Raw genomic sequence first — 113077 nt, 5'->3', positions numbered from 1 at the left:
GGTCCGCTGACCGCGATCACCGCGCACGGCAGCAGCCGGGCGATCCCCTCGACGCCGAGGGTGGCCGCGTAGCCGTGGAACCGCTGCCTGCCGCCGAGCAGGCCGCGCACCAGGTAGACCCCGGCGGAGGTGACCACGCTGAGCACCACCGCCGCGAAGAGCCCCCACTGCCCGCCGAGGGCCCGCGCCGTCAGCACCGGGGAGATCGCCCCCAGCAGCGCGAGGACGGCCACGAGCATGATCAGGCCGTGCAGCAGCGCGTGCCGGACCACCGGCCGCAGCTCGCCGCCGACCGCGAGCCGGGCGCTGGTGGCCCGGCTGGTCTCCTGCTCCAGCGCCACGAACAGCCCGGGGCCGATGATGTTGACCAGCAGGTACAGGCTGGCCAGGGCCGCCGCGTCGGCGGCGGGCAGGGTGTGCCCGGTCAGCCCGATGAACCCGTACCCGGCGACGCCGACGACGCCAAGGCCCGCCGCCATCAGCACGGCCGGGCCGAAGAGGTTCTTGAGTCGCGCCACCGGGCAACCGTAGAGAACGCGGGCAGCACCTAAACTGCCCGGGTGCGAGATGTGCTGGTGGTCGGCGGCGGGGTCCTCGGGCTGGCGACGGCCAGGGAGCTGACCGCGCGTGGTCGTTCGGTGACCGTGCTGGAGAAGGAACCGCGCTGGGCCGCCCACCAGACCGGGCACAACTCCAACGTCGTGCACGCCGGGCTGTACTACGCGCCCGGTTCGGTGAAGGCCCGCATGTCGGTGGCGGGCAACAGGTCGATGGCCGAGTACGCCCGCGAGCACGGTGTGCCGTTCCAGCGGTGCGGCAAGCTCGTCGTGGCCACCGAGGAGTCCCAGCTACCCGCGCTGCGGGTGCTGGCGGAGCGGGCCGAGGCCAACGGCGTGCCGGTCCGGGTGATCTCGGCGGCGGAGGCCCGCGAGCACGAACCGGAGGTCGCCTGCGTGGCGGCGCTGCGGGTGGACAGCACGGGCATCATCGACTTCCCGGCCGTCTGCGCCGCCATGGTCGGCGAGCTGGAGCGGGCGGGTGCGGACCTGCGCCTGTCCACCCCGGTACTGGGCATCCGCGCGGGCTCGACGGGCGGGGTCGAGGTGGCCACGGGGGCGGAGGTGCTGCGCGCGTCCGCGCTGGTGAACTGCGCGGGCCTGCACAGCGACCGGATCGCCCGGATGGCGGGGGTGAAGCCGCGGGCGAGGATCGTCCCGTTCCGCGGGGAGTACTACGAGCTGAAGCCGTCCCGCGCGTCGCTGGTGCGGGGGCTCGTCTACCCGGTGCCGGACGCGACGCTGCCGTTCCTGGGCGTGCACCTGACGCGGATGCTCGACGGCAGCGTGCACGCCGGGCCCAACGCGGTGCTGGCGTTGAAGCGCGAGGGCTACCGGTGGCGGGACGTGTCGGCCGCGGACGTCGCGGAGACGGTCCGCTTCCCCGGCACCTGGGCCCTGGCCCGCAGGTACGCGTACCCGACCGGTGTGGACGAGGTGCTGCGCTCGCTGTCGCGCCGCCGCTTCGCCGCTTCCCTGGCGAAGCTGGTGCCCGCGGTCGGGGCGGACGACATCGTGCCGTCGGGGGCGGGGGTGCGGGCGCAGGCGCTGCTGCCGGACGGGACCCTGCTCCAGGACTTCCTCATCGAGAAGGCCCCGAACCAGGTGCACGTCCTCAACGCCCCCTCCCCCGCGGCGACCTGCGCCCTGGAGATCGGCAGGCACATCGCCGACCAGCTCTGACCGTCCCTCCCGGACCGGTGGCCCCGGGGACCACTGTCCGGAAAGGACCGGTGGTCCCCGGTTCGGCTACCTGGGCTGGAGGACGTCCAGGCCGAGGAACGGGCGCAGCGCCGCGGGGACGGTGACCGACCCGTCGGCGTTCTGGTGGTTCTCCAGGATGGCCACGATCCAGCGGGTGGTGGCCAGGGTGCCGTTGAGGGTGGCGGCGGTCTGCGGCTTGCCGTTCTCGTCCCGGTAGCGCACCGACAGGCGCCGGGCCTGGAAGGTGGTGCAGTTGGAGGTCGAGGTCAGCTCGCGGTAGGCCTGCTGCGTCGGCACCCACGCCTCGCAGTCGAACTTGCGGGCGGCGCTGGTGCCCAGGTCGCCGGTGGCGGTGTCGATGACCCGGTAGGGGACCTCGATCTTCGCCAGCATCTCCTTCTCCCAGGCCAGCAGCCGCTGGTGCTCGGCGTCGGCGTCCTCGGGGCGGCAGTAGGAGAACATCTCGATCTTGTCGAACTGGTGCACCCGGATGATGCCGCGGGTGTCCTTGCCGTAGGAGCCCGCCTCGCGGCGGAAGCAGGTCGACCACCCGGCGTACCGCTTGGGGCCGCCCGCCAGGTCGATGATCTCGTCGGCGTGGTAGCCGGCCAGGGCCACCTCGGAGGTGCCGACCAGGAAGAGGTCGTCCTCCTTGAGGCGGTAGATCTCGTCCTCGTGCGCGCCGAGGAAGCCGGTGCCCGCCATGATCTCCGGCCGCACCAGCACCGGCGGCACCATCAGCGTGAACCCGGCCGCGGTGGCCTGCGCGGCGGCCATGTTCAGCAGGGCGAGCTGCAACTGGGCGCCCACCCCGGTGAGGAAGTAGAACCGCGACCCGGACACCTTGGCGCCGCGCTCCATGTCGAGCGCGCCGAGCTTGAGGCCCAGGTCCAGGTGGTCGAGCGGCTCGAAGTCGAACTCGCGCGGGGTGCCGACGTGCTCCAGGACGGCGTAGTCGTCCTCGCCGCCGACGGGTGCGGCCGGGTCCACCAGGTTCGGCAGCGCCCGGTGCGCGGCGTCGAAGGCCCTGGCCGCCTCGCCCTGCTCGGCCTCGGCGGCCTTGACCTCGGCGGACATCTCCTTGCCCTTGGCCAGCAGCGCCTCGCGCTCCTCGCCCCTGGCCTTGCCCACCTGCTTGCCGAAGAGCTTCTGCTCCGCCCGCAGGTTGTCCGCGCGGGAGATCGCGGACCGCCGCCGCTCGTCGACGGCCAGCAGCGCGTCGATCGCCGCCGGGTCCTCCCCGCGCGCCCGCTGCGAGGCGCGCGCGATCTCCGGGTCTTCGCGCAGAACCTTGAGGTCAATCACGCCGACGAGCCTAGCCCGCCGCACCGGTGGACTTCGACCGGATAGCACGGGGGGCCGGGAGCGAGTCGCTCCCGGCCCCCCGACGGCAGCGGATCAGGTGTTGGCGCTGATCAGGGCACCGAAGTCGGAGATGGCCACCGCGACGATCATGCCCAGGGCCAGGTGCACCGCCGCGACGACGACGCTGGCGGGCGCGAACCTGGTCTCCTCGATGGTGGCGCCGACGTCGAGCTTGGTCACCCACTCCAGGGTCCGGACCGCCAGGACCTGGGCGACGATGCCGACCAGGCCGTAGACCACCGAGGTGATCAGTCCCGCGGTCAGGTCGCTGGAGGAGAACAGGATGGCGACCACGATGATGAACGCCATCGACAGCATTCCGGACGCGGTGACGATGACGGCGTTCGGCTTGCCGTCGCGGACCAGGGCGGACAGCTTGCCCGGGGTGGTCCAGTCGATGGCGTAGAACCCGAGCAGCATGAGCACCAGGCCCACGATCGCGTAGAGGACGATCGCGCCGATGCCTCTGCCCAGGCTGGAGCCGAAACCGTCGGGCAGGGCGATGCTGGACACCGCGGCGAGGTGAATGGTCACACGTCCTCCATGAGCTTCCTACTGGTCATGCCGGTCATGCCTGGGGAATCCGGTGCGGGACGAATGCCGCGCCGTCGTCGGTGACCAGGCCCGCGGTCTCCCGGATGCCCAGGCCCGCCGCGTGGTCGCCGACGATCCAGGCACCGAGCGCGGGCCGGTACCCGTCGAAGTCCGGCAGCGGGTCGAAGGCCTGGTAGACGTACCCCTCCTGGCCGTAGACACCGCTGGTCTGGGTCTCGTAGCCGGGGGCCACGATCTGGATGTTGGCGCCCTCGCGGCCCAGCCGGGGCTTGCGCACGTACTCGGTGAGCAGTCCGGGCTGGTCGAGGAACGCCGGGAGCAGGTTCGGGTGCCCGGGGTACATCTCCCACAGCACCGCGAGGATCGCCTTGTTCGACAGCAGCATCTTCCACAGCGGCTCGACCCAGAGCGTCTTCGGCTGCGACTCCACGACCCGCTTGCCGAACTCCTCGTCGACGATCCACTCCCACGGGTACAGCTTCATCACCGTGTTCATCGGCGCCTCGCGCAGGTCGACGAACCGCAGCAGCACCGGGTCCCAGCCGATCTCCTCGATGGCCAGGCCGATGGTGTCCATGCCCGCCTCGGCGGCGGTCTCCTGCAGGTAGGCGGTGGTGATGTGGTCCTCACCGCTGGGGTCCGACTGCGACCAGGTGAAGTGCAGCTCGTTGGACGGCAGCTTGTCGGCCACCTCGGCCCAGCGCTCGACGAGCTTCTCGTGGATGGAGTTCCACTGGTCGTCGTCGGGGTAGACGTCGGTCTTCCAGTACCACTGCACGATCGCCGCCTCCAGCAGGGAGGTGGGGGTGTCGGCGTTGTACTCCAGCAGCCTGGCCGGGCCGGAGCCGTCGTAGCGCAGGTCGAAGCGGCCGTAGATGTGCGGGTCGGCGCGCTTCCAGGACTCGGCGATCTTCGGCCAGGTCCACTCCGGGATGCCGAAGTCGCGGTAGCGCTCGGTCAGCACGATGTTGTCGACGGCCTCCAGGCACATCGAGTGCAGCAGTTCCACGTCGGCCTCGATGGACAGGACCTCGTCCATGTCGAACACGTAGTGGACCGACTCGTCCCAGTACGGGCGCTGGCCGCCGCCGCCGTAGCGGGCGGGGCTGCCGAAGACCAGGCCCTGCGACTCGATCTTCTTGCGCCAGTCCGGGCGGGGGGTGGAGCGTTCTCTGCGCACCTCAGCTACCCGAGCTCTTCCCGCTGCCGCCGACCCCGAGGCCGCCGCGCTGCACCGACTTGCCGGAGGCGGTCTTCACCGACGTGTTGCCCGAGGGCGCGGTGTAGCTGCCGCCGCTGACCGGTTGGCCGACCCTGCCGGTGCCGCCGTAGTTGTACCGGTAGGAGCTGCCGCCGATGTAGATGAAGCCGCCGCTGGAGTACCCGCCGTGGCTGGAGGCGTAGCTGGAGTCGCAGTAGTCGTCGTCGACGACCACACCGTTGGAGTCGGTGCAGGTGGCGGTCACCTCGTCCGGGGTGGCCGCCGCGTAGATGACCGCGACCACGGCCACCACGCCGACGGTGACGCCCGCGCCGATGAGGACGCGCTTGCGCAGCTTGCGCTTGCGCTCGGCCTCCTCGTACTCGGCCAGTTCCGCCTCCCGCTCGCGCCGCTGGGCGTCGCGGCGGGCGCGCTGCTCGGCCAGCGTGGGCTCGCGCGGCGCCGTGGTCGAGGCGTCCTGGAAGTTGACGGAGCCCCGCTTTCGCTCGGGCGGGGGCCCCGCCTGCTGCCCGGGCTGGGCGGAACCGTCGTTGACCTGCGGGTTCGCCCGCTCCGGCGTGGAGCCCTGTGGCGTGCCCGAGTTGTCTGGCTTGTTGTTGTCAGTCATGAACCACTCCCGGCGCGAAGAGTACCGACCCGAGCCCGCTGACGTCGGATGATTGTCCCGATCGCAACCTGATTCGCCTTCTCCCGGGGTCGGTGACCGCGCCCGGGGGCCGGACACGGCATCATGGGTGTGATGCTTGCGAGCGGCGACTGGTTTCGGTCGGACGACAAAACGGCGAGGACTCGGCTGCTGATGGTCGGGGCCCTGGCCGGTTCGCTGCTGCTCCTGGTCCTGAGCATGCTGTTCTCCTGGCCGGTGGCGACCGGCGGCGGGGTGACCACCGCGGAGCGGGAGCGCGAGGCCGCGTTCGAGGCGCCGACCGGTAGCTGCCTGGACTGGACGCCCCCGGACGGGCAGGACATCAAGGTCGTCGACTGCGCCGGGCCGCACCTGTTCGAGGTGACCAGCACGGTCGACATCGCCGCCGACCACCCGGAGAACGCCCCGGTGCCGGACACGGCGACCTGGCAGGAGATCGCCGAGACCAAGTGCACCCCCGGCGCCACCACCTACCTGGGCGGCAAGCTGGACCCGTTCGGGAAGTACACGGTGAACGCGCTCAAGCCCAGTGACACCCAGTGGGCGGACGGTGACCGGAAGTTGCGCTGCGGTGTGCAGACCGTCGCCCCGTCCGGTGCGCTGACCCACAACGAGGGCACCGCCGCCCGCAGCGACCAGTCCGACGTGCACACCCCCGGCACCTGCCTGGCCCTGGTGGAGCAGAAGATCGGCGACCCGATCGACTGCAGCAAGGAGCACGCGTTCGAGATCGTCGGCAACGTCGACCTGACCGAGGCGTTCCCGGCCGACTACCCGACCGAGGACCAGCAGACCGAGAAGGCCGTCGAGCTGTGCAACCAGGTCAGCGCGGCCTACACCGGCGGCGCCGACCTGGCGGCGAAGAAGCTGACCCTCTACTCCGACACCCTCAAGCCCGAGAGCTGGGCGGCGGGCTCCCGCAAGGTCGACTGCAAGGTCGGCGCGAAGCTCCCCGGCGGCGGCGGGCTCGCCCCGATCACCAACAGCGTGCGCGGCGCGAACGTCCCGGCGCCCACCACCACCGCCCCCACCTCGACCACTGCGCCCCCCGCAGGCGGCTGACGTGCCGATCGAGATGACGCGCCAGCGGTTCGAGGAACTGGTGGCCGACGCGCTCGACCTCATCCCACCGGACTTCGCCAAGGCCATGGACAACGTCGTCGTCCTGGTCGAGGACCGCGACCGGGACGACCCCACCCTCCTCGGCCTCTACCACGGCATAGCCCTGACCGAACGCCTCTCCGACTACGGCGGCCACCTCCCCGACCGCATCTTCATCTACCGCGACGCCATCCTCGACATCTGCGAGTCGGAGGACGACGTGGTCGACGAGGTGGCGGTCACCGTGGTGCACGAGATCGCCCACCACTTCGGCGTGGACGAGGAAACCCTGCACGAACTCGGCTGGGGCTGACCCGGGCACCCACCCGACCAGCCCCAGCCACCCGCCAGCCTGTCGGCCAGCCACCCAAAACCCCACCGAGGCGCAGCGAAAACCAGCCACCCCCGCAACCGCAGGCCCGGCTACGAAAATGCCCGGGTGGGTGGATTTGCTTGGGTGGGGGTGGCGATCATGTGCAAGCCTGCCTGGGCTGTGGGGCATCTCTTCAGCCCCACTCGGTCACACTGGGCACATGATCGCTGTAGGGGCCCCGCCCGAGCAGATCCACCCACCCGGGCATCCCCACCAAACGACCGGGCTTCCAAAGCACGGCAAGACACGCAGCAAAATCCCGGCGCTCCGCAAAGCGCCTACCCCTTCACACACACCACCTGCTTGAGCTTCGCGACCACTTCCACCAGGTCGCTCTGCTCGGCGATCACGTCGTCGATGTCCTTGTAGGCGGCCGGGATCTCGTCCACCACCCCGGAGTCCTTCCGGCACTCGACGCCCGCCGTCTGCTCGGCCAGGTCGTCCGGCGTGAACTGCTTGCGCGCCTTGTTGCGCGACATCCGCCGACCCGCGCCGTGCGACGCCGACTCGAACGAGTCCGGGTTCCCCAGCCCGCGGACGATGTAGGACCCGGTGCCCATCGACCCCGGGATGATCCCGAGGTCGCCGCGGCCCGCGCGGATGGCGCCCTTGCGGGTGACCAGGACCTCCTCGCCGAAGTGGGTCTCCTCGGCGACGTAGTTGTGGTGCACCGAGATCGGGTCCTCGAACCGGACCGCCGGGAATTCGCGGCGCACCACGTCGCAGACCAGGCGCATCATCACCGCGCGGTTGCGGCGGGCGTACTCCTGCGCCCAGTACAGGTCGTGCCGGTAGGCGGCCATCTGCGGGGTGTCGGCGATGAACACGGCGAGGTCCGGGTCGGGCAGTGCCGCGTTGTGCGCGAGCCCGCGGGCGACCTCGATGTGGTGCTGCGCCAACAGGTTCCCGATCCCGCGGGACCCGGAGTGCAGCATCAACCAGACCCGGCCGCCCTCGTCGAGGCAGACCTCGATGAAGTGGTTGCCGCCGCCGAGGGTGCCCATCTGCTTGAGCGCGCGCCCGCTTTCCTTGCGCACCACCGGGGTCAGCGCGTCGAAGCGGTGCCAGAAGTCCTTCCAGCCGCTGCCGTCGCGGTCGCCGAAGGCCTCGTCCTTGTGCATCCCGAAGCCCACGGGGACCTTCGCCTCGATGCGCGAGCGCAGCCGGGACAGGTCGGCGGGCAGGTCGGTGGCGGTGAGGGAGGTGCGGACCGCGGACATGCCGCAGCCGATGTCCACACCGACCGCGGCGGGCGAGACGGCACCGCGCATGGCGATGACGGAGCCGACCGTGGCGCCCTTGCCGTAGTGGACGTCGGGCATGACGGCGACGTGCTTGTACGCCCACGGCAGTGCGGCGATGTTCTGCAACTGCCGCATCGCCAGGTCCTCGACCGCCTCCGGTCGGGCCCACAGGCGGATGTCGACGTGCTGCCCGGGAATCGTGGTCGCTGCCATGCGGCGAGGATAGGCAGCGGATCTCCTGGTGGGCGAACGGTTTCTCGACAGGCGCGGTGGCCGGTGGCGCACTAGCGTCAACGCCATGGGCAAGGCGACCGACATCCTGGACACCGTGCTGGACCGGGCCGTCGTGCCCGGGTACACGAGGATCGGCTACCGCGTGCGCAGCCGCTTCTGGCCCGCCGACCCGGAACCGGGCGCCCTGGACGGCTGCTCGGCGCTGGTCACCGGGGCCAACTCCGGCCTTGGCAAGGCGGCGGTCGCCGGTCTGGCCGGGCTGGGTGCCACGGTGCACATGCTGGTCCGGGACGCGGTCAAGGGCGAGCGGGCGCGGCTGGAGGTGGCCGAGCGGGTGCCCGGCGCGCACCTGGAGCTGCACGAGTGCGACGTGTCGGACCTGGGTTCGGTGCGGGCGTTCGCCGAGCGGTTCAGCACCGCGCACGGCAGCCTGGACGTGCTCGTCCACAACGCGGGCACGCTGCCGCCCGAGCGCCGGGAGACCGCGGAGGGCAACGAGGTCGCCCTGGCCACGCACGTGCTCGGCCCGCACCTGCTCACCGGCCTGCTGCGCCCGGCGCTGGCGGCGGCGAAGGGCCGGGTGGTGTTCGTGACCTCCGGCGGGATGTACGCGGCGGCACTGCACCCGGAGGACCCGCAGTACCGGCGGGGCGACTACTCCGGCACCAAGGCCTACGCCAGGACCAAGCGGGCGCAGGTCGTGCTGGCCGAGCTGTGGGCGCAGGAGTTGGCGGCGGACGGCGTGGTCGTGCACAGCACCCACCCCGGCTGGGCCGACACCCCCGGGGTGACCTCGTCGCTGCCCGGGTTCAACCGGGTGATGGGCCCGCTGCTGCGCACCCCCGAGGAGGGCGCCGACACGGTCGTGTGGCTCGCCGCCGCCCCGCAGGCGCACCGGGAGACCGGCGGCTTCTGGCACGACCGCCGGGTCCGGCCCACCCACTTCGCCCCCTGGCAGCACGACGACCCGGCGGCCCGGCGGGCGCTGTGGGAGCTGTGCGAGGCGGAAACCGGCCTTACTGTTTAACCGGTTTTCCCGCATCCAATCAGTTCTCACCGCATCGGGTTACCACCGGTTGCGACCCGCCTGACCTGCACCGACGCTCATAGGACACCGAGCGGAGGGAGCGATCATGCATATCGGAACCCGGGCCCGACGCACGACCGGAGCACTGTTGGGGTTGGTGGCCACGGCCGTGCTCGCGATCCCCGCGGCGGGCGCCGATGCGGACGTGGTGGACCAGAACCAGGTTCGGGCATCGGCGGTCGCCGCCGCACCGGATCCGGGATACCTGAAGGCGGCCGAACCCGCGGCGCGGGCGGTCGCCGCGGAGTTCAAGATCCCGGCGTCGGTGACCGCGGCGCAGTCCATCCTCGAATCGGCCTGGGGCCGGAGCAGACTCGCCGTGCAGGACCGCAACTACTTCGGCTTCAAGTGCACCACCGCGGGCCCCGGCCCGGTGGCCAACGGCTGCCGCGAGTACCCCACCACCGAGTGCACCCCGGAGTGCCACCCGACGACGGCGTCCTTCCGCACGTACGAGTCCATGACCGCCTCGTTCCGCGACTACGGCCGCCTGATCACCACCAGCGACCACTACGCCGCCGCCCTCCCCCTCGCGGGTGACGCGAACGCGTTCGTCACCGAGGTCGCCAAGAAGTACGCCACCGACCCCACCTACGCCGACAAGGTCATCAAGCTGATGCAGGACAACGACCTTTACCGGTTCGACGCCCCGCAGCCGTGAGTGATCGCCCGACCGCAACGCGCACCCACATCGACCAGGATTAGTCCTTTGGCGTGAAAATAGGGCCCAATGTCCTGTATTTCCCGCCACGCCCCGCGCTCTACAACGGGTGAGAGATCACCACGGCGTGGGAGGAACGCGATGTTGGGCACGATTGCGCTGGACGAGGAGCTCGCCGCCCTCGAAGCGTCGCTGACCGGGGTCACGTCGCCGACCGGGGTCGTGACCGGGGTCGTGCTGCCGGTCCGCCGCGCCCCGGCCCCGGTCGAGCGGGACAACCTCGACGAGGTGGTCGCCGCCGCGATCCGGGGCGAGACCACGGCGGTCGACGGCCTGCTGCGCTTCCTCCGGCCGCTCGTCGTGCGCTACTGCCGCGCCAAGCTGGGCAGGCTGCCCCGCTCGGTCAGCAGCGCGGACGACGTGGCGCAAGAGGTGTGCCTGGCGGTCTTCCGCGCCCTGCCCACCTACCAGCAGCTCGGCCGCCCGTTCCTGTCCTTCGTCTACGGCATCGCCGCGCACAAGGTCGCCGACGTCCACCGCGCCAACACCCGCGACAAGTCCGACCCCATCGCCGACGCCCCCGACGTCCCGTCCACCGAGGACGGCCCGGAGCAGCTCACCCTGCGCCACGAACTGGTCGAGCAGACCGGCGTCCTCCTGCGCAGCCTCACCGAGCGCCAGCGCGACATCCTCGTCATGCGCGTGGTCATGGGCATGTCCGCCCAGGAAACCGCCGACGTCATCGGCACCACCGCCGAGGCGATCCGCGTCGCCCAGCACCGCGCCCTCAACCGCCTCCGCAAGACCCTCGCCCGCGCCTGAGCTCATCCTCGGTAATGATTCGACCGCTCTGCGCGATTACCCGAGCCGGTACCGGGTGCGCCCAGAAGCCACGTGTCGTACGCCCAGATGGCGGCATGGACATGCCATCCGACTCTGGTACGTTGTACGGCTCGCCTTCCGCAGGTGGGCGCTGACCTGGTGCTGCCAGGTACAGCCAGCCGACGGAAGGTGCGACCGGCGTGACCTCCACAGTCACCCCCGAACTCGATCGGATCATCGGCGACAAAGCCGACTCCTGGGCTCGCGAGCTGATCCAGCTCGACCAGCGCAACACCCTGCTGTCCTTCGACCCCGCCAAGGCCGCGGGGGCGGTCGACCTCAGCGCCGCACCACCGAGAACGCTCGCCGACCTGCGCGCCGGGGCGAAGGTGCGGCTGAGTGCGCTGATAACCGACCCGGAACCGTTCAAGCGCGCGGTCTCGAGGATGCGCGTCCTCCGGCGCAAGGTGCAGGAACTCGACGAGGAGCAGGGCATCGAGGCGGGCAAGATCGGCTTCGGCCTGTTGCGCACGCCCGCCCCCACGGTGCGCGCGGTGGGCGGTCAACTGGTCCTGCGAGCACCGCTGGTGCTGCGCGGCGTCACCATCACCGGTGGCGGTCCCGGGGAGTCGGACTTCTTCCTCGAGGCGGTCGAGGACCTGGAACCGAACCCCGTGCTGCTGCACGCCTTGGAGCGCGAGTTCCACGCCGACTTCGACGTGGACGAGATGGAGGACATGCTCAGCGCGGTCATCGCCGAGTGCGGTGCGGGCGACGACCCCGCCGAGCGGGTGTTCGCGGCCATCACCACGCGGGTTCCCGACCTGGCTGTGACGTATGAGGCGTGCGCCGCCGTCGGCCTGTTCAGCTACGACAAGCTACCGATGGTCAACGACCTCAAGTCCGCGACCGACCTGCTGGCGAGCAGCACGATCGTCGCCGCGCTGGCAGGCCACCAGCCCGCCATGCAGGACCTGGCGATGGCTGACCTCGGCGGCATCCCGGCGACTGACGACATCCACCCACGTGACGAGTTCCTGGTACAGGATGCGGACTCCTCGCAGCAGCGGGCGGTCAGCGCGGCGCTGGCGGGCCACAACGCGGTGATCGTCGGGCCGCCGGGCACGGGCAAGAGCCAGACGATCGCGAACATCATCGCCGGGGCGGCGGCGCTCGGGAAGCGGGTGCTGTTCGTCGCCGAGAAGCGCGCGGCCATCGAGGCGGTGACCCAGCGGCTCGCCGACGTCGACCTCGGCGGACTGGTCTTCGACCTGCACCAGAAGAAGATCAGCCGCAAGCAGGTGGCCCAGCAGCTCTCGGCGAGCCTGGAGCGTGCGGCGGGCGAGCTGCCACAGCCCGTGGAGAGCCTGCACGAGCGGCTGATCACGCTGCGGAACGAGACCAACGCACATTCCCGGGTACTGCACGAGCCGATCGCGCCGTGGGGTCTGAGCCCGTTCCAGGTCCAGGACCGGCTGGTGTCCATGCCGCCCGCGGCGGCGTCCCGGCTCCGGGTGCGCACACCCGGGCTGAACCAGCTCGACCAGCAGACCGTGGACCGGGTGGAGGACACCCTGCGCGGCTTCGTCAACCGCGGCGGGTTGCGAATCCGCCGCCGCGAGTCGCCCTGGGCGGACGCGGACGTGCACCAAGAGGAAGACGTCCGGCGCGTGCTGTTCCAGCTCGACGAATTGACCGCCGGGACGCTGAGGCAGAGCACCAGTGACATGGACCGGCTGGTCGGTCAGCTCGGCTTCCCCCGGCCCGCGGACCTCAACCAGTGGCAGAGCCTGCTGGACCTGCTCGACGGGGTCAGCCGCTCGGTCGCCGAATTCAACGCCGAGGTCTACGGGGTCGACCTGGACCGGATGCTCGTGGCCACCGGCACCCGCGCGTTCCGCAAGGGCGTCGGACTGCCGGTCGGCTTCTGGGAGCGGCGAAAGCTGCGCAAGCACGGGACCGCGCTCTCCCGGTCCGGGCTCACCGGGCCGGGGCTGCACGCGGCGCTGCTGCGCGTGCACGAGGAGCGCGCGACCTGGCACCACCTGTCCCAGGGCCGCAGCAGGCCGATGCAGGTGATGGACCTGGCCCAGATCATGGGCAGGTTCGGGCAGGTGCGAAACCAGTTGGCCGCCGTGGCGCTGTGCGTTCGGCTCGGCGACATCACCACCCAGCCGACGGCGCAGGTGGAGAGCAAGCTGGCCGAGTTGGACGCGGACCGGGGAACGCTGCACCACATCCTCCGGATCAACCAGGACACGAAGTACCTGGAGGCGCTCGGGCTCGGGCCGCTACTGGACGAGGTCGCGCGCCAGGACCTCGACGCGGACCGGGCCATCGACCTGTTCCGGCACGCCTGGTTGGCGTCGCTGCTCGACGAGTTCACGCTCCAGGTGCCCGCGTTCCGCGAGTTCGTCGGCCGCCAGCACAACGACGTGGTCGGCCAGTACGTCGACCGCGACCTGGAGCACCTGGCGACGAACCGGCGCCGGGTGCGCAGGCTCGTCGCCGAGAAGCTGCACCACGCCAGGGACAACCACCGCGACCAAGGGCAACTCGTACAGCGGGAGGCCAACAAGAAGTCCCGGCACATCCCGCTGCGCAAGTTGGTCGAGCAGGCGCCGGACGTGCTGCTGGCCGTGCACCCCTGCTGGGCGATGTCACCGCTGGTGGTCAGCAGGATGCTGCCCGCTGCCCGCCTGTTCGACCTGGTGATCTTCGACGAGGCCAGCCAGATCGAGCCGCACGACGCGGTCACCTCGATCATGCGCGGCGCGCAGCTGGTGATCGCGGGCGACCCGAAGCAGTTGCCGCCGACCCGGGTCTTCCAACGGATCCTGCACACCGACACCGCGGACGACGAGGACGAGGCCGACGACATCGGCAACTACGAGTCGATCCTGGCCGTGCTCAGCGCCGTGCTCCCCGAACACACCCTGACCTGGCACTACCGCAGCCGCGACGAGCGGCTGATCGCGTTTTCCAACCGCAAGATCTACGACAACAAGCTCGTGACGTTCCCCGGCTGCCACGCGGAGAGCCCGCTCACGTCCGTGGTCGTGGACGGGTACGCGGCACCCGGCCAGAGCGGTATCGCATCGGCTGAGGTGGCGAAGGTCGCCGAGTTGGTGATGGAGCACGCGCGCACCCGCCCCGACGAGACGCTGGGCGTGATCGCCTTCGGCGCCAAGCACTCCGAAGCGATCGAGCGCGCGCTGCGCCAGGCCAGGGCGGAGGAGCCGGAGCTGGAGGCGTTCTTCTCCGACGAGAAGGCGCCGGGCAAGCGCTTCTTCGTGAAGAACCTGGAACGGGTGCAGGGCGACGAGCGGGACGCGATCATCCTGTCCGTCGGCAAGCCCAAGGCCGCGACCGGCCGGGTGAACATGAACTTCGGCAACCTCGGCCACGAGGGCGGGGAACGCAGGCTCAACGTCGCCATCACCCGGGCCAAGGCGCGGATGACCGTGGTCAGCTCGTTCTCCCACTACGAGATGGAACCCAACGCCACCAAGAACATCGGCCCGGAACTCCTCCGCCAGTTCCTCGAGTTCGCCGCCACCGACCAGCGCCTCGATCGGATCGGGCACAGCAGGCCGACCCCGTTGAACGGGTTGGAGACCAGCGTCTTGCACGCCCTGCGCGAGGAGGGCATCGACGTGCACCCGCAGTGGGGGGTGAGCGGGTACTGGATCGACTTCGCGCTCGCCCACCCCGACGAGCCGGGGCGGATGGTGCTGGCGGTCGAGACCGACGGCAAGCGCTACCACGCCGGGCACAGCGCCCGGGACCGCGACCGGTTGCGACAGGGGCACCTGGAGAACCTGGGCTGGCGGTTCCTGCGGGTCTGGTCGACGGACTGGTTCCGCGACCCGGGGGGCGAGACCGCCAGGGTCGTCGCCGCTTGGCGCCGGGCGGTCGACGACGCGAACCGCCCACCCGCCCCCGTCGCCGCACCGGTCGCCCGCCGCGAGGTCACCGAGGTGCAGCGCGGCCCTCGGCCCGCCATCCCCCGCCGGGCGAGCATCGCCGAGTACCTCGACACCGAACTGGTGGCGCTGTTCGACTGGTTGCTGGGCGACCAGCGGTTGATCGACCGCGAAACCCGGCTGACCCAGGCCAAGGACGAACTCGGCTTCACCAGGATGGGACCGCGGATCCGCGAGCGGCTGGAAGCCGCGTACGCCATGACCCAGCACGCCCAGGGAAGGACCGCGCACTGATGTTCCCCCTCGACCCGGTCACCATCGAGCGCCTCGCCGAGGTCATCGTGGATGACGGCGGCGCCTACGAGCGCTCCAGTTGGAAGCTGACCGAGCTGTTCAAGCGCGCGGGCTGGAAGGACGTGCCGGACTTCTACGGCTACCGCGGCAGCTACGTCCGCGAGCTGATCGAGGAGCACGCCGAGGACCGGCACGCCGTGGAGCGGCTGATCCGCCGGATCTGCGACCCGCTGGAGTACGGCGGCGAGGTGGTGATCGCGGAGACCTTCCGGGCGGCGGTCAACGACGTCCTGCGCGCCGAGGGCCTGACCGTCTCCCTGGTGGCCGGTCGGCCGGTGGTCGGCTCGCTGCTGGGCTCCAGCGAGGCCCCGCACTTCGCCGAACCGACCGACCTGCACGCCAGGATCGCCGCGCTGCTCGACGAGCCCGGCGTGGTCGACCTGCTCGCGGGCCGGGCGGGCGAAGCCAGGATCTGCGAGCGCAATGGCGCTTACACGCTGGCGATCATCGGCATCGGCAGCTTCATCGAGGGCCTGTTGCTGGCCGTGCTGACCCGGTGGGACGCCGACTGCCGCGAGAACGGCTTCCGCGGTGGCAAGGGCATGGTGAACGCCCGCGGCGCGACCCTGGAGATCCTCATCAACTGCGCCCACGACAAGGGGTTCATCCAGCTCGACGCCAAGGACTTCTCGCACAAGGTTCGCGAGTACCGCAACTTCATCCACCCCAACGCCCAACTGACCAAGGGCGCGACGTTCGACGAAGACAGCGTGATGCTGTGCTGGGGACCCGTCCAGGCGATCATGAACGACCTCGAGGCCAAGGTGGCGACCCTGGGGTGAGCTACTTCTCCAGGGCGGTGCGCCCGACACCGGGCGGGAACCGGGTCTCGTTGCGCTCGATCTTGGCGTTGGCGGCCTCGATGAGGTCGACGCCGAGCACGTCGGCGAGGCGGACGAGGTAGAGCAGGACGTCGGCCATCTCGTCGTCGATCCTGGGGCGGAGGACGGGGTCGTCGGCGGCGGTGGCGGCCTCCTCGGGGGTGAGCCACTGGAACAGCTCGGTCAGCTCCCCCACCTCGCCGGTGAGGGCCATGACCAGGTTCTTGGGGGTGTGCCAGGGACCCCAGGCCCTGGCTTCGGAGAAGGCGCGCTGACGGGCGGAAAGCTCTTCGAGAGTCACGGCACGAGTATGTCGGTGCCAGGGGCCTCGCCCGAGCAGATCCACCTACCCGAGCACCACCGACAAAGTCCCGGCGCTTGGAAACCCGAGAACCGATGAACAAGTGTGGCCTGATGACCGAGGCGACACCCACCCCGAGGTTCCTACGGTGGAGCGCGTGGACATCGACCGGATCGCCGAAGCACGGCTGCTGGGGTGGGTACTCGGCGCGGGCTACCTCTTCGACGCACTGGGAACAGCGCTCCCACTGCTGGAGTGGTACCCGCTGGTCACACCGCTGCCCCTGATCGCCGCCGCCCTACTGGCCCTGCGGAACCCCGTCGCAGGCGCGGTACTGGCAGCCGTCACTTGGCCGCTGGTCGCCGGCATCGGGCTGCGGATGACCGGGAACGAGGAGTACAACGCGTTCGGAGAGTTGGGCGTCCCGGTCTCCCACGCACTCGCGGCCCTGGCAGTGGTGGTGCTGCTCGCAGCGCGGTGCGGGCGGACAACCGCGACCTGGGGATCCACCGCCGTGGCTGCGGGCGCGGTTGCGGGCGTGTGCCTGCGGGAGCCAGTGGGGTTCCGGGCCGAGGTGGCCGGGAGCGCTGTCGTGCTCGTGGCGTTGGCGACGGCGTTCGCGTTCGCGGCGGGCATTGCGGTGCGGCAGGGGTGGCTGCGCCCCGGCGAGTGGCCGGTACCGCTGGTGCTCGGCGTGTTGGTGCTGTTCGACGTGGGCGCTGTGCTGCGGCTCGACGTGGCCCGAGTGCCCACGGGGGTGGCGGTCGCGCTGGTGGGAGCAGCGGTTGTGGGCACGGCCGCAGCGGCAGTGCTCGCACCGCGGGCTCCGGTGCGGTGGGCTTCGGTGGGGATGGGGATCGCCGCGGTCTGCGGTGTGGTGCTGCGTGAGCTCGCCCACCCCATCCCCGACTTCGACGTCCCGGTCAGCACGGCCGCCGCGCAATCGGTGCTGGTCGTGCACCTCGTGCGGGTGGCGCCGCGGCGGACCGCGGCGCTCGGTGTCACCGGGCTGGCCGGGGCCGACCTGCTGGTGCTGTCCGGGTTGTCGGACCGGGTCGAGGTGGGGCCGGAGTTGCGGGCGTTCCTGGTGGCTTCGGTGTTGCTGCTGCTCGCGGCTGTCGGCACCGGGCTCTACCTGCGGTTCCGCGATGGGGAGCGGGTGCGGGCGGTGCGGGTGGCGGCGGGTGAGGCGCGGGCCGCCGAGCGGTTGGCGCTGGCCCGGGAGTTGCACGACGTGGTCGCCCACCACGTGACCGGGATCGTGGTGGCCGCCCAGGGTGCGAAGGTGAGCCCCGGTGCGGCGGCGGTCGCGCTCGACCGGATCGAGGTGAGCAGGGCGGCGGCGCTGGCGGCGATGCGGCGGCTGGTGCACGGCCTGCGCGACGGTGGCCCGGAGACCTCCACCGGTGACCTGGCGGCGGACCTGCGGGCGCTCGCCGCCGACACCACCGGCCTGACCGTCCGGCTGGAACTGGAGCTGCCGGAGGCCCTGCCCCCGGGTCTGGGCGGCAGCGTGCTGCGGCTGGTGCAGGAGTCGTTGACCAACGCGGCCAAGCACGCCGAGGGCGCGGACCTGGTCACCGTCCACATCGGTGCGGTCGACGGCGACCTGCGGGTCCTGGTGTCCGACAACGGTTCCGCGGGTACCGAGCGGGGTGGGGGCTACGGCCTGGTCGGGATGCGCGAGCGGGTCGACCTGCTCGGTGGCCGGTTCACCGCCGGGCCGACCACGACCGGGTGGACCGTGGACGCGCGGTTGCCGCTGCGGGAGGGGGCGGCGTGATCCGGGTGCTCATCGCCGACGACCAGGAGATGGTGCGGGTCGGGTTCCGGTTGGTCCTGGAGGCGCAGGCGGACATCACCGTCGTGGCGGAGGTGGGGGGTGGGGAGGCAGCGATCGCGCGGGCCCGGGAGTTGCGGCCGGACGTGTGCCTGGTGGACATCCGGATGCCGGGGCCGGACGGGCTGGCGGTGACCAGGGCGCTGGCGGGGCCGGGGGTGGCCGACCCGCTCGCGGTGGTCGTGGTGACCACCTTCGACCTCGACGAGTACGTGCACGCCGCCATCCGGGGCGGGGCCAGCGGGTTCCTGCTCAAGGACGCGGGCCCGGCGCTGCTGGTGGAGGCCGTGCGGGCGGCGGCGCGGGGTGACGCGCTGGTCTCCCCCGGGATCACCGTGCGGCTGCTGCGCCACTTCGCCGCGACTCAGCGACCCGCCGTTCCCCAGGTGGGCCTCACCGGGCGGGAGGCCGATGTGGTGCGGGCCGCCGCGCGCGGGCTGACCAACTCCGAGATCGGCCGTGAGCTGCACCTGTCGCTGTCCACGGTGAAGACGCACCTCGCCGCGGTGCAGGCCAAGGTGGGGGCGCGCAACCGGGTGGAGGTGGCGGCGTGGGCGTGGCGCACCGGTCTGGCCGAACAGGACGGACGCGGGCCGACCGGTCTGCCGGGCTCGGGCTCGGCAGGCCGGTCGGGGTCGTCTAGCTGACGGTCTTGACGGTGAGCTGGTTGCCGGGCGGGGTGGCCGAGCAGCCGGTGCCGGGCAGCGGCAGGAACATCGACGCGGTGTCGTGCGGCGGGTAGACGCGCAGGCCGCGGGTCTCGGTCGGCTGGCAGGCCGCCGGGTCGAAGTTCTGCACGTTCACGAAGCCGATGACCGTCGAGGACGACACACCGGGTGCCATGGTCACCGGGGCGCCCTTGGTGCCGTCCCGGTAGGCGGCCGGGCCGACCTGGTGGCCGTCGTCGCCGGTGACGTAGGAGACGCCGGGGAAGCCCTGCATGGTGCAGGTGCGGCTGCCCGCGTTGGTGAAGACCAGCGTCCGGTAGACCGTGCCCGCGGCGCCCTCACCGTCGCGGATGGACAGCTTCAGGTCCGCGGCCTTGCAGTCGCTCGCCCCGGCCGCGCCGTCGGCGGCCTCGGCTTCGCTGGCCGCCCGGGTGGGTTGGGCCGCGGCGGGCGACGGGGCGGGGGCCGGTGCCGCGGTCGTCGGCGGTGCGCCGAGCGTGGCGGTGCTGGTGACGGGTTGGTCCACGGATGTGATCGACGGCGGCGGTGCGGCAGAACCCGCGTTGTCGGCCGCGGCCCCGCACCCCGCGGTGGCGGCGGCGACCAGGATTCCGGTCGCGATCAGGAACTTTCGCCCGAACGTGTGAGCGTTCACAGCAGATCTCGCCTCCAGACGTACCCCGGACTAGCTGGATGGTCCACTCAGTGGACGCGCACGCCCCCCGAAAGGTTGTCTCTTAACCAGAGATACCCACAACCGGCTAATCAGCAACATGACAAACCGGGCATCTCCGCACCGCCGGTTCGCTGCCCGGCCGGGTGTGTGCCAGCCTCCTCGAACCACACCGCTGCCCGGCACCACGCGTGCCCGGCGGCCGGTCCGGTGCTCGACGAGCTGGACGACGGAGTGCCCACTGTGCAGAAGAAGCTGCCCACCCCCGGGTTGAGCGGGGTCGTCGCAACCCGTGTCGCGCCGGTGATCCGGCCCACCCTCACCGCTGCGGCCCTGCTGCTCGCCGCGAGCTGCTCCGCCGGCGCCACGCCCGCGCTCCCGCCGCCCACCTCCGCCCCACCCGCCCCGGTTCGGACGCCGGTCGCGGGCGCCGTGCTCCCCGGGGCGGTGGCGGGCCTGGGCCTGCTCGACGGGGCGGCGGTGGGGACGTTGGCGGTGCGCGTCCCCGGTGAGGGTGAGCTGACCTCCGACGTGCGCGGGCGCTGCTCGCCGGACGCCACCGGCACCGAGGTCGCGGTGAGCTCCACCGGGGGTGCGGCGGTGCAGGTGCGGCTCGGCGGCCGGTCCTCGCTGGCGGTCAAGGACGGTGAGCTGGACTTCGGCGCCGACCTGCGGCCCGGTGACTACACCGTGGCCGCACCCCGGCTGCGCGTCACCACCGGGTTCGGCGCCGCGGGCAGGCTCGAACTGGACGTCACCTGCGGGTGAGCGGGTTTTTCCCAGTTCCGCGATGGGAACGGAACCGCCCGATCTGGGGCTGGTTCACCGCCGCGGCGGGCCAGTAGCGTCACGGCATGGGGAGTGGGGGTGCGCGCTCACGAGCCGACCACAGGTTGCGCTGGCTGCTGGGCTCCAGCGCGCTGTCGAACCTCGGTGACGGCATCGGCAAGGTCGCCTTCCCGCTGCTGGGCGCCAGCGTCACCCGCGACCCGGTCCTGATCGCGGGCCTGTCCGCCACCTCGTTCCTGCCCTGGCTGCTGTTCGCCCTGGTCAGCGGGGCGCTGATCGACCGGGTCGACCGGCGCCGGGCGGTGCTGCTGGCCAACGCCGCCCGGGCGGTGATCGTCGGCGGCCTGACCGTGCTGGTGCTGCTGGACTCGGCGTCGATCTGGCTGCTCTACGCGGTGGCGCTGGTGCTGGGGTCGGTGGAGACCATCGCCGACAGCGCCGCGCAGGCCCTCGTCCCCGCCGTCGTGGACCGCGACGGGCTGGAGTCGGCCAACGGCAAGCTCCAGTCGGTGGAGATCGTCGGCCAGACGTTCCTCGGCGGGCCGCTGGGCAGCATCACCTTCGCCCTGTTCGCCGCGCTGCCGTTCCTGCTCAACACCGCCGGTTTTGTGGTCGCCGCGATCCTGCTGGTGGCCCTGCGCGGCCACTACCGGCCCACCACCACCGGCCCGGCGCCGCGCCTGCGCGAGCAGTTGGGCGAGGGCCTGCGGTGGGTGCGGACCCGGCCGCTGATGGTGCGGCTGGTGCTGATCGCCCTCGGGCTGGCGCTGACCTCGGAGCTGGCGCAAGCGCTGCTGGTGCTCTACGCCCTGCAGGACCTGGGGCTCGACGAGGCGGCGTTCGGCCTGTTCGCCCTGGTCGGCGGCGTCGGTGGGCTGCTCGGCGCGGCGGCGGCGCCGCGGCTGAGCCGGGTGCTGCCGCGCAGGCTGGTGCTGGTGGCCTCGGTCGCGGCGTGCGGGCTGGGGTTCCTCGGCATGGGGCTGGTCCGCGACCCGATCACCGCCAGCCTGCTGTTCGGGCTGTTCGCCGCGGCGGTGGTCGTGGTCAACGTCATCCTGGGCACCCTGCGGCACGCGCTGGTCCCGGAGCACCTGTTCGGCCGGGTGCTCGGGGTGTGGCGGACGGCGGTGTGGGGCGGCATCCCGATCGGGGCGCTGCTGGGCGGCCTGCTGGCCCGCGGCATCGGGACACCCGGGGTGTTCCTGGTGTCCGGCGCGTTGCAGCTCGCGCTGGCCGCGGTCGTCTGGTGGACGATGTCGCGGCACGGTGCCGAGGTCGACACGCTGGGCGCCGAACCGGCGGCCGTCCCCGCGGAGTCCTCCGAGGTGGAGTCCTAGGCAGTGTCCTCAAAGCCCGGGATTGTGCTGGTGTGCCCGGCTGGGTGAATGTGCTTGGCCGGGGGTGCCTCAGACCTCCACGCCGGTCCACTCCAGGCAGTGCCAGCCCTCGCCGCGGGCTTCCAGGAGGACGTGGCCGGTGTTGGCCAGCAGGTGGGTGCCCGCCAGTTCCGGGGTGACGTTGTCGGCGAGCCACTCGGCGGCCAGCCGGATGACGCCGCCGTGGCTGACGGCGACGACCAGGCCGTCCTCGTGGCGGTGGCGGGCGACGATGTCGTCGACGGCGGCCAGGTAGCGCGTCCGGAGGGAGGCCCCGGTCTCGCCGCCGGGCATCAGGGTGTCCAGGTCACCGGCCACCCAGTTCAGGTACACCTCCCCGAAGGCGAGGATCGCCTCCTGGTCGCCCCGGCCCTCCAGGTCGCCGCACTGGAGTTCGTGCAGGCCCTCGACGACCTGCACGGTGTGGCCGTGCGACTTGGCGACCGGTTCGGCGGTCTCCTGCGCGCGGGTGGCCGTGCTGGCGTAGACGGCCAGCACCGGTTCGTCGGCGAGGCGCTCGGCCAGCGCGGCGGCCTGCTGCCCGCCCAGCTCGGTGAGGCCCGGGCCGGGTGGGCGCGAGTCGAGCAGGTGCAGCACGTTCGACGGCGTCTCGCCGTGCCGGACGAGCATCAGGCGCAGGCTCACGCGTGCTCCCCCTTCCGCAGACCGGCCAGCCAGCCGGTGGATTGCGCGTAGTCGGCGTCGGTGTTGGCGGCGGGGGCCGCCGCGGCGGTGGACCGGTCGGCCTTCGGGTACGAGCCGAGGAACCGCACGAGCTGGCTGCGCCGGTGCAGCGCGGCCAGCGCGTCGCCCACCCGCTGCTCGGCGACGTGCCCGTCGAAGTCCAGGTAGAAGCGGTACTCGCCGAACCGGTTGCGCAGCGGCCGGGACTCGATGCGGGACAGGTTGATCCCGCGCAGCGACAGCTCGGTCAGCATCGCGGCCAGCTCCCCCGGCCGGTGCGAGACCACCGCCAGCACCGACGTGCGGTCGGCGCCGGTCGGCTCGGGCAGCGTCCCGGGGCGGGCCAGCAGCAGGAACCGGGTGACCGCGTCGGGTTCGTCGGCCACGTCCTCGGCCAGCGCGGCCAGCGGGTAGTGCTCGGCGGCCACCGGGGCGGTCACGGCGGCGTCGTAGCGGCCCTCGCCGACCCCGACCGCGGCGGCGGCGGTGGAGGTGGCGGCCACCTGGGTGGCGCCGGGCAGGGTGTTCGCCAACCAGGCGCGCACCTGGGCCAGCGCGTGCGGGTGGCTGGCCACGGTGCGCACGTCGGCGGCGGCGGTGCCGGGGCGGGTGAGCACGGAGAAGCGGATGGGCAGCACGTGCTCGGCGACCGCGACCACCGGTTCGCCGACGGCCAGCGCGTCCATCGTGGCCGACACCGCGCCCTCGACCGAGTTCTCCACCGGCACGCAGGCCAGGTCGGCCCCGCCCGCGCGCAGCGCGTCCACCGCGTCGGGGATCGTGGTGTGGGGGACGAGCTCGGCGCGCGCGTCGAAGGTGCGGGCCGCCTGCTCGGTGAACGTTCCCCGGGGCCCGAAGTAGGCGATGATCGGCACGCGGTTCACCCTACGCAGGGGGCCTCCGACCTCGGTTGGCCACCACCGGTTGTGGTGCTGGTTACCGAACGGCGGTTACGCGGCGGTGCTCGGGAGTGCCATGCTGGGACCCGTGACCGCGGATTCGGAGACCGGGACGGCGTCCCCGCACGGCCACCTCGCTGGCGGACCGCAGCTCGTGCTCTGCGCGGTGCACGCGGACCTCGCCGAGGCGTGGGACTCCGCCGCCGCGGGCAGGCCGGAGATCCGGGTGCACCGCGGTTCCCTGCTGGAGGTCGACGCGGACGCGGTCGTCTCCCCCGCCAACTCCTTCGGGTGGATGCGCGGCGGCATCGACGCGGTCTACACCGCCGCCTTCCCCACGGTCGAGCAGTCGGTGCGCAGCGCGGTGCTGGCCTACCACGGCGGTGAGCTGCCGGTCGGCGAGGCGCTGATCGTGCCCACCGACGCGGTGCGCCCGGCGTGGTTGATCACCGCCCCCACCATGCGCGAACCCGGTGTGCTGCTCCCGCCGGACACCGTGCACCCCTACCTGGCGGCCCGCGCGGTCTTCCGGCTCTGGCGCGACGGCGCGCTCGACGACGGCACCCCGGTCCGCGAGGTCGTCCGCACCATCGCGGTGCCGGGCCTGGGCACCGGGGTCGGCCGGGTGCCGCCCGCCGCGTGCGCCCGCCAGCTCGCCGCGGCGTGGGACGAGGTCTTCGCGGGCGTCTGAGCCGGATCGCTCAGGTGCGGGAGGGTGACGACGCGCGGTCGCGCTCACCGGGGTGAGTGAAATCGCCGCCACGTCATGTGCGCCACACCAAACCGTCGCCCGATCGGTGTAATCGGTCACAGCGCAAACACCCGGTGAACACTTACGTTGGCGGCGTACGCACCACCCAACTCGGCGAGGAGTCGGTCATGACCCGGGTGCGCGAGCTGAGCCCGTACGTGGAGCTCCGCCGGGAGCAGTGGCGGCAACTGCGCCGGTCGACGCCCCTCCCGCTGACCCTCGACGAGCTGGTCGCCCTGCGCGGCCTGCGCGACCCGGTCGACCTGGAGGAGGTCGTCGACGTCTACCTGCCGCTGTCGCGGCTGATCTCGTTGCAGGTGGCGGCTCGGCAGCGGCTGTACCAGTCGACCAGGGAGTTCCTCGGCGAGGACCCCAAGGTCGGCGACAAGGTGCCGTTCGTGATCGGCATCGCGGGCAGCGTGGCGGTCGGCAAGTCGACCACGGCCCGGCTGCTGCGCACCCTGCTGGCCCGCTGGCCCGACCACCCGCACGTCGACCTGATCACCACCGACGGCTTCCTGTTCCCCAAGGCCGAGCTGCTGCGCCGGGACCTGATGAGCCGCAAGGGCTTCCCGGAGAGCTACGACCGCCGCGCCCTGCTGCGGTTCGTCTCCGAGGTGAAGTCGGGGGCCGCGGAGGTGCGCGCCCCGGTCTACTCGCACCTGGCCTACGACATCGTCCCCGGCGAGGAGCAGGTGGTCCGCCGCCCGGACATCCTCATCGTCGAGGGCCTCAACGTCCTGCAACCGGGCGCCCGACTCGCCGTGTCCGACCTGTTCGACTTCTCCGTCTACGTCGACGCCCACACCGACGACATCGCGCGCTGGTACGTCGACCGGTTCCTGGCCCTGCGCAGCACCGCGTTCGCCGACCCCGCCTCCCACTTCCACCACTACGCCTCCCTGACCGACGAGCAGGCGTCGGCGGAGGCGGCGAAGCTGTGGAAGCAGACCAACGAACCGAACCTGGTCAACAACATCCTCCCCACCCGCCCCCGCGCCACCCTGGTCCTGCGCAAGGGGTCGGACCACCGCATCAGCAGGGTCCGACTCCGTAAGCTCTGAGTCGTGATCCGGGTGCTGCTGGTGGACGACCACGAGGTGGTCCGCCGCGGCCTGCGCGACCTGCTCGACGGCGAACCCGACATCGAGGTCGTCGCCCAGGCGGGCGGGGTGGCCGAGGCCCTGGTGCGCGCCCGGGCGTCGACCCCGGACGTGGCGGTGGTGGACGTGCGCCTGCCGGACGGGGACGGGGTGGGGCTGTGCAGGCAGCTCGGCGGGCTCGACCCGGCACCGCACTGCCTGGTGCTCACCGCGTTCGACGACGAGCAGGCGCTGGTCGAGGCGATCATGGCGGGGGCCGCGGGGTACCTGCTCAAGCAGGTGCGCGGGCAGGACCTGGTGACGGCGGTGCGCGAGGTGGCCGCCGGGCGGTCGCTGCTGGACCCGGTGACGACGGCCCGGGTGCTGGAGCGGATGCGGCGCAGCGCCGAGGCCGACGAGCTGGCGGGGCTGACCGAGCGGGAGCGGGCGGTGCTGGAGCTGATCGGCGAGGGGATGTCGAACCGGGAGATCGCCGAGCGGCTGTTCCTGGCGGAGAAGACGGTGAAGAACTACGTGACGTCGGTGCTGGCGAAGCTGGGGATGCAGCGGCGGACGCAGGCGGTGGCGTGGATCGCCCGCCGGGAGAAGCGCTGAGGTCCGGTGTCGCCCGCGAACCGGGGCACCGGTGGGTCGTCGAGTCCCCCGGCCGACCGATCCCGGCTGGGTTGACCCTGACCCTGCGTCAGGGTTGGAGCCTTGCCGGGTGATGAACAGCAGCACTCCCCCGGCTCGGCTCGCCCCGCCGGTCGGCGGGTTCCAGGAGGTCGGGGGTCGCCGGGTCTTCGCGCACCGCGCGGGCAGTGGTGGACCGGCCGTGGTGTTCCTGCCGGGCGCGGGCGCGGTCGGCCTGGACTACTTCGGGGTCCAGCAGCAGATTTCGCGATTCACCACCGCGGTGGTGTACGACCGTGGCGGTACCGGCTACAGCGATCCCCTCGCACTGCCGCGGACCGCCGCCGCGGTCGCGGCGGAACTGCGCGAGCTGTTGCGCGCGCTGGAGATCCCTGCCCCGTGCGTCCTCGTGCCGCACTCCCTCGGCGCCCTCTACGCGCACCGGTTCGCGCAGTTGTACGCCGAGGACGTGGCGGGACTGGTCTGGCTGGACGGCCTGCACCGCGACTGGGACGAGTTCATGCCGCCCGCGGCGCACCTCGCCGCGACCGAACGGGCGGCGCCCGGTCCGGAGCAGCTCGAACGGATGCGCCCGGCCCTGCGCGAGATGCGCGCCGAGCTGCTGGCGGACTACCCGGACCACGTGCGGCAACCGCTGATCGACGCCCACGACAGCGACCAGTGGATCCGGGCAGGCGTCGCCGAGCGCGGCGCGCTGGTCGAACTCGCCGCCGAACTGCGGGCCGGTCCGGACCTCCCCGACGTCCCGGTGGTCGCGCTCAGCGTCCTGGCCCAGGAGGAGACGCGGGACGGCCGCGGGAGGATGGACGCGGCCCTGGTGGGAGCGGTCTCGCACGGGGAGCAACGCACCCTCACCGACACCCTCCACCACCGGCTCTGCTTCGACCGCCCCGACGCCGTGGTCCAGGCGATCCGCGACGTCGTCGACCGGGTGGCCCGTCCCTAGACTCGACGGCGTTCCCCGAGACCGGAGGCGGACGGTGCTCACGATCGGCCAGCTCGCGGCGACCGCGGGCGTGACCGTGCGCACCGTCCGCCACTACCACCACGTCGGCCTGCTGCCCGAACCCGAGCGCGACGCCTCCGGCTACCGCCGCTACAGCGCGCAGGCGGCGGTGGACCTCATCCGGATCAGAACCCTCGCCGACGCCGGTGTTCCCCTGGCCCGCATCGACGCGCTGCTGCACGCCCAGCCGACCGAGTTCGCCGCGGCCATCGCCGACATCGACGCCGAGTTGCGGCGCAGGGCCGACCGGATCACCGAGTCCCGCCGCCGGATCGCCGAACTGACCAGCGGCGAACGGCTCGTCCTGCCGCCCGAGGTGGTCGCCACCCTGGACCGGATGCGCGACCTCGGGATCAGCGAACAGCGGGTGCTGCTCGAACGCGACTCGTGGATCCTGGTGCAGGCCCTGGACCCGGGCACCCTGCCGCAGCGGGTGCTGGACAAGAACGCGGGCTTCGACGACCCCGAGACGATGCGCCTGTACCGCGCCTGCGACGAATCGGCCGACTGGGACCCGCACGACCCGCGCCTGGACCGGCTCATCAACGACCTGGACGCGTGGGAGGTCGCCCACGAACGGGACAGCGGCGAACCGAGCAGCCTGCGGCTGATCTCCTCCCGGATCGCCGAGGCGTCACCGGCCTGGCAACGCGTCCTCGACGCACTCGCCCACCGCGCCCAGCGGCGCCGAACCGCCGGTCACGGCATCAACGCGGGTCCTCCCGCTGGCACCGGCGACCCGACCGGGAACCGAACGGCCTGCTGAGACCGGCTCAGGTCCGGGTGAGCCGGGGGACGAAGAGGAGCATGGTCCACGCCGTGCGGCGCAAGGGCTTGCGGCCCGTGGCTGTCACCTCGGGTCAGGCGAGGGGGACTTCCCAGGTGACGGTGGTGCCGCTGCGGGGGCTGGAGCGGACTTCGCAGTGCCCGCCCGCGCTCTCGGCGCGTTCGCGGATGTTCTGCAACCCGCGCTTGGTGATGCCCCGGGGGATGCCGCAGCCGTCGTCGGCGACGGTGAGGCGGAGGGTGGTGGGGGTGCGGCGGAGGTGGACCGCGACGCGCATGGCGCCTGCGTGGCGGACGACGTTGGAGAGGGCTTCGCGGAGGGCGGCCCTGGCGTTGTCGGCGACTGGCACCGGGACGCCGCGGATGTCGCCCGTGAGGTCGAAGGACGGGGTGAAGCCGAGGAGTTCGCGGGCGGTGTCGACCTCGGCCTGGGCTGATTCGGCCAGGTCGGTGGCGGGTTCGTCGGGTTCGGGGTTGCGCAGGGTGCGGACGACCGCGCGGACGTCGGCGATGGCGGTGTCGAGCTGGTCGACGGCTTCGGCGAGGCGGGTGGCGTCGGCCCGGGGGAGTTTGCGGGTGGGGCGGCGGGCGAGGAGGTCCAGTTGCATACCGGCGGCGTAGAGGCGCTGGATGATCACGTCGTGCAGGTCGCGGGCGATGCGTTCGCGTTCCTCGTAGAGGTCGACCCGGTTGCGGGCGGTGGCGCCCTCGGCGAGGACGAGGACGAGGCCCGCTTGGGCGGCGAACGCTGTCAACATGTCGACCGTGTCGCGTTGGAACGGTTCGGCGCGGCGCTTGCGGTAGACGGTGAGCGCGCCCAGCCTGCTCTCCCTGGTGCCGAAGGGGGCGGCGGCGAAGGGGCCGTAGACGCTCAGCTCCCTGGGCACGTACGGGGCGGTGCGCGGGTCGGTCGTCACGTCGTCGGCCACGATCGGGACGCCGCCGCGGGCGACGCGGGCCGCGGAGGAGCGGGGGGACAGGACCACGCCGACCGGGTCGGGGTCGCGGGCGCCCGCCGCCGCCTCCACGGTCAGCGAGCCGTCCGGGTTGCCCGCCATGACCAGGCCGAGGTCGGCCTCGGCCAGTTCCGCCGCCGCCCGGACGACGCGGTCCAGCACCGCGGCGGGGTCATCGCCCGCGAGCGCCGCGGTGGCGATCTCGGTTGACGCGGTCAGGGTCCGCGCGGCCAGGGTCGGGTCCATGAGCTTCATCAGGTTAGGCGCTCACCGGGTCCACGACGCGTACCCGACCGTGTGAGACAGCCAGCACCACGTCGGCCGCGGCGGCCTCTTCGGGGTGGTGGGTGACGTGGACGACGGTGCCGGGGTGGGCGGCGACGGCGGCGCGGACGTGCTCGGCGTTCTCCCGGTCCAGGTGGGCGGTGGGCTCGTCGAGCAGCAGCAGGTCCGCCCCGGTGAGCAGGGCGCGGGCGAGGGCGACGCGCTGCGCCTCGCCGCCGGAGAGGGTGGTGGCGGTGGTGTCGAGCGGCAGGTGCAGGCGGACCTGCGCCAGTGCGGCCCGCAGTTGCGCGTCGGTGGCCCCCGGGTCGGCGAGGCGGAGGTTCTCGCGCAGGGTGGTCGAGACCAGCATGGGTTCCTGCGGGCACCACGCCACCGCGTCCGGCCTGCTCACCGTCCCCCTCTCCGCGTCGAGGAACCCGAGCAGCAGCGCCACCAGCGTCGACTTGCCCGACCCCGACGGTCCGACGACCGCCACCCGCTGCCCCGCGCGTATCGCCAAGTCGACATTTTCCAGCGCGGGTTCGGCGGCCCCCGGCCACCGGGCGGTCACGCCGTCGAGGCGGATGCCGGGGGCGGGGGTCACCGACCGCTCGACGGGTTCGGGGGCGGGCAGCGCGGTCCGGGCGTGCGCCGCGCGGAGCGGGGCGAGGTTCACCGCCGCCGTGGTCAGCGGCACCAGGGCTTCGGCGAGCGCCAGCGGGATGAGCCCCACGATCGGCACCAGCACCGGGTCCAGCCCGGACACGGCCGCCAGCGCGACCCCGACCGCGGTCGCCGCCCCCAGGGCGAGCGTGATCACCGCCTGCCCGGCGCCCGCCCCGAACGCCTGGCGGCGGGCCGCGACCACCAGCGCCCTGTCCGCCACCGCGATCGCGGCCCGCCGCCGGTCCGCCTCGCCGAACGCGAGCAGTTCGGCCGCGGCGGTGAACAGCGTCTGCGTCCCCGCCGCGATCCGCCGCTTCCCCGCCGCGAGCGCCCGGCCTGCCCGCCGTTCGGCGACCACGGCCACCGCGGGTCCGACGAGCGCGGCCACCGCGACGGCCAGCGCCAGGGCCAGCCCGGCGCCGGGCAGCACCGCCGTCTGCACCGCGACCGCCACCACCGCCACGCAGCCCGCCACGATCGGCGGCACGAGCACCCGCAGGCCCAGGTCGCGCACGGCGTCGACGTCGTCCACCAGCCGCCGCACCCCCTCGCCGCGGCGCAGGCCGAGCGTGTGGGCGGGGCCGAGGCGCACCAGGTCGGTCCACAGCCGCACCCGCAGGCCGGTGGCGATCCGGAACGCCGCGTCGTGGCTGACCAGGCGTTCCAGGTAGCGCAGCCCGGCCCTGGCGAGCCCGAAGAAGCGCACGCCGACGACCGCGACCGACAGCACCAGGATCGGCGGTTGCTGCGACGCCCGCGCGATCAGCCACCCCGACAGCGCCGTCAGCGCCACCCCGCACACCAGCGCCGCCGCCCCCAGCAGCGCCCCGCCGACGAGCCTGCGCGTCACCAGCGACCGCAGCGGCGGCCGGTCCGCCACCGCCTCGACCGCGGGTGCGACCGCCGCCCCCGGCTCCGCGACGGCTTCCCCGTCCGCCACCCGGTGCGTCGCCAGCAGCACCGCCACCCCCCGGTCGGCGGCCCGCCGCACCGCGCCCATCACGTACGCCGCCGCGGCTGCGTCCAGGTGCGCCGTGGGTTCGTCCAGCACCAGCAGCCGCAGCCCCGGCCGGGCCAGCGCCCGCGCCACCGCCACCCGCTGTCGCTCCCCTGTGGACAGTTCGGCGACCGGCCTGCCCACGGCGTGTTCGATCCCCACCTCGCGCGCCCACTGCACCGGCACGTCCACCACGTCCGAGGCGAACACCGGCCGCTGCGGTACCCACCCGACCAGCCGCCGCCACGCCTCGACGTCCAGTTCCCCCAGCGGAACCCCGTCCACCTCGACGGAACCGCCCGTGGGCGCGACGAACCCCAGCAGCACCCCGAACAGCGTCGACTTCCCGCTGCCGCTCGGCGAGTCCAGCCGCACGACCTCCCCCGGCCGCACGGTCAACGACACCCCGTCCGGCGCGAAGCCCTCCCGCCGCCGCACCCGCAGCCCGGAGACCCGCAGTTCGGCGAAGTCCGCCACGGCGACCCCGCCCGCGCGCGGCACCTCGGGCACGGCCGCGACCCGGCGGACCGCCTCCAGCCCGTCCTCGCTGGCGTGGTGCGCCGCGCCCGCCGCCCGCAGCGGCAGGTAGCACTCCGGCACCACGACCAGCACGAACAGCCCCACGGCCAGCGACAGGTCCCCCGCGACCAGCCGCAGGCCGATCACCACGGCGACCAGCGCGACCGACAGCGTGGCCACCAGTTCCAGGGCGAACGCCGAGGTGAACGCCACCCGCAGCACGCCCAGGCTGCGCTTCCGGTGCGCCTCGGACACCTCGCGCACGGTCCGCGCTTGGGCTTCCGCGCGCCGGAACGCGGCGAGCACCGGCAGCGCCCCGACCAGCTCCACCAGGTACCCCGACAGCCGCTCCAGCGCCGCCGCGGCCGGTCCGACGCGGTCTTCGGTGTAGCGGCCGATGACGATGGCGAACAACGGGATCAGCGGCACGGTCAGCGCGACCACCACCGCCGAGGGCCAGTCCACGAACAGGATCACCGCGCCAACGCCCAGCGGTGCCGCGACGGCGGTGACCAGGGCGGGCAGGTACACCGCGAAGTAGTCGTCGAGCGCGTCCAGCCCGCGCGTGGCGAGCGCGGTCAGCTCACCCGCGCCCCGCTCGGCGATCCACTCCGGACCCGCGGCCAGCGCCCGGTCGAGCACCAGGGCGCGCAGTTCGGCCTTGGCCCCGGCCGCCGCGCGCACGGCCACGACCTGCGTCGCCCACGACAGCAGCGCCCGCGCGACCACCGCGCCCGCCAGCACCGGCAGCGCCCACGGCGGGGGCCCGGGACCGGTGACGACCCCGGCCACCGCCGCCGCGAGCGCCCACGCCTGCACGACCACGGCCACCGCCGCCAGCACGGACAGGGCGCCGCACCCCTGAAGCGCCCGCCGTGCCGACGGCGACAGCCCTGGCAGGGCCCCGAGGGGCCCGCGGCGGGCGGCCGGGGGTGGTCCCGACCGCCCACCTCCCCCGGTGTGCCGACTGGCGGGAAGGCCGTCACCGGGGGTGCTCATGGCACGTGCACGGGCGGGATGTGCGCCGTGCTCACGCGCTTGCGGAAGACCCAGTAGGTCCAGGCCTGGTAGACCAGCACGGCGGGCGTGCCGAACAGGGCGACCCAACTGATGACCTGGAGGGTGTACGGGCTCGACGCGGTGTCGGCGACGGTCAGCGACCACGCCGGGTCCAGGGTGGAGGGCAGGACGTTCGGGTAGAGCGCGCCGAACAGCGCCACCACCGCGGCGGCGATGACGACCCCCAGCGCGGCGAACGCCTGCCCCTCCCGTCCCCGGCCCAGTCGGTCGAACGCGACCGCACCGGCCGCCGCGGCCACCCCGACCGCGAGCCAGCTCCACCCCGCCCCCGCCTCCAGTTGCGCCAGCACGAGCAGCGCACCCAGCGGCGCCAGCGCCAGCGGTCCGAACCGCAGCGCCAGGTCCCGCGCCCGGTGCCGGATGTCCCCGTCGGTCTTGAGCGACAGGAACACCGCCCCGTGCACCAGGGCGAAGCCGACCAGTGCGACCGCGCCGAGCACGGTCTCCAGCCGCACCGAGGCGAACACCGAGCCCACCCGGTTCCCGTCGGCGTCGAGCGGGAGGCCGAACACGGTCGTCGAGATCAGCAGGCCGACCCCCAGTGCCGGGACCAGCGACCCGGTGAAGATCACCCGGTCCCAGGTGCGCCGCCAGCGGACCGAGTCGACCTTGCCGCGGTACTCGAAGGCCACCCCGCGCCCGATCAGGCCGAGCAGGATCAGCAGCACCGGCAGGTAGGTGGCGCTGAGCAGCGAGGCGTACCAGCCGGGGAAGGCGGCGAAGGTGGCGCCGATGGCCACGATCAGCCACACCTCGTTGCCGTCCCACACCGGCCCGATGGTGTTGACCATGACCCGGCGCTCGGTGTTGTCCTCGGCCAGCACCGGCAGCAGCATCCCGACGCCGAAGTCGAAGCCCTCCAGGAACAGGTAGCCCAGCCAGAGCAGGGCGATGACGCAGAACCAGACGACCGCGAGTTCCATGTCCCCTCCTCAGTAGGCGAACGCGAGCTTGTCGCCCGGCTCGGTGTCGTCGGTGTCCTTCGGCGGCATCACGCCTGCCACGCCTGCCCGCGCGTACCGCCTGATCAGGTAGAACTCCACCCCGGCGAGGACCGCGTAGACGGTGGTCAGCGCGATGAGCGAGGTCAGCACCTCGCCCGCGGTCACCCCGGAGACGCCGCGCGCGGTGAACAGCCACACACCGTCCACACCGGACGGGTTGGGTGCCACCACGAACGGCTGCCTGCCCATCTCGGTGAAGATCCAGCCGAAGCTGTTGCCCACGAACGGGGTGGCGATGCCCGCCAGGGCCAGCCGGGGCAGCCACTTCGAGCGCGGGGTCCGGCCCTTGCGGGTGAACCACAGCACGGCCGCCCCGGTCAGCGCCGACAGCGCACCGAAGCCGATCATGAACCGGAAGGCCCAGTAGGTGACCGGCAGGTTCGGCACGTAGTCGACCGGCTTGCCCGACAGCTCACCGAGCCGCTCGTCGACCGGGTAGTTGGTGCCGTAAGCCCGCTGGTACTCGGCCACGAGCTGGTCGATGCCGCGCACCTCGGTGGTGAAGTCGTTGTGCGCCAGGAAGGACAGCAGCGCGGGCACGGTGATGGACTTGACGCTCTCGCAGTCCGGCCGCGACACGTCACCGACGGCGAAGACCGAGAAGCTGGCGGGCTGCTCGGTGTGGCACAGCGCCTCGGCGGCGGCCATCTTCATCGGCTGCTGCTCGAACATCAGCTTGCCCTGCGCGTCCCCGCTGAGCGCCAGCGCCGCGAACGCGACCAGCCCCACCACCCCGCCGAGCTTCACCGACGCCCGCCACACCGGCTGGTCCTCGGGCTCGCGGCGGCACAGGTGCCAGGTGCCGATGCCGACCAGGAACGCCCCGGCCACCGCGAAGCAGCCCGCGATCGCGTGCGGCACGGCGGTCAGCGCGGTGTTGTTGCCCAGCACCGCCCAGATCGAGGTCAGCCGGGGCCGCCCGTCGACCAGCTCCACCCCCACCGGGTGCTGCATCCACGAGTTCGCCGCCAGGATGAAGTACGCCGAGGCGATCGTGGCCAGCGAGAACGCCCACGCGCAGGCCAGGTGCACCCGCTTGGACAACCGGTCCCAGCCGAAGATCCACAGCCCCAGGAACGTGGACTCGACGAAGAACGCGACCAGTCCCTCCATCGCCAGCGGCGCCCCGAACACGTCGCCGACGAACCGGGAGTACTCGCTCCAGGACATGCCGAACTGGAACTCCTGCACGATGCCGGTGACCACGCCCATGGCGAAGTTGACCAGCATCAACTTGCCCCAGAACTTGGTCATCCGCAGGTACTTCACGTCGCCGGTGCGCACCCACGCCGTCTGCATGCCCGCGACCAGCACCGCCAGACCGATGGTCAGCGGCACCATCAGGAAGTGGTAGACGGTGGTGATGCCGAACTGCCACCGCGCCAGGTCGAGTACGTCCACACCACACAGGGTCCGCCGGTCCGGGTCCCGTTCCCAGGTCTGCGGGTCCCCCTCGACCGGGACGTAGGTCCCGTGAGCGGGACCACCTGGTGCGGGCGCCCCGATCGGCTATGCTGACCCGCGGTAGAAGGGGAGTAGCCCCCAACGCCCCGATCGACATACTGACCCGGCTCGCCGGGTCCGGTCGGGCGGCCCCGGGAGATCCGAGGCGGGCGAGACCTTCGATCCAGGCACAGCCATGTGCCGGATCGAGGTCGCGCGCGTCCGAGGTCCGGCCTGAAATCAGGTCAGGGGTAAGCGCACCGATGGACGCGGTCGTCGTCAGCACTCTCGTGTCGTTCTGGGTCATCTTCGTCGCCGAACTGGGCGACAAGTCCCAGCTCATGGCACTGACCTTCGCCACAAGGTACAAGGTCTGGCCGGTCCTGGTCGGCATCACCGCCGCCACCGCCGTCGTGCACCTGGCCTCGGTGGCCATCGGCCACGGCTTGGGCTCGGCGCTGCCCACCGGGTGGATCAACCTGGCCGCCGCCCTGGCCTTCCTCGCCTTCGGCCTGTGGACCCTGCGCGGCGACGAGCTGACCGAGGACGAGAAGGCCAAGGCGAGCCGGGTCACCAAGTCGGTGGTGATCGCCGTGGGCACCGCGTTCTTCCTGTCCGAACTCGGCGACAAGACCATGCTCGCCACCATCACCCTGGCCACCGACTACGGCTGGTTCGGCGTGTGGCTGGGCTCCACGGTCGGCATGGTCGCCGCCGACGCGCTGGCGATCGTGATCGGCCGCGCCCTGGGCCGCAACCTCCCGGAGAAGGCCATCCGCTACGGCGCGGCGGTCCTGTTCTTCGTCTTCGGCGCCTGGCTGCTGGTGGAGGCGATCACCGAACTCACGTGAGCCCCAGGACGCGGCGGGTGGTCTCGTCGGTCTCGGCCACCCCGCGCCGGACGCCCTCCAACCGCTCGGCCAGGTCGGTGACCGGGTCGGCCTCGGGGAACGCGGGCGGCGAGGTCGCCAGCTCCACCGCGCGGGCCACCAGACCCGCCAGCCCGATCGCCCCGGACTCCAACTGGGCCAGCAGCCGGTCGCGGGCGGCGGTGAGCCTGCCGTGCACCTCCCGCTGGTCGCGCACCGAGGCCAGGGCCTTGTCCAGCTCGGCGCGCACGTCGTCGGCGCGGGCGTTGGTCCTGGCCGCCCGCAACCTGCGGTCGTCGGCGGCCAGGGTGCCCAGGTCGACGCGGGCCAGCGCCCGGTGCGTGGCGGTCACCCGGCCCGCGAGGCGGTGCAGGGTGTCGACCGTGCCGTTGACGGTCGCGGTCATGCCCACGACCTGCTCGGCCAACGGCCCCGGCGGCAACGCCCCGGCAACCTCGGCGAACTCCCGCTCGGCGTCGACGGCGCGGCGCAACCAGCCCGCCTCGTCGCTGAACCGGTCCACCTCCACGATCGGCCGCTGCCGCTCTGCCGGTTCCCGCTCGCGCTTGGAGCGCCCGAACAGGGCCACCTTGAGCAGCAGCACCCCCGCGCCGATCCCGGCGGCTGTGAGCGCAGGCAGGTGGGCGGCCCAGGCGGCGCCGCCCGCGACGGTGGCCACGAGCAGGCCCCAGGGTTCGACCAGGTGCTTCGCGTACCCCATTCAGGCCCCCTGGGAAGTCGCGGGGTCCGGGACCCGCGGGCGGAACCCGACCGATGGTGCCGGCTCGGAGCACTCGTGGACGGCAAACCGGCCTTGCACCTGAGCTCAAAGCCCGAGATTTTGGTGGTGGTGCCCGGGTGGGTCGATCTGCTCGGCCGTGTCCGTGTTGAAGAGCCCGGGATTTTTCTGGTGGTGCCCGGGTGGGTGGATCCGCTTGGGCGGGGCCCCTACGGCGATCATGTGCCCAGTGAGACCGAGTGAGGCGAAAAGAGTGCCTCACAGCCAGGGCAGGCTAGCAACATGATCGCCTTCCCCACCCAAGCAAATCCACCCACCCGGGCATACCCGTAGCCGGGCCGGCGGTTCGTTGGGTGGCTGGGTATCGCTGCGCCCGGTGGGGCTGCTGGTGGCTGGCCGCCGGGCCGCCGGGCTGGCGGGCTGGCGGGCTGGCGGGGTGGCGGGGTGGCGGGGTGGCGGGGTGGTTGGTGGGGTGGTTGGCGGCTGCGCTGGTGGGAGTTCGGCGTGGCCGGTCCCGGGGCCGCCGGTTTAGATGTGGTCGGCGGCGGCAGGCGGGGTTCGGCGTGGGCAGCCGCCGGGCAGGCGGGCGGCTTTGATGGGGTTCTAATCCCAGTCAGGCCCCCGGCGGGCCCAAGACCAGGCGTAGCGGGGGTCCTCGCGGGTGATCTCCGGGTCTGCCAGGTCGAGGGGGCGGAAGGTGTCGACCATGACCGCGGTCTCGTCGAAGCGCTCGGCGCCCAGGGACGCCTCGGCGGCGCCGGGCTGCGGGCCGTGGGTGAAGCCCGCCGGGTGCAGTGACAGGGAGCCGATGCCGATGCCGGAGCCCTTGCGCGCCTCGTAGTCGCCGCCGACGTAGAACATCAGCTCGTCGGAGTCGACGTTGGCGTGGTTGTAGGGGACCGGGACCGCGTCGGGGTGGTAGTCGACCTTGCGCGGGACGAACGAGCAGACCACGAAGTTCGGGCCCTCGAAGGTCTGGTGCACCGGTGGCGGCTGGTGGATGCGGCCGGTGATCGGCTCGAAGTCGCTGATGTGGAACGCCCACGGGTACAGGCAGCCGTCCCAGCCGACCACGTCGAACGGGTGCTGGGCGTAGGTGTAGCGGGTCAGGCCGGAGCGGTGGCGCACGAGCACGTCGACGTCGGTGCCCTCGACCAGCAGGGGCTCGGTGGGGCCGCGCTGGTCGCGCTCGCAGTACGGGGAGTGCTCCAGGAACTGGCCGCGGGTGGACAGGTAGCGCTTGGGCGGGCCGATGTGCCCGGTCGCCTCCACGGTGTAGAGCCGCAGGTCGCCCTCGGGCAGCACCCGGTAGGTGGTGGAGGTGGGGATCACCACGTAGTCGCCGTCGGTGACCGCCAGTGCGCCGTGGGTGGTCTCGACGGTGGCGGCGCCGCCCTGGACGTAGAGCAGTTCGTCGCCGACCGCGTTGCGGTAGAGCGGGCTCGGGGCGGAGGCCACGACGAAGGAGATCGTCACGTCCGCGTTGCCCAGCAGGGTGCGCCGACCGGTGACCGCGTCGGTGCCCGGGGCCCACTGCATCTCCTGGGTGCGCAGGTGCCTCGGCTTGAGGGGGCGGTTGGGCGCCAGCGGGGTCCGGAAGTCGTCGACGGCGACCGCGTCGACGATCGCGGTGGGCGGGTACCGGTGGTACAGCAGCGCCGAATCCGCCGAGAAGCCCTCGACGCCCATCAGCTCTTCTGCGTAGAGGGAACCGTCCGGTGAACGGAAGGTTGTGTGCCTCTTGCTGGGGATCTGCCCGACTTGGCGGTAGTAAGGCATAACTCCTCCGGTGTCCGTTAGTCGGACATCTTTGTTCAGTTGCCGGTACGCTACTAGCGTGTCAGCCGTGTCAAGCGCCGTTCCCCTGCCTCCGCCCGGCCCTCGCGGCATTCCGCCCCTGTTCGCGCGGCTTGTCGACGACGCCGCCCTGTTCCCCCCGGGGAACGCCGCCATGCCCGACGCGGTGCGCCTGCACCTCGACGGGCGGGCGGGCGAGCGCGCGGGCCTGATGGGCCTGTTCCTGTGCCAGGCGTCCCGCCTGCCCGAGCTGATCACCGAGTTGGTGAAGGCGAAACCGGCGAAACCGGTCGCGCTCTCGCTGGTGATCGACACCGGGCTGGGCGGGGTGCCGAAGGCGCTGTCGATCGTCGAGTCGCGGGCCGAGCTGCTCGCGCTGCGGATGGTCGAGATGCCCGCCCCAGCCGACATCGACGACGTCTGGCTGGAGCGGGTCAACGAGTTCGTCCCCGAGGACGTCATCCGGGTCGTGGAGCCCCGCCGCGGCGGGGCCGAGTGGCTGGAGGGCATCCGCCGGGTCGTCGAGCACGGCAGCTGGCCCAAGATCCGCACCGGCGGGCTGAGCCACGAGGCCTTCCCCAGCGTCGACGAGGTCGCCGACTTCCTGTCGGTGATCAGCGCGGGCGAGGCGTCGTTCAAGGCCACCGCGGGCCTGCACAACGCCGTCCGGCACACCGACGAGGCCACCGGCTTCACCCACCACGGGTTCCTCAACCTGCTGGTCGCCACGGCCCGGCTGCTCTCCGGCGGCGACGTCCGCGCGGCGCTGTCGGAGACCGACGGCAAGCTGCTGGCCGAGGAGGCGGGCGGGCTCAGCGACCAGGCCGCGCACGCGGTCCGCGCGGTTTTCGGCTCCTACGGCTCCTGCTCGCTGACCGACCCGGCGACCGACCTGGAAGGGTTGGGCCTGCTGTGACGGCCTCCTGGATCGACGACCCGGCGTTCACCGCCGCGGCCCCGTTCGGGCCGCAGACGCTGCCCTACGGGGTCGTGGAGACCCCGGACGGGCCCTCGGTGGCGGTGCGGGTCGGCGACCACGCGCTGCCGCTGCGCCCGATCGCGGCCGAGTTCGCCCCGGACCTGCGCGGGCTGGTCGCCGCGGCGTCGCTCGACCCGCTGCTGGCGGCGGGCAGGCCCGCGTGGTCGGTGCTGCGCGCCCGGCTGCGCGAGCTGGTGACGGCCACCGCCGCCCCGGCGGGCGCGGTCCTGCTGCCGCTCGCCGGGACGACCACGCGGCTGCCGTTCACCGTGGGCGACTACGTGGACTTCTACTCGTCGCGGGACCACGCGGAGAACGTCGGCCGCATCTTCCGCCCGGACGCCGAGCCGCTGCTGCCGAACTGGACGCACCTGCCGGTCGGCTACCACGGCCGGGCGGGCACGGTCGTGGTGTCCGGCACCGACGTGGTCCGCCCGCACGGGCAGCGCCGGGGGGCGAAGGGGCCGGAGTTCGGCCCGAGCACCCGGCTCGACATCGAGGCCGAGATCGGCTTCGTCTGCGGCGGCCCGGTGGCGGGCCGGGTGTCGACCTCGTCGGCCCCGGACCACATCTTCGGCGTGGCGGTGGTCAACGACTGGTCCGCCCGCGACATCCAGGCGTGGGAGTACGTGCCGCTGGGCCCGTTCCTCGGCAAGTCCTTCGCCACCTCCATCAGCGCCTGGATCACCCCGCTGGACGCCTTCGCCGCGGCTCGGGTGAAGGTGCCCGACCCCGGTCACCCCCGGCTGGACTACCTGGTGGAGGACCAGAACTGGGGCCTGGACCTGCGCCTGGAGGTGGTCTGGAACGGCACTGTCGTCTCCCGCCCCGACTTCGCGGGCATGGCCTACTCGTGCGCCCAGCAGCTCGCGCACATGACGGTCAACGGCGCCACCGTCCGCCCCGGTGACCTGTTCGCCTCCGGCACCGTCTCCGGCCCGGAGAAGCGCCAGCGCGGTTCGTTCCTGGAGCTGAGCTGGAGCGGCGAGGAGCCGATCACCCTCGACGACGGCAGCACCCGCACCTTCCTGGAGGACGGCGACACGGTGGCGATCACCGCCACCGCCCCCGGCCCGGACGGTTCGGTCATCGGCCTGGCCGAGGTCACCGGCACCGTGGTGGCAGCGCCCTGATGCCCGGCATCCGGTCCACCGGTCCCGCGCCGCGCCCGGCCCCGGCGGCGGGGAAGGAGAGCTCGCTGACCCTGGACCGGGGCCTGGCCCTGTTGCAGGCGGTGGCCGACGCGGACACCGAGGCGCCCACCATCAGCGACCTCGCCGTGGCCATCGGCGCCAGCCGGGCCGCGGTCTACCGGCTCCTGGTGCCGTTGCAGGCCCGCGGCCTGGTCCGGCGCGAGGGCTCGAAGGTGCGCCTGGGCCTGGGCCTGCTGCAACTGGCGGCGAAGGTCGCGCCGCAGCTTCGGGTGGCCGCCCTGCCCGTCCTGCGGGAGCTGGCCGAGGCCGTGGGCGCCACCGCGCACCTGACCGTCGCCGACGGGGACGAGGCGCAGGCCGTGGCGGTGGTCGAACCGTCGTGGACGACCTACCACGTGGCCTACCGGGTGGGCACCCGCCACGCGCTGCACCGGGGCGCGGCCGGGCGGGCCATCGGCCTGCGCGCCGAGGAGGCGCCGTGGACGAAGAGCACCGGCGAGCTGCAACCGGGCGCGCACGGCGTCGCGGCCCCGGTGCGCGGCGTCCTGGGCCTGCGGGCGAGCGTGGGCGTGGTCAGCTTCGAGCCGATGGCCGCCGAGGCGGTCGGCCCCGCCGTGGTGGAGGCGGCCCGGCTGATCGCCGAGGCGCTGCGCTGAGGAAATCTGCGCCGAGGAAACCCCTCCCCGGCAACGGGTCCGGTCACGGCCCGAACCGGGCGAGGTTCAGGTACGGGTACCCGGGCAGCCCGGCGACGGCCTCCGCACCGGGCGCGGGCACCCCCGCCACCCACAGCTTGCCGGTCCCGGCCACGTTCGCCCGCAGCGCCTGACTGGCCCGCGGCAGCGTCACCGGCACGGTCCGCCCGGCCACGACGGCCTGCGCGGTCACCGTCCGCGGCCCACCGTCGACAGCGGACTCCGCCAGCGTCGCGGGGACCGGGGTCCAGCCGCCGACGCCGAGCATCCGGTCCACCTTCGCCCAGTAGCGGACCTTCCGGACCCGCCAGGCCAGCAGCCCGGCGAGCAGCAGCGTCGCCAGCAGCACGAACAGCGTCAGCTCCAGCAGCTCCCCGGCGAAGTCCCGCCCGAGCAGGTCGGCGATGACCACCCCGGCGAACACCAGCAGGACGGTCGGGGCGATCAGCTCGGTGCGCGACCGCCGCCGCGGTCCGGCGATCAGCCGCGACACCACCGCGTCCGCCGCGGCGACCGGCGCCCGCACCGGGGCGGGCTGCGCCACCTCGACCTCGTACCCCGCGGCGACGTCCGCGGTCGTCACCCTGGCCGCGCCCAGCGGCAGCGCCAGCCCCGAGGAGCGCAGCGCGACCCAGCCGCCCGCGTCCGGTCCCACCAGCCACACCCGACCGGTGCGGGCGAAGACCTGCTGCACCGCCCACGGCAGCGCGGCGGCCACCAGCGCGTGCCGCGTGCCGTCCGGTTCGGTCACCAGCAGCGGCGTCCTCCCCCGGGCGGGTCGGAACACGGTGACCGCCGCCCGCCGCCACGGCTGCGTCGCGAGGAGCCGGGCCGCGGGCCGCAACCACATCCCGTACAGGTGGGCGGTGAGCAGGGAGGCGATCACGAACGCCAGGGCCGCGATGGTCAGCACGGCCACGACCAGCCAGGACACCCCCGCCGCGGCCAGCCAGGCGGCGGGGGCGCCGAAGGCCAGGGCGGTGGCGGGCAGGGCGAACAGCGGCAGCCGCAGCGCCCGCAGCGCCCGCCCGGTGACCCCATCGGACAGTGCCGGGACGTCCGTGGGCGGTTCGACCGCGGGCGCCTCCCGTTGCGTCGCGCTCATCAACCCTCCACCCTGGTGCGATGTCTCGGCAGCGTAACCAGTTGGTGGGATGTGCGGACACCGCCTTTCGCGGAGGCGCCCCGGCAAGTTAGGGTTACCTAACCCAGGAGGTGTGCCAGTGAGCAGAGCAGACGCCCCGCGGCCCCCGGCACCACAACCCCCCGAGCGCGCCAGGACCATGGCCGCCCTCGGTGGTCGGGCCACCCTCGTCCCCGCGGGGGACCCCACCCGCACCGACCGCTTCACCCCGCTGGTCCACCACGTGCACGCCGACGCCTCGGTGAGCGTCCTGCTGCCCGACGACCACGAGCTGGTCGCCACCGCCTGGCAGGCGCCGCGCGGCGAACTGGCCACCATGGTGGAACTGGCCGACCCGGCGCCGGTCCCGCTGCGCGAGTCCATCCGCGGTCTGCTGTGGATCACCGGCTGGCTCCGCGCCCTGTCCGACGACGAGGCCCGCGCCCTGGCCGTGGTGGTCGCCGCCGACCGGCCGGACCCGCGGCTGCTGGACCTCGGCCACGGCGCCGCCCTGCTCAAGCTCGTCCCGGCCTCGCTGGTCCTGGCCGACGGGGAGGGCACCCACCCGGTGCCGCTCGACGCCTTCGCCGCCGCCGAGCCCGACCCGTTCGCCGCCCAGGAGGCGGGCTGGCTGCGGCACCTGGAGGTCTCCCACACCGACGTGGTGGGCGCCCTGGTGCGGCACCTGCCGGAGGAGTTGCGCGGCGGCCACGTCCGCCCGCTGGGCCTGGACCGCTTCGGCCTGCGGCTGCGGGTGGAGGCGACGGACGCCGACCACGACGTGCGGCTCGCGTTCTCCCGCCCGGTGGGCACCCCCGCCGAGCTGAGCACCGAGCTGCGCAGGCTGGTCGGCTGCCCCTTCCTGGCCGCGCAGCGCACCTGACCGCGGCCCCGGGTAGCTTCGCCGGGTGCGAGCCTGGTTCTTCCCCCCGCGCCCGGACCGGTGGCTGGTCGACGACCCGCGAGAACGGCGCCTCATCCGCGTCGAGCTGCTCATCGTCTTCGCCATCACCCTCGGTCTCACGGGCCTGAGCAGCCTGCTGTCCCTGGTCGACTCGCTCTTGCAGCCGGTGGCGCTGAGCCAGCAGACGGTGGCGATCAACGTCCCGCAGGCCGACCTGGGTGTGCTGGACCTGCTCAAGCAACTGGTCGGCGTCATCCGGTTGACGGCGTGGGGCGCGCTGGGCGTGTACCTGCTGTACCGGGCGGGCTTCACGCTTGCGGCAATCGGGTTGGACGCGTCCCGAAAGATGTGGGACGCCCTCGGCGGGCTGGGTCTGGCCGCCCTCATCGGCATCCCCGGCCTGGGGTTCTACCTGCTCGCCTACGGCCTGGGCATCAACCTCGCCGTGGCACCGACGACCCTGAACGACGCCTGGTGGCGCCCGGTCGTGCTGGTCCTGCTCGCCATCGGCAACGCGTGGGCGGAGGAGGCGCTGGTCGTCGGCTACCTCATCACCCGGCTGCGGCAACTCGGCCAGAGCGAGAACCGCTCGCTGGTCGTGGCGGCGGTCCTGCGCGGCTCCTACCACCTCTACCAGGGCTTCGGCGGGTTCCTCGGCAACGTGCTGATGGGCCTGGTCTTCGGCCGCGTCTGGCAGCGGACGAACCGCCTCTGGCCCCTCGTGATCGCGCACGCCCTGATCGACGTGGTGGCCTTCGTCGGCTACGCCGCGCTGCGCGACGAGGTCTCCTGGCTCCCCTGATCCAGCGGAGCCGCCCCGGTCGAGGTAGTAAGAGCACATGGCAGGCCTCGGCGAGTACCGCAGGAAGCGGAATCCCGGCCGCACCCCGGAGCCCGTCCCCGCCGACGGCCCGCTGCCCCAGGGCAACGACGACACCTTCGTCATCCAGGAGCACCACGCCACCCGCCTGCACTGGGACGTGCGCCTGGAGCGCGGCGGCGTGCTGGTGAGCTGGGCCGTGCCCAAGGGCCTGCCGGAGGACAAGGGTGACATCCGCCTGGCCGTGCACACCGAGGACCACCCGGTGGAGTACGCCGCCTTCGAGGGCAGCATCCCCAAGGGCGAGTACGGCGGCGGCAGGATGTTCATCTGGGACCGGGGCACCTACGAAACCGTCAAGTGGGACGACCGCGAGGTGGCGGTCGTGTTCCACGGCAGCCGGGTGCGGGGCAAGTACACCTTCTTCAAGGGCCGCTCGGGGAAAGACTGGATGGTCCGCCGCTCCGACCCGCCGCAGCACCCGGACCGAACCCCGCTGCCCGACCTCCTGGCGCCGATGCTGGCCACCCTCGGCGCCCTCCCACCCGCCGACGAGGACGACCTGTGGGCGTACGAGTTCAAGTGGGACGGCGTCCGCGCCCTGGCCAGGGTCGAGGGCGGGCGGCTGCGGCTGTTCTCCCGCAAGGGCGCCGACATCACCGCCACCTACCCGGAACTGCGCGCGCTCGGCGAAGACCTGGGCAGCACCCGGGTCTGGCTGGACGGCGAGGTGATCGCGTTCACCGGCGGTGCGCCGTCGTTCGCCGCGCTGCAACAGCGGATGCACGTCGACGACGAACGGCTGGCCCGCAGGCTCGCGGCCGACTTCCCGGTGACCTACGTGGTGTTCGACCTGCTGCACCTCGACGGCAGCCCCTGCCTGGACCTGCCCTACGAGCGCCGCCGCGCGCTGCTGGAGGACCTGGACCTGCGCGGCCCCCACTGGAACCTCTCCCCCAGCTTCCCCGGCGAGGGCCCGGCGGTCCTCGACACCGCCCGCGAGCAGCGGTTGGAGGGGGTGATCGCCAAGCGGCTGGAGTCGCGCTACCTGCCGGGGCGGCGCTCGGCGGACTGGGTGAAGATCACCGACCTGCGCACGGCGGAGGTGGTCATCGGCGGGTGGCGGCCGGGTGAGGGCAGGCGCCGGGGTGTGTTCGGCTCGCTCATGCTGGGCGTGCCGACGGACGCGGGACTGCACTACGTCGGCCAGGTCGGCACCGGGTTCACCGACGAGGTGCTGCACGACCTGATGGGCCGGTTGCGCCCACTGGAGCGCAAGACCTCGCCGTTCCACAACGAGGTGCCGCGCCCACGGGCGCGGGGCGGGCACTGGGTGCGGCCGACCCTGGTCGGGGAGGTCGTGTTCCGGAACTGGACGACCGACGGGCGGCTGCGCGCGCCGTCCTGGCGGGGGTTGCGGCCGGACAAGGGGCCGGAGGACGTCAACAACGCGGAGGGGTGGCCCGGTGACCGGTGAGGTGCTCGTCGACGTGGCGGGGCGGCGGCTCCGACTGTCCAACTTGGACAAGGTGCTCTACCCGGGGCACGGGTTCACCAAGGGCGACGTGATCGACTACTACAGCCGGGTCGCGCCGGTGCTGACCCCGCACCTGGTCGACCGCCCGGTCACCTTCCGCCGCTTCCCGGACGGCGTGGCGAAACCGGGGTTCTTCGAGAAGAACGCCGCCGGGCGCGCGCCGGACTGGCTGCGCACGGTCACCATCGAGACCCCGGGGTCCACCACCGGCGCGGAGAGCCTGGACTTCGCGCTGCTGTGCGACCTCCCGGCGCTGGTGTGGGCGGCGAACCGGGCCGGGATCGAACTCCACGTTCCACAGTGGACCGTCGGCCCGCGCGGCGGTCGGCAGGCGCCGGACCGGCTGGTGTTCGACCTCGACCCGGGGGAACCCGCGACGGTCGTGGAGTGCTGCGAGGTCGCGCTGGCGCTGCGCTCGGCGCTGGAGGCGGACGGGCTGACCGTGGTGGCGAAGACCAGCGGCTCCAAGGGGGTGCAGCTCTACGCGCCGGTCACGACCACCTCCCCGGACCGCACCTCGAACTACGCCAGGGCACTGGCCGAGCGGCTGGAGGCGGAACTGCCGGGGCTCGTGGTCTCCCGGATGGCGAAGAAGCTGCGCCAGGGCAAGGTGCTCATCGACTGGAGTCAGAACAACCCGCACAAGACGACGGTCGCCCCGTACTCGCTGCGCGCCCGCCCGCTGCCCACCGCCTCCACCCCGCTGACCTGGGACGAGGTGACCGCCTGCCGCACCCCCGACGACCTGGTGTTCACCGCCGACGACGTCCTGGACCGGGTCGCCGACCACGGCGACCTGTTCGCGCCGCTGTTGGAGAAGGGGCCGCGCCTGCCGCGCTAGAGCGCCAGCGGGGCGGAGCCGAAGGCGACGTTGAACCGGTCGCACCAGATGACGACGCTGCGCAGGCCCCCGAGGTCGGCGTCGGCGGGGACGGCGTAGTTGTGGTTGCCGTCGGTGGCCTTGATCTTCCCCAGCTTGACCACGCGGCCGTCGTCGTACTTGTGCCAGTCGCCGCCCGCGGTGGCCGTGCTCAGCCAGACGTGCACGTCCGGGCCGTCGGAGGTGGAGAAGCCCTCCAGGCGCAGCACCCGGGCGCCGCCCTGTTCGAGGAGGCGGGCGGCACCGGAGGTGGGGTGCTCCTGGCTGACGAACTCACCCGCGGCCAGGACCACGGGCCCGGTCGGCGCGGGCGCGGTCGTGGTGGTGGTCGCCTCGGGGGTCGGTGTGGGTGCCGTCGTCGGCGTGGCGGCGGTCGTCCCAAGGGTCGCCGAGGTGGTGCTGACCACGGGGACCTCGAAGGCCAGCGGCTCGTCCACGCGGCTGTGCGTGAAGAGTTTCCACGGCTGGAACGCCCAGAGTGCGATGATCACAACGGCGAGCACCGCGGCACCCGCACCCCACCACACCTTGCGGCGCAACGATCCGCGCATCGACCTCGCCCTTCACTTAACGACTGATGCGCCACAGGCTTGATCTGTGGCGTTCTCCACCATTCTGCCCGCTCTGGAGCGGCGTTTTCCTTACCGAGTGGTTACGCTCGAATCCGTGACCGCTCCCCACCCGGACATCCCCGAAGTCGAGCAGCCGTCGCCCGCACCCCGGGTGGACAGCGAGGTCGGTCCCCTGCGCACGGTCCTGCTGCACCGGCCGGGCACCGAACTGAAGCGCCTCACCCCGCGCAACAACGACCAACTGCTGTTCGACAGCATCCCCTGGGTCGACCGGGCCCAGGACGAGCACGACCGCTTCGCCGAGGTCCTCACCGGCCGCGGTGTGGAGGTGGTGCTTCTGGCCGACGCCTTGGTCGCCGCCCTGGCCGACGAGCGGGCGCACGCCGCGGCCGCCACCACCGCCGTGGACCGCCGCAGGCTTGGCAACGAACTGGGCGACGCCCTGGCCAGTCACCTGTCCACAGTGGACGCCAAGGGCCTGGCGGACGTGCTGATGGGCGGCATGACCTTCGAGGAGCTGCCGCACGCCGAGGGCGCCTCCCTGGTCCGCCGGATGCACCACCCGCACGACTTCGTCGTCGACCCGCTGCCGAACCTGCTGTTCACCCGCGACTCCTCGGTCTGGATCGGCGACCGGGTGGCCATCGCGTCCCTGGCCATGCCCGCCCGCGCCCGAGAGACGGCGCTGCTGGACCTCGTCTACGCCTACCACCCCCGCTTCCGCGCCGCGGGCCGCGCCTACGGCGCCCACTACGCCCCCGTCGAGGGCGGCGACGTCCTGCTGCTGGCCCCCGGCGTCCTGGCCATCGGCGTCGGCGAGCGCACCACCCCCGCGGGCGCGGAATCCCTGGCCCGCTCCGCCTTCCGCGACGGCCTGGCGCACACGGTCCTCGCCGTCCCCATCGCCCAGGACCGCGCCACCATGCACCTCGACACGGTCTGCACCATGGTCGACCGGGACGCCGTGGTCATGTACCCGGCCATCCGCGACACCCTCCGGGCCTACACCCTGCGCCCCGAGTCGGACGGCGTGGTCGTCGACGGCCCCGCCCCCTTCCTGGAGGCAGCGGCAGCGGCCATGTCCATCGACCGCCTCCGCGTCATCCACACCGGCCTCGACCCGGTCACCGCCGAACGCGAGCAGTGGGACGACGGCAACAACACCCTCGCCGTGGCCCCCGGCGTGGTCGTCGCCTACGAGCGCAACGTGGAGACGAACGCCAGGCTGGAGGACGCGGGCATCGAGGTCCTGCGCATCAGCGGCTCCGAACTCGGCACCGGCCGGGGCGGCCCCCGCTGCATGTCCTGCCCCATCACCCGCGACCCCCTGTAACCCCTTCGGGCGAACACCTGTGCGAACCGCACGGTTCATCTCCGGAGACAACCGATGCCCGCGAGGTGAATCCGAGCAACACCGCCCAGGCGCCCGGCGCACCCACTTCAAGCACGAGCGCGACGCGGTCCGGAAGGACATCGCCGCCGCCGTGGTGGAAGCCCCACTGCGCGCCCGAATCTACTTCGGACGGGGCAAGGCCGAGGAGGTCCGCCGGGCACTGCTGACGGCACTGGTGCTCGACCTCGCACCGGACGGCCTGGCCCGACTGGTGCTCGACTCTCGGGACCGGGTCGGCGATCACGCTGAGCGCGCCTCGGGCGGCGACACCTTCGGCTTCGCCCACCTCCGGTCGCACGAAGAACCCGCGCTCTGGGTTCCCGACGTGGTCGCGTGGTGCTGGGGCGCAGGCGGGGAGTGGCGCAGACGGATCGACTCGATCATCGACCACGCGCGAGAGGTGGGGTGAATCTGCCTCGAACAGCGCGAAACCCGGGCTCTCGCCGTCCGACGAGTCCTGCCCGGGCCCACTTCCAAGACCGAGTGTTCTTGGCAAGGACAATTCTGCTCCATTCGACATTCGCTGGGCAGTCGCCCGATCGGGGCTGTTCGTTCGGGTGAACACCCGTGGAAGCCCAGTGGTTCAGCCCCCGAGACAGCCGATGCCCAGCGGGTGAAGTCGCCCCACCTGTTCATCGACGAGTCAATCCGGGGACGCACCTACCTGTTGGGCGTCGCTGTCATCCCGGTCAACCGACTGGCCGCCGCTCGCACACTGCTGCGCGCGCTCTGCCTCCCCGGCGAGCGACGAGTGCACTTCCAAGCGGAGAGCAACACCAGACGGCGCGCGGTGATCTCCCACCTGGTCGCCGCGGGGATCACGGCGGACCTCTACCTGGCCCACGGTCCGGCAGGACAGGCGCGGGCCTCGTGCGTGCGCGCCTTGACCATCGACGCCTGCAAGCGGGGCGCGCATCGCATCGCGATCGAGTCGCGCGGGAGGCGGGTGACCGCGCCGATCGGTTGACCATCTCCTCGACGCTGCGCGCGATCGGCGTGGGGGCGTTCGAGGGCCGTTCTACGAACACGTCCAATCCCACGAGGACCCGCTGCTCGGCATCGCCGATGCCACGGCGTGGGCCTACGGCGCGGGCGGCGACTGGCGGCGACGGATCTAGGGGGTCATCGGTCAAGTGATCCAGATCGAGAACTGACCCCGGACAGCGCGAAACCCGGGCTCCCGTCGTCCGGCGGGTCCTGCCCGGGTCCACTTCCAAGACCTAGTGTTCTTGGCGAGAACAACTCTACCCCATTCGATGCCCACCGCGAAGACGCTCGATCGGGGCTTACCTGGGTAGGCGTACCTCGTCACGGGTGGTGACAGCAGAGGTCAAAAAGGTAGGAATGCCTAACCTGAATTGCCACTCGATAGGCTTGCCTAACGGTTCAATAGCCTTGCCTAACGTGACGAGAATAGCGCACTGAAAACCTGCATAATCGCTATTCGGGACGTATCGTCGATGCCATGACCACGAAGTTCCACCAGTTGCTCCAGTCCCAGATCCGCAACGAGTTCAGCGCTTCCCAGCAGTACGTCGCGCTCGCCGTCTGGTTCGACGGGCAGGACCTCCCCCAGTTGGCGAAGCACTTCTACCGCCAGTCGCTGGAGGAGCGCAACCACGGGATGATGATCGTCCAGTACCTGCTGGACAACGACGTCACGCCCGCGGTGACCGGCGTGGACGAGCCGCGCAACGACTTCGCGGACCCGGTCGAGTTGATCGCCCTGGCGTTGCAGCAGGAGCGGACGGTCACCGACGAGGTGGTCGCGCTGGCGAAGACCGCCCGGGACGAGGACGACTACACCGGCGAGCAGTTCATGCAGTGGTTCCTCAAGGAGCAGGTCGAGGAGGTCGCCTCGATGACGACGCTGCTCAACGTCGTCAAGCGGGCGGGCGGGAACCTGTTCGACGTGGAGACCTACCTGGCCCGCGAGACCGTGGGCGACACCGGTTCCGACCCGACGGCGCCGCGCGTCGCGGGTGGCGCCATCTGATCCGACGCACGAGTGGGGTGGTTCCGGGCGACCGGGACCACCCCACCGCGCTGTCAGCGGTGGGCCAGCGACGCGGGCAGCTCGAACTCCCCGTCCGGGCCGGGCGGGAACTCGTGCACGCCCACCACGGCCGAGGCCGGGATGGGGCCGTACACGTGCGGGAACCACGGGCCGCCCGGCTCCGGGGGCGACCCGACCTCCCAGCGGACCGGGGCGCCGACCAGCGCCGGGTCGATCTCCAGCAGCAGCAGGTCGTCCCGGCCCGCGAACAGCCTGCGGGCCGGGACCAGCACCGACCCGGGGTCCGAGCAGTGCACGAACCCCACGGCCGGGTCGGGCCGGATCTCCGCCGCGGGCCAGTCCGCGCGGGCGGTGATGTAGACGATCACCGGATGGTGATCTGGCGGCCCAGCAGGCCGTCGCGGGCGCGGCGCTCGGCCGGGGTGAGCGGGGTGGACTCCACCGTCGCCAGCGCGGCGTCGAGGCGCTCGCCGAGGGCGGTGGCACCGTCGGTCCACTCGCGGGCGTGGAGTTCGCGGTCGAGGTCCCACACCGGCACCAGCAGGCCGTGCGCGCGGAACGAACCGGCGTAGCGGGAGCCCTCGCCCAGCGCCAGCTCACCGGCGGCGTGCAGCCGGGACAGGGCGGCGAGGAGCTGCTCCTCCGGCTCCGGGCGGACCCAGCGCAGGTGCGCCTTCTCCCCCGCGTCGACCCAGTACGCGGCCGGGCCGATGCGCTCGGTGGGCAGGATGGCGCCGTTGGCCCGCTCCAGCGACAGGGCGACCTCGCCGGTGGGCTCGCTGCCCTCGGGCATCCACCAGGTGAAGTCGGCGTGCACGACCGGCTCCAGCGGCGCGGTGACGTCGATGAGGTCCTGCAACCGCTCCGGGTTCTCCCCCGCGTCGGTCTCCGGGCCGACGACGGCGAGCACGTCGCCCGGCTCGGCGTCGCGCGCCCACAGCACGGCGCGGGCCAGGTCGCGGCTGATGTCGTTGGACCTGGTCTGCACCTGGAGGCCGACGAACTTGACCCCGTCGGCGCGGACGAGGCCCGCGGCGGCCATCGGCAGCACGGTGGCGAGGGTGATCTCGTCCTCGCCCGCCCCGGGCAGCACGGCGGTGCCGGAGGGGACGAACTCGCGCAGCGCGATCAGCTCGCACTCACCGGCCAGCCCCTCGAACGGCCTGGCCACGGGGACGTCGACGACACCACCGGCCGAGCCGTGGCAGGCCTTGTAGCGCTTGCCGGAGCCGCAGGGGCACGGCTGGCGCGGGTTCACTCCCGAGGAGTCCTGGGGGGTCGCCTTGCGCGCGTTCTTCACGGCGGATCGCCTGGACATCTACGACTCCTCGTCGAGACCGAGACCGGGATTGATGCGTGGGACGCTACCCAATCCGGCCGCGTCGGCGTCGGTGCGGGTGGTCGGCGGCGCGCGGGGAACGGGTGCGCCACCGGCGGGGTTACCGTGGCCGGGTGAGCTTCGACCCCGCTGACCCGGCCTTCCTCGCCGACCCGTACCCGGTCTTCGCCGCGCTGCGCGCCGAGGCCGAGGTGCACGACCACCCGGGTCTCGGGCTGGCCGTGGCCGTCTCGCACGCCGCCTCCAGCGCGGTGCTGCGGGATCGCTCGCTCGGTCGGGTGTGGACGGACGCGGCGCCGGTGGCCGCCTTCGCCGAGTTCAACCTGCTGCACCGCAACTCACTGCTGGAGAGCGAACCGCCGACGCACACCCGGCTGCGGCGGCTGATCGCGGCGGCGTTCGGCCGCGGCCACACCGAGCGGCTGCGGCCCAGGGTGGACGCGCTGGCGGCGGGCCTGGTCGAGGAGCTGGCCGAGCGGGTCGACGCCGACGGGTCGGCCGACTTGCTGGCGGTGCTGGCCGCGCCGCTGCCGATCCAGGTGATCGGTGAGCTGCTGGGCGTGCCGGAGTCCGAGCGCGGGCTGCTGCAACCGTGGTCGAACGCGATCGTGAAGATGTACGAGTACGACCTCGCCCCCGACCTGGCCGCGGCGGCGGAGCGGGCGGCGGGCGAGTTCGTGGCCTACCTGCGCACCCTGGTCGCGCACCGCCGCGAGCACCCGGGCGACGACCTGGTCTCCGACCTGGTCGCGGTCCGCGACGGCACCGACCGGCTGTCGGAGGACGAGTTGGTCGCCACCGCCGTGCTGCTGCTGATGGCGGGCCACGAGGCCACGGTCAACGTCGTCGGCAACGGCGTGCACGCCCTGCTGACCGCCCGCGACCAGTGGGAGCTACTGCTCACCGACCCGGCGCTGCTGCCGTCGGCGGTCGAGGAGCTGATCCGCTTCGACGCCCCGCTCCAGCTCTTCGAGCGCACCGCCACGGCCCCGCTGACCATCGCGGGCCACCGGGTCGAGCCCGGTGCCAAGATCGCCGCCCTGCTCGGCGCCGCCGCCCGCGACCCGGCGGTGTTCGCCGACCCGGACCGCCTCGACATCACCCGCGACCCCAACCCGCACTTGGGCTTCGGCGCGGGCATCCACTACTGCGTCGGCGCCCCGCTGGCCAGGGTGGAGGTCTCGGCCGCGCTCAAGGCCCTCACCGCGCGCCTGCCCGGCCTGGTCGGCGCGGGCGTGCCGGAGCGCAGGCCGGAGTTCGTGATCCGGGGCTTGAAGGAACTGCCGGTCAGCGCCTAGCGCCTGTCCTCAAAGCCGACCACCCGAAAACCGCTGGCCCGACTACGGACATGCCCGGGTGGGTGGATGTGCTTGGCCGGGGGTGGCGATCATGTGCGAGCCTCTCTGGGCTGTGGGGCATCTCTTCAGCCCCACTCGGTCACACTGGGCCCATGATCGCCGTAGGGGCCCCGGCCAAGCACATCCACCCAGCCGGGCACACCCACACAAAGACCGGGCTTTGAGGACGCGGCTCAGCGCCGAGCGGTGGCCGGGCGGGGGCGCAGGCCGAGTTCCGGGGCGCCGTTGACCCTGACCACCCGGACCCGGCGCACCTCGTTCGCGTCGACCGGGGCGAGCAGGGCGGAGAAGCGGGCGACCACCACCTCGGTGGCGATCGCGAGCGCGGCGGCGGCCAGGTCGGTCAGCGCGTTCAGCAGCACCCCGTCGGCTTCGGCCTGCACGCCGGAGCGGAAGCGCCAGACGACCGTGGCGGTGAACAGGACCACGCTCACCGCCCACGCCGCCCACCACCAGCGCACCAGCGGCGACGGCCGGGGCCGTTCGGCCTCCGGGCGGCGCAGCACCGCGTGCTCCAGCTCGGCCAGCAGCGCACCCGGCACGACCAGGTTGACCAGGGGGACGACCAGCGCGGGCAGCACCTGCCAGTCCGGCCGCGGCGGGTCGTAGCCCGCGGCGTCGGCGGCGACCCGGCGGGCGGTGAGCAGCCACCAGACCGCGCCCAGCAGCGCAGGCAGCCCGGCCACCAGCGCCAGCACGGCACCGGTCACGACCAGGCTGTCCGAGACCTCGACCACCCCGCGCGACAGCGCGCCGTCGCGGCTGAGCAGCAGGAGCACGTAGCGCCAGACCTCGGCACCGGCGGCCAGCAGCGCCACCGCGGCGAGCATCCACAGCGCCGAGGACGCCAGCCTGCCCCGGCGGCGCAGCCGGTCGATCGGGGCGGGCTCGTCGGCGTCGAGGCCGGGGAGCGCGGTGGGCCAGCGCCAGGCCAGCGCGGGGAAGCCCCAGCGCGGCGGGGTCCGGTAGGCCGGTGGGCCGGTGTACGGGCCGCGGCGCGGGCGGGCCGGGGGCACGCCCGCCCCGGGTGGCGGGGTCGCCACCCAGTCGAACCGGGGCCGGTGCGGCTGCACGGTCAGATGACCCTCGGGGTCGGGTCGGTGTCGCTGACGACCGGCCTGCCCTGGGCCTCCCAGACCTGCATGCCGCCGTCGACGTTGGCGGCCTCCCAGCCGTTGGCGTTGAGGTAGGCGGTGACCCGGGCGGAGCGGCCACCGGAGCGGCAGATCACCAGGTAGGAGGTGTCGGTGAGGTCACCGAGGCGCCCGGCCAGTTCGCTCATCGGGATGTGCGTCGCGCCCGGGGCGTGCCCGGCGTCCCACTCGTCCCGCTCGCGCACGTCGAGCAGGGTGGTGCCCTCGGGCAGCTCGGCCGGGATGTCGGCCACGGTGGTGGTGGGCAGGTCGGGGGTCGTCACGGGTCAATGCTGCCACGCGCGGCCGTTGCCTGCGGGTGAACTCAGCGGCGGTGGCGGCCGTTGGCCAAGCGGCTGCGTTCCTCGGCGGTGCCCCAGCGGGCGGTGTCGCGGTCGCGGATGAAGCCGAGCCGGTCGGGGGCGTGCATGCGCATCCGGATGCGGTTGGTCTCCGGTGGGACCTTGCCCGCGGTGGCCTTGCTCAGCAGGAACACGCAGAGGAACGCCACCGGCACGGTGACCAGCGCCGGTTGCTGGAAGAACGCGGGCGCCCAGCCGCCGGTGAACCCGCTGACGGTGGTGATGGCCAGCGACAGCAGCACCAGCCCGCCGCCGACGCACATGCCCGCCGCGGCGCCGACCCAGGTGATCCGGGGCCACCAGATGCCCAGCAGCAGGACCGGGCAGAAGGTGGAGGCGGCCAGCGCGAACGACAGGCCCACGCTGATCGAGACGTCCCCGTGGGGCAGCACCAGCGCGATCCCCAGCGGCACCGACCCGGCGATCACCGACGCCCAGCGGAAGTCGCGCACCCGGCCGCGCCCGCCGTTGGACGTCGACAGCACCCCGGCGACGCTGACCACCAGCCCGGACGACGTCGACAGGAACGCCGCGAACGCGCCCGCCGCCGTCACCGCGCCCAGGACCTGCCCGAACGTGCCCGGCACGACCTTCAGCGGCAGTGTCAGCACCGCCGCGTCCGTGCCGCCGGTGACCAGCAGCTCCGGTGTGTAGATCCGCGCCAGCGCGCCCAGCACGATCGGGAACAGGTAGAACAGGCTCAGCAGCATCATCACGTGCAGCGTCGTGCGGCGCGCGGCCCGCCCGTCGGGGTTGGTGTAGAACCGGGTGAGCACGTGCGGCAGGCCCATGGTGCCCAGGAACGTGGCGAAGACCAGCGAGTACGTGGTGAACAGGTCGCCGACGCCCGACCCCGGCCGCAACCAGGTGGCGTTGTCCACGGGTGCGCCCTCGACCACCGGCACCGCGGTGTCCGCGGCGAAGCGCAGCCGGGTGCCCGCGAGCACGGTGTGCTCGCCGGGGCCCCAGTAGACCACCCCGGTGGTGCGCCCGCCGTCGACCGTGCCGTCGGCCCACAGCGGCACCGCCTCGCGGACCTGGAGCACCACGTCGGTGCTGACGTCGATCTCGGCGGCGCTGGTGAACCGGGGCGGCAGCGGCGCGGCGAGCCCGGTGCCGCCCACCCCGTCGGCCCCGCCGTCGCGCAGGAACAGCACGCACAGCACGAACGTCGGCGCGGCGAGGGCGAACAGCTTGAGCCAGTACTGGAACGCCTGCACGACGGTGATGGCGCGCATCCCGCCGCCCAGCACGTTGATCATCACCAGCACGGCCACCACCACCGCGCCCGCCCACAGCGGCACCCCGGGCACGATCTGGCTCAGCGTCAGCCCGGCCCCCTGCAACTGCGGGACCAGGTAGAGCATGCCGATGAAGACCACGAACACGGTGGAGAGCCCACGTAGCTGCCGCGACCCCAGCCGCGCCTCGGCGAAGTCGGGCAGCGAGTAGGCCCCGGACCGGCGCAGCGGCGCGGCGACGAACAGCATCAGCGCCAGGTAGCCCGCGGTGAAGCCGATCGGGTACCACAGGGCGTCGGCGCCGTCCTTGAGCACGAGCCCGGCGACGCCGAGGAACGACGCGGCCGACAGGTACTCCCCGGACACCGCCGCCGCGTTGCGCCGCGACCGCACGGTGCGCCGGGCGACCAGGAAGTCCTGGGTGGTGCTCGCCTGGCGCGCGCTGCGGAAGCCGATGGTGAAGGTGGCGAGCCCGACTGCGACGATGCCCGCCACCGCCCACAGGTTCAGTTCCAAGGCTCCCGGATCCCCGTGTCCCTCATCTGGGCACTACTTCTCGACCATGTCCACGAAGTCGCGCTCGTGTCGTTCGGCCAGCACGTTGTACCAATAGGCCAGGCCGAACAACAGGGGGAAGGGCACGATCCCGAGCAGGATCCACGGCAGTGGGACGCCCACCACGGTCACCCCGGACAAACCGGGCGCCAGGAAGAACACCAGCGGCAGCGCCCCGAGCGTGCCGATGACAAGCAGGGCGAGCTTCACCGCCGTCCAGAACTGGGTGCGGATGAAGCCGCGCACGACCTCCTCGGCCCAGCTCGTCTGCTCCTCCAGCTCCAGCACGGTCCGCAGCACGGTGACCGGGGCGCGGGAGTCGGCGAGCACGACCCGCTTGCGCCGCGGCGGGCGCGGCGGCTTGGGCTGGGGGGTCCCGTCGGTCACGGGCCCGCGCCGCGGACCAGGCGGTCCTTGAGTTCGCGGGTGTGCCTGCGGCTGACCGGCAGGACCTTCTCCTCGTGGCCGATGACCACCGAGTAGCCGGAGCCGCCCATCCGCAGTTCGGTGATCAGCGACAGCGGCACCAGGTAGGAGCGGTGGATGCGCACGAACCCGGCCTTCTCCCAGCGCTCTTCGAGCTGGGCGAGCGGGATGCGCACCAGGTGCGAGCCGTCGGAGGTGTAGAGGCGGGCGTAGTCGCCCTGGGCCTCGACCCAGCGCACGGCCGCCCGGGAGACCAGCTTGGTGGTGCCCGCCAGCTCGACCGGGATGACCTCGTCGTCGCGCTGCTCGGGGACCGCGGCCGATCCGCCGCCGCCATCGGAGTTGATCTTGGTCAGCACCCGCTCCATGGCCTTGTCCATCCGCGGCTGCTTGGCGGGCTTGAGGATGTAGTCGACCGCGCCCAGCTCAAAGGCGGCGACGGCCTCGTGGCTGTGCGCGGTGACGAAGACCAGCACGGGGGCGGGCTTGAACCCGGCCACCACCTTGGCCAGCTCCATCCCGGTCAGCCCGGGCATGTCGAGGTCGGCGAAGACGACGTCGACGACCGGCATCCCGGCCGCCTTGCGGGCGGCCAGCTCCTCGTCGTCGCCGGAGAGCAGCCGCAGCGCCTCGGTGGCGTCGAATGCCTTCAGGACGCGCCGAACCTGTCGGTTCCCGTTCAGGAGGATGACGAGCTCGTCCATGCCTGCTTGCTCGTCGTCGACGGCGAGAACGACGAGACCCGGGGTTTTGGTGGCGGTACTCACGGTGAGCGCAATCTTGCCCAGTACCCCCATGGCCTGTCCATGACCAATCCCAGTGTCACCCGTCCGAAGTAGTGAACCGAGCCGATTGTGACCCGATGTCGAGATTGGACTGCCTTCACAGGCCGAAGCGCGACCACGTCACCCGGTTCTCGACCGCGTCGAGCGCGGCCAGTACACGGTCGGCGGCGGAGGCCCCCGGCACGCCGAGCCGGGCCAGCAGCGCCCGGCGCGGTTCGGCCACCACCAGCTCCGCGTCCGGGAACCGCTCGGCGATGACCGAGCGCACGCTGCCCAGCCCGTCGACCAGCCCCAGCTCGGCCGCCTTCACCCCGGTCCACACCTCACCGGAGAAGAGCTGCTCGGGGGTGCCGGTGAGCTTGTCGCCGCGCCGCTGCAACACCCACTCGACGAACTGGTCGTGCAGTTCGCGTTGCAGGCCCTTGAGCCACTCGACGTCCTCCTGGTCCTCCGGGAGGAACGGGTCGAGCCGCACCTTGCGCGCGCCCGCCGTGTGCACCCGCCGCTCCACGCCGAACCGCTCCAGCAGCCCGTTGAGCCCGAAGCTCGCCGAGACCACGCCGATCGACCCGACCTGCGACGTCGGGTGCGCGTAGATCTCGTCGCCTGCGCAGGCCAGCCAGTAGCCCCCGGACGCGGCGACGTCCTCGCAGAACGCCAGCACCGGGACGCCCTTCTCCGCGGCCAGCTCCCGCACCCGCTCGGCGACGAGGGCGGACTGCGTCGGGGTGCCCCCGGGGGAGTTGACGACCAGGGCCACCGCCACCAGGCGCTCCCGGTCGAACGCCCGGCTCAGCGCCGACTCCACCGACGACACGTTGATCGCCCCGCGGGCCAGCGGCGTCGCCGACGGGCTGATCACCCCGTGCAGGCGCACCACGGCCACCACGGACGACTTCTCCCCGCGGTCCCCGACACCGGGCAACCGCGCCACGAGCTTCTCGGCCACACTCATGCCCCGACCCTACGGCGCGCGACCCGGGGGCACCGGGTGCCCGCGGCCGGGTCAGCCCACCGGGCGGGCGGGGGCGACGGCGGCGTCGGGGTCCTGGTCCTCGGAGAAGTCCGGCAGGTCGGGGCGCACGCCGGGGAAGAACTTGGGCACCCGCAGCGTGATCTTCATCCCGGCGCCGGGGGCGGTCTCGACCATCAGCGCGTACTCGTCGCCGAAGACCTGGCGCATCCGCTGGTTGATGTTGCCGACGCCGACGTGCGAGCCGGTCTTGTGCGCGTCGCGCAGGTCCTCGAAGAGGCGGTCGGCGTCCATGCCGACGCCGTCGTCCTCGATCACGATCAGCGCCTCGGAGCCGTTGTCGTGGGCGAAGACGCTGACCGTGCCGCCGCCCGGCTTCTTGGCGATGCCGTGCCGGACGGCGTTCTCGACCAGCGGTTGCAGCACCAGGAACGGCACCACGACCGACTGGACCTCCGGGGCGATGCGCAGCCGCACGTTGAGCCGCTCGCGGTACCGGGCGCACTCGATGGTCAGGTAGCGGTCGATGTTGCTCAGCTCGTCGGCGAGGGTGGCGAACAGGCCGGAGGAGCGGAACGAGTAGCGGGTGAAGTCGGCGAAGTCCTGCAGCAGCTCGCGCGACTGCTCCGGGTCGGTGCGGATCAGCGAGGAGATGGTGTTGAGCGTGTTGTAGATGAAGTGCGGGGAGATCTGCGCCCGCAACGCCCGGATCTCCGCCCTGGCCAGGGCCTGCTTGGACTCGTCGAGCTTGGCCAGCTCAAGCTGGATCACCAGGAAGCCCGCCAGCTCGTCGGCCGCGCGGATCAGCCGCTTGCTGTCCACCCCGCCGACCAGGACCAGGGTGCCCTCGATCTGCCCGTCGATGATCAGCGGGACGATCACCGCCGTGCGCATCGGGCAGCTCCCGCGCCTGCCGCACTGGAGGTTCTCGTGCTGGATGTGCTCGCGGTGGCCCCGGCGCACGACCTCCACGATGGGCCCCTCCAGGTCCACGTAGTGCTCGTTGGCGTCACCGGCCCAGGACAGCAGCCTGCCCTCGCCGTCGGAGATGCCCACCGCGACGCACTTGAGCAGCTCGACCAGTTCCTTGGTGGCCTGGTCGGCCGCCTTCTCGGTCAGCCCGCCGCGCAGCTCCGGCGCGGCCCGCGACAGCCGCTGGACCGCGTCGAGCACGGCGTCGTCGACCGACCCGGCCTTGCGCGGGCGGCACAGCGCCACGAACAGACCCAGCACCAGCAGCGTGGCGATGACACCCACCACCGCGCGCTCGGTCAGCAGTTGGCCCACCAGGGAAGCTCCCGCCTGTCACAGGGTCGGCTGACAACGGTAGTACCTACTTGAGCAGCCTGGACAGCCGCCGGTCGGCGAGCGGCTTCCCGCCGGTCTGGCAGGTCGGGCAGTACTGGAAGGCCTTGTCGGCGAAAGACACCTCCCGGACGGCGTCCCCGCAGACCGGGCAGGGCAGCCCGGTGCGCGCGTGCACCCGCAGCCCGGAGCGCTTCTCGCCCTTGAGCCGGGCCGCGGACTGCCCGACCGAGCGGTCGACCGCGCCGAGCAGCACCTCCCGCACCGCCGCGTACAGCCGGTCCAGCGCGTCGTCGTCCAAGCGGCCCGCGGTGGCGTACGGGGAGAGCTTCGCCACGTGCATGATCTCGTCGGAGTAGGCGTTGCCGATGCCCGCGATGATCCGCTGCCCGGTCAGGGCGGTCTTGAGCCGCTCACCGCGCCCGGCGAGCAGCTCGCCGAACTCGTCGCGGGTCAGCGCCAGCGCGTCCGGCCCCAGGGTGGCCACCTGCTCGATCGACATCGGGTCCTCCACGACCCACACCGCGAGGCCCTTCTTCGTGCCCGCCTCGGTGAGGTCGAACCCGGGCCCCTCCCCCGGCGGGCCCAGGTGCACCCGCAGCGCCAGCGGCCCCTTGCCCGGCTTGGGCGGCACGGCCGACATGGTGTCCGCCCAGCGCAGCCACCCGGCCCTGGCCAGGTGCGTGACCAGGTGCAGGCCGTCGCAGTCCAGGTCGAGGTACTTGCCGAACCGGCCCGCGCCGGTCACCTCCCGGCCGTGCAGCGCCGTCCACGGCGGGCTGGCCGTCTTCAACGCGCTCATCGAGGCCACGTCGACGCGCGCGACGGTGCGGCCGACGGCGTGCTCGCGCAGGTGGTGGGCCAGGGCTTCGACCTCGGGCAGTTCCGGCACCGGACCAGTCTCACCCGGAACCGCCCGCCTGTCATGCCCTAGTTGATCGGCTTGAGGATGCCCTCGTAGCTGGGCTGGGCGTCCATGCTGAGGCTCTTGGCGATCCGGGCGATCTCCCCGCGCGCGGCGAAGTAGCCGCGGACCTTGCCGACCCAGCGCTCGGTGGGCTCGCCGTCGCCGTCGTCGCCGGTCTCGGCGATCAGCGTCCACGGCCTGCGCATCGCCCAGCGGACCGGGAAGAACAGGGCCAGCAGGACCAGCAGCACGACCAGCCAGCTCGGCACGTACACGTCGGCGGGGGTCCACGAGACCAGCACCACGGCCAGCAGCACGACCACCGACAGCATCACCACGCCGGGCACGTACCCGGCGGCGACGTCGTGCTCGAAGTCGTCCTCGGTGGCCGGGGTGCGCCACTCGAGCGTGCCGTGCACGGTCCACAGGCGGCCGTTCACGTCGCGTACCTGGCGCGTCATCTCTCAGCCCTCTCGGTGTGGCGCTGCTGATCGGGAGTCACGCTGATCAGAGTCAGGCAGTGCGTGGGACACCGAGGGACAACGGTACCGCCTCGGCTCTGCGCCCAATGGGTGAAATGCGCTCATCGTGGCCGATTGTCGCACCGGCCGGGAACTTGATCAACCGGATGGCGTGCGCGTCACCGTGGGCGCCTCGGGGGCGTCGCGGCTCGACACCGGGGTGGGCGCGGCGGTGCCACCAGGGGCGCGGTAGCGGGTGTACTCGCTGGTGCTGGTCGACACCGTGGTCTGGTCGGCGGCGTTGACCAGCGTCGTGGTGCTGACCTCGGAGATGACGTCGTACTGGTCGTAGACCCACCACTTGCGCTGGTGCGACACCTGCCGCGACACCACCGGCAGCGTGTCGTCGAAGTCGTCGACCGGGGCGTCGAGCACCGTGGGCTCCTCGTCGCGGCCCTCGGGGGTGCGCGTCGTCGCCGTGGTGGTCGGCGCCGGGGCGGTCACGGGCGGCACCGGCTGCGCGGCGGTCCGCTCGCGCTCGGGCTCCCGCCCGGCCGCGGGGGGCGGCTGCTCGGCGGACGGGTGGTGCCCGGCGTCGATCCTGATGGCGCTGGAGGCGGCCGTCGGCGGGGTCGTGGCGCGGGTGGTGCCCGCCGGGGCTGGGCTGCCGGAGGTGACCACCAGCGTCGGCGCGGTGCCGTCGAGGTCGGCGAAGGCGTCCGGCTGCCCGTCGACGTGCCCCAGCGGCAGCAGCGTGAACGCCCCGACCGCCGCGGCCGACGCGGCGGCGGCGGTCACCTGGAACTTGACGCCGGTCAGCACCGCCTTGACCCCGGCCAGCAACCCGGCCCCGGTGGGCGCGGCGGCCTGCTGCGCCAGCGCGAGCCCGGCGACCGGGACGGCGAGGAACGCGGCGTGCGCGCGCAGCCCGGCGCAGACGTCCTGCAACTCGGCCTGCATGTCGGTGCACGACGGGCAGACCTGCAGGTGCGCCCGCACCTTGCGCCGCTCGGTGCCCTTGATGCTGCCCGCGGTGTACGCGCCGAGCTTCTCCAGCGCGGCCCGGCACCCCACGGAACCGCGCTCGGTGGTCAGGTGCGCCTGCAGGTACGCCGCCCGCAGCCCCTGCCTGGCGCGGCGGGCCAGCGCGGCGGTGGCGTTGGGGCTCAACCCGAACTTGCCCGCGACCACGGCGGGCCGCTCCCCCTCGACCTCGACCTTCCACAGCACGCTGCGCCAGCGCTCGGGCAGGCTGGTGAACGCCCTGGTGATCAGGGACCGCTCGGTGGACCGCCCCGGGTCGTCGAGCTCGGGACCGGCCCGGTAGTCCAGCTCCTCGTCGGTCACCGGCACGTCGCGCCTGCGCCCGGCCCACTCCCAGGCCACCCGGCGGACGACGATCAGCAGGTACCCGCGCACGTTGTCGACGGGCCCGGAACCGCGGCGGATGGCCTGCAGCACGCGGAAGAAGGCTTCGGCGGTCAGGTCCTCGGCTTCGGCACGGTCGGTGACCATGCCGCGCGCCAACCTGCGCACGGCGTCGCAGTGGCGGGAGAACAGCTCACCGAAGGCGGCGTCCTCACCGGCCCGCAGGCGGCGGAGCAGAGCACGGTCTTCGCAGGTGGCGGCGGACAGCTCGGCCTCGTCGTGCGCGCCGTCGCGGTACCCGCCAGCGGCAGGCCGGTCGTCCCCGGTCATCCGGCCCGGTACCTCCTCCTGGCCGTCGTGACAATGGTGAACAGATTGCCACATGCACTGGTCTTCCGGTTGATATCCGTGAATAACGTTAAGCGGAGACCTACGGATGTCCTAGTCCGTTCGAGGCCCACGTCACGCGCAGTCACGACCATCCCCCGAGGGGGAAGGCACCCCCCGGGTTGCGCCCCGGTGAACGGCATCGGGTACAGTTCACGCCGCACCGGGAAACCGGGGCACGCGGATGTAGCGCAGCTGGTAGCGCATCACCTTGCCAAGGTGAGGGTCGCGAGTTCGAGTCTCGTCATCCGCTCGGTCGATTGGGTCGATCTTGTTCGCAGGAAGCGCGAACGGGATCGACCCTTCGTCGTACCTGGGGGTCGAACCCCCAGACCCCCACGGTGCGTTCGGTTCCTGAACCAGCGTGGTCGAGGTGCTGACGCCTGGCGTTCTGGCTGGCCTGCGGGGCTCGGCCTGGTTCGGGTCAGGTGCCGGGGGTGCGGAAGGGGTCGTGTTCGGCCATCAGCTTCTCCATGCGGGCGCGGTCGATCCGGACGGCGACGGCGGTGTCCTCCTGGCGGTCCCGGATGACCTTGGCCAGGGTGAACGCCGAGGTCACGGTGTAGAGGGCGCCGATGGCCAGGAAGGCGCGCACCCAGGGGTCGACGGGTAAGACGGCGATGCCGACGGTGATGGCGACCAGCGCGATCCCGAAGGACAGGGCGGCCTGGGCGAAGAACGCGCCGGTGGTGGGCGAGGACGGGGCCTTGGTGTCGCTGCTCATGCCTGAATGCTGCGCGGCCCGCGCGGCCCTGTCATGAGTAGCTCTACTCGAATGCCCGCTCCACCGCCCGCTCCAACCGGGGCAGCAGCGACGGGTCGCCCCCGGCCAACCCCCTGGCCGCGGCCACGATCTCCCGCGCGGCCGCCGAGTCGGGGTGCGGCACGGGCAGCCGCGCCACGTACTGGGTGATCCACCGCCGCCGCCCCGCGTAGAGGCGGTTGCCGCACACCTCGTCGTAGAACCGGGTCCCGAACGCGGAGTTGGCCACCCCGAGCACGAGGTGCGCCAGGTCGTCGCCACCCAGCTCGGGCACGCTGATCCAGTAGCAGTCCCCGTTGACCACCGCCCCGCTCCGGTCCACGGCGAACCGCGGCTCCGGGCTGATGTCCGGGAACACGATCTTCGGCACCCGCCACAGCGACGGCCGGTGCGGGACCCAGATCTCGAACCACTCCCGCCCCGCCGCCGCGACGTACCGCCTGCCCTCCAACCGCTCCCGGTGCGAGGCCAGGTACGCGGCAGCGCGCGGGTGCAGGTCCAGGTCCACCGGCTTGCGGGTCGGGAGGTCGAGGTACGGGTAGAGCACCCGGACGCGGGGCGGCCCCGGCGCCGTCCACGGGCGCACGTCCGCGTGCGTGAGCAACGGCCGCAGGAGAGCGGCCTCCGGCACCCGGTCGGCGGGCAGCGCGTCCCAGTGGTCGCCGATGAACACCCGGTCGGCGGTGGTCTTGATGCCCACCCGGATCTTCGCCAACTCCCCCAGCGTCTTCCACGTCCGAGCCCGCACGGAGGCGCTCCGCCGCTCCCGATCCGGGGTGCTCAACCGCCACGGGTCCTCCGGCCCCGACCGCCCGAGCGTGCCCACCTCCACGGCGAAGGACCGCCCCCGCACGGAGACGGTGGAGGAGGAGTCGGAGGTGACAGCGGCGAAGAGGTCACCGGCGGGCGCCCCGCGCTCCACCTGGTAGGCGCTGGCGTAGCGGGCCGTCGGGTGCTCCTGGTCGTTGGTCGCCACCACGACCGCGGGCAGCACCGCCGCCTCGAAGAGCTTGGTGTCACCGAGGTCGTACACCTCCCGCACGGAGAGCCGTTCGCTGAGCAGCTCCCGCACGTTGGCACCCGCCTTGGTGGTCAGGAAGCGGTTGCTGCACAGCAACCCGAACACCCCACCGGGCTTGAGCAACCGCGGCACCATCGCGACGAAGGGGTGGGTGAGGTCGATCCGCCCCCGCAACCCGAACCGCGCCGCCAACCGCCGGGTGTCCTCCCCGCCGAGCACCTGGGTCCGCACGTAGGGCGGGTTGGTGATCACGACGTCGAACGAACCCGCGGGCAGCGCCTCCCCCACCTCGGTGAAGTCCCCCACCGCGATCTCGGCCCCCGGCAACCGCCCCCGCGCCACCGCAACCGCCACCGGGTCCAGGTCGAACCCCACCAACTCCGCCTCGACCAACTCCCCCACCGCGGCGAGCAACTCCCCGTCCCCGCAGGCCGGATCGAGCACCCGAACCCGCCCACCACCCCACGCCACCACCCGCCCGGCAACAAACCGAGCCAACGCGGCGGGGGTGTAGTGCACCCCGAACCGCTTGCGCCGATCCACCGCCGAGATCTTACGGCGACCCCCACCGGCAGAGCCGCGTCCGAGCCAGTCGCCGCGCCACCTCCCGGCTCAGCGCCCCTCGGCGAGGGCGCCACCCCGGCGGGCTGACAACGCCTTCCTGTCAGGCGGTTGTCCCCAGTCCACGGACACGCTTGCGAAGACTTCTGAAAAAGTTCAGAATTGACGCATGGCCACCGAAGTGCAGTGGAGCGAGCTGCAACGCGACCCCAAGAGCGTTGCCGCACTCGCCGATCAAGGCGAGGTGCTTGTCCGGCGTCGGGATGGGGCAGCCCTGCTGCTCACCCGCGAAGACAGCTCACGTTCCGCATCCGCGGGTTCGGTGACCGCGGCGCGGGCTCTGCGAGCTGTCCTACCGCACCTGCCGCAGGACATCGTGACCATGGCGTTGCTCGACGAGTTCCCCTGGGCCGACGTGCTCCCGCAGGAGGACCAACTCCAGTTCGCACATGATTTCGTCCGCGCCTTCCAAGCCTCCGCCGAACTGGGGCACTGGTCTGTCCTCGAACAGGCAGTCACCGAGTGGCGCAGCACAGCGGCCATCCACGCCGACCCCGAACTGCGCGTCAAGCTCACCGGCCCCCTCGGCGACGACTTCGGCGAGGTCCCCGCACCGGTGGAGCACTGAGCCATGCCTGCCAAACGCGGCGACCGCGTCGCCCCGCCCCAACGCCCGGGCGGCTGGGAAACCAGGTTCGCCACCACCGAAGCAGCGAAGGGTTGGGAACAGCTCTGCCAGACCGCCCGGGCGAACACGTGGGAGGCGTGGATCGTCCTCACCGAGCGCCCGACCACCCCGGAGAACCCGACTCGCCAACACCGCCTACGAGGCAGGCTGGGCACTCGTGACCTTGCTGGCACCGCACTGGACCAGTGGCAGTACGAAGTCACAGCGGGCGGCCGGATCTGGTACTGCCCGGAACCCGACCGCCACATCGTGTGGGTGACCCATGCGGGCACGGGCCACCCCAAACAAACCGACTAGCCCTCGCGCACTCCGAGGCCGACCGGGCACGCCACGCCGGTGCCGCCCATGCCGCAGTAGCCGTGGGGGTTCTTCTGCGGTGAGAGGTACTGCTGGTGGTAGTGGTGTCGTTCGACTGGTAAAGCCAGGAATCCGACCGGCGTCCTCACGCCTTCGACGGCGACAGCCCACGGGAGCGGCCGACGCAGGATGATCGATGGCCACAGCGACGCTGTCAGACAGAACCCCGCGCCCCACCGAAGTCGTTCTGGTCGGATTCCACAGCCTCCACCTTCGCACGCTCGATCCAGCGAGCTAGCAGACTGAAGCCAGCAAGCCATTCCAGGGCTTCGTTCTCGCTCAAGGGATTTTCGGCAGGACTCACGTGGTTGAGCGGATTGCGAACCGCTGCATAAAGCCCTCCACCTACGTTCATTGCGCCAACGTGTCGATCCTTGAAAAGATCCGGATTCTCCGGACCGCACAGGCGAAGGCGATTCTTTCCCGGCTTTGGATCCTCCAGCGAAAATGACTCCTGCAGCAGCTTCGTCTCCCCGAGATCCTTACGACCAACTTTCGCTTGAAGGCGAGAATTGACATTGATGCCAGCAGCCCACAACGCCGCGCCATGATTTCCACTGAGCCAGTGGGGCCGAGCAGCTTCCCACACCCACGGGTGCAACTCAGAGGCATCGATGACTGGCGCATCGTCGGGCTGCAAATTCTCCCGCATCTCGGCTCCACGCTCGATTTCAAAGATACATCTTCGAGCCACCGCCTCGTCTACATGTCGAGGATATTCGCCGAATAGCGCTTCATATATGTGTTTGACGGCATACGCCTGCGTGTCACGCTCATGTTTCTTCCCGCGCGCACGCGTCTTCGCACTCGAAGTGATCTCTTCCGGCGGAAGTGGGACGCGTTCATGCAATCGCAGGTACTTCTTCAATTCACTAAGCGCCCACTTCGGATCTTTGACAACCATGGAGACACCTTCGGGCCGGAGTCCGCTACAAGCATAATTTGAGAGCAATCTGGATCAGAAGCTCGCCGGCGCGCAACAGCTTTGCCGCCGCGTCGGACAGGAAAGATGAGCCGAATTTGAGACCGGGGCTTCCACTCCCTCGCTCATTGTCGCGGCGAGGTCATGAACTCCTCCCACAGCGACACAGCTTGTTCGAGTCCGAGCGCTGCCACTCGTTCTGCCGGGATCCCGACCGAGTTGACGAGCCGTTGAGCGAGCCAGTCCGGAACCGGCTCGGGCCGGGATGGGACCTCGACCGCGACATCTCCGGCCAACCGGCCCAGCTTGGTGATGACATCCGCCAATCGGAGCATCGCGGGGCTTTGATCGGGGATGGCGGCGACCCTGGCGGCGGCTTCGGCGTACACCTCGGCGTCGGACCTGACGCCGACGCACCAGATCTCGCAGATCTCGACGGCGCCGGAGTCATCGATGCGGTAGACGACACGCCAGTGCTTCCGACCGACCACGAGCTTGCGGAAGCCGGTCAACTGGCCGCCGAGAGGAGGCCCCGCTTCGGGGTTGTCGAAGAGGATCTTGATTTTCTTCAGAACCTTGGGTGCGACATCAGGGCCGAGTCGACGCAGGTCGTCGATGGCCGCGTCGGTGAAGAGGACGTCCCGCATCTGTTGTCAGTCGTCGTCCTCGATCGCGGCGAGCGACTCGTGCGTGTGGCCGAACGCGGCCAGCACGTCGTCGAAGGAGGTCCGTCGTCCGTTGTCCGAAGCCGAGCGCGCGAGGACCAAGGCCAAGTCGCGAAGATCCTCGGCTGCCGCTTCCATCTCACCGAGGCGACTCGCGCTCACCACGGCCGCGACCGGGCGGTGGTGGCGGGTAACGAGCAGGTCTTCACCCTGTTCGGCGTCCGCGACGAGACCGGCGACACCGCGCCTGCTGGCCTCGGTGACGCTGATCTCGCGCGGTTGCCTCATGGTGGTCATGCCTAAAATATACAGAAAACTACACAGATTCTCCAGTGGGTGGCTCTAGCCCTCGCGCACTCCGAGGCCGACCGGGCACGCCACGCCGGTGCCGCCCATGCCGCAGTAGCCGTGGGGGTTCTTCTGCGGTGAGAGGTACTGCTGGTGGTAGTCCTCGGCGTAGTAGAACGGGCCCGCGGCGGCGACCTCCGTGGTGATCTGGCCGTAGCCCGCCTTCGACAGGGACTGCTGGTACGCGGTCAGGCTCTCCTCAGCCGCGGTCTTCTGCTCCGCGTTGAGGTAGTACAGGCCCGAGCGGTACTGGGTGCCCATGTCGTTGCCTTGGCGCATGCCCTGGGTGGGGTCGTGGCCTTCCCAGAAGACCTTGAGCAGGTCGGCGTAGGTGATGACCTTGGGGTCGTACACGACCTGGACGGCCTCGGTGTGGCCGGTGAGGCCGCTGCACACCTCTTCGTACGTCGGGTTCGGCGTGGTGCCGCCGGTGTAGCCGACGGCGGTGGAGTAGACGCCGGGGAGCTGCCAGAAGACCCGTTCCGGGCCCCAGAAGCAGCCCATGGCGACGATGGCCGTCTCCAGGCCCTCGGGGAACGGGGGGACCTGGCGGTGGTCGGGGTGGACCGTGTGGTTGGTCGACACCACCAGGGGGGTGGCGCGGCCGGGGAGGGCCTGCTCGGCGGTCACCAGTCGGCTCTTGTCGCGTCCGAAGAACACCATGCCTCCAAAAGTACCTGTTCAGCGGCGGATGGGGCGTTTGGCCAGCTCGGTCCGCACGCGGTTGACGAAGTCCGCTGTGAGCCAGGTGCCGCCGCCCACCGCGAGGGCTCGTTCCACGATCTCGAAGACGACCACCTCGTGGTCGGCGATCTCGTTGATGGTGGCGGTGGGGCGTTCGACGCTGCTCAGATAGCTCAACACCGTGGCGTCGGTGAATATTGCCGAGAGGTAGGGCACGGAGACGCCGGTGAACGAATCGCCCAGGAAGAGGGTGGGGTCGTCGATGGTGCCCTCGATGGGGTCCGACTCGCGGTGGAAGGGGGTGGACAGGTCGGTGCGGGGGCCCTGGGTGCGGTCGGTGGTGCCGTCGGGGCGCAGGGAGTAGAGGGTGCCCTCGCGGTTGCCGCGCTTGCCCTGGATGCCGGGGAGGTCGGCGGGGATGGAGAACTTCGCCCCGGGCCGGGTGGTCCAGGTGGCGGTGACGCCGGGTCGGACGGCCTCGGCGGTGCGGCGGACCATGGCCATGGCGCCCTCGTCGGTCCAGTGGGTGTCGAGCTTGAAGTAGGCGGGGCGGCCCAGGCCCTTGGCGACGGACTGCAACTCCCCGCGCAGGTCGACGGCGCCCGCCTCGCCGACCTGCTTCCACAGTTCGGTGCGGGCCGCGTCGGAGCACTCCTTGTTCGGGTAGTTCGGCGGCAGGTGTTCGGGGACCATCGTCGACTTGTCCGGGGCGACGAGCAGGACGAACTCGCGGCCGGAGTCCTCCACCGCCTTCTCCAGCTCCTTGAGCAGGCCGAGCGTCTCGGCGAAGGGCCTGCTCGGTTCGCACTTGGCCTTCATGTCGGCGTCGAGGTACAGCCAGCCGTCGGTGCCCTCGACGACCGACACGTCCGCCGCCTGCGCCGGGCCCTGGCCGGGCTGCTCCGGCCGGTGGTCGGGCAGCGGGGCCGGGGTGGGGCCGGTGCCGAGCGGGCCGGTGTCGGGCTGGCCGCCGAAGGTGGGCGGTTCGCCGAACACGCCGCGGCTGACCCCGTCGGCGGCGGTGATGGCGGCCGGGCGGAAGGACAGGTTGTCGGTGGCCCAGGCGTCGAAGCCGCGGAAGAAGCCCCAGCCGTCGCCGAGGCTGGGGAAGGAGGCGAGCGGGTGGTTCTCGATCTCCGCGGGCCGCACCCCGATCGCGTACAGCAGGGTGGGGGCGGCGAAGAAGACCAGGGCGCTGATGACGGCGAGCTTCTGCCGGGCGCCGTGCCGGGGGCGGTGCAGCGGGTGCTCCCTGGGCAGCCACGCCTCGTGCACGGGGGGCAGTTTCGGGGCGGGTGCCTGATCCGTCACCCGAGCACAGTAACCCCGTGCCCGTGACCGGCGCAGACCGTTCCGCCCACCCACCGCCGGTGTCCTCCCTAGACTGCGGTTCGCGCCCGAAGGTGTCATCCGAATCCGAAAGTGACCCACCGCCCGTGACCGAAACCGCAGAAGCCCCTCCGACGACGGGTGCCGCCCGGTCCGCGCGGTGGGTGTGGGGCCTCGAACTGCTCGCGCTGCTGCCGATCGCCGCGACCCTGGTGGACGTGCTCAGCGGGCCGCACCTGCAGTACCTGGACTACTGGCAGGTCCTGCTCAAGATCTACAACCCGGACGCGTCCCTGGACGTGGGTGGGTTCTTCGCCCTGCGCAACGAGCACCCGCTGGCCCTGCCCGCGCTGGCGTACTGGCTGAACGTGCTGGCCGCGCACGGCGACAACCGGACCCTGGGCTGCGTGGTCGTCGCCGTGGGCGCGATCACGGTGCTGGTGCTGCGGGCGGCGCTGCCGAGGTCGCTGCCGCCGGTGGTGCGGGCCGGGTTGGTGGTGGCCGCGTCGGCGCTGCTGTTCAGCCCGCACGGGCTGCACAACTTCGTCCGGTCGATGAGCGGCATGGCCTGGCTCACGGCGAACCTGCTGGTCGTGGGAACCCTGCTGCTGGCCAGGCGCGGCTGGTGGGTGGGCGCGTGGGCGGTCGGGCTGGTGGCCTGCCTGACCTACGGCACCGGGTTCCCGGTGTGGGTGGCGCTGGCCTGGTTCGCCTGGGTGCGCCGGGAGGCCATGTGGAAGCGGGTGGTGCCGCTGGTCATCCTGGCCGGGGTCTTCGCCGCGTGGTCGAACCTGGACCCCGGGGTGGAGCCGGGGCAGGCGCCGAGCAGCGACCCGAGCCGGGCGCTGTACACCTTCCTGGCCGCCGTCGGTCACCTGTGGACGGCCAACAACGCGGGGATGGCCGTCGTCGCCGGGGTGGCCGTCCTGGTCGCGTACGGACTGCTGCTGACCACCCGCGGCGCGCGGGACCCGGAGCTGCGGCTGTGGTGGGCGCTGGCCCTGCACGCGCTGCTGGCCTGCGGGATGATCGGCGTCTCGCGGATCGACTTCGGCCCCGACTACGGGATCATCAGCCGCTACGCCTCGCAGTCCGCGCTCGTGGCGCTGCCGCTGCTGGTGATCGCGGGGTGGCTGCTGGTGCACCGGTCGCGGGCGAACACCCCGCGGGTGGCAGTGGTCGCGGTGGCGGCCGGGGTCCTCGGGTTCGCGCTGGGCGTGCCGACGGCGATCGGCCTGCGCGACGAGATGCGCGAGGTGCCGTTGCAGGCGATCGCCCTGCGGGCGGGCCTGACCGACGCGTACCCGATCACCGTGCCGAGGGGGGCGCAGGTGCGGCGGCTGCTCCCGCAGATCGACCACTACCCGTTCACCCCCGACTTCACCCTCGGCTGCGGCGGGCCCGAGCTGGGTGACCGGATCGACGTGGACGACGCCGAGCGGCTGTCGCAGGCGGACAAGAGCCGCAGGCGCGACCCGTCCGGCTTCGTCGAGGGGAACGAGCAGCTCGACGGCGCCACGGTGGTGCGCGGCTGGGCCACCGGCCTCGACGACCCGATCCACTGCGCGGTCGTGGTGGACGGCGACGGCGAGGTGGTCGGCGGCGGGATCGTCAACCAGGTCCGGGTCGACGTGAGCACGAAGCTGAACTGGCTGCCCGGCCGCACCGGGTTCGCGGTGGTGGGGCCGACGGTGACGGACGAGACCAGGGTGGTGTTCGTCCGCGAGAGCGGGCGGATGCTGTGGCTGCCCGCCGAGGCGGAGAGCGGGGGTGACCGGTGACCGAGGTGAGCGTGCTCGTCCCGGCCAAGGACGAGGAGGCCACGCTGTCGCTGCTGGCCGACGAGGTCGCGGCGGCGCTGCACGGCGTCGACTACGAGCTGATCTTCGTCGACGACGGCAGCACCGACGGCTCGTGGAAGGTCATGTGCGAGCTGGCCGCGACCAGACCGGCGGTGCGCGCGGTGCGGATGCGGCGCAACTTCGGCAAGGCGGCGGCGCTGGCCGCGGCGGTGTCCGAGGCGCGCGGCGACCGGGTGGTCACCATGGACGCCGACCTGCAGGACGACCCGGCCGAGGTGCCGCGGCTGCTGGCCGAGCTGGACACCGGGGTCGACCTGGTCAGCGGGCACAAGGTGGACCGCAAGGACCCGCTGTCGAAGCGGCTGCCGTCGAAGGTGTTCAACAGGGTGGCCGGGGTGATCACCGGGCTGCCGCTCAAGGACCACAACTGCGGGCTCAAGGCCGCCGACGCCGAGGTCTACCGCAGGGTGCCGCTCTACGGGGAGCTGCACCGCTACATCCCGGCGCTGGCGCACCAGCAGGGCTACAAGGTCAGCGAGCTGGCGGTGAACCACCGGGCGCGGGCGCACGGGGTGTCGAAGTACGGGCTGGAGCGGTACGTGCGCGGCGCGCTCGACCTGCTGACGGTCGTGACGATCACCAGGTACGGCCGCAGGCCCGCGCACCTGTTCGGCGGGATCGGGTTCCTGTTCGGCGCGGTCGGGTTCCTGGTGCTGCTCTACCTGACCGGCGTGTGGCTGTTCACCGCCGACCCGATCGGCACCCGGCCGCTGCTCAACCTGGGCGTCCTGCTGGTGATCCTGGGCGTGCAGATGGTGTCGTTCGGGTTGATCGCGGAGATCCTGCTGCACCGCACCGCCCGGCGCGACGAGGTGCGCGAGCTGGTGTCCGAGCGGACGGACGACGCGTGAGCGGACTGCGCGGTGCCTACGTCGGCGGGGTCCGGGCCGCGCGCGGGCTGGCCGACCGGGTCGGGTTGCTCGACCGGCTCGGCGGCAGCGGCGCGCACACCGCCCGCCACCTGCGCACCCTGTTCGCCATCCACGACGTCGCTGACCTCGCCGGGCTGGACCTGGCCTGGTGGAGCTACCCGGCGATGGCGCGGGTCGAGCGGTTCCTGGCGGCCCGGGACGCGCCGCGGGTGTTCGAGTTCGGCGCGGGGGCGAGCACGGCGTGGCTGGCCCGCCGCGCCGCCGAGGTGCACAGCGTGGAGCACGACGCCGGGTTCGCCGGGCACGTGCGGGCGCTGCTGGCCGACGCGCCGCACGTGACCCTGCACGCGGTGCCCGCCACCCCGGCGGGCGCCTCGACGGTGGTCCGGTCCGGGCGGGCCGGGCACGAGCACCTGGACTTCGGCGCGTACGCGTCCACCATCGACGCGGTCGGCGGCGAGTTCGACCTGGTCGTGGTGGACGGGCGGGCCAGGGTGGCGTGCTTCCGCCGCGCCCTGGACCACCTCGCGCCGGACGGGCTGGTCGTCTTCGACAACATCCGCCGCAAGCGCTACGCCGAGGCCACGACCACCCCGGGCACCCGCGTGGAGTACCTGCGCGGCGGCACCCCGGCGCTGCCCTACCCGACGACGACCGGGCTGATCAACCGTGGCTGAGGGGGCGGGCAGACGGAGCCGTGCGGCCGACGTGCTGACCGTGGGGTTCGTGCTGCTGGCCGTGGGCGTCGCGGGCTGGGCGCTGCGCGACGACCTGCCCGCCCTGGGCGCGGCCATCGGCACCATCGGCTGGTGGCGGGCGGCGGGCGCGTTCGCGCTGGTGGTGCTCGGGCTGCTGGCGACGGCGCAGGTGTGGCGGCGGTGCCTGGACGCGCTGGGCCACCCGGTGGGCTGGGCCGCCGCCCGCGCGATCTTTTTCCCGGCGCAGGTGGGCAAGTACCTGCCGGGCGCGGTGTGGCCACTCCTGGCGCAGGCCCGGTTCGCCCGCCGGTACGGTGTGCCCGCCCACTCGGCGCTGTTGGCGGGTGCGGTGTTCCTGGCCGTGCACGTGGTGACCTCGGTGGTGGTGTCCGCCGGGTTGCTGTTCGCCGACCGGGGGCTGCTCTCCGGGTACGGCTGGGCGGGGCTGGCCGCGGTGCTGGTCCTGCCGCTGCTGCACCCCCGGGTGGTCACCGCCGTCGTGCGCAGGCTCGGCGGGGACGCCGGGCTGCCCGCGCTGACCTGGTCGGCGCTGCTGCGGCCGATGGGGTGGATGGTCCCGGCCTGGCTGGCCTACGGTGCGGCCGGGCTGGTTGCGGCGGCGCCGTTCACCGGCGCGACCGCCCGGCTCGGCGGGCTGGCGACCAGCGGGTTCGCCCTGAGCTGGTTGGTCGGGCTGGTCGTGGTCTTCGCCCCGGCCGGGCTGGGCGCGCGGGAGGCGGTGCTGGTGCTGGTGCTGGGACCGGTGTTGGGGGTGGTGGCCGCGACCGCGGTGGGGTTGCTGCTGCGGGCATGCCATACCGTCGCCGACATGGGCCTGGCCCTGGTGCACGGGGTGTCCGGCGGATCACGGTCCGCAGGCGATCGCGGGGAAGGGGCACCGGGATGACGGTGCGGGTGGGACGATTGAACAGAGCTCCGGGCGGAACGGGGAACCGATGACCTGGCAAGACGATCTGCGCAAGCTGGACGAGGCGCTGACCAAGGACGCGGTCACCCTCGCCGAGTACCGCAAGCGGCGCGACGAGATCCTGATCGCGGCGTCGACCTCGCCCGCGCCCGCGCCGTCCAAGCGCCCGACCGCGGTCGGCTCGACGAGGATGGTCGAGGAGCGCGCGATCCCGGCGGACCGCCGCGGCCCGCAGCCGCCCCCGCCGCACGCGGGACCGGTGCGCCCGCCCGGCCCCCTCGCGGGTCCGCCGCAGTTCCCGGCGCCCCCGGCCCGACCGGTGGACGGCCCGACCCAGCCGGTGGTGGAGCAGGCCCAAGCCCAGACGAGCCCGATCCAGCCGGTGGCGGGACCGGGGCAGCCGACGCCGAGGCAGGCCCAGCCGGTGGCGGGACCGCACCGGTCTCCGGCTCAGCCCGGGGCAGGGCAGGCCCCGGCGAACCCGGTCCGCCCGGTGGACGGCCCGACCCGGCCGGTGGCGGGGCCGCCCCAGCCACCGACGAACTCCCCTCAGCCCCCGGCAAACCTGGCCCAGCCCCCGGCGAACCCGGCGCAGCCCACGGCGGGACCGGCCCAGCCCCCGGCAAACCCGGCGCAGCCCCCCGCGAACCCGGCGCAGCTCCCGGCCAACTCGGCGCAGCCCGCGGCCGGACCGGCACAGGTTCCAGCGAACCCGGCTCAGCCCCCCGCGAACCCGGCTCAGCTCCCGGCCGGATCGGCGCAGCCCGCGGCCGGATCGGCGCAGGTTCCAGCGAATCCGGCTCAGCCCCCCGCGAACCCGGCTCAGCCCGCGGCCGGATCGGCGCAGGCTTCAGTGAACTCGGCGCAGCCCGCGGCGGGACCGGAGCAGGCTTCGGTGGATCGGGCCCAGCCGGTGGCGGGGCCCGCTCAGTCGCAGGCGGAGTCCGCTCAGCCGGTGGCAGACCCGGCCCGGTCGTCGGCGAGCCCGGATTCGCGTCCGGCGCAGTCGTCGGCCGTTGTCCCGACCGAGACGCTGACCGAGGGCAAGACCCCGGCAGACTCACCGAAGTCCCCGGCGGACCCGGCGCAGCCGCCCACCGAGGCCGCGGGCAAGACCGCCGCGGGTCCGGCGCAGAACCCGAGCGCGGCCGAAACCCCGGCTGAGCCGAAGCAGCCGCCCGCGGCGGGCCCCGACAAGCCGACCGCGGAGCAGGACAAGCAGCCGGTGGCCCCCACCGAGAAGCCGGACCCGGCCGGGAAACCCGCCGCCGAGTCCCCGGCCCCGGAGAAGGGTTCCGCGGCGGAACCGGCGCGGACGGGCACCGAGCCCGCGGGCGAGCCGCCCACCGAGCCCGCCCTGGCGAAGCCGCAACCCCAGGCTGGGCAACCGAAGCAGCCCGCCGAACGGCCGAAGCCCGACGCCGACACCACCCAGGTGATCGGCGACCTGGGCAGCACGCAGGTGATCGACCGGACCGTCGTGACCGCCGCCGACCAACCGTCCGGTCCGCCGGGGGCGGCGGGACCGGGTGGGCCGCCCGGGTCGCTGACGCCGATGGTCACGCTGCCCCGCGACACCCCGATGCAGGGCCACGAGGTCTTCGCGGTCGCGGCGGACGGGTCCGGTGGCAACCGCAACCGGGTGCTGGTCGCGCTCGGCGCGCTGGTCGTGGTCGCGGGGCTGGTGTGGTGGCTGGCCTTCTCCGGCGACACGTCCGGCGACTCCGGCGACCGGCAGCAGGCCGCCCCGCCCGCGGTCCAGGTCGGTGACCCGGCGACGATCACGCTGCCCGGCACGCCCGACCCGCGCAGCGGCGCCATGAGCCTGTCGCAGGCGCAGTCGGCGAACGTGTTCAGCGCCCGCGAGGTCGGCCTGCTGTCCGCGGTGGGCGTGGACGCGGTCACCTACACCGGTTCGTACGAGGGGACGACGGCCTACCTGGTGCAGGCGTTCCCCAACCCGGACGCCGCCGCCGCGGCGAAGACGACCGCGGGGGTGCTCGACGCCAACCGCAAGCTCAACTTCGCCGACCGGGCGGTCGAGGGGCTGCCCGCCGCAGCGCGCGGCATCGGTACCCAGGGACCGGAGTCGTCGCTGGCCAGGGTGGTCTACACCGCCGGTACCTGGACGGTGCAGGTGAGCGTCCTCCAGTCGCCGTCCGGTGATCCGGCGGTGCTGGACGAGCGGCTGCGGACCCTCGTGGAGACCGTCGGCAAGACCCTGCCGGTGACCTGATCCGTTCCCGCACGTATCTATTTGGCGACCGCACCACAGGACGTCATGCGACTTAGGCACAATGAGCGCGTCCTGACGCGGTTGGAGGCATTTGCATGTCCTGGCAAGACGAGCTGCGGAAGCTCGACAGCGCGCTGGTGGCGGGTGAGTTGACCGCCGACGAGTACCGCCAGCGCCGCGACCGCGTGATGGTCGAGGCTGCGGGCCAGAACCAGGGCGGACAACCGGCGACCCCGGCCCAAGCCGCCCCGGCCCAGCCCACCCCGGCCCAACCCATCCCACCCCAACCGACCCCCCCGACCCCGCCCCCGCCGAACGCGATGGAGTCGACGCAGATCGTCGCCCCGGTCTCCGGCGGCTTCCCGGTCCCGCCGCAGCAGCCGAACACCACCGAGCGCACCCAGGTGGTGCCCGGTCAGCAGCCGCCGCAGCAGGCGGGCGGCAACGAGTCCGCCGAGCGCACCCAGGTGGTGTCCGGCAGCGCCATGGGCGGCAACCCCGGCGGCAACGGCGGGGACGCGGGCGAGCGGACCCAGATCGTGCCCGGCCGCGCCATGAACACCGGCCCGAACACCGGTCCCCAGGGCGTTCCGCAGGGCATGGGCGGGCAGCCGCACTTCCCGCCGCCGCAGCCGCGCCCCGCGTGGGAAACCGCGCGACCGCAGCAGAACCCGGGCCAGAGCCCGCCGCCGTGGATGAACGACGACGGCCTGCCGCCGGACTTCGGCTCGGCGCAGAGCTGGCCCCGGCAGGGCCCGGAGATCTTCACCGAGTCCGGGGGCGGCGGCAAAGGCAAGAAGTTCGCCATCATCGCCGCCGTGGTGGTCCTGGTGGCCGCGGGCATCACGGCGTTCTTCGTGTTCAAGCCCAACGGTTCGGACACCACGGGCACCGGGGGCCAGAACCCGCCCGCGTCGTCGAGCACCGCCCCGCCCACCTCGACCGGTCCGAAGCTGCCCAAGGGCCCGTTCGTCGCGCTGGACGGCACGGAGCTGGACAACCAGAACATCACCATCGACACCGCGGTCGCGGGCAAGGTCCCGACCGAGTCCGAGGGCGCGTTCCTCAAGTCCCAGGGCGTGACGAACGTCGGCATGTACGTCACCAAGGAGGGCGAGCTGGTCCGGGCGGTCTGGGCGTTCACGCCCGCCGCGGGCGCGGACCCCAAGGTGCTGCTGACCGCCATCGACGGCTACTTCGCCAACAACGGCCACACCGAGGTGACCGGGCTGCCCGACGGCGTCCTCGGCCGCACGCTGCCCGCCCCGGCCCCCAGCCAGGGCGCCAGCTTCCGCGCCTTCTACGTCGCCGACGGCGTGGTCCTGCAGATCGAGTCCTACGGCCCCGACCAGGCCGCGGCCAAGGAGGCGTTCGACAAGATCGTCTCCGACCAGGTCGAGAAGTTCCCGCCCGCGGCCTAGGCGACTCGGGGATGACTGAGCAGAGCGGCGCGCTGCTGGCGGTGCTGCGCGCCACCGGTGACGTGTCGGCGGGGTCGCCGGAGCTGGCGGCCGGGGTGCGGTCGCTGGAGGCGGCGGCGCACTTCTCCCCGGCCCGGCTGGGGGTGCTGGACCCGCTGCGGCTGCGCGCCGGGGCGCGGGCCCTGCACCTGGGCTGCGGGTCCGGGGCGTTCCTGCGGGCGCTGGCCGAGGCGGGGCTGGTGGTCACCGGGTACGAACCGGACGCCGGGATGGCCGCGGTGGCGCGGGAGCGCTGCCGGGACCTGACCGGCGTTGTGGTCGGTGGCGCCGAGGTCCTCGACGGCACCTGGGACCTGGTGCTGGCCGACGGCCCGGACGAGCGGGTCGTCGACCTGCTGGCCCCCGGCGGGCTGGCCGTGCTGGTGTTCGGCAACGAACTGGGGCTGGCGCACGTGCTGGGTGCGCCTGCCCGGCCGGGTGCGTGGTCGCGGTCGGCGGTGGTCGAGTCGCTGGCCGCCGCCGGGCTGACCGCGCGGCGCACGCTGATGGCCTACCCGGACGAAACCCTGCCGAGGGTGCTGCTCGACGAGTCCGCGTTCGACCGCCCGGACGCCGCCGAGCTGGTCGACAAGCTGGTGCGCGACCCGGTGCGGGGCAGCGCGGCGGCGGTCGACCCGCTGGTGCCCGCCCGGTACCCGCACCGGCTGGCGGTGGCGAACGGTTCCGGCGCGGCGGTCGCGCCGGGGTACGTGGTCTTCGCCGCCCGCGACGCGAAAGCGCTTGCCCGGGGTGTCGAGGAGGGTCTGGCGTGGCTGCCCGCGAACCCCCGGCTGCCGCTGTGGCGGCGGACCCGGCGGCTCGACGGTGACCTGACCCTGCGCACCCTCCGCGGCGAGGGCGGGGTGGCGGGGTGGCTGCGGCAGCACGTGGTGGCCGCCGAACCGCTGGTCCCCGGGCGGGGCATGGACGCGCTGGTGCTCGACGCGCTGCGCGCCGGTGACCTCGACCAGGCCCGCACGCTGCTGGTGGCTTGGCGCGAGCACTGCGCCGGGGGCGCGGAGGACCTGACCGACGCGCACCCGAGGCACCCGTTCCTGCCCGGCCGCGCCGGGGTCCCGGTGCTGCCCGCGGACCGGCTCGACGTGCACCCCGGCAACCTGATCGTCGGCGCGGACGGTGTGCTGACCCTCGTCGACGACGAGTGGCGGGCGGGTGCGGGCGTCGACGCGGAGCTGGTGCTGCTGCGCGCGCTGGTGGAGTTCGCCAGGGAGATCGTCGGCACCGCCGCGGAGCACCCGTGGCGGTCGGCGCGGACCGTGCACGAGGTGCTGACCGGCCTGTGCGACCTGGTCGGGTTGACCGGGGCGCGGGACCGGCGGTGGGACGAACTCCTCGCGGCCGAAGCGAGCTTGCAGGAGGCCGTCTACGGCCGGGACGCGTCGGGCATCGCCGAGGAACTGGCCGCGAGCGCGCACGCGGTGCCACCGGAACCGCTGTGGCGCATCCCCGGCGGCCTGGCCGAGCTGCGCGCCGACCGCGAGCGCCGGTACCGGGCGGATCTGGCCGTCGCCGCCGCCCAGGGCGTGATCGAGGACCGCGAGCGGGACCTGGCGCGGGTGCGGGCGGAGCAGGCCGAGCTGGCCGACCGGCTCGCGCTGACCGAGCACGCGCTGGCGTCGGCGAACGCGGCGCTGGACACCATGGACGACCGCCTGGCGCTGGCCTTCGAGGAGGTCGCCGGTGCGGTGGCCGAGGCCGGGACCGCCTGGGAGTCCGCCGCCGAGGCCGCCCGCGCGGCGGAGCGGGCCGAGCACACCGCGGCGTCGCTGTCGGACCGGCTGACCCGGACCGCGCTGCGGTTGGCGGCGCTGGAGAACTCGAAGCTGGTGCGCCGCGCGCACCGCACGCTGTGGCCCGCCGCGCGCGTGGCCCGCGGGGTGCGCGACCTGGCGCTGGGCCGCCCCGGGGAGGAGTCGGACGGTGTGCTGCGCCGGATCGGCGCCAAGTCGCCCGCGGTGAGCGCGGGCCTGGCCACCCGCTACCGGCGGGCCGCGGCGGGGGTCCGGGAGTCCGGCCTGCACTTCGACGTGCCGGTCCCGGCGGAGCCGGTGCCGGTGGGGCGCGGTCAGGTCGTCGAGCTGACCGGGTGGGTGGTGCACGCCGCGGTCGGCGTGCGCGCGGTGCGGTTCACCGCCGACGGCGCGGAGGTCACCGCGGAGTACGGGCTGAGCAGGCCGGACGTGTCGGCGGCACTGCACGCGGCGGGGGTCCGCGCCCCCGAGGGCAGCGGTGTGCACGCGCGGCTGGCCGTCCGGACCGCGGTGGAGCGCGAGGTGCCGCTGTCGATGGCGGTGGAGCTGACCGACGGCACGGTCCTGCACCGCGACCTGCCGCCGCTGCCGGTGCGCCCGGGCAGCAGCCGGGAACGGCTGGTCGGCCACTGGGCGGGCACCGGCCCGAAGGTGGCCGTGTGCCTGGCGCTGTACGAACCGGACATCAAGTTCCTGGCCGCCCAACTGGATTCGATCCGGGCCCAGCAGCACACCAACTGGTTCTGCGTCCTCTGCGACGACGGGTCCACAGAGGACACCCTGGCGGAGGTCCGCGCCCTCGTCGCGGACGACCCGAGGTTCGCCCTGGTGGTCAACGAGGACAACGTCGGCTTCTACGCCAACTTCGGCCGGGCCGCCGAACTCGCCCCCGCCGACGCCGACGCCATCGCCCCCTGCGACCAGGACGACGTCTGGCACGAGGACAAGCTCAGCTCGCTGCTCGCCCCGATGGCCGACCCCGAGGTGCAACTCGTCTACGCCGACATGCGCCTGATCGACGAGCACGACAACCACCTCGCCGACTCGTTCTGGCTCAACCGCGTCAACCACCAGGACGACCTGGAGTCGTTGCTGCTGCTCAACACCGTCACCGGCGCCTCCGCCCTGATCCGCGCCGACCTGGTGTTCGACCGCGCCCTGCCCATGCCCCCCGGCACCCCCTCGGCCTTCCACGACCACTGGTTCGCCGCGACCGCCCTGGTCAACGGCCGCATCGAGTTCATCGACCGCCCCCTGCACTCCTACCGCCAGCACTCCACCAACGTCACCGGCAGGCAGGACGAACGGCTCGACAAGGACCTGCCGTCCGGCCTGGCCCTGGTGAAACTGGCCAACGGCGCCGACATCGACCCGGCACTGGCTGCTGAGCTGGAGGCGGTGGCCGAGTTCGAGCTGCGCCGGGTCGCGCAGTACGCGCGGGTCCTGTTGCTGCGCAACGAGGACACGGCGGATGAAGCGACCAAGGCGGTGCTGCGGCGGTTGAGCGCGGCGGACCAGTCGGTGCGCGCTTTGCTGCCGACGGTGGCCAAGGCGAGTCGGGACGGTGGGCGGGTGACCGCTGGGGCGGAGCGGCGGATGCTGGCTGCGGCGCTGCGGCGGCGGGCGCTGCGGGCGGCTCGGCTGCGGATTCCGCCGTTGACACCGCCGAGCTAGGCCGGGGGTCATGAGAGCCTCACACCTGTGGCTACTGAAACCGAGGTGGGAGAGCTGCTGCACCAGCGCGGCTGGCGGACGGCATTCACGGTCGCCGAAAGGGTGAACGCGTGGGCTGCCCTGGTGAGCACCATCGAGCGCGGCTACGGCGAAGACGTCCACAAGTACACCAACGACCTCTACTGCCGGAACTGGCTGCACGAGGCGTGGCTCCTGCTGGACGAACACGTCGTCCAGCTCTGGACCCCGCAGATCAAAGCCCTGGACGACCGGTACCGGGACACGACCATCGACGACGACGGCCACGTGCTCGGCCAGTTCCACAGGCTGCCCGGCCCCGACCTGTGGTGGTGGCGGCGACGCCCCCGCACCCTCACCGGAGACCTCGGGCGTTCGCTTCGCTCGGCCGGTGCCACGGGCACTGACCCGGCGTGACCACCAGCCCCACGAATTGTGCGACGACCCTCAGGCGACGGGGGCGATGGCGCAGTCGACGAGGACTCCGCGGGGGACGGAGCGCCGGGTCTTGGAGGGGTGGACGCGTCGCCGGACAACCGTGCAGGCGCTGGCGCTCGCGCGCATCGTGTTGGCGTGTGCCTCGGGTTGACCGCACAGGCCGCCGCGTGACATCAGTTTCCGCGCCCGCATCCAGTCGAGCGGGACGCTGATCGCACCGAGGAAGCGGGCCCCCGCCGCATGCCCGACGTGGAGGTCCGATGGCGTGCACACCACTGTCCGCATCAGGCGAATCGGGACAGCGCCGATGCGGCTTCCTGCCACTGCACGCACGTCGGGGGTTGCCAGGTGGTCAGGAACTCCGTCACGGCGGCGTAAACCGTCTCCACGGGGACTTCGGCGTGCGGTGGTATCGCGAAGTCGTGGAATCCGGCCAGGTAGTAGGTCAGCCACTCGGTGTTCGTCCCGGTCGTGGGGACGTGGCTGGTTGCGCCCCGGGTCCACTTCACCACGCCGACGTCGTTGTTGACACCGAAGGTGAGCGTCACGCGGTCCTGGTTGTCCGCCTCCACCGGTTCTCGTGACAGCTTCCAGCACCACGGGATCTCCACCCCGGCGTCGTTGAGCGCGCGCACCTCCGCGACCAGGTCGACCCCGGGCGGCATCGTCTCGCGGTCGAGGTACTCGGTGTGGAGCACGGGTTCGGTCACAGCGGCGCCTTTCCTTCGTACTCCCGCTCCATGACCACGACCACCTTCATCTCGACGTGGTGTGCCACGTCCACGGCTTCGAACTGGGACAGCACCACGGCTCGCTGCGCCGCGTCCTGCGCCCACCCGTCCGACCGGTGGGCGCTGAGCGTGCCGAAGTCGCGGCCGTCGATTTCCACGTGCCCCACGATGGCGACGTTGCCGGTGCCCCGGCGCACCCGTGGCGGGAGGTCGTCGCAGTAGGGCAACGCCGCCACCGGGTATCGGTCGCCGTGCTTGTTCTCCACCCCCGGTGGAGGTGACGCGGAAGACGAGGCCGGAGGCGGTTGCGCCGGGGTTGGACGCGGCCCCTTTGGCGCCGGGGTCTGTGGCGCACCCGATGACGGCGCACCGCGCCCTGGGCCTTCCGCCGAGGCGAGGTAGGTGCTGATGAGCTGTTCGGTCTCGGCGACGCTCCGCCATACCGCGCGCAGCTCCTCCAGCACAGCCGCGTAGGAGGTCGGCATGGGGCCGATGATGCTCGCGGCCTTCTCGATCAGGGCCGCCGCGACCTCGATGACCTGGCGCGCGTCCGCCAGCACCGCGCGCAGCGCTGCGGCCAACTCCCCCACCGACATCAGACCACCCTGGAATCCCGGGCCGACAACCTCGGCGGTCGCAACAACAGGTTCCCGTGCGGCGCGGGGCCGCTTTCGCGCCGGTCGGTCCTTGGCGCACCTGCCCAAGCGTGGTCGCGGGGTGAACCGGTCACGGGGTGGGTGTCAGCCGGTGGGGGCGATGGCGCAGTCGACGAGGACTCCGCGCATCTGGTTGGCGAAGTGGGTGGTGGAGAAGTGTTCTCGGCAGGTGTCGAGGAGGGACTGCTGCACTTCTGTCCACAGTGGTTTGTCGGTGAGCAGGCGGTCGCAGAGGTCGACCAGTTCGGCTGGGGAGCTGCCGATCAGGTGGCGGGCCGTCCAGCCGAGGTGCAGGCCCTCGCCGCCGACCGGGGTGGTGACGAAGGGGAGGCCTGCGGCCATGGAGTCGACGAACTTGATTTTGACGCCCGCGCCGTAGCGCATGGGGACCACGTGCAGCAGGGCCGTGCCGAGGACGGGGGCCGGGTCGGGGACCTTGCCTACGACGGTGATCGCCGGGCCTTCCAGGGCCAGGACCGCGGGGGACGGGTCGGCGCCGACGACTCTCAGGCGCAGGTCCGGGTGGCGTTCGCGCAGTGGGGGCAGGACCTCGTCGGCGAGTTCGAGGACGGCGAATTCGTTGGGGGTGCGGGGTTGGCCGTCGAAGCCGCCGAAGAACACGATGCCGTGGCGGCCCTCCAGGCCGGGGACGGTTTCGGGGACCTTCGCCGGGTAGCAGGCGACGTGGACCAGCGTGTCCGGGGCGATCCGGCGGGCCCACTGGGCCTCTTCCTCGCTGACGCAGACGGCGACGTCGGCCCAGGTGAACGCCTCGACCTCTTCCTTGCGCAACCGCACGCCCTCGATGGCGAACCGGCGGCGTTCCGCCGCGTCGAGGGCGGTCTCGAAGTGTTGGGCGGGGCGGCGGTGGAACAGGGCCTCCGAGTCGTAGACCAGCACCGCCTGCGGTTGGTACTCGGCGATCGGTTTGCCCAGGGCGGTGAAGTTGTGCGGGCGGAACGCGCACACCACGTCGAACAGGCCCGCGTGTTCCCGAGACCAGGTGGCGGCGTCGGTCACTCCCCAGACGACCTCGATGCCCCTGGCTTGCAGGGCGGGTGCGTACTCCTCTGCCCGTTCCGGGGAGGCGGCGAAGAAGGTGACCCTGGCCCTCGGGTCGCCCGCGCGCCAGGCGTCGACGACCGCCATGGTGCGGGGGTCTCCCCGGCCCCGGTCGGCCTGCGGTACCCGGTCGTCGATCAGCAGGACCCGGTAGGGCGCGCTGGTGTCGCGCAGGGACCAGCGGCGGTGCGGGTGGTCGTCCAGGCCGACGACCGGTGGTCGGTCGGCCAGTTCGGTGCCCCAGCGGTCCAGGAAGTGCTTGTGGTTGAGGCGCATCAGTTCTTCGGCGCGGGCTGACGACGAGCTGCCGTGTCGGGCGTGGCGGACCGCGACCGAGGGCAGCACCCACGTCTGGTGACCCGCTTGGCGCAGCAGCAGCGCCAGGTCCACGTCTTCGAAGTAGGCGATCTCGTACTCGCTGCTGAAGCCCGCAACCTGGTGGAACGCGCTGCGCCGCACCACCAGGCACGCCGCGGAGGCGTAGTCGACCTCGCGGGCGAACAGCGTTTCGCGTGGTTCGTCGTAGGCGCGGCACCAGCCGTCGCCGCCGATGAGGCTGCCCGCCTCCTGCACGGTGCCGTCGGCGTTGAGCAGCAGTGGGGACACCGCTGCCGCTTCGGGGGTGCGGTCGAGGAAGTCCAGCAGTGGGTCCAGCCAGCCCTCGGTGACCTCGATGTCGGCGTTGAGGAAGCAGACGAACTCGGTGTCGGCGTGGCGGACGCCGAGGTTGCCGCCGACGCCGAAGCCGAGGTTCTCCGGCAGGCGCAGGACCGTTTCCTCGGTCAGGTTCTCCGTCAGCCAGTCGCCGGTGCCGTCCGGGGAGGCGCTGTCGGTGATGACCACCCGGTAGGGCTGCGGGGTGTGGTCCGCCAGGGCGCGCAGGCAGGTTTGCACCAGGTCACGGCCGCCGTAGGTGACCAGGACGAAGGTGATCCGGGGGGTGTTCACCCGCGTGCCTTCCCGTAGGCGCGGCGCAGCGGTTCGCTCCAGCGGACCAGCTTGGTGTCGCGCCAGGCGGTCAGTTCGCGTTCGGCGGCGGCGAGCCGGGCGACCAGGTCGGCGTTGGCGCGTTCCAGTTCGGCGATGTGCGCCTGCTGGGCGGCGATCGTCGCGTCCCGCTCGGCGGTGGTGGCGCGGCTGTCGGCGAGGTCTTGGAGGGCGGTGGCGTAGGGCTCGGTGACGCGGCGGCGCTCGACGAGCATCCGCTGCCGCAGCCGCCAGTGCGCGGTCCGCACGGCGGCGTTCTCCCCGGCCAGCGCGGACAGCCTGCGGTGCAGTTCGCCGTCGCGGTCCGCGCGGGCGGCCTCGACGGCGGCGGCGAGGCGGTCGAAGTGGGCGGCGAGGCGGTCGTGGGCGGCCGGGTCGCAGGTGGGGGTGCCCGCGGGGACGGTGCGCTGCCCGCCGGTGGCGATGCGGGCGGGTGGGGCGAACTCGGCGACCACGGCGGCGTCCGGGCTGCCGGGTTCGGTGACCAGCAGCCAGTTGGCGCCGATGCCCGCCGCGACGGCCGCCGCGTGCTCGTCGGCGGTCAGCACCAGGCGGGCGCCGACCAGGGCGGCCAGCCGGTCCTCCAGCACCCAGTCCCCTGGCACCTCGACCGCGTCGGCGGCCAGGCCGGGGCTGGTGGCGAGGGTGTAGTCGCCCTCGGGGAGCAGGCCGAGGGTGCGGAGCTGGACCAGCCGCTCGGCGAAGGTGCCGGGGTCGACCAGTGCGGCGACGGCGATGGCCGGGTGCGGCACGACCTCGGCTTCGGCACCTGCGGCGCGCAGCAGCTCGTGGGACGCCTGGTCGCGCACGGCGACGACCTCGGCGGTGACGGGACCGTCGCAGCGGGTGAACCGGACACCGCTGTAGGCGATGGGGTGGCCGACGCCGGGGGTGTCGAAGAACCGCACGCCCGGTGCCGCGCCGTCGTACGGGTCGGTGCCCAGCGGGGTGGCCGGGGCCAGGACGGAGGCGTCGGCGGAGGCGGTGATGTCGGCGATCCGGGTGGGGGTCGGCGTGCCCAGCGGTTCGGCGGCGATCCCGCCGTCGGCGCGGGTGGGGCGCGACCAGCCGAGCGGGGCGAACTGGGTGGCCCGCCACCCGGGCAGCCTGCTGGTGAGCGCCTGCTCGACGACCCGGCCGAGCACCTGGTCACCCCAGCCGGGCAGGTCGGTGGTGCTCCAGATGGCGACCGCGCCGATTCCCGGCGTCGAAGGTGCTGGCACGGCCGCGACTGTATCGAACGACCTGCGGCGACCTGCCGGGGATCGAGTTGTCCACAGGAGTTGCCCACATTGTGCACAAGTGTTCGAATGACGCTCGGTAGCCGGTCCCGGTTGGGGGTAATTTGGCCGGGTGTTCACCACGCGACCCGAACTGACGGGCACCCACGGCATGGTCGCCTCCACGCACTGGCTCGCCTCCTCGGCGGGCATGGCGGTCTTGGAGGACGACGGCAACGCCTTCGACGCCGCCGTGGCCGCCGGTTTTGTGCTCCAAGTGGTCGAACCGCACCTCAACGGCCCCGGCGGGGAGGTCCCGGCGGTGTTCGTCACCGCCGCCGACCGCACCCCTCGTGTCCTCTGCGGGCAGGGCGTGGCGCCAGCGGGTGCCACCGTCGAGCACTACACCGGTCTCGGCTTGGACCTGGTCCCCGGCAGCGGCCTGCTCGCCGCCACCATCCCCGGTGCCTGGGACGGGTGGTTGCTGCTGCTCCGCGACCACGGCACCAAGCGCCTGGCGGACGTGCTCAAGTACGCCATCGGCTACGCCCGCTCCGGCTTCCCGCTGCCCACCCGGGTCCCCGCCGTTCTCGACGCCGTCCGCGACCTGTTCACCACCCACTGGCCCACCTCGGGCGAGCAGTGGTTGGGCGCCACCGGCGACTGGTTCACCAACCCGGCCCTGGCCGACACCTGGGAGCGCCTGCTCGCCGAGGCCACCGGCCCCACCCGGGAGGCGGAGATCGACGCCGCCCGCCGCGCCTGGTCGCAGGGTTTTGTCGCCGAGGCGGTCGACGAGTTCGCCCGCAGGCCGCACCTGGACGACTCCGGCGAGGCGCACGCGGGTGTCCTGACCGGCGCGGACATGGCGGGCTGGTCGGCGTCGTTCGAGGACGCCGTCACCGCCGAGGTCGGCGGCTGGACCATCGCCAAGTGCGGCCCCTGGTCCCAGGGCCCCGCCCTGCTTCAGCAGTTGCGGCTCCTGGACGGCGCGGACCTCTCCTACGCCGACGGCGTCCCCACCGCCGACACCGTCCACCTCGCCCTGGAAGCGTCGAAGCTCGCCTTCGCCGACCGGGAAGCCTGGTACGGCGACTCCGCCGAGGTGCCCACCGCGACGCTGCTCTCCCCCGCCTACGCCGCCGAGCGCCGCACCCTCATCACCGACACCGCCTCCCCCGACCTGCGCCCCGGTTCCCCCGACGGCCGCACCCCCGCCCTCCCCCGCTACCTCAGCACCCCGCAGGCCAGCACCACCGGTGACGCCACCGAACCGCGCCTGCCCGGCACCACGGGTGAACCCACCGTCGCCACCGGCAGGCCCACCGACCCCGCAGTGAGCAGCACCGGCACCACCCGGGGCGACACCGTGCACATCGATGTCACCGACCGCTGGGGCAACACCATCTCCGCCACCCCTTCCGGCGGTTGGCTCCAGTCGTCCCCCACCATCCCCGGCCTGGGGTTCTGCCTGGGCAGCCGGGCTCAGATGTTCTGGCTCGAACCGGGTCTGCCCGCGTCGCTGGTCCCGGGCAGGCGCCCGCGCACCACGCTTTCACCGTCGCTGGCCACGAACGGCGCGGAGACGATCGCCTTCGGCACCCCCGGCGGCGACAGCCAGGACCAGTGGCAGCTCTGCTTCTGGCTCGCGCACACCGCAGGCGGCCTCGACCTCCAAGCCTCGATCGACGCGCCCGCCTGGCACTCCACCGCGTTCCCGAGTTCCTTCTACCCCAGGACGTTCACGCCGAACGAGGCCCAGGTGGAATCCCGCCTTGGACAGTCCACACTGGACCAATTGTCCCGGCGCGGGCACAAGCTGGTCGACATGGGACCGTGGGCGCTGGGCCGGTTGTCCGCAGTGGCCAACCGCGAGGGTCGCCTGCGCGCGGCGGCCAACCCGCGCGGGATGCAGGGCTACGCGGTCGGCCGCTGAGGTTCAGAGGAGGGCGGCCAGTTTGCCCACGGTGTTCCAGTTGCGGCCGGTGGCGGCGACCTTCCACCGCCGTTCCAGCCAGGGGCCGAGGACCGGGGCGTTGGCGATGCCGTCCGGGCACCACTGGTAGACCACGCGGTCGCCGACGACGATGTTCTCCGGGTCCAGCACCCGGGGGTCGTGCTCGGCGGCGACCTCGGGTGCCGGGTCCTCGGACAGGAACAGGGCGACCATCTTCGACCCGTTGTCGGCCTTGGCCGCGAACGGGTGCGCGGCCATGACCGACCGCAGGTCGTCCCCGGTGCGCACCAGGACCCGGGTGGTCAGGTCCAGCCGCTCCACGAGCGTGGCCTCCAGCAGTCCTTCCAACGCGGCGGCGTTCGTGCCGTCGACGGTGAAGGTGGCGTTGCCGCTCTGCAGGAGCGTGCGGACATCGGCAAACCCGAGGCCGGTCAGCAGCTCGCGCAGGTCGGCCATGGCGATCTTGCGGTGCCCACTCACGTTGACCCCGCGCAGCAGGGCCGCGTATCCGCTCACGGGGTCAGCGCTCGAACCGGCCCGATCGCACGCTCCACACCAGCGACCGCACATCAACGCGCAGACTCGGCCCATCGCTGTTCTTCGAGTCACGCACACCATCCAACGCGTATCGAACTTCGACACAGTTGGCATTGTTTTCGCTGCGGCTGGACTTACGCCACACCTGGTTATCAGACACCTTGCTTCTCCAATCGGTTGCGCACTTCGGCAATAATATTGGTGGAGGCATCCGGCGATTGGGACACCCGGTGGATGCTGTCAACGGCGCGCTTGTAGGCGTTTACGTCGTCCTCTTCGTGCAGGATGAGCACCGATCGACGTGCGCCAACGAAGACGATGGAGTCCAGTTCGACCGCACCATGCCTGCCACCCTTGTTCCGCATCGGCATCGCCGCGCTCGACTCAATGAGTTCGAAGGCGCCATCGAGCCCGGGGTGCCACCCGCTGCGGTCGAGGACGATGCGCAGTTCAACATTGGGTCGGGTCGCCATGTCGAGCAGGTGATCGAGTTGGCCGATCGTCGTCCGCACACCGCCGATGTCTTGATTCAGTGCGCCTTGGCCGAGCAGCACCACGAGTTCCGCTGGGCTGGCGCTCCTGGTGATCGCCTCTCGTCGGCCGATGCGCGACGTGACGCGGGACGCGATCTCCCCTGTCGGCACACCGGCCGCTGTCATGATTGCCCGGGTGTACTCGCTGGTCTGGAGCAGGCCGGGCACCAGCAGGGGCGCCACCGCGACGATCCGGCTGGCGTTCTGCTCCCAGTGCACGTAGGCGGCCATTTGCTGCCGCCGCTCGGGCAACGTCATCGCCACCCACTGCGACTCGTCCGTGCCGTAGACCAGGGTCATGATTTCGTCGTAGCGGTCGCCGCCCACGTCGAGCCTGGTCAGGATCTGGGCCACCTGCTCCGGCTTCGGGATGCGCTCACCCGTCTCCCACCGCGACAGCACACCGATGTCGCGCTTGATCGCCGAGGCCAACTCGCGCAGCAGCAGGCCCTTGTCCTGGCGGGCCTGTCGGAGAGCCGCACCCAAGGCACGGGCCTTCGGGGTTCGCGCCACTGTCAATCTCCGTAGTTGTCGGCCGGTAACAGCATAGCGCTACCGGTTTGCGGACAGATTCACCCTTTGCGCTGACGCAAGTCAGTTGCAGAAATTTCCTGCCAAACACAAGCTTGGCAAACCAAACGCCGACAAGTTACGCAGTCATACCACCGGCGGCAACTCCACGGCGTTCCGGGCGAAAACCCGCCCAGGCGAACAGATCGGAACTGTGCCATGGCCGCAGCCCTCGAACACCCACCACCGACAGGACCGGGCACGCGCCCACCCGCGCGGATGAAGCTGACCCAGCCCAAGCACGTGGGCGCCACGGCACACGCGCGGGTCTTCGAGGGCGGGTTCACGTTCCGGCTGGCCAAGGGCGACACGCACGTGGCCGTGTTCGTGGGCGTGTGCGTCGAGCAACGGCGCTACCTGGTCCTGCGCGAGCGCGCCTGGCCCGGCCCCGTACTCGACCAGTCGCAGCCGATCGCGGTCGCGCTGCCCAAGCCGAAGTGGCTCGACTGGGCCGACACCGACGGCCTGGCGGGGTTCGCCCGCTCGGCGGTCCCGGCCGTCCGCGCCCGAATGGCAGGCAGACGGGCCCCGTGACCCCGCCCCACCGCCCGAACTCCCAGAAGGAACCCGTGCCCGCAACGATCACCCCACTCCACCGCCCAGGCCGCGACGAGGGGGTCCGCGCCGCCACCCTGCGCGGCCTGCTGCTCGCCCGCGCGCTCGACGACGCCCGCCGGGCCCACGGGTTCACCACCCGGGAGCTGGCCTCGGCCATGTCGATGTCCCCCGCGATGCTCAACCGGGTCATGACCGGCCGCCGCACCCCCACCCCGCTGGAGATCGGCGGGTTGTGCGCGGTGCTCGACATCCCCGCGCCCCGCCGCCCCGTCCTCTACCGGCTCGTCCGCGAGAGCGCCCGCACCGACTGGATCACCACCGCCGCCGACGGGGAGCAGCCCCTCGCCCAGATCGAGGCCGCCGCCCACAGCACCACCTGGTTCGCCCCCGACCTCATCCCCCGGCCCCTGCGCACCACCGCCTACTCCCGCGCCGTCCTCGCGGCGACCGGCGCGCACCCCGACACCCCCGAACCGACCACTCAGGACACCGCGTCAACCGAGGTGATCCACCGGTTCCTCATCCACCCCCGGGCGCTCAGCCACCCCACGGTGCCCGAGGCGGTGATGCGCGAGCAGGTCCACCACCTGCGCGAGGCGCACCTGTCCACAACCCGGCTGCTGCCGCACGCGGTCGCCCCGCACCCCGGGTTCCGGGTGCTGCGGATCGCCCACTTCCCACCCGTGGTCCACATCGAGCACCACACCACGGCCGTCGTCCTCGAACGGCCCGACGCCACCGCCCCGCACACCGCGTTCCTCCGCGACATCGAGGCGGTGTCCCTCGGCCGCGAGGACACCCGCCGGGCGCTCGGCGGCAGCGGATGACGGGCGGAGCCGACCTCAGCGCGAAACCCCCGCTCACACCTTGATCTTGCCCGCCGCGACGTCGTCGGCGTAGCCGGAGTAGGCGTAGACGTACTTGCCCTCCTGGAGGACGTACATCGGGTCGCTGACCTTGTCCGAGTAGCCCTCGTCGCGCAGGTCGACCTTGCGGGACTTGAACGTGGAGGTCTGCTCCACCTCGTTGATCACCCGGATGAACAGCGGGACCGCGTAGCTCGGCAGCCGCTCGATGAGGTGCGCGGCCATGGCGACGCCGTCGAACTTGGCGCCGTCGCGCAGCTTGACCGCCGCCATCCCCGCCTTGCCGTCGGTGCCGGGCACCGCGACCCCGTAGACGACGGCCTGCTCGACGTCGGGGTGCTCGCCCACGGCGCCCTCGACCTCGGTGGTGGCGACGTTCTCGCCCTTCCAGCGGAAGGTGTCACCGAGCCGGTCGACGAACGCCACGTGCTTGAACCCCTGGTTGCGCACCAGGTCACCGGTGTCGAACCAGCAGTCGCCGTCCTTGAACCCGTCGCGGACCAGCTTCTTCTCGGTGGCCTCCGGGTCGGTGTAGCCGTCGAACGGGGCGCGGCTGGTGACCTTGGTCAGCAGCAGCCCGACGTCACCGGACTTGACCTTGGTCAGCCTGCCGGAGGCGTCGCGGGCGGCCCGGCCGGTGTCCGCGTCGTAGGCGACGATGGCGAACGGCAGCGGGCACATGCCCGCCGTGCGGTCGATGTTCAGCGCGTTGATGAAGGCCAGGTTGCACTCGGAGGCGCCGTAGAACTCGGCGATGCGCCGGATGCGGAACCGCTCGGCGAACTCGTCCCAGATCTCCGGCCGCAGCCCGTTGCCCACCACGACCCGCACCTTGTGCTGCTTCTCCGCGTCGCGCACGGGCTGGTTGAGCAGGTAGCGGCACAGCTCACCGATGTAGCAGAACGCGGTCGACTTCGTCCGCACCACGTCGTCCCAGAAGCGCGAGGCGGAGAACGACTTGCCCAGCGCGAGCGTGGCCCCGGCGGCGAGCACCGACGACAGCGACACCGTCAGCGCGTTGTTGTGGTAGAGCGGCAGGCAGCAGTACAGCGTGTCCTTCGGGGTCAGGCGCACGCCCATCGACCCGAGGCCGGTCATCGACTTGAGCCAGCGGAAGTGCGACATCGCGCTGGCCTTCGGCAGGCCGGTGGTGCCGGAGGTGAAGATGTAGAACGCGGTGCTCCCGGCCATGATCCGCTCGGTGGCGGACGGGTTGCGGTCGGTGGTGGCCCCGTCGGCCAGCGAGTCCAGGTCGATCACGTTGCGCGCCTCGATGCCGTCGAGGGCGTGCCGGTACTCCTCGCCGACCACCAGCACGGCGCTGTCGAGCAGCCGCACGCTGTGGTCGAGCACGTCGCCGCGCTGGTTGGTGTTGATCATCCCGGCGGCGGCGCCGAGCTTGACCGCGGCCAGCGCCGCCAGCAGCGTCTCCGGCCGGTTGCCCGCCAGGATGCCCACCGTGCGGCCCGGGTGCACGCCGTTGGCCTCCAGCACCGAGGCGTACCGGTTGACGATCTTGTTGGCCTCGCCGTAGCTGAGCTCGGTGTCCTCGAACCGGAGGAACGGCCGGTTCGGGTGCTTGCCCGCGATGCGCTGGAAGATGTGGCCAATCGACTCCCGGGTGGCCGGGCGCATGGTCAGCAGGCCCACCGCGCCCATGGCCATCTTGGGCGCGTCGAAGGCCATCGGCGGCAGAGCGCGCAGGAAGTCGGTGATGGTGACCCGCCGCGCCGCCTGCTGCTCCGTTGCTTCCATGTGACCGATGCTACTCAGAGGTAGGTTCGCAGGGCCAGACCCGGGGTCGCTGAGCTGGGATTTCATCCACCTTCGCAGATCGGCGAACCACGTTCTGCGCGCCGGGTTCAGCGCGCGGCGAGCCCGAAGTCCATCCCGGTCAGCTCCTCGCTCACGTCCCAGAGCCGCTTGGCCAGCTCCCGGTCGCGGGCGGCCTCCAGCGGGAAGACCACCTTGGGGTAGCCCTTCTGCTCCTTGCGCCCGTCCGGCCCGATCATCTGCCCGCTCTCCACCCCCGGGTGCGCGGCGGCGTAGAGCTGCGGCAGCGCGCCCATGGCGGCGTCCTGGGCCAGGAACCGGTTGGACACCCGCAGCGCCAGCTTGGCGATCCCGGTCGGCCCGTTGGTCTGGAGGTTCGTGGCCGCGTAGCCGGGGTGGGCCAGGACGCTGTCGACCTGGAACCCGTTCATCCGCAGCCGCCGGTGCAGCTCCAGGCCGAACACGACGTTCGCCAGCTTCGACTGGGCGTAGAACTTGGTCCGGTCGTAGTTCTGGGCGCCGTCGAGGTCGTGGAAGTAGATGCGCCCGCGCTTGTGCAGGAAAGAGCTGACGGTGACGATCCGCGGGTCGACCCCCACCTTGAGCGTGTCCAGCAGCATCGCGGTCAGCACGAACGGGCCCAGGTGGTTCACCCCGAATTGCAGCTCGAAGCCCTGCTTGGTCAGCTCGTGCGGCGGCATCATCACCCCGGCGTTGTTGACCAGGACGTCGACCCGCTCCACCGACTCGGCGAAGTCGGCCACGGTCTCCAGGTCGGCCAGGTCCATGTACCGGGCCTCGACGCTGGCCCCGGGCTGCTCGGCCTTGATCGCCTCGACCGCCGCGTCACCCTTGGCGGTGTCGCGTGCGGTGAGGATCACGTGCGCCCCGTGCCTGGCCAGCTCCCGGCTGGTCTCGAAGCCCAAGCCGCTGTTCGCGCCGGTCACGATGAACGTGCGCCCGCCCAGGTCGGGCAGGTCGGCGGCGGTCCAGCCAGGGGCCGCGGGCGCGGGATCGCCCTCGGGTTCGGTGCTCATGGGCACAGCATGGCGCACGGCCGTCGCACCCACAGGTCCTGGACCGGGATCCGCCGGAACGTCTGGATCACAGGTTGACCGCCGCTTACTGTCTGTTCTGTGGAGTTGCGTCACCTGGGCGATTCGGGACTCGTGGTGAGTGCCGTCGGCCTGGGTTGCAACAACCTGGGCAGGCCCGGCACCGCCGCCGAGTCCCTGGGCGGTTCCCGCGAGCTGGTCACCGCCGCCCTGGGGGCCGGGATCACCCTGTTCGACGTGGCCGACGTCTACGGCGCACCGCGCGGGCGCAGCGAGGAACTGCTGGGCCACGCCCTCGCAGGCCGCCGCGACCAGGCGGTCATCGCCACCAAGTTCGGCGTCGACATGCACGGCGCCAACGGCCCCGACTTCGGCGCCAGGGGGTCGCGGCGCTACGTCCGCAAGGCCGCCGAGCAGTCCCTGCGCCGCCTGGGCACCGACTGGATCGACCTCTACCAACTGCACCGCCCGGACCCCGGCACCCCGCTGGCGGAAACCCTCGCCGCCCTCGACGAGCTGGTCCGCGCGGGCATGGTCCGCTACACCGGCGTCTGCAACCTCCCCGGCTGGCAACTGGCCGACGCGGTGTGGACCGCCCGCACCGAGCGGATCGGCCAACCGGTGGCCGCCCAGTACCACTACTCGCTGCTGGAACGCGACGTCGAGCGGGAGGTCCTGCCCGCGGGCAGCCGCTTCGACGTCAGCGTCCTGCCGTACTTCCCGCTGGCCAACGGCCTGCTGACCGGCAAGTACTCCCAGGGCGGGGCACCCCCCGAGGGCAGCCGCCTGGCCGGTCGCCCCCGCCTGCTCGCCGACGCCCCGTGGGCCAGGATCGAGAAGCTGCGCGCGTTCGCCGAGGAGCGGGGCATCTCCATGGCCACGCTGTCCATCGGCTGGCTGACCGCGCGACCGGTGGTCGGCTCGGTGATCGCCGGTGCCACCACCGCCGAGCAGGTCGAGGAGAACGCGGCAGCGGCCTCGTGGCACCCCACCGCGGAGGACCTGGCCGCGATCGACGAGATCTGCCCACCGGGACGGCGGTAGGGCTCCCCCGACCGAGCGGTGTCCACCACATCACCGGCAACCCGGAGATGAACGACCGTTAACCTCTCCCCGCACACACCCCGTGAGAGAGGATCCCTCCATGCAGGTCAACGGTGTAGCCGCCATCGTCACCGGTGGCGCTTCCGGCCTCGGTGGCGCCACCACGGCCGCCCTGGCGGACAAGGGCGCGTCCGTCTTCGCCCTCGACCTGCCCAGCGCCATCGAGACGGCCCCCAAGCTGGAGGGCGTCACCTACCTGCCCGCCGACGTCACCGAGCCGGAGCAGATCCAGGCCGCGGTCGACGAGGCTTCCTCCGGCTCGGCCCCGCTGCGCGTGGTGGTCAACTGCGCGGGCATCGGACCGTCGGCGCGCATCCTCTCCCGCAAGGGGCCGCACGACCTCGGCCTGTTCCGCAAGGTCGTCGAGATCAACCTGATCGGGTCGTTCAACGTCCTGACCATCGCTGCCGAGGCGATTGCCAAGACGGAGGCGCTGGAGGACGGGGCTCGGGGCGTGGTGATCAACACCGCCAGCGTCGCGGCGTACGACGGGCAGATCGGGCAGGCGGCCTACTCGTCTTCCAAGGGCGGGATCGTGGGGCTGACGCTGCCTGCGGCTCGGGACCTGGCCAGCCACGGCATCCGGGTGCTGACCATTGCCCCGGGGATCATCGACACGCCGATGTTGGCGACGGTGAGCGAGGAGTTCCGGGCGGCACTGGCGGAGGGCATCCCGTTCCCGAAGCGGCTGGGGCGGCCGGAGGAGTACGCGGCGCTGGCGCTGTCGCTGATCGACCAGGATTACCTGAACGGCGAGGTCATCCGGTTCGACGGGTCGCTGCGGATGGCGCCTCGGTAGGCGTTGTCAAGAGCGCCGGTCGTTTGGTGGTGGTGCCCGGGTGGGTGGATCTGCTCGGGCGGGGCCCCTACAGCGATCATGCGCCCAGTGTGACCGAGTGGGGCTGAAGAGATGCCCCACTGCCCAAGCAGGCTTGCACATGATCGCTTCCCCCACCCAAGCAGATCCACCCACCCGGGCATGGGCGTAGCCGGGCCTGCGGTTTTCGGGGTGGTCGCCGGCTGCGCTCGGTGGGATTCGGCGTGGCTAGCCGCTTGACCGGCGGTTGGTGGGGTGGCCTGGTTCCGGCTCCGGTCGGGTGCCCATGTGGGCACCCGACCGGGAGGCCGGGCGGTGGTCAGTGGCCCCGATCGATCCACTCCTGGCGGTGCGGGGCTTCCGCGCCGATGGTGGTGGTGTCGCCGTGGCCGGGGTGGACGACCGTGTCCGGGGGCAGGGTCAGCAGGCGGTCGGTGATCGAGTCGATGATCGTCGGGAAGCTGCTGAACGAGCGGCCGGTGGCGCCGGGGCCGCCCTGGAACAGGGTGTCGCCGCTGAACAGCGCGGACAGTTCCGGGGCGTGCAGGCAGACCGCGCCGGGGGCGTGGCCGGGGGTGTGCAGGACCTTCAAGGTGATGCCCGCGACGTCGATCTCGTCGCCGTCGGCGAGGGGTTGGTAGGTGGTGCCGGGGTAGACGCGCTGCCACAGCTCGTCGTCGGCGGGGTGGAGCTTGACCGGGGCCTTGGTGGCCGAGGCGAGGGCCGCGGCGGCGTTGATGTGGTCGTCGTGGGCGTGGGTGCAGACGATGGCGGTGACCCGCCTGCCCGCGACCGCCTCCTGGATCGCCTCGGCGTCGTGGGCGGCGTCGACCACCACCACGTCGTCGTCGTCGCCGATGATCCAGACGTTGTTGTCGACTTCCCAGGTGGCGCCGTCGAGGCTGAAGGTGCCGGAGGTGACGACGCGGTCGATGCGCGTGGTGCCGGTCATCAGAGGATCACCACCGAGCGCAGCACGTCGCCGTGGTGCATCTTGTCGAAAGCCTGCTCGACCTGGTCCAGGGTGATCGTCTCGGACACGAACGCGTCGAGGTCGAGGCGGCCCTGGCGGTAGAGGTCGACCAGGTACGGGAAGTCGCGGGAGGGCAGGCAGTCGCCGTACCAGCTCGACTTGAGGGCGCCGCCCCGGGAGAAGAAGTCGATCAGCGGCATCTCGATCGTCATGTCCGGGGTGGGAACGCCGACCAGGACCACGGTGCCCGCGAGGTCGCGGGCGTAGAACGCCTGCTTCCAGGTCTCCGGGCGACCCACCGCGTCGATGACCACGTCGGTGCCGAAGCCCTCGGTGAGGCCCTGGATGGCCTCCACCGGGTCGCCGGACTTGGCGTTGACGGTGTGGGTGGCGCCGATCCCCTTGGCCCACTCCAGCTTCCGGTCGTCCACGTCCACGGCGATGATCTTCGTGGCGCCCGCGAGCTTGGCGCCCGCGATCGCCGCGTCGCCGACGCCGCCGCAGCCGATGACCGCGACCGTGTCACCCCGGCTGACGCCGCCGGTGTTGATCGCGGCGCCGATGCCCGCCATGACACCGCAACCGAGCAGGCCGACGGCGGCGGGCGAGGCCGCCGGGTCGACCTTCGTGCACTGTCCACTGTGGACGAGTGTTTTCTCGATGAACGCGCCGATGCCGAGCGCGGGCGTGAGCGGGGTGCCGTCCGCCAGGGTCATCGGCTGCTTGGCGTTGTGCGTGTCGAAGCAGTACCAGGGCTTGCCCTTGAGGCAGGCGCGGCACTTCCCGCAGACCGCCCGCCAGTTCAGGATGACGAAGTCGCCAGGGGCCAGGTCGGTCACGCCCTCGCCGACCGACTCCACGACCCCGGCGGCCTCGTGGCCGAGCAGGAACGGGAACTCGTCGTTGATGCCGCCCTCGCGGTAGTGCAGGTCCGTGTGGCAGACCCCGCAGGACTGCACCGCGACCACCGCCTCACCCGGACCCGGGTCCGGCACGGTGATCGTCTCGACCGTGACCGGCGCGCCCTGTGCCCGCGCCACCACGCCCCTGACCTGCTGTGCCATGCGCACACTCCTCGCTGAGCCGGTTGCTGCCCCAACCGTATTCGAGGTCATATGCGCATGCGAGCGCAGGACGGCCCCAATCGCCTAGATGTCCCCCACGTACGGGATCTCGGCGACCGCCGGGGAGGACATCCAGGAACGCAGCACCGCCGTCGCCCGCACGTCGTCCTCGTTGTACTCCAGCAGCCGGGTGCGCTGCGGCAGGTCGGGTTCGGTGCCGCCCAGGCCGACCGCATCGCGGTACCAGCGCATGGAGTTCTCCCCGCCCGCCTCCGGGTCGCGCCAGGAGAAGCCCGCCACCGGGGCGATCGTCTTGAGGCCCTTGCCGTGCGAGCACAGGAAGCTGTCGCGGACGCTGCCGAACAGGTCGAACCACTGGTCGGACTCGATGAAGTCGAGCACCCGGCGCCGGGTGGGGATGCCCGGCCTGCCCGCGAACCGCTTCGCCGAGGCCAGCAGCCAGCGGTTCTCGGCCAACTCGTTGTAGCAGTAGGCGCGGAAGGTGAGGCCGCGCTCGGCGGCGGCGGCGCGCACGCCCTCCAGCCACTGCCAGAACTCGGCGAACGAGCGGGCCTCGTCGTCGGTGGGCAGCGGGTCCCAGCTCACGAAGGCGCGGTAGCCCGGCGCTTGGCCGACGTCGGCGCCGCTGAGCAGGGTGCCCCACATGTAGGCGCCCGCGTCGCCGAAGCTCTCCATGTCCACGTCGACCTCGACGTCGGCGCGCGGCACGGCCACCTCCCGGTGCCGCCGCACCAGGGTCAGGTCGGCCAGCCACGCCTTCGCCAGCCCGACCGCATCGGCCATCGGCATCCCCACCAGCGGCGGGGCCTCCCGGTCGTCCGGGTCGAGCACGGCCAGCTCGTCCACGGTCCGCACCCCGGCCGTGCGCAGCAGCCCGGCGTCCTCGCCGCGCACCACCAGGCTCACGTCCCTGGTCTCGACGAGCTGCCGGTCGCACACCGCCCACCACGGGCAGCTACGGCACTCGACGATCCGCGACGGCTGGGCCAGCGGCTCGGCGCCGGTGGCCGCGGCGGTCGCCACCGCCAGCCGGTCGGCGAAGCGGGACTCGTACTCGGCCAGCGCGGTCCGACCGCCCGGCCAGGTCGGGGCGTGCAGGTCGTGCCAGAGCACGGTGTCGCCGTCCATGCCGACGACCCCGGCGTACCCGGTGCGCTCGTCGGCGTACCCGGCGGCGGCGAGCAGCAGCCGGGCGTGCGCGAGCCGGAGCTGGTCGCGCGGCTGCGGGCGGACCTTGCGCTTGGCGTCGGTGCCGCCGCCGATGTCGGTGACCCCGAACAGCGGGGAGGTGCGCGCGCCGACCCCCGGGTCGTGCACCTTGTGCCGGACGACGAGCACGGGGACGTACCCGCCCGCGGTCCGCACCAGCAGGTCGATCGAGCCGCGGCGACCGCCGTCGGGGTCGCGCGGGAGCTGCGCGCCCCAGATCAGCCGCCTGCCCTCGGTGAGCGCGGCGGCGGTGGCCGCCTCCCGCTCGGCGCCGCGGCCCGGCGGTACCTCGAACCAGTCGGCGCCGAAGTGCGCGGCCAGCCGGTCGGCGATGGCCCGCCGGTGCGCGGCCGCGTCGGCCTTGCGCAGCTCGGCGGTGGGGTCGGGGGCGCCGCGTCGGGCCTCGCGCAAGTCCGGGTCGTGCTCGAGGTGCACTCGGCGCCTGCACCGGCTCAACACGCCGGCTTCCAGGAGCACCGTTGTCGTCACGCGGTGCAGCTTAGTTGCACCGCGCCACGGACTCCGGCAGGTCCGGCGTGCCCTGGTCGGGCGGCGCCGCTAGGTTCTTGACCAACAGATCTCCTGGGAGGCGCAGGTGGCTCGGAAGAAGGCGGTCGAGGCGGGCGGGTTCACCCCGGCCAGGGCCAAGAACGCGCTCGCGCTCGCCAAGGTCCTCGGACCCGCGGTGCTCCCGGTGGTGACCCCGTACGTCATGCAGGGCGCGGCGGTGGTGCGCGAGCGGCTGGAGCGGCGCAAGGCGCGCAGGCTCGGGGTGGAGGTCGACGACCTCGGGCACTACACCGGCCGGGGCGGAGCGCTGCACGCCAGGATCGCCGGTGCGGCGAACGGCCTCGCCGAGGTGCGCGCCAAGCAGGGCGACGCGACCCCGGCGGACCTCGCCTTCGCCGACGAGGCCGAGGGCAACCTGCGCAAGCTGGCCGCGGCCGTGCGCGCCGCCGAGCGGATGCCGCAGGCCCGCCGCCGGGCCGCGCACCGGGCCGTTTCGGGTGAGCTGGACCGCATCGAGGAGCAATTGTTGGCCGCCCTCGGGGTCTGAGGGGTGCTCGGGGTTACAAATTCCCGAAGTATGGACAGGGGGTCTAGACAGCGCCGCATACCCTTTGTCCCGTGACCATCGCAGCAGGTAGGAACGCCCGCGCCTTCCGCGCGCCGCGTGCCGTCCTGCTCGGGTTCTCCTCGACCGCGCTCGCCGTCGCCGCGCACGGCATGGCGGGCGGGCGGGTCCCGGACACCGCGGTCACCGTCGCGCTCACCGCGCTGGTGGGGTGGGCGGGTTCCGCGGTCGCCGAGCGCCACCACGGGCTGGTCCCGATGCTGGCCCTGCTCGGGACCAGCCAGCTCAGCCTGCACGTGCTGCTGACCCACATCGCCGACACGCACCCCGGCGAGCCGGGCGGGCCCGCGTTCTCGACGCCGCTCATGCTCGCCACGCACGCCGCTGCCACGCTGCTCACCGCCGTCCTGCTCACCAGGGCGTCCACGGCCTTCGCCGCCGTCGCGGCGGCGCTGCGCGGGCTCGTCCGCGCGATCGCCGTGGTGCTCTCCACGTGGTCGCCCGCGCCGTCCCCGGCGCCGGTGGAACCCGACCCGGACCACCTGATCAGCGCGGTCCTGCGCCGGTCCCTGGGGCGCCGCGGGCCACCCGTCCTCTCCTGAGGAACCCGAACACCCCCGACGCCCGGTCGCCCCGCGACCAGGGCTTCCCCGAATTCGCCATCCAGGAGAACCCGACCATGTCTTCCCGCACCGCAGCGCGCGCGGGCGTGCTGCTCGCCACCGTGGGCGCAGCCGCCCTGCTCACCTCCGGCGTCGCCTCCGCGCACGTCACCGCCCGCGTCCTCGGCGAGGCCGCCGCCAAGGGCGGCTACACCAAGATCACCTACCGGGTGCCGAACGAGGACGCCGCCGCCAGCACCATCAAGGTGGAGGTGAAGCTGCCCGCCGAGTACCCGCTGACCTCGGTGCGCACCAAGCCGATGGCCGGGTGGACCTCCGAGCTGACCAAGATCAAGCTGCCGCAGCCGGTGAAGTCCGGCAACACCGAGATCACCGAGGCGTTCAGCACCGTCACCTGGACCGCGGTGTCCCCGGCGAAGATCGCCCCCGGCCAGTTCGAGGAGTTCGAGCTGTCGGTCGGCAAGCTGCCCGACAACACCGACACCCTGGTCACCCCGGCCATCCAGACCTACGACAGCGGCAAGGTCGTGGCCTGGGACGCCCCGCCGCCCGCCGAGGGCGCCGAGGAGCCCGAGCACCCGGCCCCGGCGCTGGCGCTCTCGGCCGCCCAGGCGGGTGCGGGCGGCGCCGCGGACGAGCACGCCGCGCACAACGGCACCACCACCGAGGCCGCCTCGGCGAGCGGCGAGGACAACACCGCCCGCTGGCTGGGCGGCGCCGGGCTCGTCGTCGGCGCGCTGGGCCTGGGCCTGGCGGCGGGCGCCACGCTGCGCGCGCGCAAGGCGATCGCGGCCGCGAAGGCGGGCGTGTAGCCGATGCGCGCTCTCGGTCGGGTCATCGCCACCGCCGTGGTGGCACTGTTCGCCCTCGTCGGTCTGGCGGGGACGGCGTTCGCGCACAACCAGCTCGTGGGCAGCAACCCCGCTGACGGTTCCTCGATCGCGGTCGGGCCGAAGCAGGTCGAGCTGACGTTCGACCAGCCGGTGCAGGCGGGCGAGAACCTGAACACGATCGTGGTCGTCGGCCCCGACGGCAAGGGCAGGTGGCAGGACGGCGCGGCGGTGGTGAAGAGCAACGTCGTCACCGTGGGCCTGCGCGAACTGGGCCCGGCCGGGACCTACACGATCGGCTACCGCATCCTCTCCGCCGACGGGCACTCGGTCACCGGTGAGCTGAAGTTCGACCTCACCACCGCGGGCACCGGCACCCCGGGCGAGGCCACCGCCGACGCCGCGGCCCCGGCCGCGGGTGGCGGCGCCGAGGCGGGCACCGACACCGAGGACAGCGGCGGCGTGCCGATCTGGGTGTGGATCGCGGGCGCTGTGGTCCTGCTCGGCGGCGGCATCGTGCTGGCCGCGCGGGTCGGGGGCACGGAGAAGTGAGCACCACCCGGACCACCGCGGTCGGGAACCGGTACCACCTGGTGGCGGTCCTGGTCGCGGGTGCGGTCGTCGGCGTCCTCGTCGGCCTCGCGCTCACCGCGACCAGCCCGATCCCCGGGTTGCCGGAACCCGCCGCGGTGGTCCGGGTCGGGCTGCCGGTGGTGCGGGTGCTGCTCGACGTGGCCGCCGTGGTCACCGTCGGGCTGTGCCTGCTGCCGCTGCTGGTCGGCTTCGACCGGCCCCGGCTCACCGAGCCGCTGATGCTCGGCGCCCGCCGGGCCGCGATGTACTCCTCGCTGGTCTGGCTGGTCACCGCCCTGGTCACCCTGGTCATGCAGACCGCGGAGCTGCGGCCGGGCACGGACGTGTCGGCCGCGGCGGTGGCGAACTACGTGGCGACGATCGGCGCGGGCAAGGCGCTGGTGTTCGTCGCGGTGTTCGCGCTGCTGTGCTTCGGCCTGGCGCTGTGGTCGGTGGTCGTGGGCGAGTCGGTGCCCGCCGAGCTGCGCGCCGCGGTGGCGCTGTTCGCGCTGCTGCCGCTGCCGGTCACCGGGCACGCCACCAACTGGCGGATGCACGACTTCACGATGATCTCGATGGAGCTGCACGTGCTGAGCGCCGCCGCCTGGACGGGTGGGCTGGGCGCGGTCGTGGTCGTGCTGGGCGCCAACCGCGCGCTGCTGGCGCACGCCCTGCCCCGGTTCTCGAAGCTGGCCACGGTCTGCCTGGTGCTGGTGACGGTGACCGGCGCCTTCAACGGGTTCGTCGAGCTGGCCGTGAGCCCGACCCTCAGCGTGCTCGAAGGGCTCTTCACCACCGGCTACGGCATCCTGCTGCTGCTCAAGACGCTGTGCCTGCTGACCCTGGCGGTGCTCGGCGCCCGGATCCGCTGGGGGCTGCTGCCCGCGGTCGCCGCGCACAAGCCGACCGCGCTGGTGACCTGGGCGGCGGTGGAGCTGGGTGTGATGGGCTTGGCCTTCGGCCTCGCCACCGTGCTGACCAGGGCGCCGATCAACTGAGGTGTCCCCAGTAGTCCACAGAAGTTGTCCACAGGCCCTGGATCGGGTGTTCACCCAGCTCCGCGCAGTTATCCCCACCCGTGTTGTCCACACCTGTGGATAGATCGCGGTAGTTGTCCACAGCCAACCGGGGACAACTCGCGCTCACCGCGGCAAAGGGCCCGTTCACCGCGCTGAACGGTGGCTTGGGCAACCGGAACCGCCACCACGTAACCCGAATGGGGCAACGACGAGTGGTCAGTCCCGGTCGGTGAGGTGCGCCGCCGGGGTGGCCGCGCGGCGCAACCGGGCCAGTTCGCGGGTCGCCGCGGCGGCCCGGCGGTCGAGTTCGCGCTTGCTGATCCAACCCCGGCCGAAGTGCCGGTAGGCCTGCGCCAGCAGGACCAGCTCGGCCATGTGGTCGACGTGCCTGCCGCGGGCGTCCTCCGGCAGGTCGCGGACCTGGCCGACCCGGTCGCCGACCAGGCGCTCGATGGACGAGGCGGTCGCCAGGGCCCGGCGCTGTCGCACGGCCTTGCGGGTGAAAACCTTCATGAGCCACCTCGGACGACGCGCGGGGTCACCGTCGGCCCCGATGTCCCTGTCTTCGTCCCCGATGAACTCTGCGTTACCAATTCCACTGAACAACCACCCGACTCAGGTGTAGCGCGCCCACTGGGCCGCCGAGTTGCCCGCTCGGAAGTCACGGAAACGTCTGAGCAGTTCAGGCCGTACTTCGGGGCTGCTCTCCATGATGGGGAGCACGCTGGTGATGAGCTTCAGCTCGCGCACCTCGCGCAGCACGGCGAAACCATCCCACCGGGTGACGTCAAAACCGTAGCTGTCGCATAACTCACGGTAGTCGGCCGCGGACTCGCCGAACCGGAGCACACCCACGGCGAACGGCGTCAGGTCCCACTCCGGTGGGCCGACGCAACTGGAGTCGAAGTCGCACAGCACCGGCCCGGCGGGCGACGGGATGAGGTTGCCCAGGTGCGCGTCGCCGTGCACCGACCCCGTGTCCAGCGGGAAGTCCAGCGCGGCGACCCGCTGCGCGGCCTCGGCCAGCCGCCGCCGCAGGAAGTCCAGGGACTCCCCGTCCAACCCCTCGGCCTCGCTGACCCGCCGCCGCACGTCGTCGAGCGGGTCCCACGCGGGCAGGCCGTCCGGCGCGGGCAGCGCGTGCACCCGCCGCAGCAGCCGGGCCAGGTCGCGCGGCCGGGGCGGCGCACCGCCCTCGGGCACCGCGTCCCACACCGTCGCCGCGTACGGGCCCACCCGCACCGGCTGCTCGACGCCGCCGTGCAGCCGGACGGCGGGCACGTCGTGCTCGGCGAGCCACCGCGCCACCCGCACCACCTTGTCCACCCGGTGCCGCAGCGACACCGACCCGACGATGCGCACCACGACCGGCCGCGACCGCAGCAGGAACACCGCGTTGTTGGTGAACCGCAGCAGCCGCGCGCCCGCGGGGTCCAGGCCCGTCGCCGCGCACACCTCGGCCAGGGTCGAATCCAGGTTCTCCCTGGTGAACAGCCCGTCGCTGGCCACGGTGGCGGGCGCGGTCGTCACGCCACGTTGAGGTTGGTGATCTGCTCGGCGAGGTCGCGGGCGTCGGCGTTGTTGCGCCGCTTGTTCGCCTCTTCGAGCAGTGGCTGGAGGCGGTCCTTGACCCGGCTCGACTTGAGCGTCTCGGCCAGGTCGACGGCCTGGCGGCCCACCCGGGCGCCGTGGTCGATGTCGCCCTCAAGCAGGTGGTTGGTGGCCAGTGCGCCGAGGTTGAACGCCTTGCTGCGGTTCATCTCGTCGCCGTAGGTGTCGATCGCCTTGGACAGCGCCGGGATGGCGAACTTGGTGTGGTTCGGGTCGACCGTCTGCGCCAGCACCGTGTGGACGGTGCCGATCATGGCGTAGACGTCGGTCTCGTTGAAGAACTTGACCCAGTCCTCGGCGTCGGCGTGGTTGGCGCGGGCGAACTCGTCGCGGGTGCGGCCGATGAGCTTCATCGTCTGCTCCCGGTGCCCCATCAGCGCGTACGCCCACGCCTGGTTCGCGCAGATCACCGCCACCGCCAGCTCGGAGCCGGACTCCTGGGCGGCGATCTGGCCGAGCTGGAACATCTTCAGCGCGTCGTCCGGGGAGTCCTTGTGCAGGTAGACCCGGCCCATCCGGTACAGGATGTTGGCCACCAGCGGCTCGCTCTTGCCCGCCTTCGCCAGCTCCAGCGCCTTGCCGAAGTGGTTGCGGGCGGAGTCGGTGAGTCCGATGTCGAACGACGTCCACCCGGCCAGGTTGTGCAGGTCGGCCAGGGCCACGTGCAGCCGCTGCTTGACGTGCTCGGGGCCCGACGCGCCGAGCATCTGCTGCCCCCAGGACAACTGCGCCACCACCGCGTCCCGGCAGAAGCCGCCGCCGTACTGGTAGTCCAGCGAGCGCAACGCCCGCGTGGCGGCCTCCACCTGTCGCACATCGGTCATGCCGATGCGCCCGGGCGCGGGGGTCTGCACCGGATTGGCGACCCACGACCCGGAGTTCGTGCCCAGCACGTTGGCCCCGACCGTGACGGCCGCGGCGTGCGCCAGGAACTCCCTACGCTTCACCTCTTCGCTCTCCTCAGGCTGTGAGGCCTCGCGCGAAACCGCGACTCGCACCGCGGTCACCTCGTCGTAGGCGAGACCCATGTATCCCCTCGGGACGCCCAGCCCGTCGGCGATCCTCGCCAGCACGTCGTAGGCCATCACCTGGCGGCCCTTGAGGATCTCCGACACCTCGGACTGCGATTGGCCGGTCATCGCGGCGATCTGGCGCTGCGACACACCGGTCCGGCGCAGGAGCCGGTAGACGGAGCTGACCTCCCGCGCGGCGAGCGCGGCTCGCATCTCGGGTTCTTCCCACGTGTCCGGGGGGATGGGAGAACCTGGAGATCCGATCGAGTTCATTCCGGCCCCTCACAGTCCCGCTGGGCGTCGAACGCAGCGTAAGCGCAGTTCACGAGCCACGAGAAGTGCCGATCGGCGAACCTGATCGGCCCGACCGAACTCCCGCGACCGCTTAACGGCGATCGGGCGCCGATCGGCGCTGTGCCGACCCGCTCCCGTTCCTCAAGCCCCAATGTAGTTCCTTGTAAGCGTACGAGCACAGAGAGGGACAGCGGAGGTGGAATTCCTCAGGAGGGTGCACAACCCGGTCGCCACGGCGCCGGGTCGCCCGCCCGAGGACGCGCGCCCGCTCGCCGGATCTGTGGGCGGGCGCCGGGTGTGGCGGATCGGCTGCGGCGACGTGGTCAACCGCGACCGGTGCCTGACGGTGCTCGTGGAGAGGAACAAGGTGGTCCTCGTCGGACCACCGGGGGAGACGGCGGTACTGACGACTGGTCAGCTCGGCCAGTTGCGCGCCGCCCTCCGCGAAGCCGCCGAGCAGGCGGAAAGGTGACGGTGTAGAGGTGGACGAGATACTCGGCCAGGTCCTGCGCAGCGCCGTGTGGGAGCGCCTGGACATGCTCACCGAACTGGCGGACCGCGCGGACGCACCGTCCCTGCTGTCGGTCGCCCGGTCCGAACTGCCCCGGCTGACGGAGGGCTGGCGGTCGATGCTCGCCGCGCACGAGCCCGACGACCGGGGCAACTGCCCGACCTGCTCCGGCCGCTGGCGCCAGCAGAAGGCGCCGTGCTCGGTGTGGCGGGCCGCCTACGAGCACCTCGTCGCAGGTGGACTGGCCCCGGAGAAGCCCGCGCGGCACGCGCTCGACGCGTTCCCGCGCCGGATGCCCGCGGCGGCCAGGTAAGAGCTGGCACCCGGTTTCCGCCGTTCCCCCGGACGTCGGAGACCCGGTCGCCGGATGGCTGGTCACCCGGTCCGCGCATTCCCCCGAACTGGGCGGACCGGGTGATCCGCCGCCCGCGAGTTTCTCCTGGCGAGGCAAGCACTCGACCTCGCCAGGGGGTTCGGCACCGCGGGCGGGCGTCAGAGCGGGTGTGGGTGCCACCCGCGATCGGCGCCCGCCCGCGGGTACCACTCGGATAACCTGGTTACCGCCGGGTAATATGTGAAATCAGTTCCGAAAATCTTGGGCGCAACCCGCTTCCCCCGCGCCACTCGGTCGTTGAACACGGTGAGCAGTCAGTCAACCCACCTCAGCGACCTGGAGGAGACACGGTGGCCACCCTTACCCCCCTTCGCCGTCAACCCGTGCAGCAGCGCAGCGCGAAGCGGGTGGAGAAGATGCTGGAGGCGTGCGCCGAGCTGGTCGGTGAACTCGGCTACGACGGGGTCACCACCACGCTGATCGCCGAGCGCGCCGGAGTGGCGGTGGGCTCGCTCTACCAGTTCTTCCCCGACAAGCGGGCGGTCGTGCAGGCGCTGACGCAGCGGAACCTGGACTACTTCATGACCGAGATCGGCCGCAGGCTCGACGAGGCCGACCTGGCGCACTGGTACGACGGCGCCGACCTCATCTTCGACATCTACGTGCAGATGTACCGCGAGGTCCCCGGCTTCCGCAGGCTCCGCTTCGGCGACGTGGTGGACCTGCGGCTGATCGACGGCGAGCGGGACAACAACACCGTGATCGCCGACGGCATGGCCGGTTTCCTCTCCGACCGGTTCGACGTCGCGTTCGAGGAGATCCGCCTGCCGGTCGCGGTCGCCAACGAGATCGCCGACGGGATACTGAACCTGGCGTTCCGCCGCGGCCTGTTCCCGGAGGACACCGTCATCGCCGAGGCGAAGGCGGTCGTCCGCAGCTACCTGTCCGGCAAGACGACGTCGGCCGCCGCCTAGCCGAAGTTCTGCCCCTCACCGCGGTAAGTCGGGGTGGTGCCGGTGATCCGGTCGCCCTCGAGCACGTGGTAGCCGGTGAACCGCTCGGCGAGTTCACCGGCTTTCGCGTGGCGGAACCAGACCCGGTCACCGACCGCGAGCGCGTCGGCGGCCGGGCCGGTCACCGGCGTCTGCACCTCGCCCGCGCCCTCCATCGGCAGCAGCTTCAACCCCGGCGGCAGGTGGGGTTTGGGCAACCGCAGCGAGTTCGCCGGACCGGACGCGGTGAACCCGCCGCCGAGCAGCGTGGCGACGCCCGGCGCGGGCCTGCGCACGACCGGGGTGGCGAACAGCACGGCCGGGTCCGGGGTGAACGAGCGGTAGTTGTCGAACAGCGTGGGGCCGATCAACCCGGAACCGGCGGCGAATTCGGTGACGGCCGGGTCCGTCCCCGTTTCTTCGATGCTGCCGGTGCCGCCGCCGTTGACGAACTCCAGCGCACCGCCCGCCGCCACCGCGCGCACCGCTTCCCCGCGCCTGCGCACCAGTTCCGGCACCGAACCGCGGCGCAGCACCCGGCGCAGTCCGCCGAGCACCGGGTTACCCACCGGCGCGTCGCCGAGACCGGCGATCTGCCCCTCGTAACCCATGATCCCGACGAGCCGGAAGCCCGCCCTGGCGCGGATTTCGGCCGCGAGCCCGGCGGCCTGCGCGGCGGTGAAGACCGGCGAGCGCAGCGTGCCGATGTGCACCCGGCGGTCGCCGAACACCGGGCGCCAGGACACGTCCAGTTCGACGCAGACGCGGATCGGCGGGTGGTCGGCGCCCAGCGCGGCGTCGATCAGGTCGAGGTGCGCGGTCGAGTCGACCACGACGGCGACGGTTTCCCTGGCGCCATCGTCGGCGGCCAAGGCGCGCAGGGCGGCGCGGTCGGCGGTCGGGTAGGCGACCAGGATGTCGGTGCCCGCGAGGTCGGTGCCCGCCCAGTTCCCGTGCAGCCACAGGGCTTCCGGCAGCGCGTAGGCCAGCACACCGGCGAAGCCGGGTTTGCGCAGCACCCGTTCCAGCAGCGACCGGCAGCGGATCGACTTGCTGGCGACCCGGATGGGGCGCCCGGCCGCGCGGCGCACCAGGTCGTCGGCGTTGCGGTCGAAGGCGTCGAGGTCGACCACCGCCACCGGGGGGTCGAGGTCCGCCGTGGCGGTGTCGAGCCGGGCGCGCTGGGCTTCGGGGTCCACCCGATCACCGTACGACATGGGTCAGACTGTGAAGCGAACCGCATTCACGTCGAACCGGGAGGTTCCGGATGGGCCGCAGCACGGCACTCGCCTGGCGCAACTGGGCGGGCACCGAGACCGCCACGGCGACCGCGGTGCGCAGCCCGCGCGACCCCGGGGAGATCGCCGAGGCGGTGCGGTGGGCCGCCGAGCACGGGACGGCGGTGACCACGCGCGGCAGCGGGCACTCGTTCACCGCCGTCGGCGCCGCGCACGGCTTGGCGCTCGACCTGTCGCGGTGGACCGGGGTGTCCGCGGCCGACCTGGACACCGGTGAGGTGACCGTCCGCTCGGGCACGACGATCGCCGCCCTCAACGCCGAACTGGACGGCCTCGGCCGGGCGCTGGCCAACCTCGGCGACATCGACGCGCAGACCATCGCGGGCGCCATCTCCACCGGCACGCACGGCACCGGCGCCGCGCTCGGCGGTCTCGCCACCCAGGTGTCGGCGCTGGAACTGGTGCTGGCGGACGGTTCCACGGTGTCCTGTTCGGACTCCGAGCGCCCGGACCTGTTCGCCGCGGCCCGCGTCGGACTCGGCGCGCTCGGGGTCATCAGCACGGTGACGCTGCGGACCGAACCCGCGTTCGTGCTCTCCGCGCAGGAGCGGCCCGAGCCGCTGCCGGAGGTGCTCGACCGGCTCGACGAGCACTGCGCGGAGAACGACCACTTCGAGTTCTACTGGTTCCCGTACGGCCACAAGGCCCTGACCAAGCGCAACAACCGGCTGCCCGCGGGTGCGCGGCCCCAGCCGCTGGGACCGGTGCGCAGGTTCGTCGAGTACGAGGTGATGGAGAACGTGGCGTTCGGCGCGCTGTGCCGCGTCGGGCGGGCGGCGCCGCGGCTGGTGCGCCCGCTGAACCGGCTCTCGGCCTCGGCGCTGTCCCCGCGCGCCTACAGCGACGTCTCGCACCGGGTGTTCGTGACCAGCAGGCGGGTGCGGTTCGTGGAGTCGGAGTACGCGATCCCGCGCGCGGCGCTGGCCGACGTGCTCGGCGAGCTGCGCGCCCGGGTTCCCCGGCTGGCCGACCCGGTGATGTTCCCGGTGGAGGTGCGCGTCGCCGCGGCCGACGACATCTGGCTGTCCACCGCGTACGGTCGCGATTCGGCGTACCTGGCCATCCACCAGTACGTGGGGATGCCGTACCGGGCGTACTTCGACCTGTTCGAGGCGGTCGTCGCCCAGGTCGGCGGTCGGCCGCACTGGGGGAAGATGCACACCCTCGACGCGGGCGCGCTGCGCGAGCGCTACCCGCGGTTCGACGACTTCCGCCGGGTGAGGTCCGAAGTGGACCCGGAGGGCCGCTTCCGCAACCCCTACTCGGCGCGGGTCCTGGGCAGCGACTGAACCGCCTCGGCCACCGGGGTGTCGCCGCCGACGAGTTCCAGGGTGAGCCCGGCGGTGCCCGGGTCGTCGAGCAGCGCCAGCACGACCGCGGCCACGTCGGCCCGGCTGACCGCGCCGGGTTCGACGGACTCGGCGAGGGCCACCGCGCCCGCGGCCGGGTCGTCGGTGAGCCTGCCGGGGCGCAGGATCGTCCAGTCGAGGTCGCGGCCACGCAGGTCGCGCTCGGCGGCGTCCTTGGCGCGCAGGTAGACGGCGAAGACCGCGTCCATCCCCGGGTCGTCGGCGCGGTCGAGACCCATGGCGCTGATCTGCACGTGGCGCCGCACGCCCGCGACCAGGGCGGCGTCGGCGAGCAGCGCGGCGGCGTCGCGGTCGACGGTCTCCTTGCGGGCGGTCCCGCTGCCCGGCCCGGCGCCCGCGGCGAACACGACGGCGTCGGCACCGGCGAGGGCGGCGGCGACCTGCTCGGCGGGAGCCGACTCCAGGTCGAGCACGACGGCGTCCCCGCCGTGGTCGCGGACGTCCTGGACGTGGTCCGGGTTGCGGACCAGCCCGACCACGGTGTCGCCGCGCCCGGCGGCGAGCCGGGTGAGCAACAGGGCGATCTTGCCGTGGCCACCCGCGATGACGATGCGCATGGGGCCGAGGCTACGACCGGGGCGCCGGTCCCGCAGAGTCGAGGATCCGGTCGTAGGCCAGTTCGCTGACCCAGCGGTAGAGGCTGTCGGCCTCCGGGACCGCCCGCTCGGTGCGGGCGGGCAGGTCGACCTGCACCTGGCCGTCCGGTTCGGCGCTGGCCACGGCGACGCCGTAGGCGCGGGTCCGGGGCAGGCAGTTGGCCAGGTAGTCGTGGGTGAGCACGGCGGAGGTGGGCAGCACCATCGCCGCCTCGCCGTAGCGCAGGAAGGGCACCGCGTTGGCCAGGCCGGTGCGCCAGTGCCTGGCCACCGCGACGGCGCCGACGATGCGCACCGCGGGCTCGGGCACCCGCCCGGCCAGTTCCGGCCAGGCCCAGGTGGAGACGCTGGCCTTGTCGGTCACCGGCTCCTGCCCGAGGCAGATCCGCTCGGCGTGCACGTCGGCCAGCAGGTCGGCCACCAGGCAGACGCGGCGGCCGAAGAGCGTCATCTCCGGCAGCACCGTCCCCACCCAGCCGAGCGCGGCCACCGCGCCCACGGCCAACTCGTCCACACTGGCGGGGAGTTCCACCGGCGGGGTGAGCTGGGCGGGCAGCGCCTTGAGAGTCTCGGTTACCGCCGTGCGCCCTGGAATGCCGCTCACAAACTTCCGCCCTTCTCTCCCCCCGCTCCGGTGAACTCGCGTTCCCCGCTCGGGCGGTGTCGATTGGTACTTCAATTGAGTACCAGTCCGACCCCCACCGATAAGACCCTCGACACCCACCCCTGCGACCGGCGGCCATCCATCGTCGGCGACCGGTCGACGACCGGTAATCCGACTTCACCCCCACTGTCCCGCCATCCGGGTGAGCACCGGGGTGAGCGACAACAACAAAAACTACCCACAGTGCAGTGACCTAGATCATCGGTCACCACACCCCAGGAAAACCCCCATAAACGCAGTCCCCCAATCGGGCTACAGCGCACCGCTCCCCCACCCACATTCCCACTCCCACCGACCACTCATCCCCCGTTTTCCACCCCCGCAGCCAATCCACCCCCCAAATTTCCACCCCCGACAACAACACTCCATTAAGCACCCGACCAACCACTCACAGCAACAAATTCCACCACCCCCTCCTCCCGCCAACCCACAGCCACAACCCCCAACCACTCACCGCAAACCCCCACCCACCCCCCTACCCACCCCTCCCCCAGACCGAGCCCACCACCACACCGCCCACCGCCACCCCCCACTACGCCATCCGCCGCATCCTCCCCAGTGATCTTGACTGCGCCCCACCACCAAGGCCCAGACCCA

Annotated in this window: 109 protein-coding genes, 1 tRNA gene and 1 pseudogene (1 of these 111 cut by a window edge); 55 read left to right on the top strand and 56 right to left on the bottom strand. The window is 72.5% G+C overall.

The window, feature by feature from the left end; all coding sequences use genetic code 11:
* Positions 1–518, bottom strand: the beginning of a protein-coding gene (locus L6E12_RS17910; protein WP_236229064.1) for a lipopolysaccharide biosynthesis protein. Its footprint begins 799 nt before the window's first position; the window shows 518 of its 1317 coding nt (coding positions 1–518); its start codon is at positions 516–518; its stop codon lies beyond the left edge, outside the window.
* A 42-nt stretch (positions 519–560) separates the two neighbouring features.
* On the opposite strand from L6E12_RS17910, the gene lhgO reads away from it, so the two are divergent.
* Complete coding sequence (gene lhgO / locus L6E12_RS17905; protein ID WP_236229063.1) at positions 561–1739, top strand: L-2-hydroxyglutarate oxidase; 1179 nt, start codon at positions 561–563, stop codon at positions 1737–1739.
* Positions 1740–1805: 66 nt separating this feature from the next.
* Here the strand turns inward: lhgO and serS are convergent, their stop codons facing one another.
* From serS to L6E12_RS17885, 4 genes are all read right to left on the bottom strand, one after another.
* Positions 1806–3065, bottom strand: a complete 1260-nt coding sequence (serS, locus tag L6E12_RS17900; protein ID WP_236229062.1) for a serine--tRNA ligase — start codon at positions 3063–3065, stop codon at positions 1806–1808.
* A gap of 93 nt (positions 3066–3158) precedes the next feature.
* The gene (locus L6E12_RS17895) at positions 3159–3659 is read right to left on the bottom strand and encodes a DUF350 domain-containing protein (protein WP_236229061.1); all 501 of its coding nucleotides are present in this window, start codon (positions 3657–3659) and stop codon (positions 3159–3161) included.
* A gap of 34 nt (positions 3660–3693) precedes the next feature.
* Positions 3694–4860, bottom strand: a complete 1167-nt coding sequence (locus L6E12_RS17890; protein ID WP_236229060.1) for a glutathionylspermidine synthase family protein — start codon at positions 4858–4860, stop codon at positions 3694–3696.
* Between the two features lies 1 nt (position 4861).
* Positions 4862–5509: a hypothetical protein gene (locus L6E12_RS17885; RefSeq protein WP_308074938.1), complete on the bottom strand. Its 648-nt coding sequence runs from the start codon at positions 5507–5509 to the stop codon at positions 4862–4864.
* A gap of 192 nt (positions 5510–5701) precedes the next feature.
* Between L6E12_RS17885 and L6E12_RS17880 the strand changes: the two genes are divergently transcribed.
* Both L6E12_RS17880 and L6E12_RS17875 read left to right on the top strand, forming a co-directional pair.
* Positions 5702–6610: a septum formation family protein gene (locus L6E12_RS17880; RefSeq protein ID WP_236229059.1), complete on the top strand. Its 909-nt coding sequence runs from the start codon at positions 5702–5704 to the stop codon at positions 6608–6610.
* A gap of 1 nt (position 6611) precedes the next feature.
* On the top strand, positions 6612–6962 hold the full coding sequence (locus L6E12_RS17875) for a metallopeptidase family protein (protein ID WP_236229058.1): 351 nt from the start codon (positions 6612–6614) through the stop codon (positions 6960–6962).
* 338 nt (positions 6963–7300) lie between these two features.
* Here L6E12_RS17875 and L6E12_RS17870 read toward each other — a convergent pair whose 3' ends face one another.
* Positions 7301–8479 (bottom strand): RtcB family protein, encoded by a 1179-nt coding sequence (locus L6E12_RS17870; RefSeq protein WP_236229057.1) that lies wholly within the window; start codon positions 8477–8479, stop codon positions 7301–7303.
* Positions 8480–8564: 85 nt separating this feature from the next.
* On the opposite strand from L6E12_RS17870, the gene L6E12_RS17865 reads away from it, so the two are divergent.
* The 5 genes from L6E12_RS17865 (at position 8565) to L6E12_RS17845 (ending at position 16132) form a co-directional block, all read left to right on the top strand.
* Complete coding sequence (locus L6E12_RS17865; protein WP_236229056.1) at positions 8565–9527, top strand: SDR family NAD(P)-dependent oxidoreductase; 963 nt, start codon at positions 8565–8567, stop codon at positions 9525–9527.
* Positions 9528–9684: 157 nt separating this feature from the next.
* Positions 9685–10248: a glucosaminidase domain-containing protein gene (locus L6E12_RS17860; protein ID WP_236229055.1), complete on the top strand. Its 564-nt coding sequence runs from the start codon at positions 9685–9687 to the stop codon at positions 10246–10248.
* Between the two features lie 141 nt (positions 10249–10389).
* On the top strand, positions 10390–11070 hold the full coding sequence (gene shbA, locus L6E12_RS17855; protein WP_236229054.1) for an RNA polymerase sigma factor ShbA: 681 nt from the start codon (positions 10390–10392) through the stop codon (positions 11068–11070).
* Between the two features lie 200 nt (positions 11071–11270).
* The gene (locus tag L6E12_RS17850) at positions 11271–15290 is read left to right on the top strand and encodes an AAA domain-containing protein (protein ID WP_236229053.1); all 4020 of its coding nucleotides are present in this window, start codon (positions 11271–11273) and stop codon (positions 15288–15290) included.
* Positions 15290–16132 carry a hypothetical protein gene (locus L6E12_RS17845; RefSeq protein ID WP_236229052.1) on the top strand — a complete coding sequence of 281 codons (843 nt, stop codon included), beginning with the start codon at positions 15290–15292 and terminating at the stop codon, positions 16130–16132. The genes L6E12_RS17850 and L6E12_RS17845 overlap by 1 nt, the downstream gene beginning before the upstream one ends.
* A gap of 1 nt (position 16133) precedes the next feature.
* Here L6E12_RS17845 and L6E12_RS17840 read toward each other — a convergent pair whose 3' ends face one another.
* A complete protein-coding gene (locus L6E12_RS17840; RefSeq protein ID WP_236229051.1) occupies positions 16134–16472 on the bottom strand; it encodes a nucleotide pyrophosphohydrolase in 339 nt (112 codons plus the stop codon).
* Between the two features lie 157 nt (positions 16473–16629).
* Here L6E12_RS17840 and L6E12_RS35450 point away from each other — a divergent pair, with 157 nt between their 5' ends.
* Together L6E12_RS35450 and L6E12_RS17830 are read left to right on the top strand one after the other, a co-directional pair.
* Positions 16630–18255, top strand: coding sequence for a sensor histidine kinase (locus L6E12_RS35450; RefSeq protein WP_236229050.1), 1626 nt, complete (start codon positions 16630–16632; stop codon positions 18253–18255).
* Positions 18252–18959: a response regulator transcription factor gene (locus L6E12_RS17830; protein ID WP_236229049.1), complete on the top strand. Its 708-nt coding sequence runs from the start codon at positions 18252–18254 to the stop codon at positions 18957–18959. Before L6E12_RS35450 ends, L6E12_RS17830 begins: the two co-directional genes overlap by 4 nt.
* On the opposite strand, the gene L6E12_RS17825 is transcribed toward L6E12_RS17830, so the two are convergent.
* Positions 18952–19506 carry a DUF4232 domain-containing protein gene (locus L6E12_RS17825; RefSeq protein ID WP_236229048.1) on the bottom strand — a complete coding sequence of 185 codons (555 nt, stop codon included), beginning with the start codon at positions 19504–19506 and terminating at the stop codon, positions 18952–18954. The two genes, L6E12_RS17830 and L6E12_RS17825, sit on opposite strands and share 8 nt — an antisense overlap.
* Before the next feature lie 381 nt (positions 19507–19887).
* Here L6E12_RS17825 and L6E12_RS17820 point away from each other — a divergent pair, with 381 nt between their 5' ends.
* A complete protein-coding gene (locus L6E12_RS17820) occupies positions 19888–20421 on the top strand; it encodes a hypothetical protein (protein WP_236229047.1) in 534 nt (177 codons plus the stop codon).
* Between the two features lie 86 nt (positions 20422–20507).
* Positions 20508–21779, top strand: coding sequence for an MFS transporter (locus tag L6E12_RS17815; RefSeq protein ID WP_236229046.1), 1272 nt, complete (start codon positions 20508–20510; stop codon positions 21777–21779).
* A 69-nt stretch (positions 21780–21848) separates the two neighbouring features.
* Here the strand turns inward: L6E12_RS17815 and L6E12_RS17810 are convergent, their stop codons facing one another.
* Positions 21849–22463 (bottom strand): histidine phosphatase family protein, encoded by a 615-nt coding sequence (locus L6E12_RS17810; RefSeq protein WP_308074937.1) that lies wholly within the window; start codon positions 22461–22463, stop codon positions 21849–21851.
* Positions 22460–23377, bottom strand: coding sequence for a prephenate dehydratase (gene pheA / locus L6E12_RS17805; RefSeq protein ID WP_236229045.1), 918 nt, complete (start codon positions 23375–23377; stop codon positions 22460–22462). The genes L6E12_RS17810 and pheA overlap by 4 nt, the downstream gene beginning before the upstream one ends.
* 112 nt (positions 23378–23489) lie before the next feature.
* On the opposite strand from pheA, the gene L6E12_RS17800 reads away from it, so the two are divergent.
* The 5 genes from L6E12_RS17800 to L6E12_RS17780 all read left to right on the top strand — a co-directional run bounded on the left by L6E12_RS17800 (position 23490) and on the right by L6E12_RS17780 (position 27660).
* On the top strand, positions 23490–24092 hold the full coding sequence (locus L6E12_RS17800; protein WP_236229044.1) for a macro domain-containing protein: 603 nt from the start codon (positions 23490–23492) through the stop codon (positions 24090–24092).
* Between the two features lie 188 nt (positions 24093–24280).
* Positions 24281–25216 (top strand): type I pantothenate kinase, encoded by a 936-nt coding sequence (gene coaA, locus L6E12_RS17795; protein ID WP_236229043.1) that lies wholly within the window; start codon positions 24281–24283, stop codon positions 25214–25216.
* Between the two features lie 6 nt (positions 25217–25222).
* On the top strand, positions 25223–25849 hold the full coding sequence (locus L6E12_RS17790) for a response regulator transcription factor (RefSeq protein WP_308074939.1): 627 nt from the start codon (positions 25223–25225) through the stop codon (positions 25847–25849).
* Positions 25850–25961: 112 nt separating this feature from the next.
* Positions 25962–26834, top strand: a complete 873-nt coding sequence (locus L6E12_RS17785; protein ID WP_236229041.1) for an alpha/beta fold hydrolase — start codon at positions 25962–25964, stop codon at positions 26832–26834.
* Between the two features lie 34 nt (positions 26835–26868).
* Positions 26869–27660, top strand: coding sequence for a MerR family transcriptional regulator (locus L6E12_RS17780; protein ID WP_236229040.1), 792 nt, complete (start codon positions 26869–26871; stop codon positions 27658–27660).
* 94 nt (positions 27661–27754) lie between these two features.
* On the opposite strand, the gene L6E12_RS17775 is transcribed toward L6E12_RS17780, so the two are convergent.
* Genes L6E12_RS17775 through L6E12_RS17760 form a run of 4 tightly spaced genes read right to left on the bottom strand, consistent with a single transcriptional unit; the run spans position 27755 to position 34567 of the window.
* Complete coding sequence (locus L6E12_RS17775) at positions 27755–28882, bottom strand: GAF domain-containing sensor histidine kinase (protein ID WP_035280565.1); 1128 nt, start codon at positions 28880–28882, stop codon at positions 27755–27757.
* A 13-nt stretch (positions 28883–28895) separates the two neighbouring features.
* On the bottom strand, positions 28896–32081 hold the full coding sequence (gene cydC, locus L6E12_RS17770; RefSeq protein WP_236229039.1) for a thiol reductant ABC exporter subunit CydC: 3186 nt from the start codon (positions 32079–32081) through the stop codon (positions 28896–28898).
* Positions 32078–33085, bottom strand: coding sequence for a cytochrome d ubiquinol oxidase subunit II (cydB, locus tag L6E12_RS17765; protein ID WP_236229038.1), 1008 nt, complete (start codon positions 33083–33085; stop codon positions 32078–32080). The genes cydC and cydB overlap by 4 nt, the downstream gene beginning before the upstream one ends.
* 9 nt (positions 33086–33094) lie before the next feature.
* Complete coding sequence (locus L6E12_RS17760; protein ID WP_236229037.1) at positions 33095–34567, bottom strand: cytochrome ubiquinol oxidase subunit I; 1473 nt, start codon at positions 34565–34567, stop codon at positions 33095–33097.
* Positions 34568–34872: 305 nt separating this feature from the next.
* On the opposite strand from L6E12_RS17760, the gene L6E12_RS17755 reads away from it, so the two are divergent.
* The gene (locus tag L6E12_RS17755; protein ID WP_236229036.1) at positions 34873–35460 is read left to right on the top strand and encodes a TMEM165/GDT1 family protein; all 588 of its coding nucleotides are present in this window, start codon (positions 34873–34875) and stop codon (positions 35458–35460) included.
* Here the strand turns inward: L6E12_RS17755 and L6E12_RS17750 are convergent.
* Complete coding sequence (locus L6E12_RS17750) at positions 35453–36199, bottom strand: hypothetical protein (protein WP_236229035.1); 747 nt, start codon at positions 36197–36199, stop codon at positions 35453–35455. The genes L6E12_RS17755 and L6E12_RS17750 overlap by 8 nt on opposite strands.
* A gap of 75 nt (positions 36200–36274) precedes the next feature.
* Here L6E12_RS17750 and L6E12_RS17745 point away from each other — a divergent pair, with 75 nt between their 5' ends.
* A complete protein-coding gene (locus L6E12_RS17745) occupies positions 36275–36460 on the top strand; it encodes a hypothetical protein (protein WP_236229034.1) in 186 nt (61 codons plus the stop codon).
* 360 nt (positions 36461–36820) lie between these two features.
* Here the strand turns inward: L6E12_RS17745 and L6E12_RS17740 are convergent, their stop codons facing one another.
* Positions 36821–37996 carry a homogentisate 1,2-dioxygenase gene (locus L6E12_RS17740; RefSeq protein WP_236229033.1) on the bottom strand — a complete coding sequence of 392 codons (1176 nt, stop codon included), beginning with the start codon at positions 37994–37996 and terminating at the stop codon, positions 36821–36823.
* Positions 37997–38063: 67 nt separating this feature from the next.
* Between L6E12_RS17740 and L6E12_RS17735 the strand changes: the two genes are divergently transcribed.
* Genes L6E12_RS17735 through L6E12_RS17725 form a run of 3 tightly spaced genes read left to right on the top strand, consistent with a single transcriptional unit; the run spans position 38064 to position 40803 of the window.
* Positions 38064–38930: a hypothetical protein gene (locus tag L6E12_RS17735; RefSeq protein ID WP_374201899.1), complete on the top strand. Its 867-nt coding sequence runs from the start codon at positions 38064–38066 to the stop codon at positions 38928–38930.
* Positions 38927–40126, top strand: a complete 1200-nt coding sequence (gene fahA / locus L6E12_RS17730; RefSeq protein WP_236229031.1) for a fumarylacetoacetase — start codon at positions 38927–38929, stop codon at positions 40124–40126. Before L6E12_RS17735 ends, fahA begins: the two co-directional genes overlap by 4 nt.
* Positions 40126–40803: an IclR family transcriptional regulator gene (locus L6E12_RS17725; protein WP_236229030.1), complete on the top strand. Its 678-nt coding sequence runs from the start codon at positions 40126–40128 to the stop codon at positions 40801–40803. Before fahA ends, L6E12_RS17725 begins: the two co-directional genes overlap by 1 nt.
* A 43-nt stretch (positions 40804–40846) precedes the next feature.
* Here L6E12_RS17725 and L6E12_RS17720 read toward each other — a convergent pair whose 3' ends face one another.
* Positions 40847–41947: a hypothetical protein gene (locus tag L6E12_RS17720; protein ID WP_236229029.1), complete on the bottom strand. Its 1101-nt coding sequence runs from the start codon at positions 41945–41947 to the stop codon at positions 40847–40849.
* A 118-nt stretch (positions 41948–42065) separates the two neighbouring features.
* Here L6E12_RS17720 and L6E12_RS17715 point away from each other — a divergent pair, with 118 nt between their 5' ends.
* Genes L6E12_RS17715 through ligD (L6E12_RS17700) form a run of 4 tightly spaced genes read left to right on the top strand, consistent with a single transcriptional unit; the run spans position 42066 to position 46067 of the window.
* On the top strand, positions 42066–42848 hold the full coding sequence (locus L6E12_RS17715; RefSeq protein WP_374201897.1) for a DUF2470 domain-containing protein: 783 nt from the start codon (positions 42066–42068) through the stop codon (positions 42846–42848).
* 25 nt (positions 42849–42873) lie between these two features.
* Positions 42874–43671, top strand: coding sequence for a CPBP family intramembrane glutamic endopeptidase (locus tag L6E12_RS17710; RefSeq protein ID WP_236229028.1), 798 nt, complete (start codon positions 42874–42876; stop codon positions 43669–43671).
* Between the two features lie 37 nt (positions 43672–43708).
* Positions 43709–45166, top strand: coding sequence for a non-homologous end-joining DNA ligase (gene ligD / locus L6E12_RS17705; protein WP_236229027.1), 1458 nt, complete (start codon positions 43709–43711; stop codon positions 45164–45166).
* A complete protein-coding gene (gene ligD, locus L6E12_RS17700) occupies positions 45156–46067 on the top strand; it encodes a non-homologous end-joining DNA ligase (RefSeq protein WP_236229026.1) in 912 nt (303 codons plus the stop codon). Before ligD (L6E12_RS17705) ends, ligD (L6E12_RS17700) begins: the two co-directional genes overlap by 11 nt.
* Here ligD (L6E12_RS17700) and L6E12_RS17695 read toward each other — a convergent pair.
* Complete coding sequence (locus tag L6E12_RS17695) at positions 46064–46657, bottom strand: DM13 domain-containing protein (protein WP_236229025.1); 594 nt, start codon at positions 46655–46657, stop codon at positions 46064–46066. The genes ligD (L6E12_RS17700) and L6E12_RS17695 overlap by 4 nt on opposite strands.
* A 172-nt stretch (positions 46658–46829) precedes the next feature.
* On the opposite strand from L6E12_RS17695, the gene L6E12_RS17690 reads away from it, so the two are divergent.
* The 4 genes from L6E12_RS17690 (at position 46830) to L6E12_RS17675 (ending at position 50067) form a co-directional block, all read left to right on the top strand.
* Positions 46830–48011 carry an arginine deiminase gene (locus tag L6E12_RS17690; RefSeq protein ID WP_236229077.1) on the top strand — a complete coding sequence of 394 codons (1182 nt, stop codon included), beginning with the start codon at positions 46830–46832 and terminating at the stop codon, positions 48009–48011.
* A 151-nt stretch (positions 48012–48162) separates the two neighbouring features.
* Positions 48163–48480 (top strand): hypothetical protein, encoded by a 318-nt coding sequence (locus tag L6E12_RS17685; protein ID WP_236229024.1) that lies wholly within the window; start codon positions 48163–48165, stop codon positions 48478–48480.
* 204 nt (positions 48481–48684) lie between these two features.
* Positions 48685–49038 (top strand): hypothetical protein, encoded by a 354-nt coding sequence (locus L6E12_RS17680; RefSeq protein WP_236229023.1) that lies wholly within the window; start codon positions 48685–48687, stop codon positions 49036–49038.
* Positions 49039–49536: 498 nt separating this feature from the next.
* Entirely contained in the window at positions 49537–50067 is a 531-nt protein-coding gene (locus tag L6E12_RS17675; protein ID WP_236229022.1) for a ferritin, read from the top strand.
* 53 nt (positions 50068–50120) lie between these two features.
* Here the strand turns inward: L6E12_RS17675 and L6E12_RS17670 are convergent, their stop codons facing one another.
* Both L6E12_RS17670 and L6E12_RS17665 read right to left on the bottom strand, forming a co-directional pair.
* Positions 50121–50456, bottom strand: coding sequence for a DUF952 domain-containing protein (locus tag L6E12_RS17670; protein ID WP_374201896.1), 336 nt, complete (start codon positions 50454–50456; stop codon positions 50121–50123).
* Positions 50453–51406, bottom strand: a complete 954-nt coding sequence (locus L6E12_RS17665) for a DUF5926 family protein (RefSeq protein ID WP_236229021.1) — start codon at positions 51404–51406, stop codon at positions 50453–50455. Before L6E12_RS17665 ends, L6E12_RS17670 begins: the two co-directional genes overlap by 4 nt.
* Before the next feature lie 134 nt (positions 51407–51540).
* Here L6E12_RS17665 and L6E12_RS17660 point away from each other — a divergent pair, with 134 nt between their 5' ends.
* On the top strand, positions 51541–52725 hold the full coding sequence (locus tag L6E12_RS17660) for a cytochrome P450 (protein WP_236229020.1): 1185 nt from the start codon (positions 51541–51543) through the stop codon (positions 52723–52725).
* A 233-nt stretch (positions 52726–52958) separates the two neighbouring features.
* On the opposite strand, the gene L6E12_RS17655 is transcribed toward L6E12_RS17660, so the two are convergent.
* The 10 genes from L6E12_RS17655 to L6E12_RS17610 form a co-directional block, all read right to left on the bottom strand.
* Positions 52959–53858, bottom strand: a complete 900-nt coding sequence (locus L6E12_RS17655) for a DUF4328 domain-containing protein (protein ID WP_236229019.1) — start codon at positions 53856–53858, stop codon at positions 52959–52961.
* A gap of 2 nt (positions 53859–53860) precedes the next feature.
* A complete protein-coding gene (locus tag L6E12_RS17650; protein ID WP_236229018.1) occupies positions 53861–54202 on the bottom strand; it encodes a rhodanese-like domain-containing protein in 342 nt (113 codons plus the stop codon).
* 41 nt (positions 54203–54243) lie between these two features.
* Positions 54244–56037, bottom strand: coding sequence for a cation acetate symporter (locus L6E12_RS17645; protein WP_236229017.1), 1794 nt, complete (start codon positions 56035–56037; stop codon positions 54244–54246).
* A 33-nt stretch (positions 56038–56070) separates the two neighbouring features.
* Entirely contained in the window at positions 56071–56463 is a 393-nt protein-coding gene (locus tag L6E12_RS17640) for a hypothetical protein (RefSeq protein WP_236229016.1), read from the bottom strand.
* Positions 56460–57299 (bottom strand): LytTR family DNA-binding domain-containing protein, encoded by an 840-nt coding sequence (locus L6E12_RS17635; RefSeq protein WP_236229015.1) that lies wholly within the window; start codon positions 57297–57299, stop codon positions 56460–56462. Before L6E12_RS17635 ends, L6E12_RS17640 begins: the two co-directional genes overlap by 4 nt.
* A gap of 85 nt (positions 57300–57384) precedes the next feature.
* Complete coding sequence (locus L6E12_RS17630) at positions 57385–58242, bottom strand: S49 family peptidase (protein ID WP_236229014.1); 858 nt, start codon at positions 58240–58242, stop codon at positions 57385–57387.
* 51 nt (positions 58243–58293) lie between these two features.
* On the bottom strand, positions 58294–59547 hold the full coding sequence (locus L6E12_RS17625; protein WP_236229013.1) for a histidine kinase: 1254 nt from the start codon (positions 59545–59547) through the stop codon (positions 58294–58296).
* A gap of 46 nt (positions 59548–59593) precedes the next feature.
* Positions 59594–60457 (bottom strand): DNA-formamidopyrimidine glycosylase family protein, encoded by an 864-nt coding sequence (locus L6E12_RS17620; RefSeq protein WP_236229012.1) that lies wholly within the window; start codon positions 60455–60457, stop codon positions 59594–59596.
* Positions 60458–60495: 38 nt separating this feature from the next.
* Positions 60496–60933 carry a DUF983 domain-containing protein gene (locus L6E12_RS17615; RefSeq protein WP_236229011.1) on the bottom strand — a complete coding sequence of 146 codons (438 nt, stop codon included), beginning with the start codon at positions 60931–60933 and terminating at the stop codon, positions 60496–60498.
* Between the two features lie 159 nt (positions 60934–61092).
* Complete coding sequence (locus tag L6E12_RS17610) at positions 61093–62631, bottom strand: sigma-70 family RNA polymerase sigma factor (RefSeq protein WP_236229010.1); 1539 nt, start codon at positions 62629–62631, stop codon at positions 61093–61095.
* A gap of 237 nt (positions 62632–62868) precedes the next feature.
* Between L6E12_RS17610 and L6E12_RS17605 the strand changes: the two genes are divergently transcribed.
* Positions 62869–62941, top strand: a tRNA-Gly gene (locus L6E12_RS17605).
* 171 nt (positions 62942–63112) lie between these two features.
* Here the strand turns inward: L6E12_RS17605 and L6E12_RS17600 are convergent.
* Positions 63113–63412, bottom strand: coding sequence for a YiaA/YiaB family inner membrane protein (locus L6E12_RS17600; RefSeq protein WP_236229009.1), 300 nt, complete (start codon positions 63410–63412; stop codon positions 63113–63115).
* Positions 63413–63455: 43 nt separating this feature from the next.
* On the bottom strand, positions 63456–65015 hold the full coding sequence (locus tag L6E12_RS35445; RefSeq protein ID WP_236229008.1) for an Eco57I restriction-modification methylase domain-containing protein: 1560 nt from the start codon (positions 65013–65015) through the stop codon (positions 63456–63458).
* 187 nt (positions 65016–65202) lie between these two features.
* Here L6E12_RS35445 and L6E12_RS17590 point away from each other — a divergent pair, with 187 nt between their 5' ends.
* Positions 65203–65661, top strand: coding sequence for a hypothetical protein (locus L6E12_RS17590; RefSeq protein ID WP_236229007.1), 459 nt, complete (start codon positions 65203–65205; stop codon positions 65659–65661).
* A 353-nt stretch (positions 65662–66014) separates the two neighbouring features.
* Here L6E12_RS17590 and L6E12_RS17585 read toward each other — a convergent pair.
* The 6 genes and pseudogenes from L6E12_RS17585 to L6E12_RS34790 all read right to left on the bottom strand — a co-directional run.
* Positions 66015–66119: pseudogene (locus L6E12_RS17585) on the bottom strand (peptide-methionine (S)-S-oxide reductase); the annotation flags it as partial.
* Between the two features lie 113 nt (positions 66120–66232).
* A complete protein-coding gene (locus L6E12_RS17580; protein ID WP_236229006.1) occupies positions 66233–66982 on the bottom strand; it encodes a TIGR02391 family protein in 750 nt (249 codons plus the stop codon).
* Positions 66983–67125: 143 nt separating this feature from the next.
* On the bottom strand, positions 67126–67647 hold the full coding sequence (locus L6E12_RS17575; RefSeq protein WP_236229005.1) for a type II toxin-antitoxin system RelE/ParE family toxin: 522 nt from the start codon (positions 67645–67647) through the stop codon (positions 67126–67128).
* Positions 67648–67653: 6 nt separating this feature from the next.
* On the bottom strand, positions 67654–67962 hold the full coding sequence (locus L6E12_RS17570; RefSeq protein WP_236229004.1) for a type II toxin-antitoxin system Phd/YefM family antitoxin: 309 nt from the start codon (positions 67960–67962) through the stop codon (positions 67654–67656).
* A 45-nt stretch (positions 67963–68007) separates the two neighbouring features.
* Positions 68008–68676: a peptide-methionine (S)-S-oxide reductase MsrA gene (msrA, locus tag L6E12_RS17565; protein ID WP_236229003.1), complete on the bottom strand. Its 669-nt coding sequence runs from the start codon at positions 68674–68676 to the stop codon at positions 68008–68010.
* An 18-nt stretch (positions 68677–68694) separates the two neighbouring features.
* Positions 68695–70008 carry a hypothetical protein gene (locus tag L6E12_RS34790; RefSeq protein ID WP_236229002.1) on the bottom strand — a complete coding sequence of 438 codons (1314 nt, stop codon included), beginning with the start codon at positions 70006–70008 and terminating at the stop codon, positions 68695–68697.
* A gap of 125 nt (positions 70009–70133) precedes the next feature.
* Between L6E12_RS34790 and L6E12_RS17555 the strand changes: the two genes are divergently transcribed.
* From L6E12_RS17555 to L6E12_RS17520, 8 genes are all read left to right on the top strand, one after another.
* The gene (locus L6E12_RS17555) at positions 70134–71807 is read left to right on the top strand and encodes a hypothetical protein (protein WP_236229001.1); all 1674 of its coding nucleotides are present in this window, start codon (positions 70134–70136) and stop codon (positions 71805–71807) included.
* The gene (locus L6E12_RS17550) at positions 71804–72739 is read left to right on the top strand and encodes a glycosyltransferase family 2 protein (RefSeq protein WP_236229000.1); all 936 of its coding nucleotides are present in this window, start codon (positions 71804–71806) and stop codon (positions 72737–72739) included. The genes L6E12_RS17555 and L6E12_RS17550 overlap by 4 nt, the downstream gene beginning before the upstream one ends.
* Positions 72736–73437, top strand: coding sequence for a class I SAM-dependent methyltransferase (locus L6E12_RS17545; protein ID WP_236228999.1), 702 nt, complete (start codon positions 72736–72738; stop codon positions 73435–73437). The genes L6E12_RS17550 and L6E12_RS17545 overlap by 4 nt, the downstream gene beginning before the upstream one ends.
* Complete coding sequence (locus L6E12_RS17540) at positions 73430–74365, top strand: lysylphosphatidylglycerol synthase domain-containing protein (RefSeq protein ID WP_236228998.1); 936 nt, start codon at positions 73430–73432, stop codon at positions 74363–74365. Before L6E12_RS17545 ends, L6E12_RS17540 begins: the two co-directional genes overlap by 8 nt.
* A 49-nt stretch (positions 74366–74414) precedes the next feature.
* Entirely contained in the window at positions 74415–76622 is a 2208-nt protein-coding gene (locus L6E12_RS17535; RefSeq protein ID WP_236228997.1) for a hypothetical protein, read from the top strand.
* Positions 76623–76717: 95 nt separating this feature from the next.
* The gene (locus tag L6E12_RS17530; protein WP_236228996.1) at positions 76718–78043 is read left to right on the top strand and encodes an SHOCT domain-containing protein; all 1326 of its coding nucleotides are present in this window, start codon (positions 76718–76720) and stop codon (positions 78041–78043) included.
* Positions 78044–78054: 11 nt separating this feature from the next.
* A complete protein-coding gene (locus L6E12_RS17525) occupies positions 78055–81528 on the top strand; it encodes a glycosyltransferase (protein WP_236228995.1) in 3474 nt (1157 codons plus the stop codon).
* Positions 81529–81555: 27 nt separating this feature from the next.
* Positions 81556–81963, top strand: a complete 408-nt coding sequence (locus L6E12_RS17520; RefSeq protein ID WP_236228994.1) for a hypothetical protein — start codon at positions 81556–81558, stop codon at positions 81961–81963.
* A gap of 305 nt (positions 81964–82268) precedes the next feature.
* Here the strand turns inward: L6E12_RS17520 and L6E12_RS17515 are convergent, their stop codons facing one another.
* The 4 genes from L6E12_RS17515 to L6E12_RS17500 form a co-directional block, all read right to left on the bottom strand.
* Complete coding sequence (locus tag L6E12_RS17515) at positions 82269–82694, bottom strand: Imm1 family immunity protein (RefSeq protein ID WP_236228993.1); 426 nt, start codon at positions 82692–82694, stop codon at positions 82269–82271.
* Positions 82691–83311: a hypothetical protein gene (locus tag L6E12_RS17510; protein WP_236228992.1), complete on the bottom strand. Its 621-nt coding sequence runs from the start codon at positions 83309–83311 to the stop codon at positions 82691–82693. Before L6E12_RS17510 ends, L6E12_RS17515 begins: the two co-directional genes overlap by 4 nt.
* Positions 83312–83455: 144 nt before the next feature.
* Positions 83456–85381 carry a glycosyltransferase gene (locus L6E12_RS17505; protein ID WP_236228991.1) on the bottom strand — a complete coding sequence of 642 codons (1926 nt, stop codon included), beginning with the start codon at positions 85379–85381 and terminating at the stop codon, positions 83456–83458.
* Positions 85378–86643: a hypothetical protein gene (locus L6E12_RS17500; RefSeq protein WP_236228990.1), complete on the bottom strand. Its 1266-nt coding sequence runs from the start codon at positions 86641–86643 to the stop codon at positions 85378–85380. Before L6E12_RS17500 ends, L6E12_RS17505 begins: the two co-directional genes overlap by 4 nt.
* Before the next feature lie 130 nt (positions 86644–86773).
* Here L6E12_RS17500 and L6E12_RS17495 point away from each other — a divergent pair, with 130 nt between their 5' ends.
* Positions 86774–88576: a gamma-glutamyltransferase family protein gene (locus L6E12_RS17495; RefSeq protein ID WP_236228989.1), complete on the top strand. Its 1803-nt coding sequence runs from the start codon at positions 86774–86776 to the stop codon at positions 88574–88576.
* Between the two features lie 3 nt (positions 88577–88579).
* Here L6E12_RS17495 and L6E12_RS17490 read toward each other — a convergent pair whose 3' ends face one another.
* The 3 genes from L6E12_RS17490 to L6E12_RS17480 are packed head-to-tail and all read right to left on the bottom strand — an operon-like array spanning position 88580 to position 90180.
* Positions 88580–89113, bottom strand: coding sequence for a DUF1697 domain-containing protein (locus L6E12_RS17490; RefSeq protein WP_236228988.1), 534 nt, complete (start codon positions 89111–89113; stop codon positions 88580–88582).
* A 4-nt stretch (positions 89114–89117) separates the two neighbouring features.
* Entirely contained in the window at positions 89118–89345 is a 228-nt protein-coding gene (locus tag L6E12_RS17485) for a DUF397 domain-containing protein (protein WP_308074934.1), read from the bottom strand.
* Positions 89287–90180 carry a helix-turn-helix transcriptional regulator gene (locus L6E12_RS17480; protein ID WP_236228986.1) on the bottom strand — a complete coding sequence of 298 codons (894 nt, stop codon included), beginning with the start codon at positions 90178–90180 and terminating at the stop codon, positions 89287–89289. The genes L6E12_RS17485 and L6E12_RS17480 overlap by 59 nt, the downstream gene beginning before the upstream one ends.
* A gap of 276 nt (positions 90181–90456) precedes the next feature.
* Between L6E12_RS17480 and L6E12_RS17475 the strand changes: the two genes are divergently transcribed.
* Both L6E12_RS17475 and L6E12_RS17470 read left to right on the top strand, forming a co-directional pair.
* Complete coding sequence (locus L6E12_RS17475; RefSeq protein ID WP_236228985.1) at positions 90457–90771, top strand: hypothetical protein; 315 nt, start codon at positions 90457–90459, stop codon at positions 90769–90771.
* 35 nt (positions 90772–90806) lie between these two features.
* Positions 90807–91622, top strand: a complete 816-nt coding sequence (locus L6E12_RS17470) for a Scr1 family TA system antitoxin-like transcriptional regulator (protein WP_236228984.1) — start codon at positions 90807–90809, stop codon at positions 91620–91622.
* Between the two features lie 33 nt (positions 91623–91655).
* Here the strand turns inward: L6E12_RS17470 and L6E12_RS17465 are convergent, their stop codons facing one another.
* Positions 91656–93416, bottom strand: a complete 1761-nt coding sequence (locus L6E12_RS17465; protein ID WP_236228983.1) for a long-chain-acyl-CoA synthetase — start codon at positions 93414–93416, stop codon at positions 91656–91658.
* 107 nt (positions 93417–93523) lie between these two features.
* Positions 93524–94471, bottom strand: coding sequence for an oxidoreductase (locus L6E12_RS17460; protein WP_236228982.1), 948 nt, complete (start codon positions 94469–94471; stop codon positions 93524–93526).
* Between the two features lie 99 nt (positions 94472–94570).
* Between L6E12_RS17460 and L6E12_RS17455 the strand changes: the two genes are divergently transcribed.
* Positions 94571–95533 (top strand): aldo/keto reductase, encoded by a 963-nt coding sequence (locus tag L6E12_RS17455; RefSeq protein WP_236228981.1) that lies wholly within the window; start codon positions 94571–94573, stop codon positions 95531–95533.
* A 100-nt stretch (positions 95534–95633) separates the two neighbouring features.
* On the top strand, positions 95634–96392 hold the full coding sequence (locus tag L6E12_RS17450) for an SDR family NAD(P)-dependent oxidoreductase (RefSeq protein ID WP_236228980.1): 759 nt from the start codon (positions 95634–95636) through the stop codon (positions 96390–96392).
* 337 nt (positions 96393–96729) lie between these two features.
* Here L6E12_RS17450 and L6E12_RS17445 read toward each other — a convergent pair whose 3' ends face one another.
* From L6E12_RS17445 to L6E12_RS17435, 3 genes are all read right to left on the bottom strand, one after another.
* Entirely contained in the window at positions 96730–97362 is a 633-nt protein-coding gene (locus L6E12_RS17445) for an MBL fold metallo-hydrolase (RefSeq protein ID WP_236228979.1), read from the bottom strand.
* On the bottom strand, positions 97362–98447 hold the full coding sequence (locus L6E12_RS17440; protein ID WP_236228978.1) for an S-(hydroxymethyl)mycothiol dehydrogenase: 1086 nt from the start codon (positions 98445–98447) through the stop codon (positions 97362–97364). Before L6E12_RS17440 ends, L6E12_RS17445 begins: the two co-directional genes overlap by 1 nt.
* A gap of 84 nt (positions 98448–98531) precedes the next feature.
* Positions 98532–100166 carry a TM0106 family RecB-like putative nuclease gene (locus tag L6E12_RS17435; protein WP_236228977.1) on the bottom strand — a complete coding sequence of 545 codons (1635 nt, stop codon included), beginning with the start codon at positions 100164–100166 and terminating at the stop codon, positions 98532–98534.
* 106 nt (positions 100167–100272) lie between these two features.
* On the opposite strand from L6E12_RS17435, the gene L6E12_RS17430 reads away from it, so the two are divergent.
* The 5 genes from L6E12_RS17430 (at position 100273) to L6E12_RS17410 (ending at position 103776) form a co-directional block, all read left to right on the top strand.
* Positions 100273–100734 (top strand): DUF6474 family protein, encoded by a 462-nt coding sequence (locus L6E12_RS17430; protein ID WP_236228976.1) that lies wholly within the window; start codon positions 100273–100275, stop codon positions 100732–100734.
* Positions 100735–100805: 71 nt separating this feature from the next.
* Positions 100806–101354, top strand: coding sequence for a hypothetical protein (locus L6E12_RS17425; RefSeq protein WP_236228975.1), 549 nt, complete (start codon positions 100806–100808; stop codon positions 101352–101354).
* 77 nt (positions 101355–101431) lie between these two features.
* On the top strand, positions 101432–102187 hold the full coding sequence (locus L6E12_RS17420) for a YcnI family protein (protein ID WP_236228974.1): 756 nt from the start codon (positions 101432–101434) through the stop codon (positions 102185–102187).
* Between the two features lie 3 nt (positions 102188–102190).
* Positions 102191–102757, top strand: a complete 567-nt coding sequence (locus L6E12_RS17415; protein WP_236228973.1) for a copper resistance CopC family protein — start codon at positions 102191–102193, stop codon at positions 102755–102757.
* Positions 102754–103776 (top strand): copper resistance D family protein, encoded by a 1023-nt coding sequence (locus L6E12_RS17410; protein ID WP_236228972.1) that lies wholly within the window; start codon positions 102754–102756, stop codon positions 103774–103776. The genes L6E12_RS17415 and L6E12_RS17410 overlap by 4 nt, the downstream gene beginning before the upstream one ends.
* A gap of 237 nt (positions 103777–104013) precedes the next feature.
* Here L6E12_RS17410 and L6E12_RS17405 read toward each other — a convergent pair whose 3' ends face one another.
* From L6E12_RS17405 to L6E12_RS17395, 3 genes are all read right to left on the bottom strand, one after another.
* Entirely contained in the window at positions 104014–104310 is a 297-nt protein-coding gene (locus tag L6E12_RS17405) for a hypothetical protein (protein WP_236228971.1), read from the bottom strand.
* Between the two features lie 102 nt (positions 104311–104412).
* Positions 104413–105327: an aminoglycoside phosphotransferase family protein gene (locus L6E12_RS17400; protein ID WP_374201895.1), complete on the bottom strand. Its 915-nt coding sequence runs from the start codon at positions 105325–105327 to the stop codon at positions 104413–104415.
* Entirely contained in the window at positions 105324–106694 is a 1371-nt protein-coding gene (locus L6E12_RS17395; RefSeq protein ID WP_374201894.1) for a helix-turn-helix domain-containing protein, read from the bottom strand. The genes L6E12_RS17400 and L6E12_RS17395 overlap by 4 nt, the downstream gene beginning before the upstream one ends.
* A 235-nt stretch (positions 106695–106929) precedes the next feature.
* Here L6E12_RS17395 and L6E12_RS17390 point away from each other — a divergent pair, with 235 nt between their 5' ends.
* From L6E12_RS17390 to L6E12_RS17380, 3 genes are all read left to right on the top strand, one after another.
* Positions 106930–107187 carry a hypothetical protein gene (locus L6E12_RS17390; RefSeq protein WP_374201898.1) on the top strand — a complete coding sequence of 86 codons (258 nt, stop codon included), beginning with the start codon at positions 106930–106932 and terminating at the stop codon, positions 107185–107187.
* 10 nt (positions 107188–107197) lie between these two features.
* The gene (locus L6E12_RS17385; protein ID WP_035290160.1) at positions 107198–107539 is read left to right on the top strand and encodes a hypothetical protein; all 342 of its coding nucleotides are present in this window, start codon (positions 107198–107200) and stop codon (positions 107537–107539) included.
* Positions 107540–107976: 437 nt separating this feature from the next.
* On the top strand, positions 107977–108534 hold the full coding sequence (locus tag L6E12_RS17380) for a TetR/AcrR family transcriptional regulator (protein ID WP_110080705.1): 558 nt from the start codon (positions 107977–107979) through the stop codon (positions 108532–108534).
* Here the strand turns inward: L6E12_RS17380 and L6E12_RS17375 are convergent.
* Positions 108531–109769, bottom strand: a complete 1239-nt coding sequence (locus L6E12_RS17375; protein WP_236228968.1) for an alanine racemase — start codon at positions 109767–109769, stop codon at positions 108531–108533. The two genes, L6E12_RS17380 and L6E12_RS17375, sit on opposite strands and share 4 nt — an antisense overlap.
* A 50-nt stretch (positions 109770–109819) precedes the next feature.
* Between L6E12_RS17375 and L6E12_RS17370 the strand changes: the two genes are divergently transcribed.
* Positions 109820–111139 carry a D-arabinono-1,4-lactone oxidase gene (locus L6E12_RS17370; RefSeq protein WP_236228967.1) on the top strand — a complete coding sequence of 440 codons (1320 nt, stop codon included), beginning with the start codon at positions 109820–109822 and terminating at the stop codon, positions 111137–111139.
* Here the strand turns inward: L6E12_RS17370 and L6E12_RS17365 are convergent.
* Both L6E12_RS17365 and L6E12_RS17360 read right to left on the bottom strand, forming a co-directional pair.
* Positions 111109–111777, bottom strand: a complete 669-nt coding sequence (locus L6E12_RS17365) for an NAD(P)H-binding protein (RefSeq protein ID WP_236228966.1) — start codon at positions 111775–111777, stop codon at positions 111109–111111. The two genes, L6E12_RS17370 and L6E12_RS17365, sit on opposite strands and share 31 nt — an antisense overlap.
* Positions 111778–111787: 10 nt before the next feature.
* Positions 111788–112420, bottom strand: a complete 633-nt coding sequence (locus tag L6E12_RS17360; RefSeq protein ID WP_236228965.1) for a hypothetical protein — start codon at positions 112418–112420, stop codon at positions 111788–111790.
* Positions 112421–113077 lie beyond the last annotated feature (657 nt).

The sequence above is a fragment of the Actinokineospora sp. PR83 genome (assembly GCF_021056305.1).
Classification (GTDB): domain Bacteria; phylum Actinomycetota; class Actinomycetes; order Mycobacteriales; family Pseudonocardiaceae; genus Actinokineospora; species Actinokineospora spheciospongiae.
Note: the sequence above shows the minus strand (reverse complement) of the source record. Positions and strands in the feature narration are given on the sequence as shown.

What these genes read in the sequence shown, in the direction of transcription:
- L6E12_RS17885 (WP_308074938.1), bottom strand. Translation starts at nt 5,509, where the DNA reads ATGACTGACAACAACAAGCCAGACAACTCGGGCACGCCACAGGGCTCC.
- L6E12_RS17880 (WP_236229059.1), top strand. Translation starts at nt 5,702, where the DNA reads ATGGTCGGGGCCCTGGCCGGTTCGCTGCTGCTCCTGGTCCTGAGCATG.
- L6E12_RS17870 (WP_236229057.1), bottom strand. Translation starts at nt 8,479, where the DNA reads ATGGCAGCGACCACGATTCCCGGGCAGCACGTCGACATCCGCCTGTGG.
- L6E12_RS17865 (WP_236229056.1), top strand. Translation starts at nt 8,565, where the DNA reads ATGGGCAAGGCGACCGACATCCTGGACACCGTGCTGGACCGGGCCGTC.
- shbA (WP_236229054.1), top strand. Translation starts at nt 10,390, where the DNA reads ATGTTGGGCACGATTGCGCTGGACGAGGAGCTCGCCGCCCTCGAAGCG.
- L6E12_RS17845 (WP_236229052.1), top strand. Translation starts at nt 15,290, where the DNA reads ATGTTCCCCCTCGACCCGGTCACCATCGAGCGCCTCGCCGAGGTCATC.
- L6E12_RS17815 (WP_236229046.1), top strand. Translation starts at nt 20,508, where the DNA reads ATGGGGAGTGGGGGTGCGCGCTCACGAGCCGACCACAGGTTGCGCTGG.
- coaA (WP_236229043.1), top strand. Translation starts at nt 24,281, where the DNA reads ATGACCCGGGTGCGCGAGCTGAGCCCGTACGTGGAGCTCCGCCGGGAG.
- L6E12_RS17785 (WP_236229041.1), top strand. Translation starts at nt 25,962, where the DNA reads ATGAACAGCAGCACTCCCCCGGCTCGGCTCGCCCCGCCGGTCGGCGGG.
- L6E12_RS17775 (WP_035280565.1), bottom strand. Translation starts at nt 28,882, where the DNA reads ATGGACCCGACCCTGGCCGCGCGGACCCTGACCGCGTCAACCGAGATC.
- cydC (WP_236229039.1), bottom strand. Translation starts at nt 32,081, where the DNA reads ATGAGCACCCCCGGTGACGGCCTTCCCGCCAGTCGGCACACCGGGGGA.
- cydB (WP_236229038.1), bottom strand. Translation starts at nt 33,085, where the DNA reads ATGGAACTCGCGGTCGTCTGGTTCTGCGTCATCGCCCTGCTCTGGCTG.
- L6E12_RS17755 (WP_236229036.1), top strand. Translation starts at nt 34,873, where the DNA reads ATGGACGCGGTCGTCGTCAGCACTCTCGTGTCGTTCTGGGTCATCTTC.
- L6E12_RS17750 (WP_236229035.1), bottom strand. Translation starts at nt 36,199, where the DNA reads ATGGGGTACGCGAAGCACCTGGTCGAACCCTGGGGCCTGCTCGTGGCC.
- L6E12_RS17740 (WP_236229033.1), bottom strand. Translation starts at nt 37,996, where the DNA reads ATGCCTTACTACCGCCAAGTCGGGCAGATCCCCAGCAAGAGGCACACA.
- L6E12_RS17725 (WP_236229030.1), top strand. Translation starts at nt 40,126, where the DNA reads ATGCCCGGCATCCGGTCCACCGGTCCCGCGCCGCGCCCGGCCCCGGCG.
- L6E12_RS17720 (WP_236229029.1), bottom strand. Translation starts at nt 41,947, where the DNA reads ATGAGCGCGACGCAACGGGAGGCGCCCGCGGTCGAACCGCCCACGGAC.
- ligD (WP_236229027.1), top strand. Translation starts at nt 43,709, where the DNA reads ATGGCAGGCCTCGGCGAGTACCGCAGGAAGCGGAATCCCGGCCGCACC.
- L6E12_RS17695 (WP_236229025.1), bottom strand. Translation starts at nt 46,657, where the DNA reads ATGCGCGGATCGTTGCGCCGCAAGGTGTGGTGGGGTGCGGGTGCCGCG.
- L6E12_RS17675 (WP_236229022.1), top strand. Translation starts at nt 49,537, where the DNA reads ATGACCACGAAGTTCCACCAGTTGCTCCAGTCCCAGATCCGCAACGAG.
- L6E12_RS17665 (WP_236229021.1), bottom strand. Translation starts at nt 51,406, where the DNA reads ATGTCCAGGCGATCCGCCGTGAAGAACGCGCGCAAGGCGACCCCCCAG.
- L6E12_RS17635 (WP_236229015.1), bottom strand. Translation starts at nt 57,299, where the DNA reads ATGGGGGTACTGGGCAAGATTGCGCTCACCGTGAGTACCGCCACCAAA.
- L6E12_RS17630 (WP_236229014.1), bottom strand. Translation starts at nt 58,242, where the DNA reads ATGAGTGTGGCCGAGAAGCTCGTGGCGCGGTTGCCCGGTGTCGGGGAC.
- L6E12_RS17615 (WP_236229011.1), bottom strand. Translation starts at nt 60,933, where the DNA reads ATGACGCGCCAGGTACGCGACGTGAACGGCCGCCTGTGGACCGTGCAC.
- L6E12_RS17610 (WP_236229010.1), bottom strand. Translation starts at nt 62,631, where the DNA reads ATGACCGGGGACGACCGGCCTGCCGCTGGCGGGTACCGCGACGGCGCG.
- L6E12_RS17600 (WP_236229009.1), bottom strand. Translation starts at nt 63,412, where the DNA reads ATGAGCAGCGACACCAAGGCCCCGTCCTCGCCCACCACCGGCGCGTTC.
- L6E12_RS17590 (WP_236229007.1), top strand. Translation starts at nt 65,203, where the DNA reads ATGGCCACCGAAGTGCAGTGGAGCGAGCTGCAACGCGACCCCAAGAGC.
- L6E12_RS17580 (WP_236229006.1), bottom strand. Translation starts at nt 66,982, where the DNA reads ATGGTTGTCAAAGATCCGAAGTGGGCGCTTAGTGAATTGAAGAAGTAC.
- L6E12_RS17575 (WP_236229005.1), bottom strand. Translation starts at nt 67,647, where the DNA reads ATGCGGGACGTCCTCTTCACCGACGCGGCCATCGACGACCTGCGTCGA.
- L6E12_RS17570 (WP_236229004.1), bottom strand. Translation starts at nt 67,962, where the DNA reads ATGACCACCATGAGGCAACCGCGCGAGATCAGCGTCACCGAGGCCAGC.
- msrA (WP_236229003.1), bottom strand. Translation starts at nt 68,676, where the DNA reads ATGGTGTTCTTCGGACGCGACAAGAGCCGACTGGTGACCGCCGAGCAG.
- L6E12_RS17535 (WP_236228997.1), top strand. Translation starts at nt 74,415, where the DNA reads ATGACCTGGCAAGACGATCTGCGCAAGCTGGACGAGGCGCTGACCAAG.
- L6E12_RS17530 (WP_236228996.1), top strand. Translation starts at nt 76,718, where the DNA reads ATGTCCTGGCAAGACGAGCTGCGGAAGCTCGACAGCGCGCTGGTGGCG.
- L6E12_RS17525 (WP_236228995.1), top strand. Translation starts at nt 78,055, where the DNA reads ATGACTGAGCAGAGCGGCGCGCTGCTGGCGGTGCTGCGCGCCACCGGT.
- L6E12_RS17510 (WP_236228992.1), bottom strand. Translation starts at nt 83,311, where the DNA reads ATGTCGGTGGGGGAGTTGGCCGCAGCGCTGCGCGCGGTGCTGGCGGAC.
- L6E12_RS17485 (WP_308074934.1), bottom strand. Translation starts at nt 89,345, where the DNA reads ATGCCTCCACCAATATTATTGCCGAAGTGCGCAACCGATTGGAGAAGC.
- L6E12_RS17475 (WP_236228985.1), top strand. Translation starts at nt 90,457, where the DNA reads ATGAAGCTGACCCAGCCCAAGCACGTGGGCGCCACGGCACACGCGCGG.
- L6E12_RS17465 (WP_236228983.1), bottom strand. Translation starts at nt 93,416, where the DNA reads ATGGAAGCAACGGAGCAGCAGGCGGCGCGGCGGGTCACCATCACCGAC.
- L6E12_RS17460 (WP_236228982.1), bottom strand. Translation starts at nt 94,471, where the DNA reads ATGAGCACCGAACCCGAGGGCGATCCCGCGCCCGCGGCCCCTGGCTGG.
- L6E12_RS17450 (WP_236228980.1), top strand. Translation starts at nt 95,634, where the DNA reads ATGCAGGTCAACGGTGTAGCCGCCATCGTCACCGGTGGCGCTTCCGGC.
- L6E12_RS17445 (WP_236228979.1), bottom strand. Translation starts at nt 97,362, where the DNA reads ATGACCGGCACCACGCGCATCGACCGCGTCGTCACCTCCGGCACCTTC.
- L6E12_RS17440 (WP_236228978.1), bottom strand. Translation starts at nt 98,447, where the DNA reads ATGGCACAGCAGGTCAGGGGCGTGGTGGCGCGGGCACAGGGCGCGCCG.
- L6E12_RS17420 (WP_236228974.1), top strand. Translation starts at nt 101,432, where the DNA reads ATGTCTTCCCGCACCGCAGCGCGCGCGGGCGTGCTGCTCGCCACCGTG.
- L6E12_RS17415 (WP_236228973.1), top strand. Translation starts at nt 102,191, where the DNA reads ATGCGCGCTCTCGGTCGGGTCATCGCCACCGCCGTGGTGGCACTGTTC.
- L6E12_RS17405 (WP_236228971.1), bottom strand. Translation starts at nt 104,310, where the DNA reads ATGAAGGTTTTCACCCGCAAGGCCGTGCGACAGCGCCGGGCCCTGGCG.
- L6E12_RS17395 (WP_374201894.1), bottom strand. Translation starts at nt 106,694, where the DNA reads ATGAACTCGATCGGATCTCCAGGTTCTCCCATCCCCCCGGACACGTGG.
- L6E12_RS17380 (WP_110080705.1), top strand. Translation starts at nt 107,977, where the DNA reads ATGCTGGAGGCGTGCGCCGAGCTGGTCGGTGAACTCGGCTACGACGGG.
- L6E12_RS17375 (WP_236228968.1), bottom strand. Translation starts at nt 109,769, where the DNA reads ATGTCGTACGGTGATCGGGTGGACCCCGAAGCCCAGCGCGCCCGGCTC.
- L6E12_RS17370 (WP_236228967.1), top strand. Translation starts at nt 109,820, where the DNA reads ATGGGCCGCAGCACGGCACTCGCCTGGCGCAACTGGGCGGGCACCGAG.
- L6E12_RS17365 (WP_236228966.1), bottom strand. Translation starts at nt 111,777, where the DNA reads ATGCGCATCGTCATCGCGGGTGGCCACGGCAAGATCGCCCTGTTGCTC.